The sequence below is a fragment of the Pollutimonas bauzanensis genome (genome assembly GCF_900129885.1).
Classification (GTDB): domain Bacteria; phylum Pseudomonadota; class Gammaproteobacteria; order Burkholderiales; family Burkholderiaceae_B; genus Pollutimonas; species Pollutimonas bauzanensis.
In genome coordinates this window covers 1-109063 of sequence record NZ_FQXE01000018.1, presented here as the reverse complement: position 1 = coordinate 109063, position 109063 = coordinate 1, and the positions used below count along the sequence as shown (strand labels likewise).

At 60.5% G+C, this 109063-nt stretch carries 113 protein-coding genes and 2 pseudogenes; 65 read left to right on the top strand and 50 right to left on the bottom strand.

The features are described 5' to 3' along the window. Nucleotides 1–241 (bottom strand): helix-turn-helix domain-containing protein (locus tag BUB23_RS23420; RefSeq protein WP_143160853.1); only part of this gene is annotated, 241 nt, incomplete at its 3' end. Between BUB23_RS23420 and BUB23_RS26890 the strand changes: the two genes are divergently transcribed. The 14 genes from BUB23_RS26890 (at nt 210) to BUB23_RS23355 (ending at nt 13790) form a co-directional block, all read left to right on the top strand. Next, nucleotides 210–2252 (top strand): hypothetical protein, encoded by a 2043-nt coding sequence (locus BUB23_RS26890; protein WP_178372387.1) that lies wholly within the window; start codon nt 210–212, stop codon nt 2250–2252. The genes BUB23_RS23420 and BUB23_RS26890 overlap by 32 nt on opposite strands. A gap of 312 nt (nt 2253–2564) precedes the next feature. Continuing rightward, entirely contained in the window at nt 2565–3506 is a 942-nt protein-coding gene (locus BUB23_RS23415; protein ID WP_073108827.1) for a glycosyltransferase family 2 protein, read from the top strand. Between the two features lies 1 nt (nt 3507). Continuing rightward, a complete protein-coding gene (locus BUB23_RS23410; RefSeq protein ID WP_073108824.1) occupies nt 3508–4383 on the top strand; it encodes a class I SAM-dependent methyltransferase in 876 nt (291 codons plus the stop codon). A gap of 8 nt (nt 4384–4391) precedes the next feature. After that, nucleotides 4392–4805, top strand: a complete 414-nt coding sequence (locus tag BUB23_RS23405; RefSeq protein WP_073108821.1) for a GtrA family protein — start codon at nt 4392–4394, stop codon at nt 4803–4805. A gap of 7 nt (nt 4806–4812) precedes the next feature. Beyond that, a complete protein-coding gene (locus tag BUB23_RS23400) occupies nt 4813–5772 on the top strand; it encodes an NAD-dependent epimerase/dehydratase family protein (protein ID WP_073108819.1) in 960 nt (319 codons plus the stop codon). Nucleotides 5773–5775: 3 nt separating this feature from the next. After that, nucleotides 5776–7077, top strand: coding sequence for a UDP-glucose dehydrogenase family protein (locus BUB23_RS23395; RefSeq protein ID WP_073108816.1), 1302 nt, complete (start codon nt 5776–5778; stop codon nt 7075–7077). A 2-nt stretch (nt 7078–7079) separates the two neighbouring features. Continuing rightward, nucleotides 7080–7955, top strand: coding sequence for an SDR family NAD(P)-dependent oxidoreductase (locus BUB23_RS23390; RefSeq protein ID WP_073108813.1), 876 nt, complete (start codon nt 7080–7082; stop codon nt 7953–7955). Further along, nucleotides 7952–8962, top strand: coding sequence for a Gfo/Idh/MocA family protein (locus tag BUB23_RS23385; protein WP_073108810.1), 1011 nt, complete (start codon nt 7952–7954; stop codon nt 8960–8962). Before BUB23_RS23390 ends, BUB23_RS23385 begins: the two co-directional genes overlap by 4 nt. Further along, a complete protein-coding gene (locus BUB23_RS23380) occupies nt 8946–9815 on the top strand; it encodes a GHMP family kinase ATP-binding protein (RefSeq protein ID WP_218599138.1) in 870 nt (289 codons plus the stop codon). The genes BUB23_RS23385 and BUB23_RS23380 overlap by 17 nt, the downstream gene beginning before the upstream one ends. Before the next feature lie 109 nt (nt 9816–9924). Beyond that, complete coding sequence (locus BUB23_RS23375) at nt 9925–10632, top strand: nucleotidyltransferase family protein (protein ID WP_073108807.1); 708 nt, start codon at nt 9925–9927, stop codon at nt 10630–10632. Further along, entirely contained in the window at nt 10629–11228 is a 600-nt protein-coding gene (locus tag BUB23_RS23370) for an SIS domain-containing protein (protein WP_073108804.1), read from the top strand. The genes BUB23_RS23375 and BUB23_RS23370 overlap by 4 nt, the downstream gene beginning before the upstream one ends. Next, on the top strand, nt 11229–11759 hold the full coding sequence (locus BUB23_RS23365; RefSeq protein ID WP_073108801.1) for a D-glycero-alpha-D-manno-heptose-1,7-bisphosphate 7-phosphatase: 531 nt from the start codon (nt 11229–11231) through the stop codon (nt 11757–11759). It begins immediately after the preceding gene. After that, on the top strand, nt 11756–12472 hold the full coding sequence (locus BUB23_RS23360; RefSeq protein WP_073108798.1) for a transaldolase: 717 nt from the start codon (nt 11756–11758) through the stop codon (nt 12470–12472). The genes BUB23_RS23365 and BUB23_RS23360 overlap by 4 nt, the downstream gene beginning before the upstream one ends. A 250-nt stretch (nt 12473–12722) precedes the next feature. Further along, on the top strand, nt 12723–13790 hold the full coding sequence (locus BUB23_RS23355) for a class I SAM-dependent methyltransferase (protein ID WP_073108796.1): 1068 nt from the start codon (nt 12723–12725) through the stop codon (nt 13788–13790). Nucleotides 13791–14273: 483 nt separating this feature from the next. Here BUB23_RS23355 and rfbA read toward each other — a convergent pair whose 3' ends face one another. From rfbA to rfbC, 3 genes are all read right to left on the bottom strand, one after another. Then, nucleotides 14274–15158 (bottom strand): glucose-1-phosphate thymidylyltransferase RfbA, encoded by an 885-nt coding sequence (gene rfbA, locus BUB23_RS23350; RefSeq protein ID WP_073108793.1) that lies wholly within the window; start codon nt 15156–15158, stop codon nt 14274–14276. A gap of 146 nt (nt 15159–15304) precedes the next feature. Beyond that, nucleotides 15305–16195, bottom strand: coding sequence for a dTDP-4-dehydrorhamnose reductase (gene rfbD / locus BUB23_RS23345; RefSeq protein WP_073108790.1), 891 nt, complete (start codon nt 16193–16195; stop codon nt 15305–15307). A 58-nt stretch (nt 16196–16253) separates the two neighbouring features. Further along, on the bottom strand, nt 16254–16799 hold the full coding sequence (gene rfbC, locus BUB23_RS23340; RefSeq protein ID WP_073108787.1) for a dTDP-4-dehydrorhamnose 3,5-epimerase: 546 nt from the start codon (nt 16797–16799) through the stop codon (nt 16254–16256). Between the two features lie 299 nt (nt 16800–17098). On the opposite strand from rfbC, the gene BUB23_RS23335 reads away from it, so the two are divergent. Both BUB23_RS23335 and BUB23_RS27895 read left to right on the top strand, forming a co-directional pair. After that, nucleotides 17099–18040: a LysR family transcriptional regulator gene (locus BUB23_RS23335; RefSeq protein WP_073108784.1), complete on the top strand. Its 942-nt coding sequence runs from the start codon at nt 17099–17101 to the stop codon at nt 18038–18040. A 97-nt stretch (nt 18041–18137) separates the two neighbouring features. Beyond that, entirely contained in the window at nt 18138–18218 is an 81-nt protein-coding gene (locus tag BUB23_RS27895; RefSeq protein WP_425439587.1) for a hypothetical protein, read from the top strand. A gap of 266 nt (nt 18219–18484) precedes the next feature. On the opposite strand, the gene BUB23_RS23325 is transcribed toward BUB23_RS27895, so the two are convergent. The 3 genes from BUB23_RS23325 to BUB23_RS23315 all read right to left on the bottom strand — a co-directional run bounded on the left by BUB23_RS23325 (nt 18485) and on the right by BUB23_RS23315 (nt 20894). After that, nucleotides 18485–18883, bottom strand: coding sequence for a carboxymuconolactone decarboxylase family protein (locus tag BUB23_RS23325; protein ID WP_073108782.1), 399 nt, complete (start codon nt 18881–18883; stop codon nt 18485–18487). A gap of 92 nt (nt 18884–18975) precedes the next feature. Further along, nucleotides 18976–19878 (bottom strand): NAD(P)-dependent oxidoreductase, encoded by a 903-nt coding sequence (locus BUB23_RS23320; RefSeq protein WP_073108779.1) that lies wholly within the window; start codon nt 19876–19878, stop codon nt 18976–18978. A gap of 47 nt (nt 19879–19925) precedes the next feature. Then, complete coding sequence (locus tag BUB23_RS23315) at nt 19926–20894, bottom strand: Bug family tripartite tricarboxylate transporter substrate binding protein (RefSeq protein ID WP_073108776.1); 969 nt, start codon at nt 20892–20894, stop codon at nt 19926–19928. A 121-nt stretch (nt 20895–21015) separates the two neighbouring features. On the opposite strand from BUB23_RS23315, the gene BUB23_RS23310 reads away from it, so the two are divergent. From BUB23_RS23310 to BUB23_RS23265, 10 genes are all read left to right on the top strand, one after another. Further along, the gene (locus BUB23_RS23310; RefSeq protein WP_143161104.1) at nt 21016–21450 is read left to right on the top strand and encodes a DUF4351 domain-containing protein; all 435 of its coding nucleotides are present in this window, start codon (nt 21016–21018) and stop codon (nt 21448–21450) included. Nucleotides 21451–21684: 234 nt separating this feature from the next. Then, a complete protein-coding gene (locus tag BUB23_RS23305; RefSeq protein ID WP_073108771.1) occupies nt 21685–23130 on the top strand; it encodes an aldehyde dehydrogenase family protein in 1446 nt (481 codons plus the stop codon). 23 nt (nt 23131–23153) lie between these two features. Beyond that, nucleotides 23154–24182, top strand: a complete 1029-nt coding sequence (locus BUB23_RS23300) for a TRAP transporter substrate-binding protein (protein WP_073108768.1) — start codon at nt 23154–23156, stop codon at nt 24180–24182. A gap of 21 nt (nt 24183–24203) precedes the next feature. Beyond that, nucleotides 24204–24716 carry a TRAP transporter small permease gene (locus tag BUB23_RS23295; protein WP_073108765.1) on the top strand — a complete coding sequence of 171 codons (513 nt, stop codon included), beginning with the start codon at nt 24204–24206 and terminating at the stop codon, nt 24714–24716. Beyond that, nucleotides 24713–25996: a TRAP transporter large permease gene (locus BUB23_RS23290; RefSeq protein WP_073108762.1), complete on the top strand. Its 1284-nt coding sequence runs from the start codon at nt 24713–24715 to the stop codon at nt 25994–25996. Before BUB23_RS23295 ends, BUB23_RS23290 begins: the two co-directional genes overlap by 4 nt. Nucleotides 25997–26011: 15 nt before the next feature. Continuing rightward, a complete protein-coding gene (locus tag BUB23_RS23285; protein ID WP_073108759.1) occupies nt 26012–27121 on the top strand; it encodes a zinc-binding dehydrogenase in 1110 nt (369 codons plus the stop codon). 13 nt (nt 27122–27134) lie between these two features. Then, nucleotides 27135–28331, top strand: coding sequence for a CaiB/BaiF CoA transferase family protein (locus BUB23_RS23280; RefSeq protein ID WP_073108756.1), 1197 nt, complete (start codon nt 27135–27137; stop codon nt 28329–28331). After that, nucleotides 28324–29214, top strand: coding sequence for an HpcH/HpaI aldolase/citrate lyase family protein (locus BUB23_RS23275; RefSeq protein ID WP_073108753.1), 891 nt, complete (start codon nt 28324–28326; stop codon nt 29212–29214). Before BUB23_RS23280 ends, BUB23_RS23275 begins: the two co-directional genes overlap by 8 nt. A 159-nt stretch (nt 29215–29373) precedes the next feature. Beyond that, entirely contained in the window at nt 29374–30321 is a 948-nt protein-coding gene (locus BUB23_RS23270; protein ID WP_073108750.1) for a LysR family transcriptional regulator, read from the top strand. Between the two features lie 309 nt (nt 30322–30630). After that, on the top strand, nt 30631–32199 hold the full coding sequence (locus BUB23_RS23265; protein WP_073108747.1) for an ABC transporter substrate-binding protein: 1569 nt from the start codon (nt 30631–30633) through the stop codon (nt 32197–32199). Nucleotides 32200–32220: 21 nt separating this feature from the next. On the opposite strand, the gene BUB23_RS23260 is transcribed toward BUB23_RS23265, so the two are convergent. After that, on the bottom strand, nt 32221–33138 hold the full coding sequence (locus tag BUB23_RS23260; RefSeq protein WP_073108744.1) for a LysR substrate-binding domain-containing protein: 918 nt from the start codon (nt 33136–33138) through the stop codon (nt 32221–32223). Nucleotides 33139–33160: 22 nt separating this feature from the next. Here BUB23_RS23260 and BUB23_RS23255 point away from each other — a divergent pair, with 22 nt between their 5' ends. The 14 genes from BUB23_RS23255 to BUB23_RS23190 all read left to right on the top strand — a co-directional run bounded on the left by BUB23_RS23255 (nt 33161) and on the right by BUB23_RS23190 (nt 47973). Beyond that, complete coding sequence (locus BUB23_RS23255) at nt 33161–34282, top strand: NAD(P)/FAD-dependent oxidoreductase (protein WP_073108741.1); 1122 nt, start codon at nt 33161–33163, stop codon at nt 34280–34282. Then, nucleotides 34272–34568, top strand: coding sequence for a (2Fe-2S)-binding protein (locus BUB23_RS23250; RefSeq protein ID WP_073108863.1), 297 nt, complete (start codon nt 34272–34274; stop codon nt 34566–34568). Before BUB23_RS23255 ends, BUB23_RS23250 begins: the two co-directional genes overlap by 11 nt. Further along, nucleotides 34565–35965 (top strand): NAD(P)/FAD-dependent oxidoreductase, encoded by a 1401-nt coding sequence (locus BUB23_RS23245; protein WP_073108738.1) that lies wholly within the window; start codon nt 34565–34567, stop codon nt 35963–35965. The genes BUB23_RS23250 and BUB23_RS23245 overlap by 4 nt, the downstream gene beginning before the upstream one ends. Beyond that, a complete protein-coding gene (locus BUB23_RS23240; protein ID WP_073108735.1) occupies nt 35962–37116 on the top strand; it encodes an NAD(P)/FAD-dependent oxidoreductase in 1155 nt (384 codons plus the stop codon). The genes BUB23_RS23245 and BUB23_RS23240 overlap by 4 nt, the downstream gene beginning before the upstream one ends. Beyond that, nucleotides 37113–38054, top strand: coding sequence for an ABC transporter permease (locus BUB23_RS23235; protein WP_073108732.1), 942 nt, complete (start codon nt 37113–37115; stop codon nt 38052–38054). The genes BUB23_RS23240 and BUB23_RS23235 overlap by 4 nt, the downstream gene beginning before the upstream one ends. Then, a complete protein-coding gene (locus BUB23_RS23230) occupies nt 38051–38914 on the top strand; it encodes an ABC transporter permease (protein WP_073108729.1) in 864 nt (287 codons plus the stop codon). The genes BUB23_RS23235 and BUB23_RS23230 overlap by 4 nt, the downstream gene beginning before the upstream one ends. Before the next feature lie 2 nt (nt 38915–38916). Next, nucleotides 38917–39915 carry an ABC transporter ATP-binding protein gene (locus tag BUB23_RS23225; RefSeq protein WP_073108726.1) on the top strand — a complete coding sequence of 333 codons (999 nt, stop codon included), beginning with the start codon at nt 38917–38919 and terminating at the stop codon, nt 39913–39915. Beyond that, a complete protein-coding gene (locus tag BUB23_RS23220; protein ID WP_073108724.1) occupies nt 39912–40883 on the top strand; it encodes an ABC transporter ATP-binding protein in 972 nt (323 codons plus the stop codon). The genes BUB23_RS23225 and BUB23_RS23220 overlap by 4 nt, the downstream gene beginning before the upstream one ends. A gap of 177 nt (nt 40884–41060) precedes the next feature. After that, nucleotides 41061–41753 carry a FadR/GntR family transcriptional regulator gene (locus BUB23_RS23215; protein WP_178372389.1) on the top strand — a complete coding sequence of 231 codons (693 nt, stop codon included), beginning with the start codon at nt 41061–41063 and terminating at the stop codon, nt 41751–41753. Between the two features lie 26 nt (nt 41754–41779). Then, nucleotides 41780–43492, top strand: a complete 1713-nt coding sequence (locus BUB23_RS23210) for an ABC transporter permease (protein WP_073108719.1) — start codon at nt 41780–41782, stop codon at nt 43490–43492. Nucleotides 43493–43502: 10 nt separating this feature from the next. Further along, complete coding sequence (locus tag BUB23_RS23205; protein ID WP_218599137.1) at nt 43503–44561, top strand: ABC transporter substrate-binding protein; 1059 nt, start codon at nt 43503–43505, stop codon at nt 44559–44561. 9 nt (nt 44562–44570) lie between these two features. Beyond that, on the top strand, nt 44571–45665 hold the full coding sequence (locus BUB23_RS23200; protein WP_073108717.1) for an ABC transporter ATP-binding protein: 1095 nt from the start codon (nt 44571–44573) through the stop codon (nt 45663–45665). Between the two features lie 14 nt (nt 45666–45679). Further along, nucleotides 45680–46789 (top strand): mandelate racemase/muconate lactonizing enzyme family protein, encoded by a 1110-nt coding sequence (locus tag BUB23_RS23195; protein ID WP_073108714.1) that lies wholly within the window; start codon nt 45680–45682, stop codon nt 46787–46789. A gap of 98 nt (nt 46790–46887) precedes the next feature. Continuing rightward, nucleotides 46888–47973 carry a mandelate racemase/muconate lactonizing enzyme family protein gene (locus BUB23_RS23190; RefSeq protein WP_178372388.1) on the top strand — a complete coding sequence of 362 codons (1086 nt, stop codon included), beginning with the start codon at nt 46888–46890 and terminating at the stop codon, nt 47971–47973. Nucleotides 47974–48063: 90 nt separating this feature from the next. Here the strand turns inward: BUB23_RS23190 and BUB23_RS23185 are convergent, their stop codons facing one another. Beyond that, a complete protein-coding gene (locus tag BUB23_RS23185; protein WP_073108710.1) occupies nt 48064–48537 on the bottom strand; it encodes a CoA biosynthesis protein CoaBC in 474 nt (157 codons plus the stop codon). A gap of 139 nt (nt 48538–48676) precedes the next feature. Beyond that, entirely contained in the window at nt 48677–49951 is a 1275-nt protein-coding gene (locus BUB23_RS23180) for a RidA family protein (RefSeq protein ID WP_084136216.1), read from the bottom strand. A 317-nt stretch (nt 49952–50268) separates the two neighbouring features. Here BUB23_RS23180 and BUB23_RS23170 point away from each other — a divergent pair, with 317 nt between their 5' ends. Beyond that, on the top strand, nt 50269–51207 hold the full coding sequence (locus BUB23_RS23170) for an AraC family transcriptional regulator (RefSeq protein WP_073108705.1): 939 nt from the start codon (nt 50269–50271) through the stop codon (nt 51205–51207). Between the two features lie 64 nt (nt 51208–51271). Here BUB23_RS23170 and BUB23_RS23165 read toward each other — a convergent pair whose 3' ends face one another. From BUB23_RS23165 to BUB23_RS23150, 4 genes are read right to left on the bottom strand one after another with little or no spacing between them, the layout of a single operon-like run. Beyond that, nucleotides 51272–52048, bottom strand: a complete 777-nt coding sequence (locus tag BUB23_RS23165) for an ABC transporter permease (protein ID WP_073108703.1) — start codon at nt 52046–52048, stop codon at nt 51272–51274. Continuing rightward, nucleotides 52048–53280 carry an ABC transporter substrate-binding protein gene (locus tag BUB23_RS23160; protein WP_073108699.1) on the bottom strand — a complete coding sequence of 411 codons (1233 nt, stop codon included), beginning with the start codon at nt 53278–53280 and terminating at the stop codon, nt 52048–52050. Before BUB23_RS23160 ends, BUB23_RS23165 begins: the two co-directional genes overlap by 1 nt. 31 nt (nt 53281–53311) lie before the next feature. Continuing rightward, entirely contained in the window at nt 53312–54106 is a 795-nt protein-coding gene (locus BUB23_RS23155; RefSeq protein WP_073108694.1) for an ABC transporter ATP-binding protein, read from the bottom strand. A gap of 46 nt (nt 54107–54152) precedes the next feature. Beyond that, a complete protein-coding gene (locus BUB23_RS23150) occupies nt 54153–54719 on the bottom strand; it encodes a carboxymuconolactone decarboxylase family protein (RefSeq protein ID WP_073108854.1) in 567 nt (188 codons plus the stop codon). Between the two features lie 321 nt (nt 54720–55040). Here BUB23_RS23150 and BUB23_RS23145 point away from each other — a divergent pair, with 321 nt between their 5' ends. After that, on the top strand, nt 55041–56144 hold the full coding sequence (locus tag BUB23_RS23145) for a glycosyltransferase family 4 protein (RefSeq protein WP_073108690.1): 1104 nt from the start codon (nt 55041–55043) through the stop codon (nt 56142–56144). Here BUB23_RS23145 and BUB23_RS23140 read toward each other — a convergent pair. Then, nucleotides 56110–57030: a LysR family transcriptional regulator gene (locus tag BUB23_RS23140; protein WP_073108685.1), complete on the bottom strand. Its 921-nt coding sequence runs from the start codon at nt 57028–57030 to the stop codon at nt 56110–56112. The genes BUB23_RS23145 and BUB23_RS23140 overlap by 35 nt on opposite strands. Nucleotides 57031–57170: 140 nt before the next feature. Between BUB23_RS23140 and BUB23_RS23135 the strand changes: the two genes are divergently transcribed. The 3 genes from BUB23_RS23135 (at nt 57171) to BUB23_RS23125 (ending at nt 62058) form a co-directional block, all read left to right on the top strand. Next, nucleotides 57171–58160 (top strand): tripartite tricarboxylate transporter substrate binding protein, encoded by a 990-nt coding sequence (locus BUB23_RS23135; protein WP_073108679.1) that lies wholly within the window; start codon nt 57171–57173, stop codon nt 58158–58160. Next, nucleotides 58157–59461, top strand: coding sequence for an amidase (locus tag BUB23_RS23130; RefSeq protein WP_073108674.1), 1305 nt, complete (start codon nt 58157–58159; stop codon nt 59459–59461). Before BUB23_RS23135 ends, BUB23_RS23130 begins: the two co-directional genes overlap by 4 nt. Nucleotides 59462–59652: 191 nt before the next feature. Further along, the gene (locus tag BUB23_RS23125; RefSeq protein ID WP_073108669.1) at nt 59653–62058 is read left to right on the top strand and encodes an autotransporter outer membrane beta-barrel domain-containing protein; all 2406 of its coding nucleotides are present in this window, start codon (nt 59653–59655) and stop codon (nt 62056–62058) included. Between the two features lie 10 nt (nt 62059–62068). Here BUB23_RS23125 and BUB23_RS23120 read toward each other — a convergent pair whose 3' ends face one another. After that, the gene (locus tag BUB23_RS23120; RefSeq protein ID WP_073108665.1) at nt 62069–62917 is read right to left on the bottom strand and encodes a penicillin-binding transpeptidase domain-containing protein; all 849 of its coding nucleotides are present in this window, start codon (nt 62915–62917) and stop codon (nt 62069–62071) included. Between the two features lie 2 nt (nt 62918–62919). Further along, nucleotides 62920–63540, bottom strand: a complete 621-nt coding sequence (locus tag BUB23_RS23115) for a TetR/AcrR family transcriptional regulator (protein ID WP_073108661.1) — start codon at nt 63538–63540, stop codon at nt 62920–62922. Between the two features lie 361 nt (nt 63541–63901). Here BUB23_RS23115 and BUB23_RS23110 point away from each other — a divergent pair, with 361 nt between their 5' ends. Further along, nucleotides 63902–64315: a CopG family transcriptional regulator gene (locus BUB23_RS23110; RefSeq protein ID WP_073108851.1), complete on the top strand. Its 414-nt coding sequence runs from the start codon at nt 63902–63904 to the stop codon at nt 64313–64315. Between the two features lie 66 nt (nt 64316–64381). Next, nucleotides 64382–65689 carry an extracellular catalytic domain type 1 short-chain-length polyhydroxyalkanoate depolymerase gene (locus BUB23_RS23105; protein ID WP_245801365.1) on the top strand — a complete coding sequence of 436 codons (1308 nt, stop codon included), beginning with the start codon at nt 64382–64384 and terminating at the stop codon, nt 65687–65689. An 89-nt stretch (nt 65690–65778) separates the two neighbouring features. Here BUB23_RS23105 and BUB23_RS23100 read toward each other — a convergent pair whose 3' ends face one another. From BUB23_RS23100 to BUB23_RS23085, 4 genes are all read right to left on the bottom strand, one after another. Further along, nucleotides 65779–66048 (bottom strand): DUF2164 domain-containing protein, encoded by a 270-nt coding sequence (locus tag BUB23_RS23100; protein WP_073108658.1) that lies wholly within the window; start codon nt 66046–66048, stop codon nt 65779–65781. 165 nt (nt 66049–66213) lie between these two features. Beyond that, on the bottom strand, nt 66214–67149 hold the full coding sequence (locus tag BUB23_RS23095) for an alpha/beta fold hydrolase (RefSeq protein ID WP_245801364.1): 936 nt from the start codon (nt 67147–67149) through the stop codon (nt 66214–66216). 58 nt (nt 67150–67207) lie between these two features. Beyond that, entirely contained in the window at nt 67208–68437 is a 1230-nt protein-coding gene (locus BUB23_RS23090) for an MFS transporter (protein ID WP_073108651.1), read from the bottom strand. A gap of 50 nt (nt 68438–68487) precedes the next feature. Then, nucleotides 68488–69045 carry a TetR/AcrR family transcriptional regulator gene (locus tag BUB23_RS23085; protein ID WP_073108842.1) on the bottom strand — a complete coding sequence of 186 codons (558 nt, stop codon included), beginning with the start codon at nt 69043–69045 and terminating at the stop codon, nt 68488–68490. Nucleotides 69046–69242: 197 nt separating this feature from the next. On the opposite strand from BUB23_RS23085, the gene pdxR reads away from it, so the two are divergent. The 3 genes from pdxR (at nt 69243) to BUB23_RS23070 (ending at nt 71744) form a co-directional block, all read left to right on the top strand. Beyond that, entirely contained in the window at nt 69243–70664 is a 1422-nt protein-coding gene (gene pdxR / locus BUB23_RS23080) for a MocR-like pyridoxine biosynthesis transcription factor PdxR (protein WP_073108839.1), read from the top strand. Between the two features lie 246 nt (nt 70665–70910). Then, nucleotides 70911–71363: a carboxymuconolactone decarboxylase family protein gene (locus BUB23_RS23075; RefSeq protein ID WP_073108644.1), complete on the top strand. Its 453-nt coding sequence runs from the start codon at nt 70911–70913 to the stop codon at nt 71361–71363. A 60-nt stretch (nt 71364–71423) separates the two neighbouring features. Continuing rightward, nucleotides 71424–71744, top strand: a complete 321-nt coding sequence (locus BUB23_RS23070) for a DMT family transporter (protein ID WP_073108642.1) — start codon at nt 71424–71426, stop codon at nt 71742–71744. A gap of 19 nt (nt 71745–71763) precedes the next feature. On the opposite strand, the gene BUB23_RS23065 is transcribed toward BUB23_RS23070, so the two are convergent. The 5 genes from BUB23_RS23065 to BUB23_RS23045 all read right to left on the bottom strand — a co-directional run bounded on the left by BUB23_RS23065 (nt 71764) and on the right by BUB23_RS23045 (nt 76634). After that, nucleotides 71764–72471 carry a DUF2894 domain-containing protein gene (locus tag BUB23_RS23065; RefSeq protein WP_073108639.1) on the bottom strand — a complete coding sequence of 236 codons (708 nt, stop codon included), beginning with the start codon at nt 72469–72471 and terminating at the stop codon, nt 71764–71766. Next, nucleotides 72464–73111, bottom strand: coding sequence for an OmpA family protein (locus BUB23_RS23060; protein ID WP_073108637.1), 648 nt, complete (start codon nt 73109–73111; stop codon nt 72464–72466). The genes BUB23_RS23065 and BUB23_RS23060 overlap by 8 nt, the downstream gene beginning before the upstream one ends. Next, the gene (locus BUB23_RS23055; RefSeq protein WP_073108634.1) at nt 73108–75201 is read right to left on the bottom strand and encodes a DUF802 domain-containing protein; all 2094 of its coding nucleotides are present in this window, start codon (nt 75199–75201) and stop codon (nt 73108–73110) included. Before BUB23_RS23055 ends, BUB23_RS23060 begins: the two co-directional genes overlap by 4 nt. An 11-nt stretch (nt 75202–75212) precedes the next feature. After that, the gene (locus BUB23_RS23050; protein WP_245801363.1) at nt 75213–76046 is read right to left on the bottom strand and encodes a DUF3348 domain-containing protein; all 834 of its coding nucleotides are present in this window, start codon (nt 76044–76046) and stop codon (nt 75213–75215) included. A 135-nt stretch (nt 76047–76181) separates the two neighbouring features. Further along, nucleotides 76182–76634: a winged helix-turn-helix transcriptional regulator gene (locus BUB23_RS23045; RefSeq protein WP_073108632.1), complete on the bottom strand. Its 453-nt coding sequence runs from the start codon at nt 76632–76634 to the stop codon at nt 76182–76184. Between the two features lie 160 nt (nt 76635–76794). On the opposite strand from BUB23_RS23045, the gene BUB23_RS23040 reads away from it, so the two are divergent. From BUB23_RS23040 to BUB23_RS23030, 3 genes are all read left to right on the top strand, one after another. After that, nucleotides 76795–77415: an NADPH-dependent F420 reductase gene (locus BUB23_RS23040; RefSeq protein ID WP_073108629.1), complete on the top strand. Its 621-nt coding sequence runs from the start codon at nt 76795–76797 to the stop codon at nt 77413–77415. Nucleotides 77416–77428: 13 nt separating this feature from the next. Continuing rightward, nucleotides 77429–77653, top strand: coding sequence for a hypothetical protein (locus BUB23_RS23035; RefSeq protein ID WP_073108626.1), 225 nt, complete (start codon nt 77429–77431; stop codon nt 77651–77653). Between the two features lie 187 nt (nt 77654–77840). Further along, on the top strand, nt 77841–78995 hold the full coding sequence (locus BUB23_RS23030) for a hypothetical protein (protein WP_073108623.1): 1155 nt from the start codon (nt 77841–77843) through the stop codon (nt 78993–78995). A 102-nt stretch (nt 78996–79097) separates the two neighbouring features. Here BUB23_RS23030 and BUB23_RS23025 read toward each other — a convergent pair whose 3' ends face one another. The 3 genes from BUB23_RS23025 to BUB23_RS23015 all read right to left on the bottom strand — a co-directional run bounded on the left by BUB23_RS23025 (nt 79098) and on the right by BUB23_RS23015 (nt 81021). After that, on the bottom strand, nt 79098–79712 hold the full coding sequence (locus BUB23_RS23025) for an ABC transporter ATP-binding protein (protein ID WP_073108620.1): 615 nt from the start codon (nt 79710–79712) through the stop codon (nt 79098–79100). A 42-nt stretch (nt 79713–79754) separates the two neighbouring features. Further along, nucleotides 79755–80183, bottom strand: a complete 429-nt coding sequence (locus BUB23_RS23020; RefSeq protein ID WP_073108617.1) for a VOC family protein — start codon at nt 80181–80183, stop codon at nt 79755–79757. Between the two features lie 70 nt (nt 80184–80253). Beyond that, entirely contained in the window at nt 80254–81021 is a 768-nt protein-coding gene (locus tag BUB23_RS23015) for an SDR family oxidoreductase (protein ID WP_073108615.1), read from the bottom strand. Between the two features lie 138 nt (nt 81022–81159). Between BUB23_RS23015 and BUB23_RS23010 the strand changes: the two genes are divergently transcribed. Further along, on the top strand, nt 81160–82098 hold the full coding sequence (locus tag BUB23_RS23010; RefSeq protein WP_073108833.1) for a LysR family transcriptional regulator: 939 nt from the start codon (nt 81160–81162) through the stop codon (nt 82096–82098). Here BUB23_RS23010 and BUB23_RS23005 read toward each other — a convergent pair whose 3' ends face one another. The 4 genes and pseudogenes from BUB23_RS23005 to BUB23_RS22995 form a co-directional block, all read right to left on the bottom strand. Beyond that, nucleotides 82099–82767 (bottom strand): 7-cyano-7-deazaguanine/7-aminomethyl-7-deazaguanine transporter, encoded by a 669-nt coding sequence (locus BUB23_RS23005; RefSeq protein ID WP_073108612.1) that lies wholly within the window; start codon nt 82765–82767, stop codon nt 82099–82101. A 235-nt stretch (nt 82768–83002) separates the two neighbouring features. Further along, complete coding sequence (locus tag BUB23_RS23000; RefSeq protein ID WP_073108609.1) at nt 83003–83533, bottom strand: GNAT family N-acetyltransferase; 531 nt, start codon at nt 83531–83533, stop codon at nt 83003–83005. A 131-nt stretch (nt 83534–83664) separates the two neighbouring features. Beyond that, a pseudogene (locus tag BUB23_RS26880) lies at nt 83665–83763 on the bottom strand (glutathione S-transferase family protein); the annotation flags it as partial. Between the two features lie 105 nt (nt 83764–83868). Then, complete coding sequence (locus BUB23_RS22995) at nt 83869–84315, bottom strand: SRPBCC family protein (RefSeq protein WP_073108606.1); 447 nt, start codon at nt 84313–84315, stop codon at nt 83869–83871. A gap of 322 nt (nt 84316–84637) precedes the next feature. Between BUB23_RS22995 and BUB23_RS22990 the strand changes: the two genes are divergently transcribed. Together BUB23_RS22990 and BUB23_RS22985 are read left to right on the top strand one after the other, a co-directional pair. Beyond that, on the top strand, nt 84638–85072 hold the full coding sequence (locus BUB23_RS22990) for a nuclear transport factor 2 family protein (protein WP_073108605.1): 435 nt from the start codon (nt 84638–84640) through the stop codon (nt 85070–85072). Nucleotides 85073–85205: 133 nt separating this feature from the next. Then, nucleotides 85206–85598 carry a hypothetical protein gene (locus tag BUB23_RS22985; protein WP_073108604.1) on the top strand — a complete coding sequence of 131 codons (393 nt, stop codon included), beginning with the start codon at nt 85206–85208 and terminating at the stop codon, nt 85596–85598. Between the two features lie 58 nt (nt 85599–85656). Here the strand turns inward: BUB23_RS22985 and BUB23_RS22980 are convergent, their stop codons facing one another. Beyond that, on the bottom strand, nt 85657–85962 hold the full coding sequence (locus BUB23_RS22980; protein ID WP_073108830.1) for an ArsR/SmtB family transcription factor: 306 nt from the start codon (nt 85960–85962) through the stop codon (nt 85657–85659). Nucleotides 85963–86053: 91 nt separating this feature from the next. Here BUB23_RS22980 and BUB23_RS22975 point away from each other — a divergent pair, with 91 nt between their 5' ends. After that, the gene (locus BUB23_RS22975) at nt 86054–87142 is read left to right on the top strand and encodes an NADH:flavin oxidoreductase/NADH oxidase (RefSeq protein ID WP_073108602.1); all 1089 of its coding nucleotides are present in this window, start codon (nt 86054–86056) and stop codon (nt 87140–87142) included. A gap of 239 nt (nt 87143–87381) precedes the next feature. Here the strand turns inward: BUB23_RS22975 and BUB23_RS22970 are convergent, their stop codons facing one another. Beyond that, complete coding sequence (locus BUB23_RS22970) at nt 87382–87933, bottom strand: hypothetical protein (protein ID WP_073108601.1); 552 nt, start codon at nt 87931–87933, stop codon at nt 87382–87384. A gap of 156 nt (nt 87934–88089) precedes the next feature. Between BUB23_RS22970 and BUB23_RS22965 the strand changes: the two are divergent. After that, nucleotides 88090–88780 (top strand): annotated as a pseudogene (locus tag BUB23_RS22965) (alpha-hydroxy acid oxidase); the annotation flags it as partial. Nucleotides 88781–89091: 311 nt separating this feature from the next. Further along, nucleotides 89092–90069 carry a helix-turn-helix transcriptional regulator gene (locus tag BUB23_RS22955; protein WP_084136214.1) on the top strand — a complete coding sequence of 326 codons (978 nt, stop codon included), beginning with the start codon at nt 89092–89094 and terminating at the stop codon, nt 90067–90069. Between the two features lie 386 nt (nt 90070–90455). Here BUB23_RS22955 and rimO read toward each other — a convergent pair whose 3' ends face one another. Further along, nucleotides 90456–91772: a 30S ribosomal protein S12 methylthiotransferase RimO gene (rimO, locus tag BUB23_RS22950; RefSeq protein ID WP_073108588.1), complete on the bottom strand. Its 1317-nt coding sequence runs from the start codon at nt 91770–91772 to the stop codon at nt 90456–90458. Nucleotides 91773–91899: 127 nt separating this feature from the next. Here rimO and rsmB point away from each other — a divergent pair, with 127 nt between their 5' ends. From rsmB to BUB23_RS22930, 4 genes are read left to right on the top strand one after another with little or no spacing between them, the layout of a single operon-like run. Further along, nucleotides 91900–93258 (top strand): 16S rRNA (cytosine(967)-C(5))-methyltransferase RsmB, encoded by a 1359-nt coding sequence (gene rsmB, locus BUB23_RS22945; protein ID WP_084136213.1) that lies wholly within the window; start codon nt 91900–91902, stop codon nt 93256–93258. 51 nt (nt 93259–93309) lie between these two features. After that, the gene (locus BUB23_RS22940; protein ID WP_073108582.1) at nt 93310–93885 is read left to right on the top strand and encodes a DUF4390 domain-containing protein; all 576 of its coding nucleotides are present in this window, start codon (nt 93310–93312) and stop codon (nt 93883–93885) included. Further along, nucleotides 93837–96197, top strand: coding sequence for a sensor histidine kinase (locus BUB23_RS22935; protein WP_073108580.1), 2361 nt, complete (start codon nt 93837–93839; stop codon nt 96195–96197). Before BUB23_RS22940 ends, BUB23_RS22935 begins: the two co-directional genes overlap by 49 nt. A 39-nt stretch (nt 96198–96236) precedes the next feature. Next, nucleotides 96237–96932 (top strand): response regulator, encoded by a 696-nt coding sequence (locus tag BUB23_RS22930; protein WP_073108577.1) that lies wholly within the window; start codon nt 96237–96239, stop codon nt 96930–96932. Nucleotides 96933–96942: 10 nt separating this feature from the next. On the opposite strand, the gene BUB23_RS22925 is transcribed toward BUB23_RS22930, so the two are convergent. Continuing rightward, nucleotides 96943–97899: a methyltransferase domain-containing protein gene (locus BUB23_RS22925; protein ID WP_073108575.1), complete on the bottom strand. Its 957-nt coding sequence runs from the start codon at nt 97897–97899 to the stop codon at nt 96943–96945. 108 nt (nt 97900–98007) lie between these two features. On the opposite strand from BUB23_RS22925, the gene BUB23_RS22920 reads away from it, so the two are divergent. Further along, complete coding sequence (locus BUB23_RS22920) at nt 98008–98850, top strand: ComF family protein (RefSeq protein ID WP_073108572.1); 843 nt, start codon at nt 98008–98010, stop codon at nt 98848–98850. 301 nt (nt 98851–99151) lie between these two features. Then, nucleotides 99152–100195: a sigma-54 interaction domain-containing protein gene (locus BUB23_RS22915; RefSeq protein WP_245801362.1), complete on the top strand. Its 1044-nt coding sequence runs from the start codon at nt 99152–99154 to the stop codon at nt 100193–100195. On the opposite strand, the gene BUB23_RS22910 is transcribed toward BUB23_RS22915, so the two are convergent. From BUB23_RS22910 to BUB23_RS22850, 13 genes are all read right to left on the bottom strand, one after another. Continuing rightward, nucleotides 100182–101147, bottom strand: a complete 966-nt coding sequence (locus BUB23_RS22910; RefSeq protein ID WP_073108566.1) for a tripartite tricarboxylate transporter substrate-binding protein — start codon at nt 101145–101147, stop codon at nt 100182–100184. The genes BUB23_RS22915 and BUB23_RS22910 overlap by 14 nt on opposite strands. Before the next feature lie 65 nt (nt 101148–101212). Further along, nucleotides 101213–101533 (bottom strand): DUF4387 domain-containing protein, encoded by a 321-nt coding sequence (locus BUB23_RS22905; protein ID WP_073108563.1) that lies wholly within the window; start codon nt 101531–101533, stop codon nt 101213–101215. 13 nt (nt 101534–101546) lie between these two features. Next, entirely contained in the window at nt 101547–102908 is a 1362-nt protein-coding gene (locus tag BUB23_RS22900) for an acyclic terpene utilization AtuA family protein (RefSeq protein ID WP_073108560.1), read from the bottom strand. A gap of 300 nt (nt 102909–103208) precedes the next feature. Next, complete coding sequence (locus tag BUB23_RS22895) at nt 103209–104255, bottom strand: nucleotidyl transferase AbiEii/AbiGii toxin family protein (RefSeq protein WP_073108557.1); 1047 nt, start codon at nt 104253–104255, stop codon at nt 103209–103211. Continuing rightward, on the bottom strand, nt 104252–104983 hold the full coding sequence (locus BUB23_RS22890; protein ID WP_073108554.1) for a DUF6088 family protein: 732 nt from the start codon (nt 104981–104983) through the stop codon (nt 104252–104254). Before BUB23_RS22890 ends, BUB23_RS22895 begins: the two co-directional genes overlap by 4 nt. A gap of 220 nt (nt 104984–105203) precedes the next feature. Then, nucleotides 105204–105425 carry a DUF4351 domain-containing protein gene (locus tag BUB23_RS22885; protein WP_143161101.1) on the bottom strand — a complete coding sequence of 74 codons (222 nt, stop codon included), beginning with the start codon at nt 105423–105425 and terminating at the stop codon, nt 105204–105206. 100 nt (nt 105426–105525) lie between these two features. Further along, nucleotides 105526–105810, bottom strand: a complete 285-nt coding sequence (locus tag BUB23_RS22880) for a helix-turn-helix domain-containing protein (protein WP_073108549.1) — start codon at nt 105808–105810, stop codon at nt 105526–105528. A 136-nt stretch (nt 105811–105946) separates the two neighbouring features. Next, nucleotides 105947–106264, bottom strand: a complete 318-nt coding sequence (locus BUB23_RS22875; protein ID WP_073108546.1) for a helix-turn-helix domain-containing transcriptional regulator — start codon at nt 106262–106264, stop codon at nt 105947–105949. Continuing rightward, nucleotides 106245–106499, bottom strand: a complete 255-nt coding sequence (locus BUB23_RS22870) for a type II toxin-antitoxin system RelE/ParE family toxin (protein ID WP_084136212.1) — start codon at nt 106497–106499, stop codon at nt 106245–106247. The genes BUB23_RS22875 and BUB23_RS22870 overlap by 20 nt, the downstream gene beginning before the upstream one ends. Before the next feature lie 462 nt (nt 106500–106961). Next, complete coding sequence (locus BUB23_RS22865) at nt 106962–107189, bottom strand: hypothetical protein (protein ID WP_073108544.1); 228 nt, start codon at nt 107187–107189, stop codon at nt 106962–106964. 177 nt (nt 107190–107366) lie between these two features. Then, a complete protein-coding gene (locus tag BUB23_RS22860; RefSeq protein WP_073108541.1) occupies nt 107367–107837 on the bottom strand; it encodes a type II toxin-antitoxin system YhaV family toxin in 471 nt (156 codons plus the stop codon). Then, nucleotides 107834–108052 (bottom strand): type II toxin-antitoxin system PrlF family antitoxin, encoded by a 219-nt coding sequence (locus BUB23_RS22855; RefSeq protein WP_281255583.1) that lies wholly within the window; start codon nt 108050–108052, stop codon nt 107834–107836. The genes BUB23_RS22860 and BUB23_RS22855 overlap by 4 nt, the downstream gene beginning before the upstream one ends. A gap of 87 nt (nt 108053–108139) precedes the next feature. Continuing rightward, a partial coding sequence (locus BUB23_RS22850; RefSeq protein WP_073108535.1) for an Rpn family recombination-promoting nuclease/putative transposase occupies nt 108140–109063 on the bottom strand: 924 nt, incomplete at its 5' end.

Sequence of the window (109063 nt, the reverse complement as noted above, 5' to 3'; positions counted from 1 at the left end):
GCAACACCACGCCTGGGATCCAGTGTGGCCGTGCCGCTTCGATACGTTCTAGCAAATAGCCCTTATACGGATCCAGCTTGGTCGGCCGTGCCGTTCTGGGACTGTATTGCTCGGCTGCCGTCTCTCGTAGATACCGCCTGATCGTATTGCGTGAGCACCCCAGCTCGCGCGCCATCTCTCGAATACCGGCGCCATGCCGCATTAACACCTTGATTTCCACTGCTTGCTCCTGGGTCAACATAGTCGGCGGCCAAAAAACCACCATATTCGCCCAAGTGGGTCAGTTTTACTCCGGCGCAGTGGGTCAGTATTACATCGGCGCTAACAGGTATAACAATGCTGATGTATGGCTTCATAATTACATAATATTTTTGGTGCCCGTATTAAAGGTATTGCCCAATGGCTATGCAGCATACGCCCTTGCGACTACGCTAATGGCCGCATTGATTTCATTGGGATTTTGGATTGGGCTGCGTCTTCTCCATGTCTCCCATAGGCCGGCCCTCGCAGCGGTTGCAGTGCTCACATCAGGGATATCATCGCCATTTATTGCAAATCTCCTTTTCGATTGGGGGGGGCATTACGGGTCTAGCTTCTTGCTGGCGTTCTTGCAATTGGCCTTATTAATCAGAATTATGGAAGTGCCAAATTCTAATACAGGAAAGAAGTTAGCGCTTTGGACTAAAATCGTTATTTTCTCCATTCTAGTCTTCATTGCCGCGTTATCGAATCCGAGTCGTGCTGCTTTGTTTAATTTCGTACCATATATTATGGGTTTAGGTTTGTTTGTAATTCAACAACCCTCCTTGCTGATCCAGGCACAGTCCGACCATTTGCCCGAGCGGTTTCGATTTAACGCTCCAGTTATTATGACGTTAGTTTTTGCGATATTCGCCTTTATCCTGGGCGCTTATTACAATAGCCTTCTGACGGGTGGTGCCATAGGGCTTGCTAAGCCGGTAATATATGGCGCTGAGTCGCTGATGCGCCATATCGTAATGATAATTACTAGCTGGCTATTTCTTTTAGGGTACCCTACTACTCATGCATATAACAATACTGGCGTAAATATTAATTTACTTTCGCTCTTTGGCTTATATAGTAGTGTCCGTATTATTATTGTACTAGTGCTTTCATTGCTTACCGTGAGCTTTTTAAAGAAATTTACTGTTGCATTAACACGGGGAGTGCAGATTCCGTTGCTGATTTCCGTGCCCACAATAGGATTTTTGATAGGAAGCTTTATACATATAGTCTCGTTTAGATATCCGCTCGAGAATGACTACACAAGTATTCGTTATATATTTGTACCATTTATGTTGATATTGGCTTGCTGGGTAGTGTTGCTAAACGACAGCATTAATCGTATTTTTGCGCAGTGCAAATATGTCTTATGTTTTTTTATGGGTGTGATTTGTGTCGGCTACGTCAATCACGTATTTCCGGCGCTCAATAAACCCTTTGATGCAACGGTGGTGGATCGTATAAATCCCTATGAGAGATTGGTTTCCTGCTTAAAGAAGGAGGGCCTGCAGTATGGATACGGCGGGTTTTGGTCGTCAAATATATTAACCGTCTTGAGTAATTCGAATATACGGGTCCGGCCGGTAAGTTTCTTTAATAAATGGATTGATCCGTTTCCTATCCACTCATCAGTTACTTGGTACAAACCTGCAGCATGGCAAGGAAATTCTTTTTTGCTTCTAACTGAAGCTGAAAAGGCTACCATTGACAGAAAATGGCTTTCCAACACTTTGGGTGAGAGTAATAGGATTTTAATGTGCGATGAGTTTACGGTCCTTGAGTATGATTACAATATATCAAAAAGGCTTTTTGGAAATTTTGATAAACTGCAGATTGATCTGAACGAGTCCACCCTTCATCAAATAGGCAAATTTGATATTGCCAACCATGAAATGGTTGCTCTCGCAGGCGAGCAAGGCTATCTCTTATATGGACCATATGTCACTGTGAAGATGGGTAAGTATGAGGCGGTTGTCTCTATAAATTCGCAAGAGCACTTAGTGGAGAATAGTGAATCATTGGGTGTTATTGATGTGGTGGCTGGATCGGGCAGTAAGCTTCTTGCGAGATATGACATCATGGCCCGAGGTGGGTGGCAAGAAATTACATTACCGTTTATGCTGGATACGGATGTTCAAGGCCTTGAAGTTCGAGTTTTTTCGAATGGGCGAACTCCGCTGCGTCTGAAAGGACCAATACGGATATCACGCTTATCGAATGATCATTGAAATTATAATGTTTTTTAATGAACGCATTATTCAAGATTTGATTTAATCTTCTCGTTTGATGTTTTTCGGATGTTCTTCGGCGTCTTTATAGCCAGAATTGATTGTTAAATTGAATGCTGTCGACTGGGTTTTTTGAGCGTTGTGTTGATTAACTCGGTATAGATAACGTTTTACCTCAAATATCAATACGACGTTCAGAGCTACTCGTGATTTGAGAAGTCGGTATATTCGGATTTGATCCGAATAACGCGTTGAGTGTATTGTTTGCCCTTCGTCTTTATCTCTGATAAATTGTTATAAAATTGAGTGATTATGCCCAGCATTTCTCTAGTTGTGCCGGTTTATAAAGAAGAGGCGAATATTCGTCCTTTTTTAAATCGAGCAGAGGCTGTTTTTTCGAGCATGGGGAAAACCTACGAGATCATCTTTGCTCTCGATCCTTCCCCGGATAAAACCGAAGAGATTATTCTTGAAGAGATTAACCGTAACGAAAATATAAAGCTTATGGTGTTTTCGCGGCGTTTTGGCCAGCCAGCAGCGACTATGGCGGGAATTCTGGGTTGCACGGGCGAGACCTGTGTGGTTATCGACGTTGACTTACAAGATCAGCCAGAACTCATCGAGCAGATGTATTCCAAGCTTGCCGAAGGCTATGAAGTGGTTTACGCGAAACGTCGTTCCCGGAAAGGGGAGACTTTACTGAAGCGAGTAATCTCGCATATCGGCTATTCGCTTATTAATCGGTTCAGCGATGTTCAAATCCCTCGTAACACCGGTGATTTTCGTATCATGACCCGACGAGTCATTGAGGAGCTGCGTCGCTTAAACGAAAGTCATGGTTTTTTGCGTGGTTTGGTGGCATATGTAGGCTTCAAGCAAGCTTTCATTGAATACGATCGCGATGAGCGATTTGCTGGAAAAGGCAATTACAATAGATTGACTGGCTCGCTCAAAATTGGGTTGAACGGACTGATTAGCTTTAGCTCTAGGCCTCTCTTCATGATGTCAATAGCAGGGTTTGTATTGGCTGGACTCAGTTTCTTGTTGGGCGCCTGGTATGTGTTTCAACGAATTATCGGGGTAGACCTAACTCCAGGCTTATCGACGACCGTATTGTTCATAAGTTTCTTTGCTGGAGTGCAGTTGCTTGGCTTGGGTTTGATCGGAGAGTATGTGGGGCGGATATATGATGAAGTGAAGCGGCGCCCAATGTATATCATTGATAAGCAGGTAAATTTCAAGGAACACAATTAACATGCTGCCTTTTGACTTGCCACCTCCTGCAGGTTTTTCATCGACGCCTTATTGGAACGGGAAGGCTTTTGTAGTAGATGGTCAGGATCTGCAAATCCTCGAATACAGCGAAAATTTTGCGGGATGGTCGGATGATCTGACCGCACTTCATGAGGAAGCGGCGGGCGACAGCCATCCAATTGACTTGGCTTCGCGCAACGACGCTATTGCGCAAATCAAGCGGTGCTTGCCTGGAGGCCAAGGGGTAGTAATGGAAATCGGATGCTCATCTGGATTCTTGATTAGAGATTTGGTGAAGGCTCTGCCGCAGGCGACGATTATTGGTGCAGATGTGGTCAAGGATCCGCTCTTCCGCTTGGCTGATACGTTGCCGGGCATCCCCTTGATCCGATTCGATTTGCTTCAATGTCCTTTGCCCGAGCAAAGTATCGATGTGTTGGTGATGTTGAATGTGCTGGAACATATTGAAGATGATGTTGGCGCTTTGAACAACGCGTACAAACTATTAAAGCCAGGTGGTTATTTGGTTATAGAAGTCCCTGCATGCCCTTTTCTATACGACTCTTATGATGCCGAACTGCATCATTTCAGGCGGTATGCGGCATCTGACCTCCATAACAAGCTGCAAGGAGTTGGCTTTCAGATCAGACGGAAATCCCACCTCGGCTTCCTATTGTTCCCAGCCTTTGCGGCGGTAAAACTATTGAATAAAATGCTCCCGTCGCGAAAAGATAAGCCGGTCGTAGGCGAGCAAGCTAAGCGCACTTCGGGAAATGGCATAGTGAAAATCGCGATGGAGCTGGAATCCAGATATATGGCTAGTTGGGCTCTGCCTTTTGGTGTACGGGCGCTTGCCGTTGCGCAGCGACCAGGATAAACCTATAAATGGGTAACCTTTTTTTCGAGTCAGCTTTTACTTCCCACTTGAAAGCCTTTGCCAGGTTTGGTGCTGTTGGCGCTATGACCGCCGCGATCTATTTTTTTGTGATGTGGATTGCAAATTCTGGTCTAGGCATAAACTACATTCTGGCAGTAACTTTCGCCTACATCATCTCGACGACATTCCACTTCATGGCGAACAGGCATTTCACTTTTGCGGCAGCCACTGGCCACCAGGGCTACCAACTCGTTCGTTATTTGGTGTTGTGGCTGATAAATTACGTGATCACAATTGGTGTGGTCACTCTTTGTGTGGAAAAATTCCTTTGGTCTCCTTATCTCGGAGTTTGCATATCCGTAGTTTTTACAATGTGCACGGGGTATGCGCTTGCACGGTATTGGGTCTTCAAGGTCAATTAGATATCATATGACTTCATTAATCGTTACCGGCTGCGCCGGTTTTATTGGTAGCACCCTTATTGACCGCTTGCTGGCAGACGGCCATAAGGTAGTTGGCATCGATAACTTTTCGACCGGACAACGTCGCTTTCTTGATGGCGCTCTGCCAAATCCGAACTTCCGGCTTATCGAGATGGACCTCCTGGATGCCGAGGCGCTGAAGGCCGCTTTTGCAGGCGGGGAAGCTGTCTTTCATTTGGCCGCAAACGCCGATGTGCGATTTGGAACCGACCACCCGCGCAAAGACCTTGAGCAGAACACCATCGCCACGTACAACGTTCTTGAAGCGATGCGGGCCAATGGCATAAAGAAAATCGCTTTTTCCTCGACGGGGTCCGTCTATGGCGATGCTCCAGTGGTTCCGACGCCGGAAGATGGGCCGTTTCCTGTCCAGACGTCGTTGTATGGCGCCTCCAAGGCAGCCGGCGAGGGACTGATTGCCGCCTATTGCGAAGGCTTCGGCTTTCAGTCCTGGATCTTTCGCTTCGTCTCGATCCTGGGTGAGCGTTATACGCATGGCCATGTCTTCGATTTCTATCAGAAATTGAAGGCGGATCCATCTCGCTTATCGGTATTGGGCAACGGCAAGCAACGCAAATCCTATCTGTATGTGCAGGACTGTATTGACGCGATTCTGCTGGCAATGGACAAGGCGGATGCTAAAGTCAATATCTTCAACTTGGGTGTCGATGGCTATTGTGAAGTCAACGACTCCATCGGTTGGATTTGTGAAGAATTGGGTGTCAAGCCACAGTTGGAATATTCGGGCGGGGATCGTGGCTGGATTGGTGACAATCCCTTTATTTTTTTGGAAACCCGGAAGATTCAATCCTTCGGATGGAAGCCTAAGTTCGGAATCCGCGAAGGTGTGCTCAAAACGGTGGAGTATTTGCGAAATAATGAATGGGTATTTGAAGCCCGGGATTAAGTCATGAAAATATGCGTGCAAGGATTATGGCACTTGGGTTCGGTGACCGCTGCGTGTCTGGCATCCATTGGTCATGAGGTCGTCGGGCTGGATAGTGACGAGCATTCTATTGATGGCTTGAATGCTGGAAAAGCTCCGCTCTTCGAACCAGGCCTGGACGGCCTTCTGGCTTCAGGTCTGGAAGCAGGCCGCTTGAGCTTTACCAATTCCATCGCCGTAGCGGTAGCCGGCGCGCAGGTATTGTGGGTTACGTTTGATACGCCTGTCGACGAGGACGATAAGGCGGACGTCGATTTCGTTATGGCGCGGGTCATGGAAGTGTTGCCCGAGCTGGACGCCGGAACCTTGGTATTGGTTTCCTCTCAGATGCCGGTCGGCTCGATCCGGCGGCTGGAAGCCTTTGCACAGACTAATCTTGCTGGCAAACAGTTGGGTTTTGCATCTTCGCCAGAGAACCTTCGCTTGGGCAAGGCTCTGGATGTTTTTCTTAAGCCGGACCGTGTCGTGGTGGGAGTACGGACTTCGAAAGACCGAGGTGTATTGGAAGAGTTGCTTGCGCCGATAACTGATCGAATTGAATGGATGTCGGTGGAGTCCGCCGAAATGACCAAGCATGCAATCAATGCATTTTTGGCGACGTCGGTGACGTTCGCGAATGAGATCGCGTCGATATGTGAAGTGGTTGGTGCTGACGCCAAGGAAGTTGAGCGTGGCTTGAAGTCGGAAATGCGGATAGGGCCGAAAGCATACCTATCGCCAGGCGGACCTTTCGCTGGAGGTACTCTCGCCCGCGATATTGAATTCCTCGGTGCCGAAGGCCGGTCGAATGCTCTGCTCACGCCACTATTGTCATCGATAAGGGCCAGCAATGACGAGCATAAAAACTGGCCGCGACGCCAGCTCCTCGATCAATTCACCAGCTTGAAGGGTGTCGCTGTGGCTATTTGGGGGCTGACATATAAGCCAGGTACCGATACTCTGCGCCGTTCCCTGGCCGTCGAGCTTTGCGATTGGTTGCTGGAACAGGGTGCCGATGTTCATGTGCATGATCCTGTCGTCCGTCAATTACCGCAGCGGTGGGAGGGTAAACTGACTAGCCATGAAAACGCGCTGGAAGCGGTAATAGACGCTGACGCTTTGGTAATTGGAACGGAATGGCCCGACTTTCAGAGCCTGGCGGTTGGGTTGGCCGCGGCGCGTCCGGGAATGATAGTCATTGATGCCAATCGTCATTTATATGCAGCCGTCAAGGATTCCGGATTGCGATACATTGCTGTAGGTACTCCTTTATCTAAAGTGGAATAAGCATGCAGAAAGTGTTGTCGGAAAAAGTGGCTATCATCACCGGAGGGAGTCAAGGCCTCGGCTTTGAAATTGCCAAGAAGTATGTCGAGGCCGGTGCCGATGTCATGCTATGCGCTCGTGACGGAGCGTTGCTGGACGAAGCGCAGAAGCAGCTTTTGCAGTCAGCCGCGTCAGGGCAAAAGATAGTCGCGCGCATAACCGATGTCTCCAGCCCCGCTGAAGTGGACGAGCTGGTTGCAGAGACTATAGAGGCGCTCGGGGCGGTTCATGTGTTGGTTAATAACGCCGGCATTTATGGTCCGAAGGGTGAGATTGAAGATGTGGACTGGGCCGCTTGGGTCAAGGCCATGGAGATCAATGTTTATGGGTCGGTGTTAATGTGCCGTGCCGTTCTTCCCCATTTCAAGAAGCAAGGCTATGGCAAGATAATTCAGTTATCTGGTGGGGGAGCTACGAATCCGCTGCCTAGAATAAGTGCTTATGCCGTTTCCAAAGCGGCTATTGTGCGATTTGCGGAAACGCTCGCGGAAGAAGTGCGAGGTACGGGAATAGACGTCAATGCCGTGGCGCCCGGTGCGCTAAATACCCGCATGCTTGATGAAATCCTTGAAGCCGGACCGCAGAAGGTCGGTACGCAGTTTTACGAGCGCGCGCTAAAGCAGAAAGAATCTGGCGGCGCGCCGCTGGACCGTGGCGCGGAGCTGGCGGTATTCCTTGCCTCTGCCGCGAGCGATGGCATCACCGGTAAACTTATCAGTGCCGTATGGGATAACTGGGAAGACTGGCCGCAGCATTGCGACGATCTTTCTAAAACAGATGCATATACCCTTCGTCGGATTACCGGTCGAGACCGAGGGTTTGATTGGGGCGATAAGTGAGTAGTGTAAGTAGATCATTTGGTATAGGCATTATTGGTTGCGGTTTAATTGGACAAAAGCGAGCCAAGGCCTTGGGTACCGGAGGCAATCTGGTCGCATGCGCGGATATCGACGCAGCGCGTGCGCAAGCGTTAGCCGGCAAGTCAGGCGCCAAGGCCTTTCGAGATTGGCGCGAGCTGATATGGTTGCCTGAAGTAGATATTGTGATTGTTTCAACACTTCACGATTCACTTGCTGCAATTACGTATGCCGCTATCGAGGCGGGCAAGCACGTTTTGGTGGAGAAGCCGGCGGCACGCAACGCGAAAGAACTCGAGCCCATCATGACGGCTGCCAAGGAAAAAGGCATCAAGGTTCATGTGGGGTTCAACCATCGCTATCACCGATCATTGCGGAAGGCGAAAGAGATTTTTGATTCCGGCGTCTTGGGTGAGCTAATGTTTATTCGTGCGCGTTATGGACATGGCGGCCGAATCGGCTACGACAAGGAATGGCGCGCCAAACCGGAGATGTCGGGCGGAGGCGAGTTGATCGATCAAGGCCCTCACTTGATTGATCTTTCACGCTGGTTTCTGGGCGAGTTTTCGGAAGTACAGGGCTTCGCCCACACCTATTACTGGGATATGCCTGTTGATGACAACGGTTTTTTATTATTGAAAACCGCTAACAAACAGACAGCATTTCTGCACGCTTCTTGCACGGAATGGAAGAACCTTTTTTCCATGGAAATATACGGGCGTGATGGCAAGCTGGATTTATCCGGCCTGGGTGGTAGTTACGGCATTGAAAAACTGACTTGGTATAGAATGCTGCCCGAAATGGGTCCGCCGGAGACGACCTCGTGGGAATATCCCATGGCTGATGATTCATGGGCGGTAGAGCTCGCGGAATTCTACGATGATATCCGGCTTGACCGCGAGCCTGCGGCGGGTCTTGGCGACGCTCACGCCGCATTGAAAATAATTGAAAAAGTGTACGAGGAATCCGGTTATGATCATCGCGCGTAGTCCTTTACGCATCACCCTGGGTGGAGGCGGTACAGACCTTCCCTCTTATTATCGCGGCCATGAAGGTTTTTTGGTTTCTGCGGCTATAGATAAATACGTGTATGTGAATGTGATGCGTCCGTTTACTACCGGAATTTATTTGAAATATTCGCAATTGGAGCATGTAGAACAGATCGTGGATGTTAAGCACCCCATTATTCGGGAGGCGCTTGACATGCTGGGCTTTAAAACCCCCCAAGTTGAGATCACGACTCTTGCTGACATACCTGCTGGAACGGGTTTAGGCTCTTCCGGAAGCTTCACCACCGCCTTGCTGAAAGCGCTGTACACCCATCGCAAGCGCCATCTGCATCAGGAGGAATTGGCGGAACTGGCGTGCCACATAGAGATCGACCGGCTGGGGGAGCCGATTGGCAAACAGGATCAGTATATTGCCGCGGTAGGCGGCGTCACCTGCCTAACATTTCACAAAGATGACAAGGTGACTGCTGTTCCGCTGGGCATCAATATGGATACGATGTTTGATCTTGAAGACAATCTCTTGCTCTTCTTTACTGGTTTCTCCCGTAGCGCCAGCGGTATTCTTAAGGACCAACAGGTTCGGTCTCAAAATCAGGAGACTGAGATGCTTAACAACCTGCACTATGTCAAAGATCTGGGGTATCGCAGCAAGGACGCACTCGAGTCCGGTAACACGGTGCTGTTTGGTGAGCTTATGCACGAACATTGGGAGCATAAGAAGCGTCGCTCCGGCGGCATGAGCAATCAACAAATCGACGAGTGGTATGAATTGGGCATGAAGAACGGTGCGGTAGGCGGTAAATTGGTAGGTGCCGGTGGGGGGGATTCTTAATGTTTATGGCGCATGATCGGAATAAACTGCGTCATGTGATGGCCGGGGCGGGACTGGAAGAGGTTCGTTTCCGCTTTGACTTTGAAGGTACCAAGGTGGTGATGTCCTCGTGACGCTGCCCGTTGCTATTCTTGCAGGGGGCCTGGCTACCAGGTTGCGTCCAATTACCCAGAGTATCCCCAAGGCCCTGATTGATGTAGCGGGTGTACCATTCATTTGCCGTCAACTTGACTATTTACGCGCTCAAGGTGTAAGTCGCGTTGTCATGTGCATCGGCTATCTGGGGGAAATGATTCAGGCCGAAGTCGGCGACGGCTCACGCTTTGGTATGGATGTCTCGTACTCGCTGGACGGTCCCGTGCTTTTGGGAACTGGTGGCGCTTTGAAGCAGGCCTTGCCCTTATTGGGTAAGCATTTCTTCGTACTGTACGGTGACTCGTTTTTGCCCATCGATTTTGCGGCGGTGGAGCGATCGTTTCTGGCTAGCGGTAAATCTGCCCTGATGACTGTGCTGAAGAATGGCGATCGCTGGGATAAAAGCAATGTGTTGTTCCAGAATGGCGAGTTGATCGAATACAACAAGCAGGCTCCTACGCAAGAAATGACTTACATCGATTATGGTTTGGGTGTGCTTTCAGGGCAGGTTTTAGCTAAATATCCGAATGCGTTGCCATTTGACTTGGCGCAGGTGTATCACGAATTATCAGTAGAGGGGCAGCTCGCGGGGTACGAGGTACACGAGCGGTTTTATGAAATCGGTTCGCATGGCGGGCTTAAGGAAACTGAAGCGTATTTTTTAGAAAAAGGTAAAGCATGAGTTACGCACAACAGCATTTGAATGAAGCTATTGAAATCATCCAGAAAATGGATGTAGCTGCCATCGAAAAGATGGCGGATTTGTTGGCTACGGTAAAAACCGATGGCGGCCGGATTTTTTTCCTGGGTGTTGGCGGAAGCGCCGGCAACTGTTCGCATGCCGTAAATGATTTTCGCAAGATAGTTGGCATTGAATCCTACGCTCCTACCGATAATGTCTCCGAACTGACAGCTCGTACAAATGACGAAGGCTGGGCCAGTGTTTTCATTGAATGGCTGAAAATCAGCAAATTGACTCCCAAAGATGCGCTATTCATTTTTTCGGTCGGGGGCGGCAATCTTGAAAAGAACATTAGCCCTAATCTGGTTGAAGCCCTGAAATTCGCGAAAACAGTGGGTTCCAAGATTACAGGGGTGGTAGGGCGTGATGGGGGGTATACCGCACAGGTGGCCGATGCCTGTGTCATCGTGCCGACGGTAAACTCCGACAATATCACCCCTCACTCTGAAGCATTCCAGGCAGTGGTCTGGCACTTGTTGGTATCTCATCCAAAACTGAAGGCCAACCAGACCAAGTGGGAATCAACGGTCAAATAGATGCGCCGCGCCATATTTCTTGATCGCGATGGGGTAATCAACCGTGCAATAGTGCGCGATGGTAAGCCATATCCTCCCGCCAATTTGACGCAGATGGAGATATTGCCTGGCGTACCCAGCGCATTGACTGCCCTGCACAACGCCGGTTTTATGTTGATTGTGGTGACCAATCAACCCGATGTTGCCCGGGGAACCACTTCCCGCGAGGTGGTTGAAGAAATCAACCAGTATCTTGCGCAATGCCTGCCCATAGACGAGTTCCGTACTTGTTTTCATGATACCGGCGATGATTGCGACTGCCGCAAGCCGCGTCCTGGTGCCTTGTTCGCGGCTGCGCAGCTGCATGATATAGATTTGAAGACGAGCTATATGATCGGGGATCGCTGGCGCGACACCGAGGCCGGCCAGCGAGCTGGTTGTAAGACTATTTTTATTGACTACGGCTACGACGAAAAGCAGCCCGAGTCTGTCGACTTTTGTGTGCGATCTTTAACAGATGCCGCGCAAGTTATATTAGGGGAAACAGCGTGAAAAAAGTAGAAGAATTGAGCGTAAAGATTTTTGCTGACGGTGCCGATAAGGCCGGTATGCTGGAAATGTATGCGAAGCCCTTCATTAAGGGCCTTACCACAAACCCCACTTTGATGAAAAAAGCTGGGATTGCAGACTATCGTGCATTCTGCAAAGACATTCTTACCTCCATTAACGACAAGCCTTTGTCGTTCGAAGTGTTCTCAGACGATTTTGTCGAGATGGAGCGCCAGGCGCTTGAGATTGCAAGCTGGGGCGACAATGTTTATGTCAAGATTCCTGTCACGAATACGAAGCAGGAAACCTGCTATGCACTGGTAAAAAAACTGGCGGCGCAAAAGGTTAAGTTGAACGTCACGGCCATTATGACTTTGGCTCAAGTTCGCGATGTGGTGGCGGCCTTGAACCCAACCGTGCCGAGCTATGTTTCCGTGTTTGCAGGGAGAATTGCGGACACTGGACGCGATCCGGTACCGCTTATGGCGGCCGCAGTCGAACAGCTTAAAGTTGCGCCGGCAGCTGAACTTATTTGGGCTAGTCCGCGTGAATTGCTGAACATTTTCCAGGCCGATGAAATTGGTTGCCAAGTGATTACAGTCACCAATGATATTTTGAAGAAGCTATCGTTGGTTGGATATGATTTAGATACTTACTCCCTGGATACCGTCAAAATGTTTTATAACGATGCTGTGGGTGCTGGATTCAAGCTCTGAGCTGGATCTTGACGGGCGTCATAGGGTAGGTGCTTCGGCTATTGTTGGCTCACGTCATCAATACGCAGCCATGGAATGATCTTATCACAGCGTTATACGCTAACGATCCGGCAGAGGTCACCAGGCAACGTCTGCCTTTTGCCGCGCCGCTGACCAAGCTGGGCTCGCTACGCGCAGCGAACATTTATAAATTGCTGAGCACATTTTTGTTGTTAACGATAGTATCGTTCCGCCTTTAAAGATCAATAATATGACAAAAAAAATGATTAAAATGTTAGGTAGACGCCTATGGGCGAAATTGAAACCGACCGTTATAACCGATTTATCGAACACAACTGGACTTGACCGACTTGGTGAACTGAATGATCGTATTGTCGAATTAGAAACACTAATGGCTTCGATGAATCGAAGCTTTCGTATTGGCCTTGATTCGGTTCAATCTGAAATCCAATTGGACCGTGAGCTAGCACATAAACGTATATTCCTGCCCAATGTTGCTCTAGCGAATATAGAAGCCAATGGACCATTTTTACCCTATTCAACATGTAGCGCCGCTGATTTTTTTCATCCAAGATACGGCCAGATATGCGAAATGCTACGACACCCTCATAGGTTTCACCGAAAGCTATGGGAATGGGTATTTATAGTGCATCATTTACAAATTTCAGACATGCTAACCGATGGGCGGCGCGGCCTTGTTTTTGGTGTGGGACATGAACGATTACCATCATTATTCGCCAGTCTTGGCGCAACAATCACGGCTACAGATGCACCAGCACATGTTGGAGTCGCAGGAGGATGGGCTCAGACTAGTCAACATAGTCAATCCCTAGAGCAATTGCGATACCGAGATCTAGTCGCTGATGCAGTCTTTGATCAGAAGGTAAGCTATCAAGTTTGCGATATGAATAATATCGACAAAGAACTCGTAGGATATGACTTCGTCTGGTCTAGCTGCTGTTTTGAACATCTAGGCTCGATTGAAGCAGGCATCCAGTTCGTCATAAATAGTGTGGAGCAGACATTGAAAATCGGTGGTATCGCATGCCATACTACCGAATACAACCTGTCTTCAAACGACGAGACGGTTGATATGGCAGATACGGTTATATATCGAAAACAAGATATTGAGAGCTTAATCCAGCGCCTTCGCGAAAGAGGACATGAGGTAAAACCTTTCGTGGCTGCCCCGGACTCCCATGTTCTGGATTTTTACGTTGATACTCCACCGTATAACTCGGAGCAGCCACATTTGAAGCTGTGGCTCGGCAAATATATTACTACTTCCGTAGGGCTAGTCATCAAAAGAGGCAAGTGAATAGCAAGCGTCATGTGAAAGCCGCCTAGTCCAGATATTCAAAATATTGCAAAGTGGTGCCCATCAAAAGTAGTGGGAATCACTATGTCTACAAGTGAAGTGCGGGTCTCGAACTACAAGGGTCGACCCAATTATTCACGTACCTATAAATGCCAGGTCTCGGTGGCCACGCGCGAGCCCAATGGCCTGTGGCAGTCTAAAGTTTCAATATTTATTTGTCGAGTTGCCAAGTCCTTCTTTACCATTTTTTGGATAACATAGGGAGACATCCGCAGCTTAGTATCTTCGGTATCGCAGATGTTAAAATAAAAGTGCTTTGTTCTGTTCTAACGCTTTGAGTAGTAGGTCCCATCCAGATAAAAACTCCGCTGCATTGGTCTTATGGAAATTTGAAACTTCTGAGGCGAAGATTATTATATTAAAGCCTTCTGCTAATGGATAGAAAGAGAATGCGCACCAAGGTCAATACCAATAATTGTAGATTTATTGCCTTACTAGTTCGTTATGCAATTGCAAAAGATATTGGCCATATGAACTTTTTTCCTGCATGAGGGCCAGCTTATGAAACTGAGCTGAGGTAATGAAGTCTTGTCGGAATGCGATTTCCTCCGGGCAGGATACTTTCAATCCTTGACGAGACTCGATCGTCTCAATGAAGTTGCTTGCTTCCAACATGGATTCGTGTGTGCCAGTATCCAGCCACGCATGCCCGCGTCCCATAGTGACTACGTTCAGCTTGCCCTGTTCCATATAAATGCGATTGACATCTGTGATTTCCAGTTCGCCACGAGCGGAGGGCTTAAGGGTCTTTGCTATCTCTACTACATTACTATCGTAAAAATATAACCCGGTAACGGCGAGATTGGATTTTGGTCTTTGTGGCTTTTCTTCCAAGCTAATGGCCTTGCCTTCCCGGTCAAATTCCACAACGCCATAGCGTTCTGGATCCTTGACTCGATAGGCGAATATCGTGGCGCCGGTCGGTTGGACCATGGCTATTTGTAGGCGGGTAATAAAATCAGAGCCGTGGAATATATTGTCCCCAAGCACTAAAGTGCTGGAGCCGCCGCCAATAAATTCTTCACCAATTATAAAAGCTTGTGCTAACCCATCGGGGCTCGGTTGGACGGCATATTGCAAACGAAGCCCCCACTCGTTCCCGTTTCCGAGCAATTGCTCAAAGCGGGGAGTATCCTGAGGAGTGGAAATTATCAGTATGTCACGGATACCCGCAAGCATCAGCGTGCTTAAGGGATAGTAGATCATAGGCTTGTCGTAAATCGGCAGCAGTTGTTTTGAAACCGCTTTGGTGACAGGATGCAATCGTGTGCCGGAACCGCCGGCGAGTATGATGCCTTTCCGGCTCATGGGCTGTCTCATTGTGATAATGCTTTGATATTTGTTTGAAATACGCGTGGTATTGTAAGGCAGACGCCTAGGTTCTCATCTCAGTATCTTTGCAGTTTGCGTATTTTCGTTTCGAAACTCGCTGTCGACATCCTTTCCAATGCCTGCTAAAGCCCTATCTGAACTAATTGATCGATGATCCGATCAACACCCGCCGTCCAGTGCGGAATCTTTACGCCTAAAGAAGCAGCTAGCATGGCCGTATTCAAGCGTGAATTCTTCGGTCGTTGGGCCGGCGTTGGGTATTCTTCTGTTGCAATCGACTTGATATGCCGAGGGAGCACATTTGGGGCGAGACCATTTGCTTGCAGTCGTTCGACTATATGTACCGCAAATCCATGCCAACTGGTTTCCCCGGACGCGGCCAAATTATAGATGCCGGCGGAAAGCTTGCCTTTTTGCCATGCGGTGATGGCCTGAGTGCTGATCTCCGCTATCAGTTCCGCCGAGGTAGGCGCGCCGATCTGGTCGGCCACTATGCTCAGGTGGTCGCGTTCACGGCTTAGCCGCATGATGGTCTTGATGAAATTGTCGCCATGCGCGGAAAATACCCAGCTGGTACGGAATATTAGGGCTTGGCAGCCGCTGCGCAGGATAGCTTCTTCGCCTTCGCGCTTTGTGCGGCCGTAGGCGCTTTGCGGATTGGTTTGGTCCTGTTCTGTATAGGGCTCGGGTTTTTCCCCGTCGAACACATAGTCCGTGGAATAGTGCACCAGCAGGATATTGTTGGCGCTGGCATAGCTGGCCAGTATATGCACCGCCAAGGCATTGACTTTGCGAGCCGTGATTTCGTCGCTTTCGGCCTTGTCCACGGCCGTGTAGGCGGCGGCGTTTACGATGATATCGGGGGCGTGTTGTTGCAGGACTAGCTCAAGACGGGCCGAGTCCTCCAGATCACATTCCGGCCGCCCGAGCGCAATCAGTTCGCCTAGCGGCGCAAGGGCCGGTTGAAGCTCACGACCGACTTGGCCATCTTTTCCTAATAGCAATATCTTCATGCGTTTACGTTTACTTTACCCAATGTCTGGTTCCGCCCCAGGGTGTTCTGCCACGGGATCACTCGAACACCTCGGCCTGGGCCAGCAGCGGCGCAGCCTCGTCTTTGGCCGAGAGTACTGGGGCGCCGCTGCCTGGCCACAGAATGCCGATGTCGGGATCGTTCCACCGGATGCCGCGCTCGGCTTCCGGATGGTAGTAATCGGTGGTCTTGTACAGGAGTTCGGCTTCGTCGGACAGAACCAGGTAGCCATGGGCAAAGCCCGGCGGGATCCAGAGCTGCCTTTTGTTCTCGGAGCTAAGAGTATGGCTAACCCATAGACCGAAGGTGGGCGAGCTTTTGCGCAAGTCCACGCAGACGTCGAAGACCACGCCCGATACCACGCGCACCAGCTTGCCTTGCGCATGCCGGACTTGATAATGCAGGCCGCGTAGTACATTTTTGACCGACCCTGAATGGTTGTCCTGCACAAAGCAAACTTGCCGGCCGATGGCTGTTTCGAATTGTTCCTGGTTATAGCTTTCGAAGAAAAAGCCGCGGTGATCGGTGAATACCGTTGGTTCAAGCAGGATGACATCCGCAATGGACGGGGGTTGGGTTCTCATCGTAATAAGTTTAACGGCGCGCCTGAATAAGTTGTCGATGATGTGCTCGGCGGCCCAGGTTCAATGGGAGGGTTCGACGGCCAGGGCGGCACTGAGCTGGCTTTTGTTTAAGCGCGATCAGTTCGCCTAGCGGCTGCTTTGCGGGGCAGTGTCATGGCATAGTCGCTTTCCATGAGTATATAAGGCGCTAGAGTCAGATGGGAAACGAGCATCGGTAATTTCCTGTTTCGGCCATCATGGATACCCAATAGCCGCAACATCGCATACCATCTGGGCATCCACATTCAGCGGGAAGCCAGATGGAACTCCGGCAGCTCAGATTCTTCATCGCCGTGGCCGAGTCGGGCGCTTATTCGCGTGCCGCCATGCGGCTGTCCATGAGTCAGCCCCTTCTTAGTCGCCAGGTCAAGGCGCTCGAGGATGAGCTGGGCGTGGCGCTTTTTCACAGGACTGGCCGCGGCGTTACCTTGACTGAAGCGGGCGCGGTGCTGGAACAATACGCGCGCGGTCTGGTCGAGACGGAATCCAGCGCGGTGGCGGCGGTCCGGGCGGTGGGGCGGGTGCCCACCGGGCCGGCGGTAATCGGCATGCCGGCGTCCATCTCGTCGGTGCTGTCGGTTTCCCTGGTCCAGGAATTCCGCGAGGCGTTTCCGGCCGTTTCATTGAAGGTCATGGAGGGGTACAGCGGCCACGTCCTGGAATGGCTGGCCGCCGGCCGCACCGATATCGCCGTTCTGTACGATGCGCCGCGGCTCAGCATTCCGGCCTTGCCGATGGATGCGTTGCTGACGGATGAGCTATTCTTGCTGGGGCCCATGAGCGATCCCGCGGGCGTGGGCAGGGGGCCTGTGCGCGCCGAGCGCTTGGGCGGCATCCCGTTGATTCTGCCCAGCCGGCCTCACGGTATCCGCGTGCTGGTGGACGAGGCGCTGGCCGGCATCGGCGCCGCGCCCAAGGTGGCGATGGAGATCGATGCCATGCATTCGATGCTGCGGCTGGTGGAGAACGGCTTGGGCTATGCGGTATTGTCGTACGCCTGTGTCGCCTCGCAGATCGCCCAGGAGCGCATGAGGATATGGCGCGTCACGGATCCCGTCATTACGCGCTCGCTGGTGATCGCGGCCTCGACTCAGCGGCCTTCGACCAAGCCGGTGCGGGCGCTGGGGATGATGCTGCGCCGGCAACTGCTGCGCCTGGTGGAGCAGGGGCACTGGGCCCCCGATCCGGCCGTTTTCTCTTAGCGTATGCCATACAGGGCCGAATGGAGTGTGGGATGAAAAAGAAGGTGATTCCGCTCATATCGCCCATGCGCTGGGTATTGTCGCCAGGGCCAAAGGAATGGCCCAGTTGGCCGAGCAGACGGGGCTATCGCGTGAGCAGCTTTACCGCTCGTTCAGCCCTAGGGCAATCCTAGGCTGAAAACCACAATGTCAGTGATGAAAGCGCTTGGAGTTCAACTCACGGCAAAACACACCTGAGAGACTGCCAGCCCATGGTTCCAGCATGGAATGCCGGAGTGATCTGCGCCTGGTGGAGCAGGAGCCCCCGACCCGGCCGTTTTCGGAGCCTACGCGGCCTGGTCGGCGTCCGCCGGGCCGCTGCTGCGGGGGATTGCGACGTGACCGGCCCGCACCGCGACCAAGCCTGGTGTGGGCCAGGTAAGGACACCTGGGATGGGAATGAGTCTACTGCTGTTTGGCTTCGGCGGGATCGAAGGTGTCGAACACTTCCCGCGCCGCGCGGAATGCGTCGACGCCGGCCGGCACGCCGCAGTAGATGGTGACCTGCAGCAGGATTTCGCGGATTTCTTCCTTGCTGACGCCGTTGCGCAAGGCGCCTCCGACATGCATTTTCAGCTCATGCGGGCGGTTCAATGCGCTGAGCATGGCCAGGTTGAGCATGCTGCGGGTTTTCTTGCTCAGGCCTTCGCGGCCCCAGACTTCGCCCCAGCAGTATTCCGTGGACAGTTGCTGCATGGGCATGCCGAAGTCGTCGGCATTCGCCAGCGAGCGGTCCACATGGGCGTTGCCCAGCACAGCGCGGCGTATGGCGTCGCCGCGCTGGAATAATTCAGTGGTTTTCATTTTGGAGTTTCCTGTGTTGTCGATTGGGTGGATGGCACTGCTGATGAATGTGGGCCGGCCATGGCGCCGGCGGCTCTCCGGGCCGCATGGCGTCAGGGGGAGGACTGTCTGACCTGCACCCCGCCCCAGGACTCGACCAGCCTGACCATGTCGGTGAAGTCCGCGGCCTCGCCGTATAGGGCGTTGGTCAGGACCAGCATTTCGCGGACGGCGGCGCCCACGATCATGGGAACGCCTATCGATTCGGATTCGTCCACGCACAGGCGCACGTCCTTGTAGGCCAGCTGCGCCGCGAAGCCGATATCGAAGGTGCCGGGCAGCACGGCCTTGGGGAACTTGTCCTGGGTGGCGGAATTGCGTCCCGAGCCCGCATTGAGCACGTCCAGCATGACTCCCGGCTCCAGCCCGGATTTCACGCCCATGACCATGGCCTCGGCGGTAATGGCCAGGGCCGAGGCGGACAGCAGGTTGTTGGCCAGCTTCATGCTTTGCCCCAGGCCGGCTTCCTGGCCCAGGTAGAACACCGGGCCGAACTGCTTGAGCTTTGATTCCAGTGCGTCGTAGTGGCCGCGCGGGCATGCGACCATGACAGCCAGGGTGCCGCGTGTGGCGCCCATGACGCCGCCGCTCACGGGGGCGTCGACATAGACGATCCCGCGCTCGGCGAGCGCCTGGCTGATGGCCTTGGCGCTGCGCGGGCCTATGGTGGAAAGGTCGACCACGCGCTTGACGCGCTTGCCGTGTATCAGGCCGTCGGCGCCCAGGGTCACCTGGCGCACGATTTCCGGGGTGGGCAGGCTGAGAAAAATCGTATCCGCCGAATCGGCCAGCTCTATGGCGCTGGCGCGGCGCGTGGCGCCTTGCGCCGCCAGGCGCGCGGCGGCAGCCTCGTCGCGGTCGAAAACCTCCAGTGGGCAGCCGGCGTCGAGAAGCCGGCCGGCCAGCGGCCCGCCCATATTGCCCAGCCCGATGAATCCGTATGTGTCGATGTTCATGAATGTTCCGTATGGTTGAGAGAAATCGTGCGCATGCCGCGCGAGCCTTATGGACGTATCAGGCCGATCTGCCGGGCCAGTTCGGACACCCGCGCGGTGTCCCGCTTGAGCAGCGCCGTGAAGGGCGCGGGACCGCGTTCGGCGGGCGGCGGCGCTTGCGCGGCCAGCTGATCGAGCCGGCCTTTGAATTCCGGGCTGTCTATCACCTTGGAGAGCGCCCGGGCCAATTCGTCGATGACGGCTTTGGGTGTGTCCCTGGGAGCGACCACGCCGTTCCAGATCGTCAGGTCGAATTCCGGCAATCCGCCCTCCGCGAAGGTGGGCACGTCGGGCATCTGCGCCAGGCGCCGGGGCGATGAAACGGCGATCGCCTTGATGCGCTGCGCCTGGTGCAGCGGCATCATGGTGACGGTCTGGTCGATGACGCCGTCTATGACGCCCGCCATCAGGTCGGTAAGGGCGGGGCCCGATCCCCGGTACTGGATGAGTTCGGCCTGGGTGCCCAAGTTGTGCAGGAACAGCCCTTCGGCCAGATGCGCGGTGGTGCCCGGCCCGCCGGATCCGAAGTTGAGCTTCTCCTTGCCGGCTTTCATCCGCGCGAGCATGGAAGGAAGGTCCTGGATGCCGCTCTTGTTGCTGACCGACAGCACCATGGGCACGTTGGCGACAGTACTGACCGGCGCCAGGTCGCGCACCGGGTCGATATCGGCGTTGGGGTAGAGCACCGGGATGATGGCCAGCGACATATTGCTGAACATGAGGGTGTAGCCGTCAGGTTTGGCCTTGAGCAGTTTCTGGAACCCGAGCAGGCCGCCCGCGCCGGTGGTGTTCTCGACGACCACGGTCTGATTGACCGCCGAGGACAGGGAATTGCCTATCAGCCGCGCCAGCGCGTCCAGCGTGCCGCCCGGCGCCACGGGAACGATGATGGTGATGGGCTTGGATGGGAATAGCTGGGCCGCCGCCTGGCCCGCTATCAATAATGCGGCTCCGCAACCTGCGATAAAGCGCAACATGGTTTGTCTCCTTTAGTTTTGTAGTGGTCCTTCTGTTTGCCATACTAGTGACCGGGGCCGCGATGTGCGACCCCGGTTTTGGCATACCAGCCTCGTTGTTTTGGGTATAGGGGGAAGAAGTGTGCGGCCCCCAGGGCTGCTGTTCCGGCTGGAGCACAACCGGGGGATTGAAGAGACGCGGCAATTGGTGCAAACTATCATCGCGTTGACCCAGGATGACATTTACACCGAACTGCGCCTGGCCCTGGGCGAATGGCTGCGGTATGTATTGCTGCCGCGCGCCCTGCCCGAAGTTGATCTTATACACGCTCCCGTGACCTTGACCGAGATCACCGACATGATGACCGAACACTCACGCTCCTGGACGCATCAATGGCGCCAGGAAGGCAGGCAAGAAGGCGAGGGCGCCATGCTCGCGCGCCTGCTGGCCCATAAATACGGGCCTTTGTCCGAGGAAGTCACGCAGCGCCTGCGGCAAGCCACCATCGCCCAACTGGAAACCTGGTCGTTGAATATCCTGGACGCGGACGTGCTGGAAGACGTGTTTCGAGAATAGCTTGGCCGTAGGCCACGGCCCTTACGCTGCAAGGCTTTCCGCGCTCGCGCGCAAAATCTGCATTCTCTTAGCGCTTTGACGCATCGACGGAATTCTGTATCAGGGTTACTACCAACATAGCTTTCGCCTAATCGACTATCAATAAACAGTATTTGATTCACGCACCCGGCGGTCTATACACTCGTTGGCAATCAGAACACCGCGTGTAGTCCATAAATACTGAGGTAGATCGACATGTCAGAAAGCGTCAAAACTATTTTCATCAATGGCAAATGGTCGCAAGCCCACGGCGGCGGCGCGATCGATGTGCTTGCGCCCAGCAATGGCGCGTCCATAGGCAGCATTTCGCGCGGCGTCGCGCAGGACATCGACGCGGCGGTCGCCGCGGCGCGCCAGGCGTTCGAGGGGGTGTGGGGCAATACGGCCGCGGTCGACCGCGGGCGCCTGTTGTCCCGCCTGGGCCTGAAGATAGCCGAGCACGCCGAGGAATTGGCTCAGCTGGAAGCGCTGGACACCGGCAAGGCGATGAAGCTGGCGCGCAGCGACGTGGCCGCCACGGCGCGCTATTTCGAGTACTACGGCGGCGCGGCCGACAAGCTGCATGGCGAGACCATTCCCTTCCTGGAAGGCTATCAGGTGCTCATCATCCGCGAGCCGCGCGGCGTGGCCGGGCACATCATTCCCTGGAACTATCCGGCGCAGATGTTCGGCCGCACCATCGCCGCGGCGCTGGCGGCGGGCAACACCACGGTGCTCAAGCCGGCCGAGGAGGCCTGCCTGAGCATCATCCGCCTGACTGAGCTGGCCCAGGAGGTGGGCATCCCCGCGGGCGTGCTGAATGTGGTGACGGGCTATGGCGAAGAGGCCGGCGCCGCGCTGTCGTCGCATGCCGGCATCGATTTCCTGTCGTTCACGGGGTCGCCGGAAGTGGGCACCCTGATTCAGAAGGCGGCGGCCGATAACCACGTTCCCTGCGTGCTGGAGCTGGGGGGCAAGTCGCCGCAAATCGTGTTCGACGACGCCGATGTCGAGAAGGCGCTGCCCGTCATCGTGGGGGCCATCATCCAGAACACGGGGCAGACCTGCTCGGCCGGCAGCCGCGTGCTGATACAGCGTTCCATCTACGAGGAATTCGTCGCGGCGCTGGCCAAGCGCATCAATGCGGTCCGCGTGGGTTCGCACGAGGCGGACCTGGATTGCGGCCCGGTCATCAGCGCGGTGCAGTGCGAGCGGGTCCAGGGTTTCCTGGACCGCGCCCACGCCGACGGCATCACGGTCATCGGCCAGGGCAAGCTGGACGCCAGCGCGGTAAGCAGCGGCTTCTATGTGAAGCCCACTCTGCTCGGCCCGGTGGACGAAACGCACGAGCTGGCGCAGGACGAGGTCTTCGGCCCCGTGCTGGTGGCCATTCCCTTCGATGACGAGGAGGACGCGCTGCGCATTGCCAACGGCACGGACTTCGGCCTCATCGCGGGCATCTGGTCGGAAAACGGCGCCCGGCAGATGCGCCTGGCCAAGAAGCTGCGTGTCGGCCAGGTCTATATCAATGGCTATGGCGCGGGCGGCGGCATCGAGCTGCCGTTCGGCGGCTTCAAGCGCAGCGGCCACGGGCGCGAGAAGGGTTTCGAGGCGCTGAAGGAATACACCGTTGCCAAGACGATAGTGATCAACCATAAATAAACTGATAATCGGAGACAAATACCATGTTCAAGAACCTCAAGAAATCGAAGCTCGCGGCCCTGCTGGGTTGCGCCGCGCTGGCCATGTCCCTGCAGGCGGCGCCGGCCGGCGCCGCGCCCATGAAGCTGCGCCTGGGCCATGTGTTCGCCATCAACAGCCCGGTGGACCAGGCCAGCCAGGATTTTGCCAGGCTGGTGAAGGAGCGCACCCAGGGCGAAGTGGAAATCACGGTTTTCCCGAACAGCCAGATCGGGGGCGACGAGTCCCTGGCGCGCGATCTGTCGCGCGGCTCGCTGGACCTGGCCTTCATCAACCCGGGTTCCTTGTCGGGCCTGGACCCTTTGCTGGACATCCATTATCTGCCTTACATCGTGACCAGCTTCGATGAGGCGGACAAGATTTTCTACAACCCCAATGGCATTCTGCAAAAGACCCTGCGCGAAACGCTGACGAAGCACCGCATGCAGACCTTGGGCTTTTTCGAGCTGGAGTTCCGCGCGGTGACGAATTCCAAGCATGCGGTGGAGAAGCAGGCGGATCTGCGCGGGCTGAAGCTGCGCGTGCCGGGTTCGGCCGGCATACGCGATTTCTTTATCGCCGCGGGCGCCCAGGCTGTCGCCATGCCTTTCCCTGAGTTGTTCACCGCCCTGCAACAGGGCACGGTGGACGGGCAGGACAACGGCGCCAGCATTACCCATAACTCCCGCCTGTTCGAAGCGCAGAAGTTCATGACCGAGACCAACCATGTCTATGCCATGGGCGCGATTGCGGCAAGCCAGCGCACCTGGGGCAAGTTCGATGACGCGCAGAGGAAGATCCTGCAGGACACGGCCAATGAAGTGGCCGCCAATGAAATCGCGGTCAATCGCAAGTTGAATGCGGAATATATGGGCAAGATAGCGGCCGGCGGCGTGAAGGTGAGCAAGCTGTCGCCCGAGGCGCTGGCCGAGTTCAGAAAAGTGGCCGACGGGGTCTGGACCAAGCTCGAACCGGTGTACGGCAAGGACCGCGTCGAGGCGCTGCGCAAGGAAGTCAAGGCGCTCGGCCGATAGCCGCCGGTACAGGAGATGAACATGGCCGGATGGACCGCTGCCTTCGAGAAGCGCCTTTATTCAATAGAAAACTTCGTATGTTCCATAAGCCTGCTGGTCATGCTGTTCACCGTGGCGTTCGGCGTCTGCATACGCTTCTTTGACCTGCCGGTAGCCAACGTGGCCGAATGGGCCATTGTCGCGATGTCCCCTTTGACCTTCGTGGGCTCGGCGATGTGTTCGCGCATGCAGATGCACATATCGGTGGACTTCATCGAGCAGGCGCGCTCGGTGCTGCTCCGGCGCGCCGCGCATCTGGTGGTGGCGATTCTCATGCTGGCGTTTTCAGTGATCTACGCCTGGCTGGGCTGGAGCCTGTTCGACGACGCCATGCTGTCGAATGAACGCATGCTGGACATGGGGACGCCGCTGTACATACCCGCCTTTTTCTTCTTCGCGGGTATGGTTTTCATGGCCATGCACGGACTGTTCGACCTGGCCCGGTCGGTTTGTTTCAAGCGGCCCTTGTCTTGCGCCGCGGAGGTTGCCCAGTGATAGTCTCTTCCTTGTTGCTTCTGCTGGTATTGGGCGTACCGATAGCCGCCGCTTTTGCGCTGGTCATCATCGCCAATGCCGATGCGTGGAATATCGACCCGTTCTCGCTGGCGGCCATGCCGTTCGACACGGTGTCGAATTTCTCCCTGCTGGCGATCCCGCTATTCCTGCTGGTGGGCGAGCTGATGAACCGTGGCGGCCTGGTGCGGCAGCTGACTTCGGTTTGCGACCTGTTCATGTCCCGCATACGGGCGCCCATGGGCCATATCATGGTGCTGGCCAGCGGCCTGATGGGCGCGATCACCGGCTCGTCCGTGGCGACAGTGGCCGCCATCGGCGGCACGGTCGGCGTGGAAATGCGCCAGCGCGGCTATTCCAAAGGCTACACGGCGGCGCTCAACGCCGCCAGCGGCCTGCTGGGCGTGCTGATCCCCCCTTCGATTCCGCTGATCCTGTACGGGGCGATCGTGGGGGTGTCCATCACCAACCTGTTTATCGCGTCCATCGTGCCGGGCATCCTGACTATCATCGTCTTCATGCTGATCCATTCCGTGCTTTCGAAGCGCGTATTGCCGGGCGGCCAGGAAGTGATGGCCGAATCCGCGCCATCGCCAAAAAGCGCCGGGCCGGTCAGGAAGCTGCCGGTGCTGATGCGCGCCTTGCCGGCCCTGATGCTGCCGGTGCTGGTGCTGGGCGGCATCTATTCGGGCGTGTTCACCGCGACCGAGGCGGCGGCCATCGCGGGCATTTACGCCCTGGCGGTGACCATCCTGTCGCGCCAGGCCTCGACGGGCGACCTCAAGAAGATACTGGAGCACGCCGCGCTGGCGTCCGCCGCGATCCTGGCCATTATTGCCTTTACCAGCATTTTCAACAGGGCGATGATCCTGGAGCAGGTGCCGCAATCCATTACCGAGATCGCCACCAGCTTCACGGGCAGCCCCATCCTGTTCCTGCTGGCCGTCAATGTCGCCCTCCTGCTGGTCGGCATGTTCATGGAAACCAATGCGGCCACCCTGCTGATGGGGCCGCTGCTGGCGCCCGCCGCCATCAATTACGGCATCGATCCGGTCCATTTCGGGGTGATGCTGGTCACCAATATCGAAATCGGGCTGCTGACCCCGCCGCTGGCCGCCAACCTGTATGTCGCCCAACGCACCAATGAAGCGAGGCTGACGGAAATGTTCGGCTACGTGATGTGGTTTCTGGGCGGCTCGCTGATCGTTCTGGGCCTGATTACTTTCGTACCCGCGTTGACGACGTGGTACCAACTTCTTTGAAATAGGTTTAATGACATGTCTGCTATACCTGAGTTCTCCAGGGCCGCTGTTCTAAGAAAGTTCAAGGACCCGCTGAAGATCGAGGAGGTGCCGGTCCCCAAGCATATCGAGCCGCGCGCCGCGCTGGTGAAAATGGAAGCCTGCTCGATTTGCGGCACCGACGTCCACTTGTGGCAGGGCTCGCTGTCGCTGAAGGTGGACCTGCCCGTGATCATCGGCCATGAAATGGTCGGGCGCATTGTGTCGCTGGGCGAGGGCGTGCGCGACGATTCGGTGGGGCAGGCGCTGAAGGTGGGCGACCGCATCGTCTACACCCACACGTCCTGCGGCAGCTGCTTCTTCTGCACGACGGCGCGCCAGCCCACGCTGTGCTCGCATCGCCGCGCCTATATGTACGAAACCATGGAAAAATCGCCGTATCTGCTGGGCGGGTTTTCGGAATACGGCTATGTGCTGCCGGAGTCCGGCCGCCTGAAGGTGCCCGACAGCGTGTCCAGCGAACTGGCCAGTTTGTCCAGCTGCGCCCTGCGCTCGGTGATGAACGCCATGTCGCAGATCGGCAAGATAGAGCCCTATGAAACCGTCGTCATCCAGGGCGCGGGGCCGCTGGGCCTGCTGGCCACGGCCAATGCCAAAGTGCGCGGGGCGCGCAAGGTCATCGTCATCGGCTCGCCGGCCGCCCGCCTGGAAATGGCCCGCGAGTTCGGCGCCGACGAATGCATCCCCGTGGAAGGCACGACGGCGCAGGAGCGGCTGGATCGCGTGCTCGCCCTGACCGAAGGGCGCGGCGCGGACATCGTCATGGAGTTCACCGGCGTGCCGGCCGCCTTCAACGAAGGCCTGCAGCTGGCGCGCAAGGGCGCGAAGTACCTGATCGTGGGCCAGCTGGGCGAAGGCAAGACGGAAATGCAGCCTTCGATGATCGTCAAGAAGAACATCAATGTGATCGGCTCTTTTTCCGGCGACGCGCGCAGCTATTCGCTGGCCCTGCAGTTCATCGACAAGCACCAGGCAAACTTCCCGTTCGAGAAAATGATTACCGGGCGCTACAAGCTCGACGACGTGAACCTGGCGATGGAACGCATGAAGAGCTATCAGGAAATCAAGCCGGTAATCAGTTTTTGAGCAGGGACAGGCAATGAAGAAATTTGACCCTAAGCAGGACGGCCCGCTGAAGGATGTGCGGGTGCTGGATTTGTCGCGCTTGGTGGCGGGCAATATGCTGACTTTGTTCCTGGCGGATTTCGGGGCCGACGTCATCAAGATCGAGCGCGAGGGCAAGGGCGACGACCTGCGCAACTGGCGCGAGGCCGACGAGCCTATTTACTGGAAGGTGTATGGGCGCAACAAGCGCTCAGTGGTGCTGGACCTGAAGTCCGGCGACGGCTTGTCGGCCTTGAAGCGCCTGGTTCGCCATTCCGATGTTTTCGTCGAAAACTTCGTGCCGGGCGGCCTCGAGAAAATGGGGCTGGCGCCCGAGCTGCTGCTGGAAATCAACCCCCGGCTGGTGATCGTGCGGGTGTCCGGCTGGGGGCAGACCGGGCCATACAGCCACAAGCCCGGCTTTGGCACGCTGGTGGAGGCGATGTCCGGCTTCGCCTTCCTGAACGGCTACGCCGACAAGCCGCCCGCGCTGCCGCCCCTGGCGCTGGCCGACATGATCGCCGGCATCTACGGCGCGGCCGGGGTGCTGACCGCCTTGCGCGTGGCCGAGCGCGAAGGCAAGGGCCAGGTGGTGGACCTTTCCTTGTTCGAACCTATCTTTTCCTTTATTTCGTCCGAGGCGCTGAAGTACCAGCTGGTCGGCGAACCGACCATACGCTCGGGCAACCAGTCCTCGCATACCGCGCCGCGCAATGTCTATATCTGCAGCGACGGCAAATATGTGGCGATGTCGGGATCGATGCAGTCCATGGCGCTGCGGATTTTCGACACGATAGGCCGGCCCGACCTGAAGACGCACGAGAAGTTCTGCGACAACGATGCGCGCGTCAGGCACAAGGACGAGCTCGACCAGATCATCGGCGCTTTCATCGCCGGCCGCACGCAGCAGGAAAACCTGGATGTCTTCGAGCAGGCGGGCGTCACCGTCGGGCCGGTTTGCTCGGTCGCCGACCTGGTGGACCATCCCTATGTGGTGGGGCGCGAGGCCATGGTGTCGCTGGAAGACGCCGACCTTGGCCATATCACCGCGCATAATATTATCCCGCGCCTGGGCGCGACTCCCGGCGGTTTCCGCCGGCCCGCGCCCGGCCTGGGCGAACATACCGGAGAAGTCCTGCGCGAGCTGGAGCAACTGGATGCCATTCAAGCAAGCGAGCGTTCCCATGTCTGATATCAATCTCTGGCGTTCCATACTGTTCGTGCCGGCGGTCAACGACCGCTACGTGGAAAGCGCCATGCGCCGGCCCGCCGATGTGCTGCAGATCGACCTGGAAGACAGCGTCGCGCCGGACGACAAGGCCCTGGCCCGCGGCCGCGTGCGCGGTATCGCGCGCAAATTCGCCGCCGCCGGCTATGACGTGACGGTGCGCATCAACAGGCCCTGGCGCATGGCCCTGCCCGATATCGAGCAGTCGGTCGGCGCCGACGTCGCCGCGCTGACGCTGCCCAAAGTGCCCGATGCGGCCTATGTCCGCTACATCGGCGAGATCCTCGACGAGTGCGAGGCGGAGCAAGGGCTGGCTATCGGCCATACCCGCCTGATCGCCATGGTCGAAGACGCCGAGGGCCTGGCCAATATGGCGCAGATCGCCGCCGCCGGCCCGCGGGTCTGCGCAATGATAGTCGGCGCCGAGGACCTGGCCGCCAATATGCGCATGGCCGTAAGTGAAGACACGCTGTATATCCCCAACGCCATGGCCGTGGCGTCGTGCCGGCGCGCCGGCATCGTGCCGATAGGCTTTGTCGGATCGGTGGCCGACTTCAATGACGCCGACGAGTTCCGCCGCAAGATCACGCGCGCCCGGGGCCTGGGCTTCGACGCCGCGTTCTGCATACACCCCAGGCAGGTCGAGATCGTGAACGAGGAATTCTCGCCCAAGCTCGCCGATGTCGAAAACGCGCGGCTGCTGATCGCCGAATTCGAAAAGCAGAAAGCGCTGGGCAAGGCGGCGTGCACGTACAATGGCCGCATGGTGGACTTGCCGGTCGTGCTGCAGGCGCGCCAGCTGGTGGAGCGCTACGCGGCCTACCAGCAACGCCCGGGCAGCCGCTGAAAGCGCCGGCCCCGGCAAGGGCGGCAAGGGCCTGTGTGTCCAGCCGGGGCGGGCAGGCTGGCGGGTTGGGGCTGGCGGCCAGGCAGGGGACGGCGTGGGCGCATGCCGGCATGCCGGCCGGGCCGGTCGACAAAGCGAAAGGATGAGACCACAGGCAGTATGAATTTACGTCAGCTATCGTATTTTATTGCGGTTGCCGAGCAGCGCTCCATCATCAAGGCGGCGCAGCTGCTGCACATATCGCAGCCGGCCATCAGCACCCAGATCAAGCTGCTGGAAGAAGAACTGGAAGTGCAGTTGTTCGAGCGGCGCCAGGAAGGCACCATCCTCACGCCGGAAGGCAAGGACTTCCACAGCTACGCGCGCGTCGCGCTGGACACCCTGGACGCCGCCAAGGCCAGCCTGCGTTCGCGCCAGGTGACCGAAGTCGGCACCGTGACGGTCGGCATACCCGGTTCGCTCAGCCCCTTGCTGACCTTGTCGCTGATCGAGCAGGTCCGCGAGCGCTGCCCCAATATCAAGATCAAGGTCGTGACCGGCCTTTCCGGCCACCTGGCGAAATGGATCATGGACGGCACGATAGACTTCGGCCTGGTCTACAGCAGCTCCCCCGTCATAGGCCTGGATTTCGAGCTGCTGATGAAAGAGCAGCTGTTCCTGGCGGTGCACAGCAAGAACGCCGGTCCGATAGAGGACATGTGCGTCAATGGCGATATTTCCTGCGCCAGCCTGCGCCATGTGCCTCTGGTCATGCCCAGCCGCGAGCACGGCCTGCGGGCGCTGGTCGAAAAAGTCGCCGCCAGCGTCGGCGTCAAGCTCAATGTGCGCACCGAGCTGGACGCGCACGAACTGCTGCTGGAATGCGTGCTGCGCACGACCGACGCCACCATCCTGTCGCTCGCGGCCCTCAAGAACATACGGATCCCCCAAGAGGAGATCTTCACCGCCCACATCACCGATCCCGTCATCGAGCGCCGCGTCTGCCTGGCGTATGCGACGGACCGGCCCCTGACCCGCACCGCCCGCCGCGTCGAAGTCATACTGCGCGAGCTGCTGAAGACCGAATCGGGCGCGGGCTGGTGGCGGTTCGCGACGATCAACGATTAGGAAGGCTTCCAGGGCTTGCGGCAGTACCGGCGGCCGCCGCGCGCTGACCACGCCTGGCGCGAACGCAGGCTGGCCTCGGCCGCTTTTTGCGCGCCGCCGCGGCCTGGGACTAACCCTAGCCTGGGCCAATACACCGTATCAGTACAAACCCTGGGAGTCCCGCGGGCTTGCCAGGAGAAGCCCCCTTCCCGAGGCGTTTCTATAACCTTTTGGAATACGCTTAGCCTTTAATGGACTTTGACTCACATCCTTTGCAAACTTAGGATGAGCTTTCGTTGCAGCCACATTAACTGAAATGAGAGCAAAGCCATGAAATCGAGAACTCTGTCAGTAGTGACTTCCGCCATGCTGCTCTTGGGCGCCGGACTGGCGTCCCAGGCCTGTGCGCAGGGCGCCGGGCGGCCCATGCTGCGAGTCAGCTCCGGCGCGTCCGACAACGCTACGCTGGACCCGCATCGCGCCACATCGACCGCCGACAAAGGTGTCGTCAGCCAGATGTTCGGGGCCCTGGTACGCTTTCCCCCGGGCAGCGCCGACCCGTCCAGGCTCGAGCCCGATCTGGCGGAACGCTGGGAATCGTCGAGCGACAGCAAGGTATGGACTTTCCATCTGCGCAAGGGCGTCAAATTCCATGGCGATTACGGCGAGCTCAAGGCTGAGGACGTCGTGTATTCGCTGCAGCGCGCGGCGGACCCCAAGCGTTCGAGCTTCGCCGCCACCTTCAATGGCGTGGACAAGGTCGAGGCGGTGGATGAATACACCGTGCGCATCACGCTCAAGTATCCGGACGCCGCCTTCCTCGGGCGCGTGTCCGACTACCACGGCGGCAATATCGTCAGCAAGAAAGCCGGCGAAGAGCTCGGCGCCAAATTCGGCGCTTCTCCTGTCGGCACCGGCCCGTTCGCCTTCAGCAAGCACGTGACCCAGCAATACGTGGAGCTGTTGGCGAACGACCAGTACTATCGCGGCAAGCCGAAACTGGCGGGCATCACGTATCGCATGATTCCGTCGGACAGCGCCCGCGACCTGGCCTTCTCGTCGGAGGAAATCGACATCATCCAGGGCAAGCGCGAGCAGCGCTGGGTGGAGCGCGCGCGCAAGCGCGGGGTCAATGTGGACATCTTCGAGCCTTCCGAATTCCGCATCTTGCACATCAACCGCAACATAAAGCCCCTGGACAATATAAAGGTCCGCCAGGCAATTGCCGAAAGCGTCGATGTCGATGAAATCGTGCGCTACGCCGGCAAGGACGTCGCGTCGAAAGGCTGTTCGATAGTGCCCGAGGGCTATCTTGGCCATGATTGCGGCGCGGGATCATACAAGTACGACATCGAGCACGCCAAGGCGCTGCTGGCCGAAGCCGGCTTTCCCAAAGGCCTGGAAATCAAATCCATCGTATCCAATATTTCGGCGCAGCTGCCTATCATGGAAATCGTGCAGTCCCAGTTGGCGAAGGCGGGCATCAAGCTGGACATGGAAGTCGTCGACCATGCCACCTACCAGGCGCGCAGCCGCCAGGACCAAAGCGCCATCGTTTTCTACGGCGCCGCCCGCTTCCCCAATGCCGACGCCTATCTGTCCGAGTTTTTCGATTCGGCGGCGCAGATCGGTTCGCCGGCCGCCATGTCCAACTTCTCGCACTGCTCGGTGGCTGATGAAAGCATACGCGCCGCGCGCGTCGAACCCGATGCCGCCAGGCAGCTGGCGTTGTGGAAGGACGCCCAGGCCAGGATCCACGACGACGTTTGCGGCATTCCGCTATTCGGATTGAAGCAGGTCTGGGCGCATGGCAAGAATGTCGACTATGGCTACGAACTGAAAGGCGCGCTGAACCTGGCGCCGCCCGTCACGGAACAGACTTCCGTAACGGCTGATTGACCGCCGGCCGCCGCGCAGCCTTTATTGACCATGAAGCAGCTCATCCGACACTTCCTGCGCCACCAGGCGGGCTTCCTGCATGAAGGCCTCTATCAGGCTTGCATTGCGGGATGCCCGCACGCTGCACAGTTGAAACTTGAAGAAGATCTCGGGGTCGAAGCGGCGCAAGGCGATGCGCCCGCGCGTGCCTTCGGCGAACAGCGGATGAATCAGCGAAACGCCCAGGCCCGCGGCGACAAATTCGCAAACCGTCGGCGCCGTCACGGTGTCCAGCACGCTGTTCAGCTCGGCGCCCACCGCGCTGAATGCCTTCCTGACCAGTTGATCCGTCTGGCTGCCTGTGGCGAACGAAACGAAAGGCAGGCCATCCAGGTCCCCGGCGCGGATTATCCTTTTCTTGGTAAGCGGGTGGTCGATGTGCATGGCGCAGAACAATGGCGACGAAATCAGCGGCTCGCGATCGATGTAGGGATTTTCCACGCGGCTGCCCACCAGGGCGACATCGATCTGCCTTGTGACCAGCCAGTCGGCCAGGAACTGGGAGCTGCGGGTCTGGATGGAGACATGGACATTGGGATGGGCTTTCATGAAGTTCATGGTCACGCGGCGCACGAAAGACCCGGACAAGGCCGGCATGACGCCGATTTCCAGATGCCGCTGCTCGTCGCGCCGGATGGAGTCTATCGCCTGCTCGACCTGCCTGAGGCCGGCGAATATGCGGTCGATCTCCTCATACAGCCGCATGCCATGGCGGGTGGGGGCCAGCTTGCCGCGCACCCTGTCGAACAGGGCGAGCCCGGTGTCTTCCTCGAGCTTGACCAGTTGCTTGCTGACAGCGGGCTGGGACACGAACAGCGCCTCGGCGGCGCGGCTGACCGTGCCGTGCTCGATCACCGCCTTGAAAGCTTCGACCTGCCGCAGATTGAGCGATTTTTTCATACTCCGACCCATGAAAGTCCATATGACCAAGCCTGATTATGACGCAATCGTCGTCGGCGCCGGCATGGTCGGAGCCGCCATCGCTTATGGCCTGGCGGGCCGGGGCAGGAAAATCCTGGTGCTGGACGGGGCGGATGCGGACTTTCGCGCCGCCAAAGCCAACTTCGGGCTTGTATGGGTGCAAGGCAAAGGCTATGGCAATCCGGCCTACCAGCGGCTGTCGCGGGACGCGGCGCAGTTATGGCCGGCGTTTGCCGCCGAGCTTACCGAAGAAACAGGCATATGCCTGGATTACGAGAACAAGGGAGGCGTGAACTTCTGCCTGGGCGAATCCGAGCTGGGCGCGCGCGCGCTGCGCTTGTCGCAGTGGCGCCGGCAATTGCCCGAATGCGCTCCCTGTGCCGAAATGCTCGATCGGGTGGCGCTGGAAAAGCTCCTGCCCGGCGCGCGCCTCGGGCCGGACGTAAGCGGCGCCAGCTTCAGCGCCATGGACGGCCATGTGAACCCCTTGCGGCTGTTGGCCGCGCTGCATAAAGGCCTGGTCTCGCGCGGCGCGGCGCTGCTGGGCAATCACGCTGTGGAAGGCATCGATCCCTTGCCCGCCGGCGGGTTTTCGCTGCGCGCGGGATCCCGGCGCTTCGATGCGGCGCAATTCGTCATCGCCGCGGGACTGGGGTCCGCGGCGCTGGGCCCCATGGTGGGGCTGGACGTGCCGCTGCGGCCCCAGCGCGGCCAGATCCTGGTCACCGAACGCCTGGCGCCGGTATTGCCATTGCCGGCCAGCGGCATCCGCCAGACGGGCGAAGGCACGGTCATGATAGGGGTGACCCAGGAAGAAGTCGGATTCGATTGCGGCACTACGAGCGCCGCGGCCGCCAGCATGAGCAGCCGGGCCATACGCATCCTTCCGGACCTGGCGCGCGCGCGCCTGATAAGGCAATGGGCATGCCTGCGCATCATGACCCCCGACGGCTGTCCGGTCTACGCGGAATCGGCCATCCACCCCGGCGCCTGGATCGCGCTCTGCCATTCCGGCGTGACGCTGGCGTCTTTTCATGCCACATCGCTGGCCAGTTCCCTGAGCGATTCGATGCTGCATAGCGACCTGAACTTCTTTCATCATGGGCGATTCCATGTTTCGTAAACTGAATGATCCCGGCGCGCAAGCGCTTTCCCTGACCATAGACGGCGTGCCCGTCAAGGCCGAAGCCGGCGAAACGGTTGCCGCGGTGCTGTTGCGGCAGGCCGTGCCCATCGCCCGCAGCACGCCGGTGCGCGGCAGCCCGCGCGCGCCTTATTGCATGATGGGCGTGTGCTTCGACTGCCTGGCCATTGTGGATGGCGTCGCGTCCACGCAGACCTGCATGCTGCCGGTGCGCGACGGCATGCGGGTGGAGCGCCAGCAGGGCAAGCGGAGCATCACATCATGACGCGCCAATACGACCTGGTGATCATAGGCGCGGGGCCCGCCGGGATGAATGCGGCGATCCGGGCCCGCGGCCATGGTCTGAGCGTTTTGCTGGTCGACGAGCAGCCCGCGCCCGGAGGCCAGATCTGGCGGGCCGTGGAAACCGTGGCGGATACCCCCACCGGCATGCTGCTGGGCGAGGAATACCGCGCCGGGTCGGCCCTGGCGCGAGCCTTCCGGAATTGCGGCGCCGAATACCAGCCCGGCACGCAAGTGTGGCAGATAGAGCGGGGCTGGCATGTCTACATGAGCCGCGATCAGCAGGCCGAAATCGTGGCGGCGGACAATGTGCTGCTCGCCACGGGGGCGCAGGAAAGGCCCGCGCCGTTTCCGGGATGGACGCTGCCCGGCGTGATGACGGTGGGCGCGGCCCAGATCGTGTTGAAGACTTCGAATCAGGTGCCGGCCGAGCCGGTATGGATAGCCGGCAGCGGCCCCTTGGTGCTGCTCTACATGGCGCAGTTGCTGAAGGCTGGCGGGAAAATCGCCGGCTGGCTGGATACGGCGCCTCCGGGCGCCTGGAGGCGCGGCCTGCCTTATTTCCTGAAGGCGGTGGGCAGCTGGCGCGATATGCGCAAGGGCTACGGCTGGATGCGCGAACTGCGCGCCGCGGACGTGCCCGTCATCCGGGGCGTCAGGCAGTTCCGGGCCGAAGGCGAAGGCCGGCTTGCGCATATCGTCTACGAAAGCCATGATGGCGCCGCGCACCGCGTGCCGGCCGGCCTGCTGCTGGTGCATGAGGGCGTGGTGCCGTCCATACACATGACCAAGGCGCTCGAATGCAAGCATGTCTGGCTGACGGAGCAGGCCTGCCTGGCGCCCGAGCTCGATGCCTGGGGTGAAACCAGCCAGGCCGGGCTGTTCGTGGCCGGCGACGGCGCCGGCATCGGAGGGGCGCGCGCGGCCGAAGCCCGCGGCGAACTGGCGGCGCTTGGCGCGGCGATCCGCGCCAAGAAAGTCTCGCCGGAAACCGCGGCGCGGGCGGCCGCCCCCCTGCGCAGGAAACTGGCCGCGCAGCTTGCCATACGGCCCATGCTGGATGCGATGTATCCGCCCCGCGCCAGCCTGTCCGCCCCATCGGACGACACCATCGTATGCCGCTGCGAAGAGCTGACCGCGGGCGATATCCGGGCGGCGGCCAAGATAGGCCATCCCGGGCCTAACCAGATCAAGTCCTTTACCCGGGCGGGCATGGGCCCCTGTCAGGGGCGGCAGTGCGGCTACACCATCGCCCACATACTTGCCGCCGAGCAGAACTGTCCCGTCGCCGAGGTGGGATTCTTCCGGATCCGGCCGCCCCTCAAGCCCTTGACCATAGGCGAGCTCGCGTCCCTGGATATCGGGGGCGGCGAGCCATGACGCATTCCGTCTACGATGTCGTGGTCATAGGCGGGGGCCTGCATGGCCTGTCCGCCGCCATGCACCTGGGCCGGGAGGGCAAGCGCGTCATCCTCATCGAGCGCGCCTGGGTGGGGCGCCATGCCTCCGGCGCGACCGCCGCCGGCGTGCGCACCCTGAATCGGGACCTCGGCGAACTGGACCTGTCCCTGGAAGCCATGGAAATGTGGCACGGGCTGGCCGCGCTGGTCGGGGATGATTGCGGCTTTCATGCGCATGGCCAGATCTGCGTGGCCGAAACCCAGCCTACGCTGGATCAGTTGGCCGCGCGCGTGGATGCTTTGCGGCGCGGCGGCTACACCCACGAGGAAATCATAGGTCCCGATGAGTTGCGGCGCCTTTTGCCCGCCCTTGGGGCGCGCTGCGTAGGCGCCTCGGTGGCGCGGCGCGATGGCGCGGCCGACCCGCATCGCGCTTTGCTGGCCTTCCGCAGAAGCGCCGAAGCCGCCGGCGTGGTCATCATGGAACAATGCGGCGTGGACGGTATCGAGCCGCGCGGCGGCGACTGGGCGGTGCGCACCAGCCGCGGGGTGTGGGTCGCGCCGGCCATCGTGAACGCCGCGGGCGCCTGGTCGGGCCGCATCGCGGCCATGATAGGGGACGACATCCCGCTAGCCACGAAGTCGTCGATGATGATGGTCAGCGAGCGCCTCGCGCCTTTCATCAAGCCCGTCGTGTCCATCGCGGGCCGTTCGCTGTCGTTCAAGCAGGCGGACCAGGGCACCCTGGTCATAGGCGGCGGGCTGCAGGGCATACCCGATCTGGACAAGGAAACTTCGACGGCGCGTATGCGTGTGCTGGCCCAGGGCGCGCGCGCCGCCGCGGATCTGTTCCCCGATGTGCGCAACATCCGCATCGTGCGGGTCTGGGCCGGGCTGGAGGCGAAAACCCAGGACATGCTGCCCGTGGTCGGCGCATCCCCCCATGCCGCGGGGGTATTCCATGCTTTCGGCTTTTCCGGCCACGGTTTCCAGCTGGTTCCCGTAGTGGGCGCCGCGCTGGCCGATCTGATCGTGCGCGGCTCGACCCGGCGGGCGATCCAGAACCTGGCGGCGCAACGGCTCATGGCGGCCGAACCCGCGCGGGACATGCCCAAGGAGAAGTCCTCATGATGCGTTTTGCAATCAAGCGCCTGCTGCTGGCCATTCCGACCCTGCTGGCCATGTTGACGGCCGTGTTCATACTGGTGCGCCTGGTGCCGGGCGACCCCGCGGCCGTCATGCTGGGGGACCAGGCCAGCGCCGAAGCGCTGGACGCGCTGCGCGCGCAGCTGGGGCTGAACCAGCCGGTATACATACAGTATCTGGATTTCCTGGGCGACATATTCACCGGCAACCTGGGGGTCTCGATGTCCAGCGGCAAAAGCGTGCTCCAGGAGGTCGCATCGGTGCTGCCCTGGACGATACAGCTGACGGCCGCCGCCATCCTGGTCGGCACGGTGTTCGGCCTGCCGCTGGGCATGTGGGCCGCGCTGCGGCGCAATTCCTGGCCCGATTACTTCGGACGCTTGCTGTCCCTTACGGGCCTGTCTTTTCCCGCTTTCGTTTCAGCCATCCTCATGCTGCTGGTGTTCGCCATCCAGCTCGGCTGGTTTCCCGTCATCAGCTCGACCCGCTCCGGCGACTGGGGGACCCAATTGCGCAACCTGGCGCTGCCCGCCTTCAATCTGGGGCTGATCATGATGGCCTATGTGATGCGGGTGACCCGTTCGTCCATGCTCGGGGTCCTGGGGGAAGACTATATACGCACCGCGAGGGCCAAGGGGGTCCGTCCCTTGCGGCTGATCGTGCGCCACGGCCTGCGCAATGCGCTGATTCCCATCGTGACGGTGGTCGGCCTGTATTTCGGCACCCTGATCGGCAATTCGGTGTTGACGGAAATCGTCTTCAACCGGCCCGGCTTGGGCAAGCTGATCCTGGGCGCCCTGAATGTGCGCGACTACACCTTGCTGCAAGGACTGATGATAGTGTTCGCCACCTGCGTGATCCTCGTCAATCTTTTGACCGATTTGATATACGGGCTTGTAGACCCGAGGGTGAAGTATCAATGAGCGCCACCGTTTCCATTGCCTCCCGCCCCAATGCGCTTTGGCTGGCGCTGAGCAAGAATCGCCTGTCCTGGATAGGGCTGGGGCTGCTGCTGTTGATCGTATTCACGGCGCTGTTCGCGCCCTGGCTTGCCCCCCACGATCCCCTGCAGCAGAACATCGCCTATCGCCTGGAGCCGCCTTCGGCCGAGTTCTGGCTGGGGACGGACAGCTATGGGCGCGACGTCCTGTCCCGCCTCATATACGGGTCGCGCGTATCGCTGCTGGTGGGCTTTGTGGCCATCCTCATCGCCATGACGATAGGCTCGGCGCTGGGGGTTCTCGCCGGCTATATCGGGGGATGGCTCGACCGGCTGACCATGGGGCTGGTGGATGTGCTGCTGTCCTTTCCCACGCTGGTGCTGGGGCTGATGATCGCGGCCATGCTGGGCGCCAGCCTGGAAAACCTCATCATAGCCATCGCCATTACCGAAATCGCGCCTTTCGTGCGCGTGGCGCGGGCGCCCACCATTGCATTGAAACAGCGCGATTTCATCGAAGCCGGCCGCGCGCTGGGCTACAGTCCGCTGCGCCTGATGGGCGTGCATATCGTGCCCAACATGATTTCCGACGTGGTGGTATTGGGTTCTTTGTGGATGGCCTCGGCCATACGCACCGAGGCCTCGCTGAGCTTCATCGGCCTGGGCGTGCCCCCGCCGACCGCCACCTGGGGCAGCATGATACGCGAAGGCTTCGAGAACATCCTGGATGCCTGGTGGCTGACGGTATTCCCCAGCGTGGCGATTCTATTGACGGTGCTTGCCCTGAACTTGCTGGGCGACGCCTTGCGGGACGCCATCGACCCCAAACTTCGCTCGGATTGATCATGCCGGCAGACACCCCCATCCTTGAGCTTCGCGAGGTCAGCACGGAATTCCGTGTCGGCGGAAAATGGTATCCGGCGGTTCGCCGGGTTTCGCTGTCGGTCGCCAAAAACGAAACGCTGGCCATCGTCGGCGAATCCGGCAGCGGCAAGAGCGTGACGGCCTTGTCGATATTGCGCCTGATGCCGGAGACCGGGGCGCGCCAGGGCGGAGGCGAAATCCTGCTGGAGGGCCAGAACCTGAGCAAGCTGTCGGAAAAACAGATGTCCAGGCTGCGCGGCAACGCCATTGCGATGATTTTCCAGGAACCCATGACCTCGCTCAACCCGACGATGAGAATCGGCGACCAGATCGCCGAGGCGGTTCGCCAGCATCGCAAGCTGGGCTGGGAAGAAGCGCGCAAGATAGCGCTGGACGTGCTGGAGGAAGTCAAGATCCCCGCCGCGAAGAAACGCTTCAACGACTATCCCCATCAGTTTTCCGGCGGCATGCGCCAACGGGTGATGATCGCGATCGCGCTGGCCTGTAAGCCCAAGGTGCTGCTGGCCGATGAGCCGACCACGGCGCTTGACGTAACGATCCAGGCGCAAATCCTCACCCTGCTGGACGACTTGAAGAACGCCTATGGCATGTCGGTGGTGTTCATCACCCATAACCTGGGCGTCGTGGCCCAGATCGCGGACCGCGTCGCCGTCATGTACGGCGGCGAAATCGTCGAACTGGCGGATGTGAATTCGCTTTTCGCCCATCCCGAGCACCCTTATACGGAAGCATTGCTGCGGGCGATGCCCCGCGTCGATTCCGACGCCGCCGTGCTCGAACCCATACCGGGCAGCGTGCCGGCCATTACCGCCATGCCCGCCGGCTGCGCGTTCGCGGCGCGCTGCCCGCTGCGCGAACCCATATGCGAAGCTCAGCATCCGCCTCTGGCCGAGTTGCCGGGCAGCGGCCACCAAGTGCGCTGCTTCGTGCGCGCCAGGCAGGCAAAAGGACAGGCATGAGCACTCTTCTGCAAGTACGCAATCTGATCAAGCGCTTCGAAAGCGGGGGCGGCTGGCTGAGCGGGCCCAAGCAGATCGTCAGGGCCGTCAACGACGTATCGTTCGACGTCGCCCGCGGGCAATCGATCGGGCTGGTCGGCGAATCCGGCTGCGGGAAATCCACCGTCGCGCGCACGCTGCTGCGATTGATCGAACCCGATTCGGGCTCCATCACCTTCGACGGCGCCGACTTGCGGCAGGCAAGCGCCGGCGACCTGCGGCGGCTGCGCCAGCGCATCCAGATTATCTTCCAGGACCCTTTTGCGTCCTTGAACCCGCGGCGCACCGTGCGCCAGGCGCTATCCGAGCCCTTGCGCGTGCATCATCTCGGCAATGCGCAGGAAATCGCCGCGAAGATATCGAGGACCGTCGACGAAGTCGGCTTGCCGCAGTCCGCCCTGGACCGCTATCCGCACGAGTTTTCCGGCGGCCAGCGCCAGCGGATAGGAATCGCCCGCGCGCTGGTGCTGGACCCTGAACTGATCGTGGCGGACGAACCCGTCTCGGCGCTGGACGTCTCCGTGCAGGCGCAAATCCTGCAACTGCTCGAGCGCTTGAAGACCGAGCGGCGGCTGTCGTTCGTCTTCGTTTCGCATGACTTGGGCGTGGTGCGCCATTTCTGCGACGAAGTCTGTGTGATGTACCTGGGCCGGATAATCGAAAGCGGTCCCACCAGGAGGGTGCTGGACGGCCCCTTGCACCCATACAGCCGCGTCCTGAGAGACTGCTCGCCGGTGCCTGATCCCGCGGCGCGCATAAAGCTGTCCAGAATTACCGGCGAAGTCCCGGCTCCCACCAACCTGCCGCCCGGCTGCCCCTATCACCCCCGCTGCGCGCGCATGCAGGCCGAATGCCGGGAGAAACTGCCGGAGCTGGCAAGCCTCGCGCCCGACCGGCGCGCCGCATGCTTCTTTCCTTTGAATGATTGAAGGGGGCGCGCATTCACGCGCGTGGTGGTGCGCATGAATGCGCCATGACATTCAAAAAAGGTCTGGACAGTCCATTTTTTTCTCGATATAGTCTCTTCACTGGTCCGACCTCTGACCTCAGGCCAGGCCTGGACCCTCACGAACCTTTAAAAAATTACCGGCTGCGCTATGACGACCATGGAACAAAACGCTGACTTTGCGGGCTATGCCCGGCTCGACAAGCAGAACATCCCTCAGCAGATTGTGAATCAAATCCAAGAGCACATTGCCGCGCAAAAATTGAAGACCGGCGATCAGTTGCCTTCGGAACGCGAACTGGCCATCCAGTTGAATGTAAGCCGTTCCGCCGTTCGCGAGGCGGTAAAGATACTGGTGAGCATCGAGATTCTGGAGGTCAAGCATGGCCTGGGCACGTTTGTGAAAGAACCCCAGCTGCGGCCCTTGACCGATTTGTCCCTGGTGGAAGACGGGGTGAAAAAAATGTTGATGCGCCAGGCCATCGAAGTCCGGGCGCTTATAGACGTTGAAGTCACGCGGCTGGCCGCCATGCATGCAACGCCCGCGGATATCAAGGACCTCGAAGATTATCTTGCCATGAGCGTGGTCGAACCCATGAAGTCCAAACGCAAATACGGGCATGACCTGGGGTTCGAAAAAATAATAGCAAAAGCCGCCAAGAATATTTATCTCAGCGAGCTGCAGAAAAAAGCGCATTCCTTTTTCGAGGAAGCCTGGAACAGTGGCGGTTTCATTCCCCGGAAGGCTGAAGAGCGGAATATCCAGCACCGGGAGATTGTCGACGCAATCAAAAACAAGAATCCCGACTTGGCTGTGAGGCTCATGAAAGAGCACATGAATATAAATATATAAAAAAATATAAACAATATGGAGACAAAATGGAAAACCTCAGGCATGGGTTGCTGAAGTACGGCTGGACGTCGGGCTTGATATTGGTATTAGGCTTTCTGATCGTCTATCCCATCTTGATGCTGTTGTACGGATCGATGAGCACGGGAAACCCGGTCACAGGCAATCTCGGCCATCAATTGTCAATCAAGGCATTTCTTGATGTCGTGGTCGACCCCGGCGTATTGCGGGCAACGTGGAACACTCTGGTCGTATGTTTCGGAGGCACTCTTCTTGCCGTGTGCTTCGGCCTGTTTTTCTCGTGGGTGACCGCAAGGACCAACACGCCATTCCGGAAGACCATAGAGGCTGTAAGCATCATGCCCTTGCTCATACCGCCGCTGGTGGCGGGCATTGCATGGTCTATTCTGGGCTCCCCCAAAACAGGCATGATCAACGTTTTGCTGAATGTGCTTGGGCTGGATTGGGAGATCAATTTCTATTCCTCATGGGGAATCATAGTCATCTTCGGGATTTACTATGCGCCCTATGTGTACATGTTCACGTCTTCCGCGCTGAAGAACATGGACCCGGCGCTTGAGGAAGCCGCGGCAATTTCTGGCGTTTCCACCTTCAAGACGATTTTCAACATCACCTTTCCATTGATTCTGCCGGCGATAATCGCCGGCACCATGCTGTCGTTTGTCGTAATGCTCGGCATATACGGTATTCCCGCCGTCCTGGGAACACCGGCAAAGATCAATGTTCTTACCACCTATATTTACGAGCTCATTTCAGGCGCCCCGCCTCTTTATAACAAGGCGGCGGCGACATCTATCATATTGATAGCCGTGACCGCCGTAGCGGTGATGATTCAGCAGCGAATGCTCAAGGGAAAGTCCTTTGTCACCGTCTCGGGCAAGGCTTTCAAGCCGCGGCTTATTGACCTGGGCAGGTGGAAATACCTGACTTTCTCCATTTCTTTTATTTATTTGATCCTCGCGGTCATCCTGCCCACTTTCGCGCTGCTGGTCGGCTCGTTCAGAAACTTCCTGTACATACCGAACATCGAATCCGTGTTCGACCCCTCCGCCTATTCATTCACACACTTCGCCAGGCTGTTTTCCAATAGCCTGACGCTGCTGTCTCTGGTCAACACATTAAAGATAGGTGTGATTACAGCAGTGGTGGGAGGCCTCATTTCTTTTGCCATCGGGTACACCGTATACCGGACCAAGCTTCCATTCAGGAATTTTATTGACATAGTTTCCACGCTGCCTATCGCAATACCGGGTCTCGTGATTGGTATTGCCTACCTGTGGGCCTGGATATCACTGCCCGGCGGGATCTACGGCTCTATATGGATACTGGCCTTGGCGTTTGTCGCCCGCTTCATTCCGGACACGGTCAAGTCATTATCGACTTCGCTGATGCAAGTCCACAAGGAACTCGAGGAAGCTTCCTTTATTTGCGGGCAGGGCTTGCTCACGACCATCCGCAAAATAATCCTGCCGCTGATTGCTCCCGGCCTGATTTCATCGATGAGCCTGCTATTCATTCTCTCCATACGCGAACTGGGATCGTCGCTGTTTTTGTATTCAAGCAGCACCTTGCCAATGTCCGTCCTGCTGGTCAATTTATATGAAGGAGGTGATATAGGCGTCACGGCCGCATTCAGTGTCGTCCAAACATTAATTCTAGTTGTCGTTGTTCTATTTACCACCATAGTTGCTCGCAATATGAGCATCACGTCTAAAGTGTAGGAGACAAGACATGTATAACATTGATCAAGCCGATACAAAAACAAAAAGGATGGGGCTGGTTCCTAGATTGTTGCTGGGAGCATTGCTCGCGGGGATGGGCTTCACCGTGAACGCCGCCGCGGCCGGCGCCGCCTTTGGAGGCGCCGGCCTCATCGCCGCGGCAGAGAAAGAGGGCAAGCTGGTCCTATACACAGCCAATCAACTGGAATCTGAACAGGACCTGGTGGCCGCCTTCAACAAACGCTTTCCCAATGTCAAAGTGGAAATCGTCAGGGCGCCCGGAAGCCGCCTGGCAACACGCATCGAAACCGAAGTGGCGGCCAATAAACTGACCGCCGATGTCATCGATATGTCCGACCGCGGCCTGGTCGCGAGCTTCCAGGAGGTTTTCGCGGATTATGCTCCGCCGAACGCAAACCTTTACCCGGCCAAGACCAAAGATTTGAAGAATCTCTGGCCCAAGACTTCCTGGGGCTTCGTGATTGCCTACAACGTGCCGTCGGGTGTTGAACCGCCGAAATCATGGAAAGACCTTGCCGATTCGAAATACGAGGGAAAAGTCGGCATCGTCGTCGCCAATTCCGGCGGCTCCACATGGACCCGGGCAATGTTCGAACGCCAGGAACTGGGAGAAGACTATTGGGCCAGGCTGGCCGCCAACAAGCCGGTGCTGTATCCAAGCGGCGCTCCGGCGGCGAGCGGAATCGTGCGGGGCGAAGTTCTATTGGGGGGAGTCCAGTCAAACGCGGTCATCCCGTCGATCAAGAAGGGCTCGCCCTTGAAGGTCGTGTATCCGCCAGAAGGCATTCCCGTCACGACATCGGTGGCCGGTGTGGTAAAGACCGCCGCGCATCCCAATGCGGCAAGGCTTTATATGAATTGGGTCCTGTCCCAGGAAGGGCAGTCGGCATGGGTTACGCAAGGGGGCGGATTCTCGGTCCTGGAAGGGGCGCCGCAGCCTGACGGGGCCTCGGCCAGCACCAAGCTATGGATTCCGGATGCGAAGGAATACATTGCGCTGCGGACTCAGTGGATAAGCGATTGGGATAAAACCTTTAACCATAAATAAGGGATAGCCATGTCGTCCAAGCTTGTTATTGACAGCCTGATGAAGCACTACCCGAACGTATCGCGGCCCGCGATCAACAAGGTCAGCATCACGATCGAAGCAGGCGAGATCCTGGCTCTGCTGGGCCCTTCGGGCTGCGGAAAAACGACCACGCTTCGGTCGGTGGCGGGACTGGAACAGCCTACCGGCGGGACGATCAGTATTGACGGCATCGTCGTCAATGACCCGGCAAATGGAATATTTGTTCAGCCTCAGCGTAGAAACCTCGGCATGGTATTTCAGTCCTATGCGGTCTGGCCGCATATGACTGTCCGTGAGAATGTGGCTTATCCATTGCTGGCCCGCAAGGCCTCGGCCAAGGAAATCCGCAGCAAAGTGGACGAGGCCCTGGAACTGGTTGGCCTGTCGGACTACATCGACCGCCCCGTCGTGGCGTTGAGCGGCGGCCAGATGCAGCGGGTGGCGCTGGCCAGGAGCCTTTCATACAAGCCGCGGCTCCTCCTGCTGGATGAACCTTTGTCCAATCTCGATGCGAAGCTGAGAATAAGGCTGCGCGACGATCTCAGAAAGATAATCAAAGAGGCCGGGGTCACGGCTTTGTACGTGACCCATGACCAGGCCGAGGCGGTAGTCCTGGGCGACCGCATCGGTGTAATGAGGGATGGGGAACTGCTTCAAATAGATACGCCGCTTGGGCTCTATAACAACCCGGCCAACTCGTTCATTGCCAACTTTACCGGCGCGGAAGCGGTCCTGAACGGCGTCATCGAGCCTGTAGGAGGCCGGGGCGTGTTGCGGCTGGTCGGCAGCGACGAACAAATCAAATTGATTGACGACGAGCAATTGATCAAGGCCAGGAACGTAAAAATATCGATACGCCCGGAGAACGTATCTATCAATTCGGTGACCGAAGGCGGCCACGCTGTGGCCTTTGTCGGAAATATAGTGGACCGCCAATACCAGGGGACGCAGACACTGTATTCCGTCGACTTGTACGGTCAGAGGATGGACATCCTGGAACTGGGCACCTCGCCGCGCTTCCAGAGCGGCGAGGCCGTGAAGGTCAATTTCCCTATAGACAATTGCTCTGTATTCATCAACTAGGAGACCAAGGAAAAATGAAAATCACCGACATAAAGACGATACCCATTCAAATGCCGCTGCCTAAAACGTTCAAAGGCAGCCACTATTTCATGACTCATCGATGCACCATCATCACACGGATTTACACCGATGAAGGGATAATCGGTGAATGCTATAACGGCGACGAATTCGAGACCCAGGCAGAGGTCATAAAAATAATTCACGACGAAATCAAGCCCAAGGTTCTCGGCATGGATATCTTTTCCATAGAGAAAATATGGGAAGCCATGCTCAGCCCCACCTATAACATTCTAAGAGACAGGAAGCTTGCCACGAACGCTCAGGCATGTATTGACAGCGCGGTGCTCGACGCGTGGGGCAAGAGCCTGAATCAGCCTTTGTTCAAGCTATGGGGAGGCTATAAAACAGAACTGCCCGTCGTGGCCATTGCGGGGTATTACGAGGAAGGAAAAAAGCTGGCTGATTTTGGAACCGAGATGGAAAACCTGCGCGCGGCGGGGCTGGGCGGATGCAAGTTTAAAGTCGGCGGGCGTAGCCCGGAAGAGGATGCTGAAAGAGTGAGAGTGGCTCGTTCCGCGGTGGGCGACGACTTCATTTTGACGGTCGACGCCAACCAGGGGTTTACGCAACGCGATGCCATCAAGTTCGGGACGCTGGTGCAGAATTGCAATATCCGCTGGTTTGAAGAGCCATGCCGCTGGTACAACGACCGGTCTTCCATGGCGCTGGTCAGGAATATCACTGGCATCCCTGTGGCGGCCGGTCAAAGCGAATATCACCGCGGCGGCTGCCGCGACCTGTTCATGGATAAGGCAGTGGACGTTTGCAATTTCGATGCAAGCTGGAGCGGTGGCCCGACGGAATGGCGGCGGGTGGCGGCCATGGCCATGGCGTTCGAAGTTGAAATGGGGCATCACGAAGAGCCGCAGGTCTCCGCGCATTTATTGGCGTCGATCCCGCATGGCACCATGATGGAAGTCTTCCACCCCGACCGTGACCCCCTGTTCTACAGCTTGGTGGAGAACCGCAATCCGTTTGTCAACGGCATCTACCAAGTGCCGACCGGGCCTGGCTGGGGTCTGAAGCTGGATGAAACAGTCATAGAGAAATTCCGAGTCGACTGACAGACGCCACCCGATCAACTTCTAGCTACCTTATCAATATGAAAATTCAAAAGATTGTCGCCCATCCAATTTCCTATGAATTGGATACGGAATTCTGGATGTCCCGCGAGCCATATCGCACGGCGTCGTCCATTATCGTCCAAGTGTTCACAGATGACGGGATCGTCGGGCTGGGCCAGATCCATGGCCGTCCCATGAAGGAAATAATCGAGATCATCGGCTTGATTGAAGGGATGATCGCCGGCATGGACGCGATGGCCAACGAGGCCGTCTGGCAGAAGGTGTTTGCATTGACGACATCCCGGGCCGGAACCGAGCTGGATAAAGATAAAGGCCAGCCTCATTTCGGAGCGGGGAAGCGGCCGCAAATTCTCGCCGCCCTGGCGGGTATAGACATTGCGCTATGGGACATCAAAGGCAAGGCGTTGAACATACCTGTATGGCGCCTTTTGGGAGGCGAGTCCAACCAGACCTATGCCTATGCCAGCGGCGGCTATTACGAAAAAGGGCAGTCGCCATTGAAAGTAATCGATGAAATGGCTTCTTACGTGGAAATGGGCTATACCGCGGTGAAGATGAAGTGCGGCGGCACTGACCTGAAAGGGGACATTGAACGTATTTCGGGAGTGCGCAAAGCCATAGGCCCGGGCACGAAACTGATGATAGACGCCAATCTCGGCTATTCGCTGGACGAGGCGACGCGGGCCATCGAAGCGTTTGAGGAATTCGACATCTTCTGGTTCGAAGAGCCGCTATATTGGTATGACAGCATCCGGGCTCTGGGGAAGCTGGCTAATCGCACCAGGGTGGCTATCGCAGGGGGGGAGAGCCAGATGACTGCTTGGGAAGCCCGCGATCTGGTCGACCTTGGCGGCATTCGATACATGCAATTCGACGCCACCCGATTCGGCGGTTTGACCGAACTGATCCGGGTGGCTCATTATTGCGCGGCGCATGACATTCAGTTCGTGCCTCATCACGATCCGCAAATTCACGGCCACGTGGTGTGCGCCTTTTCCAATGGTTTTGGTGTGGAAACATTCCCCAACAAGAAGCGTGATCCGCTATGGGACACCTTGTTCTCGGTCAGACCCGAAATCAAGGACAGCACTCTGCATCTGAACGACAGGCCCGGCCTCGGGTTTGAAGTGGACTGGAAGGAGGCGAAGAAGCACGCTGCATAGAGGCATGGGCAGGCGGCGCATGGCGCAATTCCCCCCCGGTTCGGCTTTCGGCCGCCCGCGCCGAATTGCGCCGCGCCTGCCTGGAACGCCTTATGCAAATTCAGCGGGAGGCCTGACGGGCCGGGCGCCGGCATCCACGATCTCGATGAACTGGTCGACGCCGCGCAGCCCGAAGTTGACATAGGCGCGCTGAAGCGCCACATACTTGCGGTCGGCCTCCGTCCTGTCCCCGCGGCTCATCGCCAGGTTGAGGTGGCCCAGGTGGGCGGCCGCGTGCGCGACCTCGGCAACCGCCAGCACATAGGCCGATTGCTCGGCGGTCATGTCGCCCACTTCTTCGGCCAATTTGGCAAGGGCCTTGAACCAGCGCTTCGAGCCCAGGTCCGTATCCAGCTCGCCCTCCCGGAATTTGCGGAAATCCTTGATGGCCGCCTCGATGGATGGCCGGGTCCGCCGGTGCGCAACCCAGTTGTAGCCTTCCACCAAATTGATCGCTTCTTCAAGCAGGCCGTAAAGTCCTTCCAGCTTGGTTTCATCACTGACCTCGAAAAGAGTCTTCGTCATCGTTGTCCTCTCAGATTGAATGTTTCGGTTGCGTCTTCATTCGCCTTTGACGGCGGATATTCACAATGCTTCAAACAAGTATTGCGCGGCATGGTTTCATGGTTTTCCTCCTGCGATTCCAGCTGCGGCATGCACAGGGCTAGGCGCCGGGCGCCCCCGGCCTGGCGGAGTGGGCTATCCCTTCCAGCTCCACCAGCAGATCCTCCCGGCAGACGTCGCCGATGGCGTAGACGATGGGAATCCCACCCAGCCGTTGTTCGCAAATGGCGCGGACGGCGGGGTAGTCCTCGAGATGCTTGACATAGGCGCGCACCAGGCCCAATCCCCGCAGGCCGGTGCCGAATCCGGGCAGGCCATGTCCGGCCAGGTTCTCTTCGCCGATCAGGGCGGCGATGTTCTCGAGCGTTTCTCCGGTCTGTCTGGCCGCGTCGCCCAAGTGCTGCGTTTCCGATGCGGTGATGGAAGCGGTCCCGGAAATATAGATGGTCGCCTGATCGCCATGGACCACCGCCATCGCGCGCGAGAATTTCGGAGACTGGGGGCTGTAATGTTGCCCATAATCAAAGGCAGCGACCTGGCGCGGGTTCTCCAGCGGCACAGCCAGGACATCGCTGCGGTCCGTCATCAGCGCAAGGACCGACAGGCGGACATCGTCGCCCGCCATCCCGATGCCCGTCGACGCCGGATAGACCGTCCGCCCGGCGGGCCCGGGAACGCGGCCGGCCAGAAAGTCGATGTGCCGAAAGCAGTCCGTGCGGGCCCGGTTGAGTTCCTTGTAGCGCTGGGTGCCGGGTGCGCCGCCCGCATCATCGGCGACAATGCCGCCCATATAGAACCAGGTCCGCAGGATCTGGTCCATGCTCGCCCCGACACTGGCCAGGAGGCGCTTGGTCTGCCTCATGGCCTGCACGCTGCGATCATAGGCGCTGCCGGTATGCCAGTGGCCCCGCGCCGCGGAATGGCCTGTCTGGACCCAGGCCACGCCGTCGTAGCGGACGACGGTGACTTGGGGGCTGTGGTATTCGACCGTGGCATCGCCCGCCACTCCCGTTGCTTCCAGCGCCACGAGGCTGCGCTCGTCGCACGGCGCCTGGTCGATGTAGCTCGTGGCGGGCATCTTGCCCGCGCCATAGAGCTCGCGCAGAAGCAGGTCCACTTGCCTGGCCTGCCCCGGGTCGCGAAAGAACACGGCCAGGCTGGTGATCTTCCCGCCCTGGGCCGAGAAGGCATCGGCGATCTGCGCGACGGCGCCGGCCAGTTGCGCCTGGCAGGTGCCGCCCAGATGGGGAGACACCGCGGCGTAGAGATGCCGCGGCGCGTTGACATCGGCGCTGTCGCCGGCCTTGGCATTGACGTTCGCCTCGGCGCCCGCATTGGTGTCGGCGACCGGATGGGCGGCTCCTTGATGCTGCATACTTCCCTCCTTGAATTTCCGTCCGGCCAGTGTAAGTTGGGGCTGTCGGCAAAGGAGCATGCTGGCCGCGAATTGGGACGATCAGGCATGAATTTGGAATGTTCAAACATGGGCAAAATGGCGTCGTTTCCGTATCCTTGAGGCAGATCAAGATTGCGGCCAAGCCGGAAGGCCGCAGCGGCCGTCGGGCGATGTGCCGCGATGCCTGCCGCCCGCAAGCACGCCGGGCACGGCAGGCGCGCCGGGCGCCGGCCTGGCATAAGCTATTGACCAAGCAATATTTGGCGATGCGATATTAGGTTGATACATTCGATCGCATGGAAACCACTTTCTCTTGCGATCAACTCGTCAATTGGCTGCTGGGCAGCTTGCGCCTGGAAACCACCGTGTTCCATGCCGGCCGCTACTGCGGCGCCTGGCAGGCATCGACGGCCGGCAGGCTGCTGGGCAGTTTCCATCTGGTTCTCGACGGCCAGTGCTGGCTGCACCGGCCCGGGCACGCATCCATCCCGCTGATGCCGCGGGATAGCGTCCTGTTCCTGCGCGATGTGCCCCATCGGCTCAACGCCGAGCCGGGCTCCAGAATCCACCACGCTCCCGCGGCCATGCTGCCGCTCGAGGCGCGCGTGCCCGGCGGCGGCACCGGCCTTGCCTGCGGCTTCTTCGAGTTTCGCGGAGCCATGAGCCACCTGCTGATTGACAGCCTTCCCGAAGCCATCCTGGTTCGCGCCGACGATACGGACAGCGGGCACCTGGCCACTGTCTTTGAATTGATCCGCGCCGAGGCGGGCGGCGACCCGGAACAACCCTCACCGCTGCTGGCCCGCCTGGTGGAAGTTCTGCTCTTCTATGCGATCCGGCGGGCGGTATCGAGGGACATGCGCAGCCTGGCGGGCATATGGAGCCTGACGCGCACCACCAAAATGGCCGGCCTGCTGGCCGACGTGCTGTCCGCCCCGGGCCGCGACTGGACGGTCGAACAAATGGCGACCCGCGTGCATATGTCGCGAAGCAATTTCTGCCGCCATTTCGGCGATCTCACCGGACAATCGCCGGCCGCCTTCCTGGCGACGCTGCGCATGCGTATCGCCGCGCAGCGCCTGGAGTCGGGCGACAGCATCGAACGCGCCGCCGACTACGTGGGCTACCGGTCCAGCGCGGCGTTCAGCCGCGCTTTCAAGAAGATTACCGGCGAGCAGCCCGGCGCGTGGCGGCGCGGCAACCGGCCGGGCGGGCTGGGGACCGTGCTGCAATAGCCCGGCGCGGCGGCAACGGCGGCGCGTTCATGACGGGGCGGGCCATGGCGCCGCGGCTGGCGGCCTATGCGGAGCCTTCGCCGCGCGTCCATAGACGATAGCCGGTCCGGGCGAAGGCATCGAGCGCATAGCCCAGCAGGCCGATCACCACGATCGTTGCTGTCAACTCATCGTAGGCCAGGCGGTCGCGCGTATCGAGAATGAAATAGCCCAGGCCCGACGATACGCCCAGCATTTCGGCGGGCACCAGCACGATCCAGACAATGCCTATGGCCAGCCGGAAGCCGGTGAGCACATGCGTGACCACGCCGGGCAGCACGATCTGCCAGACGATTTCCCGGCGTGTCGCGCTCAGGCTCTCGGCCAGGCGCAGCCAGTCGACGTCCAGCGCCGCCACCCCCGCTGCCGTGTTGAGCAGGATAGGCCAGATGGCGGCGAAGACCAGCAGGAAGACCACCGGCGCGTCGCCGATACCCAGCGCCATCACGGCCAGCGGCATCCACGACAGCGGCGAGATCATGCGCAGCAACTGGAACAAGGGAGTCACCGCGGCCCGAAAGGTGGGAGACAGCCCCAGCGCCAGCCCGGCCGGAACGCCGGCCGACACCGCCAGTACAATTCCCAGGCCGACCCGTTTCAGGCTGGCCAGCGCGTGCGGCCACAATTCGCCGGCTGCCAGCAGCGACAGCAGCGCCCTGCCGCTGGCAGCCGGCGAAAACGCCCTGGCGATCGGCGTGCGCGCCTCCAGGGCGGCCACGCCCAGGGCCCAAAGCGCCAGCGCCGCCAGAATCCCCGCCAATGGCAGCAGCGCGCCGCGCCAGGCCGCGCGCTTGCGCGTCATCAGCCCAGCACCTCGCTGCGGGTCCATCCGCCGCGCACCCCGAAGGCCTCCAGGCCGCCGACGTCCTCGATGGCGCGGCGCACGTAGCGGTCATCGACGAGATCCCGGGCCGCGAAGGCGGGGTCCAGTTCCTGCAGGAACTCGGCGTTGCCTTCGACGCGGGTCAGGCGCAGCGAACGCACGAGTTCCTCGGTATAGCTTGGAAACGGATAGGGCTGGAAGTCGATGCGCCGCTGCCCCCAGTCTTTGTGCCGGACGACTCCCGAGGCTTCATAGTTCCGATAGTCGGCCGAGGACAGTACCTTGTCGAGCACCTGCAGGTTGTGCGGCGTGTATTTGCCTGGCGCATCGCGCGCCAGCAATTGCGCCGTCTCTGACTCGTTGCCGCGGATCCAGAGCTGCGCTTTCACCGCCGCGTTGGTCACGCGCTGGACCCATTCGGGACGCTGCGCGATGTCCTGCTCGGCCAGCGTCAGAACGCAGCATGCATGGTCCTTCCACACATCGCCGGTGAAGCGCAGCACCTTGCCCACCCCCAGCGACTCGGCGGCGGCGTTGAAGGGGTCGGCCACGATGAAGCCGGCAATGCCCTTGTTCGCCGCCGCGGACACCATCTCGGCCGGCGGCAGCACGATCAGGTTGACCTCATTGTCCTTGAGCCCGCCGTCCCGGGGCCGGCTGACCGGCTCGAGGCTGTTCTCGCGCAGCAGGCGCTGCAGCACGACATTGTGGACCGAGTACCAGAACGGGATGGCAACCACTTTGCCGCCCAGGTCGCTCACCGCATCGATATCGGGACGCACTGTCAGCGCCGAGCCGCTCATATGGTTCCAGGCGACGACCTTGGCCGGGAACTTCGATCCATAGCGCAGCCAGAGCGTGGCGGGCGACAGCATGTGGATCACATTGACCTGGCCCGCGATGAAGGCCTCCACAAGCTGGGCCCAGGAGCGGAACAGCCGCGGCGGTTCGGTGCGCAGCCCTTCGGCCTCGTAGAGTTTGCGGCCATGCGCGACCAGCAGCGTGGCCGCATCGGTGATGGGCAGATAGCCGATGCGCACCGGCTGGTCATCGCCCTTGAAGGACTGGGCGCGCGCATCGCGCATCTTCAGCAATGGCGCCATGGCCGCGGCAGCCGACAGGGCGCCCAGGCGCAGCACGTCGCGGCGCGTCAGGTGGCAGTTGCACGCGCTGCTGGCGCAAATATGGGTGGGTCGATCAGGAACGGACATGCGATGACTCCTTTCGTGGGGGTTGCCAGTGTCAGGCGTGCAGCGACTGCAGCGCGGTAAGAATTTCGAAATGCAGCTCGGCGGCGGCGCGGGCGCGGCCTTCCCGCGGCCGCTCGATGGCGACCGGCCATTCCTGCACAATGCGCGCAGGCCCATCGGCCTCGCATCCCATCAGCAGGATGCGGTCGGCCACGACGATGGCCTCGTCGATGTCATGCGTCACCAGCAGCACTGCCGCCTGCCAGCGGTGCACCAGCGCGATCAGCAGGCGCTGCATCTGCGCGCGCGTGATGGCGTCCAGGGCCGCGAAGGGTTCATCGGCGAACAGCAGCGCCGGCTGCCGTACCAGCGCGCGCGCCAGCGCCACCCGCTGGGCCTGCCCGCCCGAGAGCTGCGCGGGATAGCTGCGGGCGCGGTCGGCCAGGCCGACCGCCTCGAGCGCATCGGCGACGCGCCGCTGGCGCACGCCGGCATCGAGCCGCGGCTGGCGCTTGAAATCCAGTCCGAACGCCACATTGGAGCGGGTATCGCGCCATGGCAGCAGACTGGCATGCTGGAAGATCAGCGCCGCGCGCGGATGCGGACGCGTCAGCGGCGCGCCGAGAAAACGCACTTCGCCGGCCTGCGGCGCGGCCAGGCCGGACAGTCCGCGCAGCAGTGTGGATTTGCCGCAGCCGCTGCCGCCCAGCAAGGCGACGATTTCCCCGGGGCGCACCTGCAAAGACAGGTCGCTGAACACCGGCGCCTGGCCGGGGTAGGCGAAACGCAGGCCCTGGGCCTGCAGCGTGAGGACGCCAGGCCCGGAATGGGGCGGGACGGCATTCATGCCGGTCCCGGCGAGTGCGCTGGAGGGAGATCGGCAACGCCGCGGTTCATGACTGGCGCTCCAGCGAGCCAATGGCGTAGGGCTGCAACTCCGGATTGAGCTCGGTGCGCGCCAGATTGTTGGCGAAATTGCATAGTGTCGCCAGGCTCACTCCGAGCACGACTTCGAGCGCCTGGCGCTGGGAATAGCCCGCATCGAGAAAGTGCCGCAGTGCCTCGTCGGACACCGCTCCGCGCGCGGCGATCACCTGCCCGGTGAAGCCGGCCAGCGCCTGCAGCCTGGCGTCGGACAGCGGCCGGCCATGCTGCAGCGCCAGGGTATCCTCGCGGCTGAAGACCTTGCCCTTGACGGCGGCCGCGGTGTGGCCGGCCACGCAGAACCCGCAGCCATGGATGCGCGCGGCCGTCAGTTGCACCACCTCGCGTTCGGCGAGGCTCAGGCTGTTGCGGCCATTGGTCGCGCCAACGCCCAGATAGGTTTCAAGGGCCTGCGGGGATCCCGCCAGAACGCCGATCAGGTTGGGGACGAAGCCGTTATTGGCCTTGACCTGCTCGAGCAGCGGACGGCTGGCTTCGGGGGCGGATTCCGCCGCGAAAACGGGAAGACGTGACATGGGGGCCTGGAATGCAATGGATAGGATGGAAAACCCATATGCATTGTTGATGAAACCGCTGCCAGCTTCCATGCCCGCATGTCCCAAATTCGCACCCGTTCGTCTCAAGAAACATGAAATCGCGGGCGGCGGTAGCCGCACGCCCTATTGTTGAAGTCCGTGCTTTCTTTCATGCTGAGGTCCGTAACAAAACGCGTCTGGGCGCTTCCGGCATAGTTCTTGCTGATCGGCATTTTCTAGGCTTGCAAATATATGGAGAGGCGTTTTCAGGGGCTTGCGGCGAACCCGACTACAAACATAAAGGACTTGCCGGTCTAACGCATGGTGTATCTCCTTACCGCCTTTCTGGCGTCCTTGGCCTTGACGCTCATACTGGTGCGCTACAAATATTTACATAGCCGCCATTGCGCCGATGGCGGTTTGGCGGAGGCCCGGAAATGCTGCGCGCGCCCTGTGCCGCGCATGGGCGGGGTGGCGCTGGTATTGGCGGTGCTGGCGAGCAGCGCGCCCTTGGCGTATCGCGAGCCGCAGGTGCTGGCGCCATTGCTGTTGATATGGCTATGCTCCCTGCCCGCCTTCATGGGCGGCCTGGCCGCGGACGTGAGCAGAAGGGCATCGGTCCGGCTGCGCTTCCTGTTTGTCGGAATATCCGGCGTATTGGCCTACTGCGTGCTGGATGCGCAGGTGATCCGCATGAATGTGCTGGGCGCCGACTGGCTGCTGCAGTACGCGGCGATATCATTCATTGCGACGCTCATCGTCATTGGCGGCGCGGCCAATGCGATCAATATCATCGACGGCTACAACGGGCTGGCGGCCGTGGTATCGGCCTTGATCTTCGCGGGCTTCGCCTATGTGGCTTATTGCGTGGGCGACCGCCTGCTGCTGGTGATGTCGGCGTGCATGATAGGCGCGATTTGCGGGTTCCTGGTCTGGAATTATCCCAGCGGGCTGATTTTCCTGGGCGCTGGCGGCGCCTATTTTATTGGCTACATGATAGGCGTGGTGGCCATCTTGCTGTTGGGGCGCCACGCCAATGTTTCGGCCTGGTTTCCCTTGCTGCTCTGTTTTTATCCGGTGTTCGAAACGCTGTTTTCCATCTACCGCAAGGTTTTCCTGCGGCGCATGTCGCCGGCCCTGCCCGACCGCGTCCACCTGCACATGCTGATCTACCGGCGTGTCGTGCGCTGGGCGGAGGCGGGCCCGGGCAAACGGCGCCGCAAGATCCAGCGCAATGCCATGACTTCCCCCTTCCTGTGGGCGTTTTCGTCCCTGGCCGGGCTGGCCGCGCTGCTGTTCTGGCAGAACGAGCCTGTGCTGATCGGCTTTACGGCCTTGTTTGTCGTGGCGTATATGGTGCTGTACCGGGTGCTGGTGCGTTTCCGGGTGCCTAGGTGGATGGTGGTGAGAAAAAGGGAGGGGTAATGGCTTGCAGTATTTCGCGCGCCGTCTGCGTGGCGGGGTTGCTGTCGTCGCGCCGCTGCGCGCAATAAAGATCGATGGCCGCGGTGGCGCCGGCGTCTTTCAGCGGCCGGTAGCAGACGCCGGCGGGCCGCAAGTGCGCCGCGGATTCAGGCACCAGCGCGATGCCGGCTCCCGCCTCGATCAGCGCCAGCAGCGTGGGCATGACGCTTTCATGAACGATATCGGGCTGTATCTGGAAATGGGCGAACAGGCTTTGCGTTTTTTCCCGGAAATACAGCGCGGTCTCGGCGCTGTACCCCACGAACGGCAGGCCATGCAATTGCCGCGGGGCGATGCTTTCCTGCCTGGCCAGCGGATGGCAATTCTGCATGGCCACGCACATGTTTTCCTGGCTCACCCTGCTGAAAATCAAGGACGCATGGTTGGCGGCGGCCGGCCTGCGCAACAGGGCGAGGTCGATCTTTTCCTCGGCCAGGAGGATGATCAGGTTGGCCGACAAGTCTTCCTTCAGTGTGAGCGCGATGTCGGGCCGGCGGGTGTGATAGCCGGCCAGCAGCTTGGGCAGAAACTGGTAGGCCGCGGTGCTGGTGAAGCCTATGGTCAGGCTGCCGGATTCGCCGCTGGCCGTGCGGCGCACGGCCAGCACCGCCAATTGCCCGTCGGTGGCCAGTTGCTTGGCCTTCTTGAGCAGCATCGCCCCCGCGGGCGTCAGCTTGACCGACCGCGTGCTGCGCACGAACAGCTGGGCGCCTATTTCTTCCTCGAAGCGGCGGATCTGCTGGCTGAGCGGCGGCTGGCTCATGTGCAGGCGCTTGGCGGCATTGCCGAAATGTAATTCTTCGGCGACGACGATGAATGCTTCAATGGAGCGTGAATGGAGAATCATTGCATTGGGTCTTTCAGTGTCTTAATTATGGGTTTAATTAATATTAGACATCTTAATAAGCGCGAACTAAGCTTGTCCATCTTTTGAGCGAGGTCCAGCCTCGCTCATTCGCATTCACTCTTTCTACAGGAATCGAAGCCATGTTCACGTTCCCATCGAGACTTCGTTTTGCCGTGGCCGCGTGCGGCGGCGCCGCTATGCTGCTGGCATCCGCCGGCGCGCTCGCGCAAGCCGCGCCGTATCCCGCCAGGCCGATCAGCCTGGTGGTGCCTTTCGGCCCGGGCAGCGTCACTGATCTGCTGGCGCGCATTGCGGCAAAGGGGCTGGCGGATTCCCTGGGCCAGCCGGTGGTCGTCCAGAACAAGCCCGGCGCCGGCGGCAATATCGGCGCGGCGGCCGTGGCCGACGCGGCGCCCGACGGCTACACGCTGCTGCTGGGCCCCACCAGCACGAACGCGGTGAATCCCAGCCTGTACAAGGACTTGAAATTCCAGCCCTTGCGCGATTTCGCGCCCATTACCAATGTGGCCACGGTCGCCAATGTGCTGGTGGTGAATCCGCAAGTGCCCGCCAAGACGGTTGGCGAACTGATAAGCTTGCTGCCGGGCCGACAGTACAGCTACGCCTCCACGGGCAATGGCGGCAGCATGCATTTGTCGGGCGAGCTCTTCAAGTCGCTGACCAATACGCAAATGCTGCATGTTCCGTACAAGGGCGGCGGGGCGGCGCTCGCCGACTTGCTGCCGGGCCGCGTCGAGGCGATGTTCTGCAACGTGCCGCTATGCCTGTCGCATATCGAATCCGGCAAGCTGCGCGCGCTGGCGGTCACCTCGGCCCAGCGCTCGGCTTTGCTGCCCCAGGTGCCGACCATGGCCGAAGCCGGCTTGCCGGGCTACGAGGTCAACGGCTGGTTCGGCTTGTTCGCGCCGGCGAAGGTCGACCCCGCCATTGTCGAGAAATTGAATGCCGAAGTGCAGAAGATATTGAACCAGCCCGAGGTCAAGCAGCAGCTGTTGGCCCTGGGCGCGGAGCCGGCCGGCGGTTCGGTCCGGGACTTCACCCAGTTCGTCCAGGCCGAGCATGACAAATGGGCCAAAGTCATCAAAGATGCGGGGATAAGCCTGGAATGAAAAGCGGCAAGAAACCGTTGAACCAGCTCGGCGTGGTCGAAGCCGCCGGGGCGATCGAGCGGCGCGAGATCACCAGCGTCGCCCTGGTCCAGGCATGCCTGGACCGGATTGCGGAGCGCAACCCGCAGGTCCAGGCCTTTGTCGCCTATGACGCCGCCAAGGCCCTGGCGGCCGCCCGCAAGATCGATGCGGATTCGGGCCAGCATGTGCTGCGGGGGATACCTTTCGCGGTCAAGGATATTATCGACACTTCGGACTATCCCACGGAGTACGGCTCGAAGATCTACCGGAACTTCCAGCCGGCGCTGGACGCCGCCTGCGTGGTGGTCGCCAAGAACCGCGGCGCCGTGGTGCTGGGCAAGGTCGCGACCGGAGAGTTCGCCACCCAGACCCCCAGCCAGGCCAGGAACCCTTTGCAGCTGGAACATACCCCCGGCGGATCTTCCAGCGGCTCCGCCGCGGCCGTGGCGGACTTCATGGCGCCGGTCGCCTTCGCCACGCAGACCACCGGTTCTATCGTCCGCCCGGCGGTGTATTGCGGGGTCGTGGGGTATAAGCCCAGCTTCGATATGATAGCCACGGCCGGCATGAAGGCGCTGAGTCCGTCGCAGGACACGATAGGCGTGATCGCCCGCAGCGTTGAGGACGCCGCATTTTTCACCCTGGGCCTGCATGGCGCCAGGACGGTCGGCAGCGCGGTGTTCAAGCCGCGCATCGCCCTGTGCCTGTCGCGCCAGTGGGACTACGTCAAGCCGGAAACGCTGCAGGCGCTCGAGCGCCTGGTTCAGCGCCTGGAACAGGCCGGCTGCGCCATGAGCCGGATCTGGCTGCCGCAGGAACTGGAGCCGCTGATTGCGATCCAGCCGCGCCTGTTCATGTACGAGGCGCGGCAGACCCTGGCCAATGAGCGCCTGCTGCACGCCAGGCATTTGAGCCCGCGCCTGCACACCCGCCTGCAGCAAGGCGAGAGCGTGGACTTCGATGAATATGTGTCCATGCGCCAGCAGGTGCGCGAAGCCCATTGGCGCAGCCAGGACATGTTTCAGGACGTCGACGCGATCTTGTACCCCGCCGCCGCGGGCGAGGCCGAGGCCGGCCTGTCGTCCGCCGGCGACCCGCGTTTTGGCGCCTTGTGGTCGCTGCTGCACCTGCCTTCGGTGTCCTTTCCTATCTCCCTGGGTCCGCAGGGCCTCCCGCTGGGGGCCCAGCTGATAGGCGCATTCGCCCAGGATACGCGCTTGCTGGCGGTGGCCAGGGCGGTCACGCAAGCCATAGATCCGCTGCGCGCCGCCCCGGCCTGATCGAAAACCGGCGTGCCGGAAGCCCGGGCCTTGCCGCCTGGCTCTGGCGCTATCAATACAAACCATGAACGCCGCGCGCCCATGCGCGGGCGGCGACCTTGGCAGCTTCATGGTGGTTATTTCAAAAAAAATCCGAATGTTTCATAATTTGCACGTCATTGACGTGACATATTTATCTATCGGAGAACATCATGACGATTCGGAACGTATCGCTGTTGCCGCTGGACGTATGTTGTGCGGAGCAAGTCTGGCACGGCCTGGAGAGATGCCTGCGCTGCGGCGTGAAAAGGCGCTGCGCCATGCTGCTGGCGGGGGCGTCGTGCCTGGCGTGGGCCGGAGCGGCATCGGCTGACGCGGTCGCGCCGCCGGATGGCGTGGAATGGATTTACAACGAGGCGCAATGGGGTCCCCCCGATGCGCCTTTTGTTTTTTCGGGGACCGGGCTGTATACGGCGGGCACCTTCGAATCGGGCCGGCAGGTGCTGATCGGCGACAGCCTGGCCAGCATTCACGTGCAGGCCGGCGCCAGCCTGCATTTGAGCGGCGCGATTTCCAGCCAGGGCGCGGCGGCGTCCGGGCTGGAGAAGCTGGGCGCCGGCACCCTGGCGCTGTCCGGCCGGAATAGCTACCGCGGCAACACCATGCTGCGCGAGGGCACGCTGCGGGTAATGGGCGAGGACGCCCTGGGCAGCAAGCTCAATTCCCTGCTGGTGGACCAGGGCAGCGTGGTGGATTATGCGCCGGGCGCCGCCATCTTCAATCAGATGCACTTGCGGGGCGACAATAGCGCCGATGGCGCCCCGGGGGATGCGCCCGAGCCGGCGTCGCGGGAACTGGCCGACAGCGTGCAATGGCGGGTGGACAGCGGCGTGGCGATCCAGGCGGGCAACGTCATCGGTTCGGTGCCCGTCGTGAAGCAGGGCGGGGGGACACTGCGCCTTGCCGGCATTGCCGGTTCGCCTTTTTTTGTCACGGTCAACCAGGGGGCGCTGGCAGTCGACTGGCATCTCGCCGGCGCTGTGCGGGTCAATCGGGCTGCGCGCCTGGAAGGCGGCGGCACGGTGCGGTCGGCCACGATAATGGACGGCGGCGTGCTGTCGCCCGGCAATGGCGCGGGCGATACCGCTGTCTTCACGGTGACGGAAAAACTGGAATTCCAGCCCGGGGCGATTTTCGAGGTGGACGCCACGGCCCTGGGGCAGGCGGATTTCGTGCAGGTCGCCGGCAAGGCCCTGCTCGACGGGCACGTCGCGACGCGGGCCGGCGCCGGGGATTGGCGGCCGAGCACGCGCTATACCTTGCTCTACGCCCTTGACGGCTTCGACGGTACGCGCTTCGCGTCGGCCGCCACCGATTTGCCCTTCCTGACGCCGACCTTGAGCTATGGCGAGCAGGCCGTGTATATAAGCCTGGACCGCAACGGCACGCCGCTGGACGAAGTGGCCGAGACGCCGACTGAAGACGGGGTGGCCGATGCGGTGGAGGACAACGGCAACCCCGGCGTGCGCGACGAGATCGTGGCGATGGACCCGGAGCAGGCCAGGGAAGCCTTCAGGCAATTGTCCGGCAACTGGGCGGCGTCGCTGCGTTCCGGCATGCTGGAGGACAGCCGGTTCCTGCGCGAGGCGGTGATGCGCAATGTGGGCCGGGCCGGCGGCGCGCCGGCGGGCGAACTGTCCGCGCATTCCCATCCGGATGCCGGGAGGCAGGGGCCGCGCTTCTGGAGCCAGGCCTTTCATTCGTCGGCCGACCGCGCCGCCGATGGCGGCACGCCGGCCGACCGGCGCGACATCGGCGGACTGGCGCTGGGTATCGAGCGGCCGATCGGCGCCGACTGGTGGGCGGGCGGATTCTTCGGCGCGCAGCGCAGCCACCAGTGGCGGCGCCAGGCCATGGCCGGCGCCCGGATCGACAGCGTGCATGCCGGCCTGAGCCTGGCCGGGCGCTGGCGCGACGTGGACCTGGCGGTGGGCCTGGCGCGCGCCTGGCACAACATTCGAAGCCATAGGGAAATAGGCGTAGCGGGGCTGTACGATGCCTTGTCGGCGGATTATCGGGGGCGCACCCTGCAGGCGTTCGGCGAGATCGCAGCGCCGCTGCGCTGGCTGGGCAAGGCGCTGGCGCCCAGGGGCGCTTTGGCCTCGAGCATGGCGGCCTCGAGCATGGCGCCAACGATAAGCCCGTTCGCCCGATTGGCATGGGTGCGTACCGGCACGGACGGGTTCGTGGAGAAGGGCGCCGCGGCTGCGCTGAAGGTAGCGCCGGAAAGCCAGGCGGCATGGTTCGCCACGCTCGGGCTGCGGGCCGCGCACACCATTGCAACGTCCACGGGCGTCGCCCAGGTGCGGGGCGAGCTGGCGTGGCGCCATGCCAGCGGCGATATCCGCGCGTTCAGCCGGCAACGCTTCCGGGACGGCGCCAGGCAAACCCTGTTCGAGTCCGAAGGCCTGGGGCTGGCGCGCCGGGCCTGGTCGCTGCAATTGGGCATGCGCGCCAGCCTGGGCAGGAATGCCAGCCTGGGCATGGGCTACGCGGGCCAGTTCGCGGCCGGCAGGCGCGATCACGGGTTCAGGATGGCCACGGCATGGGCGTTCTGATCGCGCTTGGCTATTCCGGCGCAAGCGGCATCAAGCCCCGCCCGCGCAATATGGCCTTGGCGAGGGCAAGCCTCGCGGGGCCCTGCGCAGGCTTGCTCATGTCCATGTTCAAGGCATAGAAATAAACCTTCTCGCCGCGCTCCAGGTAGCCGACCAGCCAGCCAGTCTGCCGCGCGCCGGCTTCGCCCATGCCCGCCCAGCCGGACTTGCCGCTGAGCCGATACGCCGGCGTGCTTTCCAGCACGATGGCGTCTTTTACGATTTGGGTGGAACGATGGGAGACAGCCAGCTTTTCCGTGTAAAAGCGCTGGAGGAACTGGGCTTGCTGGAGAGCCGAAATACGCAAATCGCCCGTGAGCCAGAAATGGTCGATGCTGCCGCCGATATTCCGGTTGCCGTAGCCGAACTTGTCCACATAGGCCTGCATGCGCGCGGGGCCTATGCGCCGGGCCAGTTCCCGGTAGAACCACACCACGGAATTGGGCAATGCGGTCGCCAGGGTCTGATCGCGCGCCCACGCTTGCGGCCACCAATCCTGCCTGGGATTGCGGCGGCTGTCCCACGGCAGGGCGAAGCCGGGCCCGCTGGCAACGCCGGTCTCGAGCGCGATCAGGGAATTGGGAATCTTGTAGGTGGAGGCGGGCAGGAAGCCCGATCGGGCGCGCGCCGCGTCGTGGCAGGCGAGGGCGCCGGTCTGCCCATCGAGCAGCACGAAAGTGCCGCGGGCGCCGGCGTCGGCAAATGCCCGGTCCATGGCCGGATCTTCCTTGCAGCTTTGCGCCGCATAAGCGGGGGCGGCCGCCAGCAGCGCCATGCCGCAGATTGCGGCGAGTTTTCCAAACAGGTGCGAGCGTGGCATGGCTATCCTTTTGAAATGCCGGTCCTGGAAAGGTAGCCGAAGACGGCCGCCCGCAGGCGGCGCTCCAGATCCTCGATGTCGCTTTCGCCGCGCTCGCTTGCCGCATCGGCCATGCCCCTGATGATGGCGAGCAGATCGCCCGCCGCGACCTCGGGGTTTGCGTGTCTGGGCCTTGCGCGCTTGATGATGGCCACCAGCAGGTTCTGCATGGTTTCCGGCTTGGCCACTTCGCCGCGCAATGCGGGCCGGCCTTCTTCGACATCGAGCAGCCTGGCCAGCATGGGGCGCTGCAACTGCTGGCGCACTGATGCGCCAATCAGATATTCCAGCGCCGCCTTGCCGCTGCGCTTGGTGAGCGCAATCGCCGCGTCCTGATAAAACCGTGCCGTTTCGCGATGGATGAGCGCAACGGTAAGCGCATCCTTGCCTGGGAAATATTGATAAAGCGATCCAATGCTGACGCCGGCGCGCTGGGCGACGGCGTTCGTGTTGAATCCCTCGAAACCCTGGGTTTCGAGAACCTGGGCCGCCGCCTCGATGATCGATGCCACTGTTTCCGCCGAGCGGGGCTGGCTAGGAGTCTTCCGGGGCCGCAGCGGCTTGGGCTGTGATTGTTGGCTCATTCGCATTCCTTGCGAAGTGTTATGCAAATTGGCGGGCAAACTGGCGTTTCCGTCCCGTAGCGGGCATGCCGTGAGCGACGTGGGAGCCTCATCATGGCCGTCGCCGACGCGGGAAGCAATCGCGGCGTCGCATGGGAAGAAGCTTTCGGTGTTGCCCGAGGTTGCAGCTTCAACGGCACCCTCTGCATTTCTGGCCAATTTTCTCACGATATGCGAGGCGCGTTCGCCTGCGAACCGGCAGTATCGCTATTTTTGCGTACTTGCTGTTGCATTTCCCTCTTTGACAATTCGTCCTCGAGGTTTAAAATATACTCCATGTAGATGGTATATGGATGCCATCAAGAGTATAAAGGATCGCAATATGAGCGTGCATGAAATCCGGCCGAAGCTCAACGATAGCGAGAAAGTCACCATCAATTTGGGATTGATCGATCTTGGGCAGATAGATTTGCTGGTGCAGGAAGGTTTTTATTCCAACCGGACCGATCTGATCCGCACCGCCATCCGCAATCAGTTGAACACGCATGCCGACGTCGTCAAGCAGACGGTGGCGCGCAAGAGCCTGGTGCTCGGCCTGCAGCATTATTCCCGCGCGGATCTCGAAGCCGTCCAGGCCGCGGGGGAGCGCCTGCAAATCCAGGTGCTGGGTTTGGCCAGCATCGGCGCCGACGTATCGCCGGAATTGGCATTGGCGACGATAGACTCCCTGACGGTGTTGGGCGCGCTGCGCGCAAGCCCGGAGGTCAGGGCGGCGCTGGCCGGACGCATTCATTAAGCGACACAACGTTAACCCTCGCGCCGATGGCCGCCGCGCCTGGCGACGATAGCAAGGATAGCCTCCATGAAACTCGATCAAGAAATGTTTGAAAAAATGCGCGAAGCGACAAAGACATTGTTGACCAGCGGGCCCGCGGCAGCCACTGCCGCCATTCAGCAGGCCTTGCAGAAGAGCGGCCGCCCCGAACATGCCGCGCCGCAGCCCAGCTGGTCGCAGCCCGGCTGGAATGCGCCGCGGTCGCGCCCGATGCGCGATATCACCCCTGCGCCCGGGGCAGAGGCTAGCGATGCCGCCGACACAGCTGAAACAGTGGTCGCGGACGATGTCGTGGACGGCTTGTTGACACGGTTTCGCATTTCCTCGGGCCCGCAAGCCCGGCAATTTGATTTGCCGGCGTTTCCGCCGTTTGACGTCCCGATGCCATCCTCCGCGCCGCAGCCCGGGGATGCCGGCGGCGGGGGCCGGTTCATCTCGGGCTCCTATCGCAACGAAGCCGGCAGCCGGAGTTATAAGCTGTATATCCCGAGCAGTTATCAGGGCCAGGCCCTGCCGCTGATGGTCATGCTGCATGGCTGCACGCAAGATCCGGACGACTTCGCCGCCGGCACCCGGATGAACGCGATCGCCGAAGAAAAGCAATGCTTCGTCGTCTACCCGGCCCAGACCCAAGCCGCCAACAGCGCCCGATGCTGGAACTGGTTCAAGGCCATCGATCAGCAGCGCGACCAAGGCGAGCCGTCCATCATCGCCGGCATCACGCGCAAAATCATCGGCACCCAGCATATCGATGCGAGCCGCGTTTATATCGCGGGCATGTCCGCCGGCGGCGCGATGGCCGTCATCATGGGCACGCTCTATCCCGATTTGTACGCGGCGGTCGGCGTCCATTCGGGTTTGCCATATGCCTCGGCGCACGACTTGCCATCGGCGCTGGCGGCAATGAAAGGCGCGGCGGCGGGCCCCCGGGCCGGCAATGGATCGGCCGCCGGTGCCAACGCGCGCCTGAATGCGATTCCCATCATCGTATTTCATGGCGACCGGGACACCACGGTCCATCCGCGCAATGGCGAAAAGACGATGGCGCAAAACGTCCCTCGCGCCGAGTCCCAGAGCGCGGGCCCGGCCTCTTTCGCAATGCCGGCGCAACCCCAGCCTAGCGTGCGGCGCGGCAAAATGCCCGATGGCCACGCCTATACCCAGACCTCGCACCAAAATGCCGAAGGCCGGGTCGTTGCCGAGCACTGGCTGGTCCATGGCGCGGCGCACGCCTGGTCCGGCGGCAGCAAGCGCGGCAGTTATACCGATGCCCAAGGTCCGGATGCAAGCCAGGAGATGATGCGTTTTTTCTATACACAGGCTAAGCGGCGGTAAGGTTCCGGTTTGCCGGCTCAAGCTCGACTATCGGAAGCCTCAGCCGCGTCGAGCCGCGCACGCGGCCGGAAGACTCTCGCTTGCCGCCATCAGGCGCGCGGGCTTTTTTTCCGGCTGGACCAGTAAGTGAATTCCTCGGCATAGCAGGATATTTCCATTTCCGCGGCCTTTTCCTGCATGTATTCCTGCGCGTCCTGTATCGCCTGGTTATAGATGCCGGGGCCTATCTCTTGCACAATGAATTTCAGGAACAGGCGCGCGCGAAGCTCGCCCAAATCTTCGCCTTCTTCCTGCTTCCAGTAGCGGCGCAGGGAGCCGATCAATTGTTCTTCCACTTCAGTCTTGAGTTTTATTGCCATTTATTTGTCCGTTGATTCAGCGCCGGGAATTCCCTCTACGCATTCTATAAGCAACCTTGCGATCACGCGAGAATTCCATGCCTCGGGCGCTTGCCGCGCGCCGGGCCGCCCGGCCGTTGGGCTGATGCCGGGCAGCGGCCACTCAATGAATGACCATCATCGAGCTCATTTAAAGAAGGCAGAGAGCGCTTCGGCAACCGCGGCAGGCTGCTCTTCCGGAAGAAAATGGCCGCAGCAGGCGATCGTGGCGCCGCGTACGTCGTCCGCGTATTCCCTCAGCGGCCCCGCCATATCGGGGATAGAGCCCTGATCCGCGCTCAGGGCCAGGACAGGGGGCTTGAGCCTGCCCTTGGCGAATAGCCTGCGGTTCTGCTGCGCCGACAAGGCTGCGCAACGGTAGTAGGCCAGCCCTGCGCGCAGCCCTCCGTACTTCCTGAAGACACGCAGATACTCATCGATATCCGCGTCGGAGAACGTTTCGGGGTTGGCCGCCTTGCGCCGCAGGAACCACTCCAGATATTCGCGTTCCCGCCCCGCTATCAGCATCTCGGGCAGATCCGGTATCGCATGGAACGCGAAATGCCAGGTGCGCCATACGCGCTCCGCCGTGATGGGCAGGGCGTCCGGCAGCGTGATGCCTGGAATGCCCGCGTCGAGCAGCGCCAGGCGCTCCACTTCGCCGTCAAAAAGCGCCGCGTAGGGGTAGGCCACCCATGCGCCTACGTCGTGCGCCGCAAGGCGGCAGCGGGCGACGCCCAGTTGTTGGAGCATGCCATGCAGCGTGAGCGCCAGGCTCTGCGTGTCATAACCGCCTTCTGGACGATCGGAGTCGCCCTGCCCGGGCAGGTCCGGGACAATGACCCGGTAGTTCGCGGAAAGCATGGGCATGACCTTGCGCCATGCAAACCAGCTCTCAGGATAGCCGGCCAGAAGAACCACGGTCTGGCCATCCGCTTTTCCGCCGGCCACATAGTGCAATCTCACCCCCTCGACGGTCTCGAAGCAGTGCTTGAAGCCGGGCAGTCCGGCGGCGGGCCGGGATGCCGGCGCGGCATCGATGATCAGGGTAGAGGGGTGGGGCATGGACTTCTGCGTAATCATGGGAATGCTCCTTTTTGGCAGGGGGGGATTGGAATGACGGCTCTTTGGCGGACAAGGCTCACGCCTTGCCCGCGCTTGCCGGAGCCGGTTGGCGTTCCGTGCAATAGCCGGCCAGCGCGAGCAATGGCAGCGCCAGGCCGGTCCACGACAGCAGGGCCCAGCCTCCATGTGCATAGGACCAGGTGCCGGCAACGGAACCGGCGGCGCCGCCCGCGAAGTAAGTCGCCATGAAAAGGCCATTGAGCCGCCCGCGCAAATTGGCATCCAGCGAAAAGATGGCGCGCTGTCCGAGCACGGCGTGGCCCGTGACGCCGGCGCCAAGCAGGATCGCCGCCAGGGCGAGGATGGCGATACCTGCCTTGCTTGTCGGCAGATCCAGCCCGCTCAACAGGAAACAAGCGGCGACCGCGAGCATCGCCAGGCCTGTTGCCGGCCTGTCCTGGCCCCGGTCCGCGATGCGGCCCGCAATGGGGGCGGCGAACACGCTGGCGGCGCCCGCGAGCGCGAACAGGGCGATCCCCGTTTGCGACAAGTGAAATCGGTCGGCCAGCAATAGCGGCACAGTCGTCCAGAACAGGCTGAACGCCGCGAACAGGCATGTCTGGTAGAAGGTGCGGCGGCGCAGGATGGGCGTCCGGCGGATCAGGGGCCACATGGATGCAATAAGCGCGCCATAGCCCGCCCCCCGCGCCGGCTGGCGCGGCGGAAGCGCGATTCGCAGCACAATGGCCAGCGTCGCCATGACGGCCGCCGAGATAATGAATACGGCGCGCCACGACATCGCATCGGTGATAAAGCCCGCAAGAGGCCGCGCGAGCATGATGCCCAGCATCAACCCGCTGGTGACATGGCCGACCACGCGGCCCCGCGCCGCGGGATGCGCGAGGTGTGCGGCATAGAGCACGAGCATTTGCACGGTCACCGAACCCAGCCCGATGAACAGGCCCGCCGCCAGAAACGTCGATGCGTGCGCGGCCGCCGCCGCGGCAATCAAGGCTAGCGCGGCAATGCACAGGATGGCGATGGAAAGGCGGCGATTCTCGACAATGTCGCCCAATGGCACGACCAGCAGGAGCCCGATGCCGTAGCCCGCTTGCGGCATGGTCGCGATCAGCCCCGCCGCCTGTGACGGCAGGCCCAGCGAAGCGCTTATCGGGCCCGTCAAGGGCTGGACGTAGTAGATGTTGGCGGCGATCAGGCCGCAGGCCGCCGCCAGCAGAAGCATCAGCCAACGCTGGATGCCTGCCGGTTCTGGCGGTATTTCGCATGGGGCGGGTTCAATAGTCATGGCTCGTCCGTCAAATATGGAAATAATCATTTCCTAATTGAGTAAAAAAATCAGCGGAGCAGGCGCATGGCCTCGTCCGCCGCGGCCATCATTTCAGCGCGGGTCCGCCCGAACTTGCCGATGACTCGAAAGCCTTGCAGCAGGCACAGCAGGCTGCGAGCCGCGGCGTCCATATCGACGTCCTTGCCGATAGAGCCATCGTCCCGCCCCTGCCTGACAAGGTCCCGCAGCAAGCGCTCTAGGCCTTGCAGGGATGCCTCGATCCGCGCTGCCATTTCCTCATCGAAGTTGCCAAGCGCCATGGCGCTGCCGGCCACCAGGCAGCCGAGCCGCCCCTCGGCGCCATGGCTTGACTCCGCATAGAAGCGCAGCACGGCCCGGACCTTGTCGTGTCCGCTTGCCGCCTTGTCGAGCCGCTTCAGCAACTCCTCGTTGCGCAGGCGGGTGTAGCGGTCAAAGGCGGCGAGGAAGACGGCGCGCTTGTCGCCGAACGCTTTGTATATGCTTCCGGCGGTCAACCGCATCGCCGAGCACAGGTCGACGATAGAGGTGGCGTGATAGCCGCTATCACGGAAAACGCGCACGGCGCCGTCGAGGGCGGCGTCCATGTCGAATTCGCGCGGCCTGCCGGGGCCTCGGTGTTGTTTGCCTGGGGACTGGGCTGCATTCATGGAACGAATTATAGGGAATGATCGTTTCCTAATCAAGGAATAAATTTTCCACGCGCCGAATCAAGCCATCGCGCCGCCGCTCTCGGGCATCATGGCACAATCATTCTTTGACCGACCGCCGAATCGACTACGCCATGACCGCCGTGAAGACCAGCCATATTCCGCCCTTGGATCCGACGGCGGCCGCGCCTTTTTACCGCCAGATCTACGACAGGTTTCGCGGCGCCATTGCCAGCGGTGTGTTGAAGCCGGGCGACCGCATTCCCTCGGCGCGCGCGCTGACCAAGGAATTGGGTCTGGCACGGGGCACTATCGAGGCTGCTTATTCCCTGCTGGCCGCCGAAGGGTACATCCAGGCCCGCGGCCAGGCGGGGACTATCGTCACGCCGGGCCTCAAGCCGCGGGCGCCTGCCGCAAGCGCGCCGACTCGATCGGATAGCGGCATTTCCGCGCTCAGTTTTCGTCCGGATTCGATCCTGCCGTTCCAAATGGGTTTGCCCGCCCTGGATGCGTTTCCCCGGAAGATCTGGGCGCGCCTGGGCGCGCGATGCGCGCGCGCCATGCAAGCCTCCGACATGGCGCATCCCTCTGTATATGGCCTGCCGGCGCTGCGCGCCGAGATCGCCTCGTATCTGCACCTATCGCGCGGGATCAGTTGCTTGCCATCCCAGGTATTCTTGACATCGGGCTACCGTCATACCATGGAGCTGATCGGACATGCCTTATTGAAGGCGGGAGACCGCGTCTGGCTCGAAGACCCGGGGTACCCGCCCACGCGGGAACTGTTGGGGCATATGCAGATTTCGGCCGTCCCCGTGCCGGTGGATGGGGAGGGCATGGTCGTTTCCGCCGGAATCAAGGCGGCGCCGCGGGCGCGCGCGGCCGTGGTCACGCCCGCGCACCAGAGTCCGCTGTGCGTATCCTTGTCCTTGCCCCGGCGCGAGGCGCTGCTGGACTGGGCCGCGCGAAGCAATGCATGGATCATCGAGGACGATTACGACGGCGAGTACCGCTATGTCAGCCGTCCCCTGCCTGCGTTGAAGAGCCTGGACCGCGATGGGCGAGTGCTCTATTCCGGCACGTTCAGCAAGGTGCTTTTTCCGAGTATCCGGCTTGCCTATCTCGTCGTGCCGGAAACGCAGGTCGAGCGCTTCGAGCAGATCAGCCTGGTCTTCGCCGGGGGCAGTCCCCAGCTTACGCAAGCCATCGTCACGGCCTTCATAACGGAAGGGCATTTCGCGCGCCATATCCAACGGATGCGCAAGCTCTATGCCGAGCGCCGCGCGGCGACGACCGCCGGCCTGGAAAGCGCGCTGGGGAAACACATGCGCATCGATTCACAGCCGGGGGGAATGCACTTGATCTTGCGCTTGCGGGGCGGGCAGTCGGACCGCCGGCTTGCCTCGCGCATGCGCGAAGAGGGCCTGTACGCAGAGGCGCTGACGGACTGGACGATGGGCGCCGACGAGGCCCCGGCCTTGCTCCTGGGTTTCACGAATATCGATGCCCAAGGCAGCGCCGAGAACCTCGGAAGGCGCATCCTGGCGCTGATGTGAGGACCCGGCCTTGGCGGATTGGCTTATGAGGGCGGAACGCCAACATGAGGCGGGAACATGAGACGGGAACATGAGACGGGAACATGAGGCGGGAACATGAGGCGGGAACATGAGGCGGGAACATGTGGCAGGAACATGTGGCGGGATAGATCATGGCCTAGAACGTAATATGGATTATGGACCTTCCGGTATGGGCCAAGATGCACGATGATGGAGTCCCCCAACCAGCAAACATAAGGATTCATCATGACCAATCGCATCGACTATGCCAAGGCTGCGCCCGAAGGCTATAAGGCTTTTGGAGCCGTATACGCCACTCTTCAAAAAAGCGGCCTCGCGAAAGAGCTGGTCGATCTCGTTTACCTGCGGGTTTCGCAGATCAATGGCTGCGCCTATTGCATCGATATGCATTCCCGCGATCTGCTCAAGTCCGGCCTGGCGGTGGACAAGCTCGTGCTTGTGCCCGTGTGGCGCGAAGCGGGGAAAGTATTCAGCGCCCGCGAACGTGCCGCGCTCGCCTGGGCGGAAACCGTGACACGCGTGGCCGAAACCGGCGTTCCCGACGCCGACTATGAAGCCGCCGCCGCCGAATTCAGCGACAAGGAACTCGCCGACCTGACCTACGCGATCGGATTGATGAACGCCTTCAATCGATTGGGGATCTCGTTCCGCTCGACACCCGGCGCCGCGCAGGCCTGAAATACCCCACCAAGCTCGCCAGGCCGCAACGCTTGGCGAATCAACGAACGGATCTATCATATGGCATGGGCGCTACTTGGCATCGCAGGCATTTTCGAAATCGCATTCGCCTTCGGCATGAAATGGTCTGAAGGTTTCACGCGATTGATCCCCGGACTGTTCACGGTCGCCACTGGCTTGGCCAGCATCTTTCTTCTTTCACTGTCTCTGCGCACGCTGCCCGTGGGGACCGCCTACGCGGTCTGGACCGGCATCGGCGCGGCGGGCACCGCGATTCTGGGAATGGCGGTGCTGGGCGATTCCGCCGCGCCGCTGAGGATGCTCTGCATCGTTTTCATTTTGGCGGGCGTCATCGGGCTCAAGCTGGTCTCGGGAAACTGAGGATGGCGGCGGGCAAGCGCTAGCGCTGCCGGCCGCGCGGGCCCTTTTTGGCGTTCGCCGCAGGGCTTGCCGCCGCGCCGCCATCATTCAATTGCTCGAGCCACGACAAGGCATCCACATACGACAGGAAGTGCTGAAGATAGCCGGGCGATAGCTCGCGCATCAGGGCAAGCGACCGGTGCGCAAGATTGTTCGAGTTGAGCGGGCCGGCGTTCTCGGGCACCTGCGCCTGCGATTGCCGCAGCAGCCGATTGGTGCTGACCCGGGACCAGGCGCTTCTAAAGTAATCGATCGCCGAGAGTTCAGGGTTCAGGGCGCCCGGCCGGGCAGTATCGTTCAATGCAAGACCCGCGCCGCCGCGCGGCGCCTGGCTCGCGATGTAAGCGACGAGCTGGGCCAGCGGCCCCGGGGCGGTTTCGCCCGCCTTTTCCATATTGCCCGCATTGCCCGCATTGCCAGCCGCGCCAACCTCGCCAACCTCGCCAACCTCGCCAGTCTCGCCAGTCTCGCCAGTCTCGTGGGCGGAGCTTGCGATGTCGTCCTGGCAGGCCTGCAGCAGTTCGGACAGCCTCTCGTCCAGCGCGTGCCGCGCCGCGCCGCTATGGCCCGCCGCCCGCCTGGCCAGGGCCTCGATAAAATGGCAGCGGACGGGATCCAGGCGGGCGGCGCCGCGCTCGCGCCAGGCGGCGAGCAGCGCCTGGGTTGGGCTGGCGCCGCCGCTATTCATCGGGCGATTCCGCCGCGGCGGACGGCTTCGGGATGGGCGCGATCTCCACCCGCCGGTTCCTGGCCCGCCCCTCTTCGTCGGCGTTCGGGGCCACCGGCTGCTCCGCGCCGAACGCGGCCGCAAAAACCGCGGAAGAGGGGATGCCTTCATCGATCAAGGCGCGGGTGACGGTCAGCGCCCTCTGGGCCGAGAGCTCCCAATTGTCCGCGAATTTGCGGTTGCCCTCGCGCACCTGCTGGTCATCGGTAAAGCCGCTTACCATCAGGACCTGGCCATGGGAGCGCAGGTAATCGGACAGCGGCTCGATCAGGGACTTCAACACCTCGCGGCCCTCGGATTGCAGTTGGGCGGAGTTCAGCGCGAACAGCACGCTGCCGCTGATCCCTATGCGTCCATTCACCAGGGTCACCGTGCCCTGCGCCAGCGGCCTTGCAAGCGCCTGCTCCAGGGACTTGCGGCGCTGCGTTTCTTCCTGGCGCTGCCGGACCTCATCGTCCAGCCTGGCCGAAAGTTCCATCTGCACGCCGATCACGCCCACCAGGACAAGGACAAAGGCGCCCAGCAGCACGGCCATCAAATCGCCGAAGACGGCCCACACCGGCGCTGTCGGCTCGACGCCGGTGTCCAGGTCCGCGCTCATGGCGATACGGGGCCGGTGGATGCCCGCTGGTCGGCCATTTGCTGCAACTCTTCGATGATCTGCTTCTGCGACATCATGCTCAGGTCTATGACCTCTTTCGCCTGCGCAACGTAATAGGCAAGCTGTTCGTCGCTGCGCGCAACAGACTTGTCCAGCGCCGCTTCGATGCGTTGCAGGTGCTCCATCAGGGACGCGTTCGACTGGCCGAACAGTTGCACCGCCGCCCCGAATGCGTCGCCCAGGCTCGCGACTTCGACGGCGCTGCTTGTGACTTGCGCGGCGACGCCCGCGAGCTTGCCGGTCTCGGCCTCGACCTTGGCGGTGAACTGGGCGCCGACGCGATCCAGCACATCCGCCGAGCCGGCGAGCAGCGCGTCAACGGCCCCGCGCTGCTCGGACGATGCGTGATTCACGGCAGCCAGCAGCGTTCCCAGCGTTTCCAGCAGGCGGTTGCGCTCTTCCAGCATCGCATTGTCGCGCGCCATGCTGTCGGAAAATGCCTGGCGCACTTCGGCGACGAGAGCGGCCGCCGCCTTGGGCGCTTCCCCGGCCGCCTGCAGCAGCCGCGCGATCTCGGCGACCGTGTCGCCGGCCTGCGTCGTGGTCTGCGATGAAATGTCGCTGGCGGTTTGCGCCAAGGCTTCGCAGATCTCCCGCTGGCGATTCGCGGCCTGGGCCCCCGCTTCCTCCCACTCCTTGCGCAGCAATGCCGCGGTCTCCGCCAGCGTGCCGGTCCATGCCGCCAGGCGCTGCGCGTCCTGCGAGGCCAGTTCCGCCCGCAATTCGCCATGCGACCGGCCCACCGTGCTCACCAGCGCCGCGGAATGCTGTTCAAAGGCCGACACAGCGGCGGTCAGCGCGCGCTGGTTGTCGTCAGCCAGCTTCCCGCTGGCATGCTCGTGCCGGGATAGCGCCTTGTCCCATGCCTGCGACATGGTGCTTGCCGTGCCGTCCAGATGGGTGGAGACACTGTCCAGCAAGCTGGCGGAGCGCTGTTCGAAAGTCTGGACGAAGCCATCCAGCGACAGGCGCAGGTCCTGGGTCAGCGACTCGCTCGCGCGCTGATGCGCCGCCGCCGCGCCATTCCAGACATCCGCCGCCGTCGCGGTGGAGGCTTCGAAACGCGCCGACAACCCTTCCAGTTGCTGCCGCACAGCCTGATTGACCGTGTCGTGCAGCGCCGCGGCGCCCTGCGCAAGGCCGGCCATCGTGCTCTCCACCACAGGCTGGATCGCCGTGCCGGCGGCGCGCACGCCTTCGGCGACGCTCTCCTTCAAGGACTGCTCGACGGAGCCGGCCAGGCGCGCATACGCGGCCTCGGCCTTGGCGTGAAAGTCGCTTTGCCGGGCCGCCTGGCCCTCGTTCAAGGCCAGATTGTGCCGTTCCATGGCCGCCATCATGGCCTGCAGCCTGTCGGCCACGACGGCCATACCTTCAGCCTGCCGCTGCAGGAGCCTGAAGCCTTCCTCGCGCTGATGAATCTGCGAATAAACGCGCAAAGTGGTCGCGATCTTTGCGTCCAGCCTATGCGCTGCCCCGATGCGCTCGCGGCGGCACAAGGCGGACAGCAGCCCCAGCATCGCCGACGTGGCGACGCCCGCGACCGAAGTGCCGAATGCAAACCCCAGCCCTTTGACGGGCGCGGCCAGCGATGCGCGGATCGCATGCAGGTCGGTCGCGCTTTCCAGCGCCAGCCCGGTGCCCCGCAATGTGGCGATCATGCCCAGAAAGGTGCCCAGCATCCCCAGCAACACCAGCAATCCCACCAGATACGGCGCCAGCACCGGCCCCGGCAGGCCCACGCGCTCGCCCTCCACGCGCTGGCGCACCGCAACGCGCAGACCCGGATGCAATGCGGAAAGCCACTCGCCCAGGCTGGCCGGGGGTTCGGACAGCCCCTCCAGCGCCCGCGTCAGCGTGGACGTGGCCTGTTGATAGCGATACAGCTCCAGCGCGCCGGCCAGGTAGACGACGACAATGAGGGCCGTCACCGCCAGCGCCAGCGGGTTCGAAGCCACGTAGCCCGCGCCGACCCAGCAAGCGGCGGCAAGGCCAACGGCAAATACAAAAAAATGAAGAAATCGGTTCATAAGGTCCTGTGCTAACTGGCACGAAGGGCGGCCAGCAGCCCTTCGACCGGTTGTAAACGAATATCCAATTCGGCGAGCAACACGCTCTGCATATCCTTGTGAAACACATCCAGCCATGCGCCGGGCCTGGCCACCGGCGGCTGTTGCTGCTTCCGTTGTTGCTGCTGCTGCTGCTGCTGCGCCGCGAGTGCATCAGGCACATCAGGTGCAGCAGGCACATCAGGTGCAGCAGATCCAGCAGATCCAGCAGATCCAGCAGGCTCAGCAGGCTCAGCAGGCTCAGCAGGCTCAGCAGGCTCAGCGGCTGCATCGGCCAGCCGCGCCAGTTCCGCCTGCCACAAACGCCCGAAATGCGCTTCCAGCAAGGCCGGCACGCCCGCCAGCAGACGGTACTCGCGCTCGCCCAAGGCCTGCTCCATGGCGGCGTCCATGCCCGCAAGACTGGCCATCCGGGGCGCATGGGAAGCCAGCCTCGCGCGCAAGCGGCTGCGCAAGTCGGCGACGCTGGTCTCCATCGTCTGCTGAAGCGAAAAATAACGCCGGCGATATGTCGAAAACTCGACCGTCGCCGCAGCCTTGGAATCGCCTTGAACAGCGGCGGTCCGCTGCCCCCGGTGCCTGGCGGCCGGAGGCGTATTGACGCCAGTAATAGCGTCCTTCAGCGTGGCCCGCAAGCGGGCGTACTCGCTTTCCTCCTCACCGCCGGAAACCTCGGCGCCCGCCGCGACCACCGGCGCGGAGCCGTTCAAGGCCCCGGCCAGCGCGATAGCGTCCGTCCAGCCGAGCCACAGGCTCAGACGGTCCGAAAGCGATTGTCTAGGCTCGAGGATATCGGCGCCGTTCATACGGGCAAGCATGCGGATGAGCGCCGGCCCGCTGAAACTCGTGCGCCGTGGTAGTTCTTGCACCATACCACCCGGGACAAAAACCTAGGAGTTTACACTTTGGCGGGGGAATGTCGGGCGCGCTTGCCGTCTTGCTCATTCCTTGCTCTCGGGAAAGATACATCCGCCATTGCGGACCAGCGCCTTCACCTCTTCGCTCACCTGCATGGGGCTTTGACTTAATCGAGCAACGAACTCCTTGCGGCGCCGCACATACGACTTCGAATCGTGCTTCGCGCTCCAAAGGACTATGTCAAGCACGATGGGAATGAGGTCCAGGCCCTTCTCGGTCAGAGTGTAGAAGTCCTTGCGCCTGTCGTCGGGGCTGGGCGCCTTCGAGAGAATTCCTTGCTGCTCAAGAAAGGCAAGGCGGGAAGCAAGGACATTGGTCGCGATTCCCTCTTCCGATTTCAGGAACTCGCCATACGTCTTCTTGCCAGCAAAAACGATGTCGCGAATGATCAAGAGCGACCACCGGTCGCCGAAGATCTCCACGCCGTAGTTCACTGCGCAATGGGACCGAACGTCTTCTTTACACGTCGTATTCATGGCCAGATCTTAGCATTGCTTGCATGGCGCAAGTAAAATTCTGTTATTCACTTGCTTTTTGCAAGTAATGTGACTAGCATGGCCTGTACGTTGAGCGCGGTCGCCGGATCGCGCCGGCATTCCATGAATGATCAACCCCATATCAGTAAGGAAATTCGAAATGAAAATCGGCTTTATCGGCGCCGGGCCTGTCGCCCAAACGATCGCCAAACACGCTCTATTGGCAGGCCACCAGGTTGTACTTAGCAACTCGCGCGGGCCTGAGTCACTCGCCGCCCTTGTGGCGGAGCTGGGTTCCGGCGCTGCCGCCGGAACGGCGAAAGAGGCTGCGGAGCAGGACCTCGTCGTGCTTGCCGTCAAATGGTGGAACGTACAGGCGGCGTTGTTTTCGGTCGGCGACTGGACGGGCCGGATCCTCGTGGATACAAGCAATCGCGTTGCCAGCGTTCAGCCTTTGGCGCTGGGCGACATAACCGGTCGGACGTCGAGCGAGATCGTCGCCGATCTCGCGCCGGGAGCGAAGGTCGTCAAGGCGTTCAACACCGTTCCAATGTCCTGGATCTCGGATTTCTCGTCGTCAAAGCGAAAGACCGCGTTCTTCGTGTCCGGGGACGACGCCGGCGCCAAAAAGGCGGTGAGCGACCTCATTGAGGATATCGGTTTCTACAGTCTCGATCTAGGCTCCCTCGCAGAGGGCGGCCGGCTCCAGCAAACCGGCGGACCGCTCGTGGGGGTCAATCTTACGTTCAGTGAACGGTTCGTCCTTCCTACGATCGACTGACCGGGGGGGGAACGTGGCGCTTCACAATGACCTGCCGTCATTTCCTTTTGTGGCCGTCGCGTTTGCCATGCTGGCAGGGGATCCGCTGCGGCTGGGCGCATTGCTTGGTGTCTCGTTTGGCGTCGCCGCCCTGGTGTCGCTGTCAGCCTGGTGCCATGCCAGCCTGCTGTTGGCTCCATCGATTGGAGCGAACCGCAATGGAAACTTCTTAATGACGGGCCGGCACTACTTCTCCTGATGTCAATCATCACGACGCGTATGGACTTTCAATTCCGAAGATTCATGTCATGTCGGCAGGAGTCCGCGCGACCGACGCCTGGCTGCCCTTGCCTGGACAAATCCATCCCCCCGTAATTGCCGATATACCGCTATTTTCCGGGCGCGTATACAGTGGCGTTTCGTGCAATCTCAGGAACGACACAGAGATGGCTTTCGCTCCACGCAATCGCTCGGCCCGCAATGACTACGACTCGCCCTGGAAAGAAGCCCTGGAACAGTACTTCGAGCCGGCGCTGGCCCTGCTGATGCCCGAACTGCATGCCATCATAGACTGGTCCCATCCGCCGCAATTTCTGGACAAGGAGTTCCAGGCCGTTTCACACAGTCTGCGCCGCGGGCGGCGCCAGGCGGATAAATTGGCCAAGGTCAGGACTGTGTTTGAACGACCGGCATGGCTGCTCGTGCATGCCGAGGCCCAGGGCGGCGGCGCCGGGCCGGCGCTGGCAGGGCTGGCCCTGCGCATGCAGATCTATTGTTATCGGATAGTGGACCGCCATCATATTGACCACGAGCCTAAGCGCAAGCCTCGCCCTTCAGGGCGAGGTCAAGCGAGGCAAGACCAATGCGGCGCCGAAGGCGCCCCTGCATTGTGGCGGAGAAGCTCCGGCCGACAGGCCGGAGTCCTTCACATTGCCAAGGGCTCACTGGGCTTTGCCAGCTTTGCGATCCTGACCAACAGCTGTGGCGGGCCGCCACAGCTAAGTCACAAGCTGGAATTCCTCGGCGCTGCGGAATCCTTGGGCAGCGCAGAATTCCAAAGCGGCGGCATGCAATTCCGCTGCCCGGTGATACACCTGGGGCAGTGGTGGCCGCGCTGGGCGGAATTGGAAGCCCGAGCCCGGTCCAATCCTTTTGCCGTGATCGTCATGGCGCAGTTGCAGGCCCATGCGCATCACCGGGACGGCGCCGGGCGGCTGGCTGCCAAGATCGGTTTAATGAAGCTGCTCTATCGCCATGAATACGGCCGCGACGATATAATCAGCCTGTATCGTCTGGTCGACTGGATATTGATCTTGCCGCCGGCGCTTGAGCCGGCATTCGAACAAGCGCTGGAAGCAATCGAAAAGGAGCATAACGTGGCTTATGTGACAAGTATTGAGCGGCGGGCCGAAAAGCGCGGCATGGAGCTGGGCAAGCTGATGACATTGCAGCAGTTGATGATTCTGAAATTCGGCCCTCTACCTTCATGGGCGAAGGCCCGGCTGGAAGCGGCCGATGAAGCGGCGTTATCCGACTGGACGGACCGCATTCTGGTCGCCGGTTCGCTGGAAGACATCCTCGGCGCCGCCGATCAAGGCTGAATCCGAGTTTATTCAAATCCACCCTCAAGATCCAGGAAGTTGAACTCCCGGTATCTTCGCTGGAAAAGACAGGCTTAGTATCGCACTAAAGCAGCGCCGCGCTTAGCGCAGTGCGGCGACCTTGATTGCGCTTGCTCCGCAGGCCCGTAGCAGTTCGGGGTCGTGACTGGCGAACAGCACGACGCGATCCCGGGACCAGGTCTTGAACTGTTCGGCCAGCACGGCGCGAGCTTGCGCGTCCAGCCCGTTGCTGGGGCCGTCCGCGATGACGACGGCCGGTTCGCCCAAGGCGGCGGCCGTCAGGAAGACCTTGCGGCGCGTACCCGTCGACATCTGTTCGAAGCGCTTGTCCAGATGCGGTTCCAGGCCCAGTCGGTATGCCAGATCAAGAGCGGCATCGTCAAGCCTTGTGTTCTTTTCCGAGGCGACTTGTTGGAGCAATCCACGCCCAGTCTGCATGGGAAATGCCAAGCAATCGTCGGGCACATAGGCCAGGCGGGCCTGGGCTTGCAGCGGCGTTTGGATTAGCGAATGCCCGTCGATCCAGACGTCTCCCGCATCCGGCGCGATAACGCCCGCGATGATGCCCAGCAAGCTGGATTTGCCGGTGCTGTCTTCTTCGCATAGCGCCACACATCCAGGCGGGAACGTGTGGGTCAGCCCCTGGAATATATGATGGTCGCCATAGCGCTTGCCGAGATTGTCGATGCGTAGCATACCGGGAAGTGTACGCATAAATGCAGCGCGCGGCCAGCCCGTTCAGAATGTGACTTTCACAGATGGCGCGCTGCGCTGGGCCTCGCCGTGGAACACGGCTTCGATGTTGTTGCCATCGGGGTCCAGAACGAAGGCGGCATAGTAGCCTGGGTGGTATTCGCGATATCCTGGCGCGCCATTGCCCTTGCCTCCCGCGGCCAGCGCGGCCTTGTAAAACGCATCCACCATGGCCTCGTCCTGTGCCTGGAAAGCCAGGTGGTGGCGACCGGTCAATTCACCGCTCGCCGCTACACTGTCGGCGGTGGATACGAAGAGTTCGTCGGCCCAGAAATAGCTGTCGCCGGTTCCACCCATTGGTATTTTCAGCACATCGAACACGGCCGTGTAGAAAGCCTGGCTTGCCGCGAGGTCGCGGACGACGAGCTGCAAATGATCTATCAATCGGCCGCGATGTATTTCTTGTGTTTCCATGGTGTACTCCCGTTCATGAAGGGCATCGGGGTTTATTATGATACCGTCCAATACACAAGCCGTGTTGCGCTCACGCGGCGAACCCGCCATCGATCAGCAGGCTTGCGCCGGTGACCATGCCGCCTTCGGGCCCCGCCAAGTACGCCACCATTCCGGCAATCTCCTCCGGCCGGGCATGACGCTTCAGGGCCATCAAATCGTGCATGGCGGCGGCCATGGGCCCGTCCGCAGGGTTCATGTCAGTGGCGGTGGGGCCTGGCTGCACATTATTGATGGTAATGCCGCGCGGGCCCAGATCGCGTGCCAGGCCGCGGGTCAGGCCCACAATGGCGGCCTTGCTCATGGCATAGGCCGCAGCGCCCGCCCAGGGCATGCGCTCCGAGTTGGTGCTGCCTATCGTCACGATCCGCCCACCTTCATTCATATGGCGTGCCGCAGCCTGTATGCCGACGAACACGGCGCGTACGTTTACGGACAATGTGCGGTCAAAATCTTCGAGCGTGAAAGCGTCCAGTTCGCCCATTAGTCCCACGCCCGCATTGTTGACCAGCACATCGAGGCGGCCGAAAGCGGTCGCCGCCTGGTCGATGGCCGCGGTGAGCGCCGCCGCATCGCTGCTGTCGGCCTTGAGCGCCAGAGCCCGTCCGCCGGCGGCTTCGATTTCGGCGGCAATCGCCTCGGCGCCGGTACGTGAGGCAGTATAGGTAAAGGCAACCGCCGCGCCATCGCTGGCCAGGCGCCGCACGATGGCCGCGCCGATGCCGCGCGCACCGCCGGTGACGAATGCGGCTTTCCCGGATAGGGGAAGGGAAACCGGGGTGTGTGCATTGTTAGCCATGATGAAAAACTCCTTGGTGTTGAGATCAGGTAAAGGACAACAGTCGTGTCCGGTAGCGCCAGTATCCCGAATCTCCACTACGTCCGGTAGTCACGAATCAGATGGATTAATTTCAACTATTAGTTGAAAATGGATGGCATGCAAGCACTCAGCCACCTGGAATGTTTCGTCAAATCCGCCGAAAGCGGCAGCTTTTCCGCGGCGGCGCGCCTGCTGGCGATCACACCGGCGGCGGTCAGTAAAAATGTAGCCAGGCTGGAGGCCGCGCTGGGGGTAAGGCTGTTCCAGCGCAGCACTCGAAAACTGAGCCTCACCGAGGGTGGCGAGCATTTCCTGCATCAGATCAGTGCCGCGCTGACAACGCTTGCAGACGCGGTCCATCATGTCTCCGAGCAAGACAGGCAGCCGGCCGGCACGCTGCGTGTCAGCATGGGCCAGGCTTTCGGCCGCGCCTATATGGTGCCGTTGCTCGACGCATTTCTGCGGCGTTATCCGGCTATCGTGCCCGATTGGCGTTTCGAGAACCGCCAGGTAGACCTGATCGGCGAAGGTTTCGATGCGGGCATTGGCGGGGGGCTCGATCTAAAGCCTGGCATGGTGGCGCGCGAGCTTGGTCGCATTCACATTGTGGCGGTGGCCTCGGCTTCGTATATGGCGGGCAAGCGCAAGCCTCGCAGTCCGTCCGATCTTTCCGCATTCGACGGCATCATGCGGCGCGCCAGCCATACCGGCCGCATCAATCAGTATTCGCTGCGCAACGCGGCCGGCGACGCTGCGGCGGCAGACCTGCGCCCCCGTGTCATCTTCGATGACCCCGAGGCCATCTGCCAGGCAGCCATGATGGGGCTGGGCGTGGCACTGCTGCCCATGCCATTCGCCGTGCCCTGGCTGCAGAATGGCGCATTGGTCAGAGTATTGCCGGGCTGGTCTGCGGACGCCGGGCCGGTGAGCTTGTACTACCCTGCAAAGAAGCTGCTTCCGGCCCGAACAAGAGTGTTTGTCGATTTTGTCATTGAGCAGTTCCGGGAGCGCGATTTTGCCCGCCTGATCCAGAGCGACAAGGTTGCCAGGGCGTGATCATGCCTGGGCCAATAAGGCATCGCGCCGTTTCATGATCCGGATGATGGCGTTCAGGGCGACACCGTACATCGGCACGAACAGCAGCAGGCTGACGGCCAGTTTGATGACGTAGTCCACGACGGCGATTTCCCCCCAGTGTTCGGCCATGAAGGGGTTGCTGCTGTGCCAGAAGGCAATGCCGAAGAAGACGGCGGTATCCAGCGCCTGCCCGAACACGGAAGATGCCGCCGGCGCCACCCACCACTGCGCGTAGTTGCGGCGCATGCGGTCGAACACTTGCACGTCCAGCAACTGACCCAGGACGTAGGCGGCGAAGCTGGCGAAGGCGATGCGGAACACGAAGCCGTTGAACTCGCCCAGCGCGCCGATGTCATTGAAGCGGCCCTCATGGAACAGCACCGACACAATGTAGGAGGCGATCAGCGCCGGCATCATGGCCCGCGCTATCACGCCACGGGCTTCGGTCTTGCCGATCAGGCGCACGGTCAGGTCGGTGGCCAGGAAAATAAAGGGAAAGCTGAAGGCGCCCCAGGTGCTGTGAAAGCCGAACAGGTCGATGGGCAACTGCACAAGATAGTTGCTGGAAATGATGACCAGGATGTGAAACGCTACCAGCAGGGCGAGGTAGAACGATACCCGCGATTGCGGGACGGATGCCGATGTCATGATGGGCCTTTTTGATGTATGGGGTTAGGGAACCCATGGAGGAAATGCGAGCGCGTATTGTACTGTACGCCGAGTTATCCATCGGGGGGCACTGCAGGGATCGAATGCTTTGGCGTTTTCACAAGCCTCGACCCAAAGCAGACTTTTATCAGTTAGAGGCTGCGGCGGTGAAAACCGCCAATTGGGCGTCGAAAGCCCGCCTGAATTAACACGTTCGCAGTATCGGCGTGGCGAGCTACGGGATGACGGCAAAAACCAAGGCTGGCACTGGTATTCCTCGTAACTGCAAGCGATTTCGCGCGATACATTCAAGTTGCGCGCCGTATTTGCGGGCCACCGCCTCGCTTGGAGTGTTGCCGCTTGCAATTACGATCTCCACACGTTGCATTCCCAGAGTGTGAAATGCGTGATGCACCAATGCCTGCACTGTACGAAGCGCTACTCCCTTTCTTTGCGCCGACTCACGTACCCAGTAGCCAAGATTGCAGAATAGATTTTGGTGATTGATCGAGTTAAGACCTGCACCACCTAAGAGCGCACCTGATTCCTGCGAAAATACACCGAATTCATATGCCCTCTCAGAAGCCAAATCCATTCGACATTGCTGAAACCAGCTCAGGGCATCTTGCGGAGAAAAGGAGGCGTTACACCAAGGCATCCATCGACCAACAGTATTGACAGATTCGCGAGCCGCTTGTGCGAACGCTTCAGCGTCGCCATCGTGGAACTCTCGTAACACAAGACCTTGAAATAAGATTGGCTGCATAATCAATTTGTGAATTCCATGAGGACTTCGCGAGTATCGGAGTCATTATGAACGAACCTCCGAGGCTGGCCGCATCCTGCCTTTTTCACGTCCGCGCGCTGCATCTATAGCATCCATGTCGGTAGCTGCCTTTAGTCCCGGTCAGGCGCTCCCAAGGGGAAGTACGACCGGAACGGACGTGCCTCGTCCACCGCCCGCGCGACGGATGGGCGCGCGATCAGCACTTTCTGCGTGTAAGAGGAGAAGGGATGGCCGTAGATCACGAGCGGCATATTTCAAACCACTTGTATTTGCAAGTAAAGAGATGTCCCGGCCCGGCGCCCGTGCAGGAGCGCTCAGTCAGGGATCTCGGGCTCTACCAGCTTTGCCAGTTGAAGAAGCGACTCCTGCCAGCCCAGGTAGCACATTTCCACAGGAATGACCTCGGGTATTCCCTCCTGCACGACAGTGAGCTCGACCCCGCAGGAGACCTGCCGCAATGAAATAGTGGTGTGCATCTGGCCGGGCAGGTTGGGATCGTCGAATCGGTCCGAGTAGCGGATCTTCTCGGACGGCACCAGTTCAAGGTACTCGCCGCCGAACGAGTGGCTGTTGCCGGTGCCGAAGTTACGGAACGACATCTTGTAAGTGCCGCCCACTCGGGCATCCTGATGGTGGACCTGGCAAGTGAACCCATACGGCGGAAGCCACTTCGCTATCGCATCGGGCTCAAGAAAAGCGCGATAGACACGCTCAGGGCTTGCGCGCAAAACGCGGTGAAAGTTAACGGTTCCGGTAGTCATGATGTGTCAGCCTTTTCAGTAGAGAAGTTGGACATTCTTCTACGACGCGCAGAACCATCTTTTTTACCACTTAATTCCGGTCGAGGAAACACCTGCTGGATGAGCGTCCGGCCGGGTTGGTTCTGAGGGTTGCGCTTCTGAATTCCAGAGGAGAAGTTATGTTGGCGTGCTGTACATGGCTGGCTCGCTCGTTCTTGAAACCGGGGGTCTGTGCGCGGGAATGGCGTTCGTGCGATTGGCGGCATAGGTGATAGACTGCCTCCAGCTAGAACAGGCCCCTTACACGATCGGACTGCCTACACTATCCAGAGGAGCGCGAGTCATGCAAACGCAGGAAGCGGTGAGAGAGCTATTTGATCGCTACGAGCGGAATTTCAACGAGGCAATGAGCGCTGAGCCTGATCTTGAAGCCATTGCCGACCTGTACACCGACACGTTTATCGCTGCATCGCCATCTGGAATCATGTCGGGCAAGAACGACGATGAACTCAAGAAAGTGATGGCCGACGGCTTCGCGCGTTATCGCGAGATGGGCACGAGGAAGATGGAAGTGGGTCATCTGCGAGTGACGCCGATTGACGAGCTTCATGCTCTGGCGCACGTCGACTGGCGTGCCACATACGACGTCGATGGCGCGCGGAAGGTGATAGATTTCACCAACGTGTATTTGGTTCGGATCGAGGACGCAAAGGGCAAGGTGTTTGGCTGGATCACCGGCGACGAGAACGCTGAACTGCAAAAGCACGGCATCACGTGAGCGATTCCGAAGGCCCATGTTCCTGTTCGGCCAACACATTCATGCCAGTGCCGAGCGAAAAGTCCGCCGTAACCGCAATCTTCGGCGGCAAGCCTGTGTATAGTCATAAATTCGGCAGGCAGCATACAAACCTATGACCAAGGCAGAATCCATCTTCGGGCTTACCAAGGGCGTTCGCCGCAGCAACTCGCTCGTCTGGATATTCGACAAATTTGAGCGTGAGCCAAGCTACATCCGGACGAAGATGTTCGGCTGCGAGGCGGCTTATGTCGACGGCATGCTGCGCCTGGTTGTCGCCGATCGCGGCGAGCCATGGAATGGCTTGCTGGTTTGTACATCGCAAGAGCACCACGCCGCCCTTATCGAAGAAATGCCCGCCTTGCGCCCGCATGCCGTGCTCGGGAAATGGCTCTATGTAGCGCAAGACGATCAGGCGTTCGAAGGCATCGCGGAAAGGATCACGACTCTGGTGCTGGCCCGCGACTCGCGAGTGGGAGTCGAACCGAAGCCGCGACGCCGACGCTAGGCGGCCGGTCCCGGCTATGCCCCATATTCCCGGAATGGGCAGGCGGGATGTCGGACACTCAATGAGTTTTCTGTGTCAGTATCGCAGCCAATAATCCTGGAAATCGGCTTTCAATGTCGGCACGCCGCAGGGTGTTCAGGTGAGTCGTGCCGTCGTTCTTTGTGAACACCAAGCCGGCTTCGCGCAGCACCTTGAAATGATGGGATACGGTGGACTTCGGGCGCCCGCCGTCGAGTTCGCCGCAGGTTGCGGCCTCGACGCGAGCAAGATGCCGAACAATGTCGAGGCGAATGGAATCGCTCAAGGCGTAGAGCACACGTTCGAGAGCAAGCTCGCTGGCGGCGGGATGTTTGAATGGACGCATGAGCAGCATCATACACTTTGGCCTATAATTATTCCAATGTTCGACTATTTACGAAATAGCGAATGATCTTTCCCATTCACCAAAGGCCATCATGTCCGCTCTGTTCCAACCCTTCAAGCTCAAAGACATTACCCTGCGCAATCGTATTGCGGTCCCGCCGATGTGCCAGTACATGGCGGTCGATGGATTCATCAACGACTGGCATTTGTCCCATTACGCCGGCATGGCGCGCGGGGGTGCGGGACTGGTTATCGTCGAAGCGACCGCTGTGTCCCCCGAAGGGCGCATTACCCCCAACTGCACGGGCATCTGGAGCGATGAGCTGGCGCAAGCGTTTGTTCCTGTCGTGCAAGCCATCAAGTCAGCGGGCGCTGTGCCCGGAATCCAAATCGCCCATGCGGGAAGAAAGGCCAGCGCCAATCGCCCTTGGGAGGGAGACGACCATATCGCTGAAAACGATGCGCGCGGCTGGCAGACGATCGCCCCATCGGCAATCGCATACGGCGAAGGACTGCCCAAACAGCCTCGGGAAATGACGCTGCATGACATCGCGCGCGTGCGTCAAAACTTTGTCGATGCGGCCAAACGGGCGCGTGATGCCGGTTTTGAATGGCTGGAACTGCATTTCGCGCATGGTTATCTGGCGCAGAGCTTCTTTTCCGCGCATTCGAATCATCGTGACGACATCTATGGCGGAAGCGTCGAGAATCGCGCGCGTTTTCTTCTGGAGACCTTGCGCGAAGTACGCGAAGTCTGGCCGGAAAACTTTCCCCTGACCGTGCGCTTTGGCGTCATCGAGTATGACGGACGCGATGAGCAAACACTGCTCGAGTCGATAGGCCTCGTGCGCGATTTCAAAGCGGCCGGCATGGACCTGATCAATGTCAGCATCGGCTTTACGATACCCGGAACCTCCATCCCTTGGGGGCCGGCTTTCTTGGGACCGATAGCCGAGCGCGTTCGCCGCGCGGCGGATGTGCCAGTATCTTCCGCATGGGGATTCGGCACGCCGGAAATTGCCGAGCGCGTCGTCAGGGAGAAGCAGCTCGATATTGTCATGGTGGGAAGAAGCCATCTGGCGAATCCCCATTGGGCCTATTTCGCGGCCAAGGAGCTCGGCGTGGAGCGCCCATCATGGATACTGCCGGCACCGTACGCCCATTGGCTGGAGCGTTATTAATTGAAAATGGCGAACTTCGGTTCGCCATTTTTTGTCCGTCTTTCTTGCGCAACCCTATCGGCCATGCGCTGCCCGGTGGAGGCCGTGTCAAGCGGGTCTCTGCGAGCTTCTCGGCCTCTACGCGATGGCATGCATTCCGGCATATCGCCCGACTCCTCCGGGCAGTTCTCGATCCGATGCGCGCGATCAATGGACGCCAAGCGGCCAGTCAATCAACACACGCTAGCTATGTAGAAGGGTCAGGCGTCTGGCTGCCACCACGCTGAGTAGACAGTCGGGTCGGAGTTAAAGATGTTTTGTGTTATTTTGAGTTCTTCAGCGTCCGAGCCTGCAGGCGCCCGCGCATACAAAAGCAAGTACAACCCGAAGAGGACTATGTTCTCTACTTTCGTCGCCTTCGGTAAAAGGCGAAGGCGAATTTGCATTTCGGTTAGCAATAGTGGAATTCGATCAGATCGTATCTTTGCCTTGGGCTTCGAGAAGTATTTATCGTAGACGACAGGCATCTCGCCAAATCGCTTGAAAATACGGTCAGATATCTCTTCGATAACCTTGATCCTCTCAGGTTCCACGGTCTCGCCATGGTGCATTTTCAAGGCGACTAGTTGATAGGCCTCGCGGAGAGCCAGTACGTCTCGTTCCAAGGCATGCACTGATTTTCTTAGCTCGATGTCGGCCTGAACGACCATTTTCCGCCTTTCCCGGTGCGCATATGTGACCAGTGTCAATACGGCTATGAGCGGGGACACCAGAGGAACCAGAATTTCCTTGCCAAAGATATACAAGTCCATTGCATCCTCCGCTTCAGAAAGCTGACGTGTGAGTTAAGACGAACCGCGTAGCGGTTTCGGTTTGAAATAATTGTCCTGCGGGGATGCTCGGCGAGGCATGCGAGATCCTCAGTCCTTTTCCACCAGCCATTCTAGACCAGCTTGTGTCAGCGGGGCAATAAAAGGTCGCAGCTGGGCGCCGGGTTTTCAACGCCGCTGAGGCCTTCATTGCGCCTGCTGGTGGATGGGGTGACGCATCCGCGCTGGACGTTGGGCACCTTCCTGCGGACGCTGTGCCGCAGCGGCATTCCACATTTTGAAAACAACTACGCGACGCGCGGCGCACCGATCGTGTCGCGCAACTTGCTGCGGGATTTTTCCGACCGTGCTCACCTGAACTGGTCGTACTTCGAGCGGATACGTGAAATGTGGCCGGACAAGCTTATCATTAAGGGCGTGTTGTCGGCGCCGGATGCGCGCACGGCGGTTGATCTGGGCGCGGATTGCGTGATCGTGTCCAATTATGGTGGTCGGCAGCTCGATGGCGCGGTAGCGCCGTTGCGCGTTCTTCCGGAGATAGTGCGCGCATGCTCTGAAGTGCCTGTCATGATCGATGGTGGTATCCGGCGCGGCGCTGATGTGGCCAAGGCGCTGGCGTTGGGCGCCCGATTCGTTTGTAGGGCGGCCATTCGGCTATGCCGCGGCAGTCGGCAGCGAGGCGGGCGTGCTGCGTGCCATGGAGCTGCTTGCCCAGGAGTTGCGCCGGAACGTGGCGATGCTGGGCCTGACACGAATCGTCGATGTGAATAAGGAATACCTGCGTGCCGTGGCGCCTGGCACCGGCTTGCAGCGGTATCTCGATGCTTAGCCCAGCGCCTGCGGGTTCATCTTTCAGGAAACGGCAATACCAGGTTTCTGCATGTATATCCTAGGCGTCCTGTATCGCCCGCCGGGGCCTATCTCTTGCACAATGAACTTCAGAACCCGTGCTTTTTTTCACAGTCTGAAAACGCCACTACGCCGTGTCAACCAGGTGAACGACAGCGTCGCCAACGAAATCATCTTATTGAACTTGCATAATGTCATGAGCGGTCAAGCCCCATTAGGCATTGACTCGACGCGATATTAGTTGCGCTGTCTATTTTATACGTATAATATACGTATAAATATAAGGAGGACATGATGGCGCTCAAACTTAAACAATACCGGGTCAAAGCTGGTCTGACTCAGGCGGTTTTGGCCAAGGCCGTCGGCGTTTCGCAACCCAACTATCAACGTTGGGAAAGCGGTGCAGCTCCAGTGCCAGAAGACAAACTCAAGAAATTAGCTAAGGCTCTGAAAACTGGCGTGGACGTCTTGCAAGGTACTCACCCGCCAATCAATGCGGGCTTCTATGATCGCTCAGTCGGCGAAGACCTGAACTATTATGGTGAAGTTGCCATTCACTTCCGTGGCGAAGGCAAACCCATATTACTGTCGATTTCCGACGGAGCGTTTTCGCGCCTGCATCGATGTCTTCAATCTGGCGCTGTATTCGTCACCGTCGAGAGCCTAGCAAACCAGACAGTCATAATTCGCACGCAAGCCATCGCTGATTTGTATTTCTCGAGTGAGGCATACGACGACTATGGTCCTGAGCATGACAACTACGAAGACCATGTGGATCTGCAAATGCCTGATCCACGCGACTGGGAAATTGTGGAAGCGATCGCTTGCGATGGTGTGGGCTTGGAAGATTTTTCTGAGGCAGACATCCAGCGTATAACCGAACGGATCATGATTACGGATGAGCAATATGAGAAGCTTGTGGCCGACGGATTGATCACATCGGAAAACCTGGAAGCAGAAAGGGCGAAGAACCAGGAGGAGACTGACCGGATATATGCTTTGGCAATGCAGGTTACTTACCAATTTTCAAACGGTTGTCGGCGCAGCGTGGGTCTTGTGGATGTCGACGAATTATTCGAGGCTTTCCAGCCCTTGCTAGAGGATGTCGATGACGAGATGGGCGAGGATCTTATCCGGCTTCCGGTCGAGCGATGGCATCGTATCGCTTTCATTAATAAGCATGCCCTAGACTATGTCATGCTCCCCACCCACCGCTTTGATCGGGGGCGCATTGAAATGGAAGCGAAATTCCTGGACGAGCCAGTGTGAAGAGCCACATCGTGGCTGGAGCCCGTTGTTGGGATGTGGCGATTCTCAAAATCGAATGAGATCGCCGAGGGGCGGGCATCTTCCATTGATATCCAATTAAAACAGGTGGGATGGAGCTGTCTTTAACCGAACCATTGGCGAATGCCTGCTCCGAGCTGTACTCGGTTCGGTTCTTTATGCTAATCGCAAGTAGCACCAAAACCCGATGCATCTTCCCCGGCCCAATCCCGTCCGCAAGCAGCCAATTTCACCCTGGCCCGATTCGGCGTCCCTGAATCCCCCATTTTGCCCGTCTACCAAAAAGCACAGCGTCTCATCCCCGCCCCTGCGCAAGCGCCACCCCAATTGCATCAACTTGTCGCGGAACAGCCGTGCCGTCCAATCCCCTACACCGTCTCCCCGAACAAATCATACTCATCCGAATCCGTGACGCGCACGCGGACCATGTCGCCGGGCTTCAGGGTTTCTTCGCTGCTGACGAATACATTGCCGTCGATCTCGGGGGCGTCGGCGCTGGAGCGGCCTATGGCGCCGTCTTCCTCGATTTCATCTATGAGCACGTCGATTTCACGGCCGACCTTCTGCGCCAGGCGGGCGGTGGAAATGGCCTGCTGGTGCGCCATGAAGCGGTCCCAGCGTTCCTGCTTGACTTCGTCGGGCACGTGGCCGGCCAGCTCGTTGGCTCGGGCACCTTGCACCGGCGAATACTGGAAACAGCCGACGCGGTCCAGCTGGGCGTCGGTCATCCAGTCCAGCAGGTACTGGAAATCTTCCTCGGTTTCGCCGGGAAAGCCCACGATGAAGGTGGAGCGCAGGGTCAGGTCGGGACAGGCCTCGCGCCAGCGCTTGATGCGCGCCATGGTGCGGTCTTCGAACGCGGGGCGTTTCATGGCCTTGAGTATCTTGGGGCTGGCGTGCTGGAAGGGGATGTCCAGGTAGGGCAGGATCTTGCCGTCGGCCATCAGCGGTATGACTTCGTCCACGTGGGGGTAGGGGTAGACGTAGTGCAGCCGGGTCCACACGCCGAATTCGGACAGCGCCGCGCTGAGCTGGGTCATGTGGGTCTTGATCGGGCGGCCGTTCCAGAAGCCGCTGCGGAACTTGACGTCGACGCCGTAGGCGCTGGTGTCCTGCGAAATGACCAGCAGTTCCTTGACGCCGGCCTTGACCAGCCGTTCGGCCTCGCCCATGACGTCGCCTATCGGGCGGCTGACCAGGTCGCCGCGCATGGACGGGATGATACAGAAGCTGCAGCGGTGGTTGCAGCCTTCGGAAATCTTCAGGTAGGCGTAATGGCGCGGCGTCAGCTTGATGCCTTGCGGCGGCACCAGGTCTATGTAGGGGTCGTGGTTGAGGTTGGGCGGGGCGGCTTCGTGGACCGCGCGCACGACTTGTTCGTATTGCTGCGGGCCGGTCACGGCCAGCACGGCGGGGTGGACCTTGCGGATCAGCGATTCTTCCACGCCCATGCAGCCGGTCACGATGACCTTGCCGTTTTCGGCGATGGCTTCGCCTATGGCGTCCAGGGATTCGGCCTTGGCGCTGTCGATGAAGCCGCAGGTGTTGACCACCACGACGTCGGCATTGTCGTAGTCGGGGGTAATGACGTAGCCTTCAGTGCGCAATTGCGTCAGGATGCGCTCGGAATCGACCAGCGCTTTGGGGCATCCCAGACTGACAAAACCGACTTTTGGGGAACTCATGAATAACCTCGTTGAGCCTCGGGCTCGATAAAGAAAAAGATTTTAGCCGCCGCAAGGGCGTTGCCGCGGGGCCGGCAGCCATTTGATGATAAAGTCGAGAACAAATCCTGTTTAGGCCTTTGCACTCGTGCCCGATAATTCCTCCAAGCCCATCCGTAGTTCCGCATCCTTGTCCGACACCATCCTGGCCAGCGCGCAAAACGTGCAGGCCGTGCTGGCCGGCGCGTCTTTGACGGACGGCCTGGCCGCCACGCCCGCGGCCCTGCGCGCTTCCACCCAGGCCGTGGCGTTTCATGTCATGCGGCGCCTGGGCCTTGCGCGCGAAATAAAACAGATGCTGGTGCAGCGCACGCCGCCCAATGCCTTGTTCGACGCTTTGCTGCTGGTGTCGCTGGCATTGCTGGATACGGCCCTGGAATTTGCCGACGAAACGGCGCCGGACTACGCTGCGCGCCGCGACCTGCCGGTATATGCCGTGCATACGGTGGTGGACCAGGCGGTAAGCGCCGTGGCCGGTCAGCGCAGGCTACAGGCCTATAAAGGCTTGCTCAATGCGACGCTAAGGGGCTTTATTCGGGAAAGAAGCGCTATTTTAACGCAGGCGCGGCGAAATCCGGAAGCGGTGTTCAATCACCCCAAATGGTGGATCGCGCAGGTGCGCCGCGCCTACCCGGATCAGTGGCAGGCTTTGCTGGCCGCGGGCAACCGCCCGGGCCCCATGGCGCTGCGCGTCAATGCCAGGCGTTCTTCGGTGGAAAAGATGCTCGCCGAGCTGGACGCGGCGGGTATAGCGGCGGCTTCGCCGGCTCCGGGAGCCATTGTCCTGGCGGAGCCGCGCCCGGTCCAGGCGGTGCCCGGCTTCGAGGAAGGCTGGTGGTCGGTGCAGGACTTGGCCGCGCAGCAGGCCGCGCAGCTTTTGCCCATAGCGCCGGGAATGCGGGTGCTGGACGCCTGCGCGGCGCCGGGCGGGAAAACCGCCCATCTGCTGGAGCGCGCCGATCTGGATCTGCTGGCGCTGGATTCCGACCCGCTGCGGCTCGAGCGCGTGGAGCAGAACCTGAAAAGGCTGGGGCTGGCCGGCCCCGGCGTGGCCATGCGCTGCGCGGACGCCATGGATGTGCCGGCGTGGTGGGACGGGCGCCCTTTCGATGCGGTGCTGGCCGATGTGCCGTGCACGGCATCGGGGGTCGTGCGCCGCCATCCCGATATCCGCTGGCTGCGCCGCGAGGCGGATATCGCCAGGACGGCCGCCTTGCAGGCCGCGATTGTGGATGCGCTATGGCCCACCGTCAAGCCGGGCGGCCACTTGCTTTATGCGACCTGCTCGATCTTTCCGCAAGAGGGCGAGCAGCAGGCGGCGCAGTTCGCCATACGCCATGCCGATGCGGTCCGGCGGCCGGCGGCGGGGCAGCTGCTGCCTTTGGCGGATGAACAATTGCAGTCTTGCGACGGGTTTTTCTATGCCTTGTTTGCCAAGAAGGCGTGAGTCGTCAAAAATGATGCCTTGGCTTTGTCTTTTGGGTACTGGTGAGCGGTAATGCTACGACTCTTGCTTTCTCTTTTTCTATGTTTGACGCTGGTGGCGCAGGCCGACACCGGCGCGCCGCAAGAAACCGAGCGGGTCGTGCGCGTGGAGCCGGTGGTTCGCGACGGCAAGCTGTATATCGATGCCGATGTGGATTTCGTCGTCAGCGGCGATCTGCGCAACGCGGCCGAAAAGGGCGTGCCTATTTATTTCACCGCCGACCTGCAGGTCGTGTCGAAACGCTGGTGGTGGTTCGACAAGGCGGTGATCAGCGAACGCCTGACCTGGCGCGTGGTGTACAACGCCCTGACGCGGCAATGGCGCGTGGGCACGGGGGAACTGTCGCTGCCGGAATCGTCGCTGGACGACGCCCTGTCGCTGGTGCGCAATATACGCGGCTGGGCGGTCGCCGACACGAGCGACCTGAAGCCCGATGAGCTCTACGAGGGCCAGCTTCGCGTGCGCCTGGATACCTCGCTTCTGGCGCGCCCCTTTCAGATCGATGCCTTCAACAGCAGTGCCTGGTCCCTTGCGACTCCATGGAAAAATTTCACTTTTTCGATCTCACTCGACGCGCCCCGACATTAGTCAGGTGGGGCTTGCGCGCTGCGCTGGCTGTCGCGGCGGGCAGCGCGCTGGCCTTGCTGGCCCTGCTGGTGTGGTCCACCGGCAATGCCTCGCGCTATGCGCAGCAGTACGACACCTTGCTGGTGCTCAACGGCATTCTGGCCGTCGCCCTGGTTTTCTGGGTGGTGGTGCTGGCCGCGCGCCTGCTGCGCCAGATCCGCAGGCGGCAGTTCGGCGCGCGCCTGACGGCCCGCTTCGCCCTGTTCTTCACGCTGATAGGCATCCTGCCGGGCGCCTTGATTTACGTATTGTCGGTGCAGTTCATGTCGCGCTCGATCGAGTCCTGGTTCAACGTGCGGGTCGACAGCGCGCTGGAAGCCGGCCTGAACCTGGGGCGCGCCGCGCTGGATTCGCAATTGAATGACCTGAACGCCCGCGCCAAGGATATGGCCGCCCGGCTGGGCAGCGGCAGCGATGCGGACATGGGGCTGGCGATCACGCGCCTGCGCGAGAGCAGCGGCGTGACCGAAGCCATGGTGTTCACCGGCAATGGCCGGCTGGTGGGGTTTTCTTCGTCGGCCTATGGGCAGTTGCTGCCCGACCTGCCGCCGTCCAGCGTCATGAACCAGCTCAGGATTTCGCGCGGCTACGCGGCCGCCGAGGCCGGCGAGAGCGCGGCCAAGGCGGAGCCGGACGAGCCCGACAGCAACGGGCTGCGCCTGCGCGTGGTGATCCCGCTGAGCACGCCGGACCGCCTGACGACCACCCTGGGCGTGGCGCCGGATACGCGCTGGCTGCAGGTGATACAGCCGGTGCCGGACCAGATCGCGCGCAACGCCAACCAGGTGCAGCAGGGCTTTCGCGACTACCAGGAACTGGCCCTCTCGCGCCTGGGCTTGCGCAAGCTGTACGGCATCACGCTGACCCTGGCGCTGATCGTGGCCGTGTTCGCGGCGGTCGCCGCGGCCCTGGCGGTGTCGCGGCGCCTGGTGCGGCCCTTGCTGGCCCTGGCGGCCGGCACGCAGGCGGTGGGGGTGGGCGATTACCGGCCTTTGCCCGAGCCGCCCGCCAAGGACGAAATCGGGCAGCTGACACGGTCGTTCAACGCCATGACGCGCCAGCTGGACGAGGCCCGCCAGATGGTGGAGAACAACCGCCAGCAGCTGGAGCGGTCCAATGTCTACCTGGAATCGGTGCTCAGCAATCTGTCGTCGGGCGTGCTGGTGTTCGACGAAATGTTCCGCGTGACCATGTTCAACCAGGGCGCGCAAAGCATCTTGCGGGTGGACCTGCGCTCGGTGAAGGGCCGGCCCCTGGAAACCGTGGATGGCGCGTTCGCGCTGTCGCAATTGATACGCCAGGCCTTCGCGGCGCACACGGCGGTGGGGTCCGAGCGCCTGTATTGGCAGCAGCAGTTCGAGCTCGAGCTGGAAGCGGCCACCGACAACGAAACCAAGAAGCACATCGTGACCTTGCTGGCGCGGGGCACGCATTTGCGCGTCGACGGGCGCGGCAATGGCTATCTGGTGGTGTTCGACGACATCAGCGAAGTCATCTCGGCCAATCGGACCGTGGCCTGGGGCGAGGTGGCGCGGCGCCTGGCGCACGAGATCAAGAACCCGCTGACGCCCATACAATTGTCGGCCGAGCGGCTGGCCATGAAACTGGCCGGCCGATTAAATGCCGCCGATGCCGCCATATTGACGCGTTCTACGAATACAATCGTCAACCAGGTGGCCTCGCTCAAAAAAATGGTCGACGATTTCCGCGAGTACGCCCGTACGCCGCCAGCGCAGATGCAGCATATTAATATCAATAATCTGATTGCCGAAGTGCTGACCTTGTATGGCTGGGATCCGGTCGGCGGCAATGTGCGCGACGACGGGCACAGCATACGCATAGAAGTCGAGTTCGATTCCGAAGTGCCGGTGATCGAAGGCGATCCGACCCAGCTGCGGCAGGTGATACACAATTTGCTGGCCAATGCGCGCGATGCGGCGACCCAGGACAGGCCGCTTGCCGACGCGCGGATTTATGTGCAGACTAAGCTGACGCGGTCCAGCACGGATGACGGCGCCGAGCATCTGGCTGTGCGGCTTACGGTGTCCGACAACGGGCCGGGCTTTGCCGCGCAAGTGCTGACGCGTGTTTTTGAGCCTTATGTGACGACCAAGGCAACGGGGACGGGCCTGGGTCTTGCTATAGTTAAAAAGATTATCGAGGAACACGGCGGCCGGATCGATGTTTCGAACCGCCGTGAAGGGGGAGCACGCATTTCCATCCTCTTGACGCGCCTTGCGGATTCTGCGTCCACGCTGGACGTAGATGCGTAAGGGAACGATAATGCGGAAAAATAGGTAGGGTGACGCTTTATGGCCAGAATTCTGGTTGTTGACGACGAAATTGGTATCCGTGAACTTTTATCCGAGATTCTCTACGATGAAGGGCACACGGTCGAACTTGCGGAAAACGCCGCGCAGGCGCGCGCTGCGCGCCTGCGCGCCCGGCCGGACCTGGTCTTGCTCGATATCTGGATGCCGGACACCGACGGGGTGAGCCTGCTGAAGGAATGGGGCTCGCAGGGCTTGCTGGATATGCCGGTCATCATGATGAGCGGCCACGCCACGGTGGACACGGCTGTCGAGGCCACGCGCATCGGCGCGGTGGATTTCCTTGAAAAGCCCATCACGCTGCAGAAGCTGCTCAAGACGGTGGCCGCGGGCTTGGCGCGGCCGGTGGTGACGCCGGCGCTGGTGGCCGCGGCGCGCATGCCGGCGGTCGAGCGGCGCGCGGATCACGCGCAAGCCCTGACCACCGCCCCGGTGCCCGAGCTTGCGGAACCCGCCCCCGACCTGAACCATTCACTGCTGGGCGGGATTTCCCTGGACCAGCCCCTGCGCGACGCGCGCGACGAGTTCGAGCGGATTTATTTCGAATACCATCTGGGCCGCGAGAACCACAGCATGACGCGGGTATCGGAAAAGACCGGCCTGGAGCGCACCCACTTGTACCGCAAGCTCAAGCAACTGGGAATCGATTCTTCCCGCAAGAAGAACCTGGCTTCTTGAATCGGTTTCGTCATTCATCGGCCTTGCGCGGCCTGACGGTGGGCCGGGGGGCGGCGTTGGGATCGTCGCCGGCCCGCCCTATGGAACCCACCGATATCCGAGTTTCCCCGAACATGCCGCGCATGCTGGCGGAGCGCCAGGCATGGCCATAGGCGACTTCCAGGGTCAGGTGTATGGTGCCGTCCAGGTGACGCTGGCGCTCCAGCGCGTTCAGCAGCCTTAGGCGCCATTGCTTGCCGGCCAGGCCGGGCCGGCGGTCCAGGCTGGGGTTGCCGCCCAGCGCGCGCATGTCTTCCAGCAGTTTTTCCGGCGTGCGATAGGTCAGGGTCAGGATTTCCTGGTCCATGACCGGGTCGGAAAAACCCCGCTCGATCAGCAGGTCCCCGAAATCGTGCATGTCCACATATTGCGGCGTGGCGGTGTGAAGGTCGGCCTCGACAATGGCGCGGCGCAGCTCGGCGAGCGAGCCCGGGCCCAAGGACGAGAACATCACCAGGGCGCCGGGTTTCAGCACCCGCCGCCATTCGCCCAGCACCTGGTGGGGCTCGGGATGCCAGTGCAAGGCCATGTTGGACCATACCAGGTCGAGGCTTTCCGGAGGCAAGCCCGATTGCGCCATGTCGGCCTGGATGAACGCCGCCGGCGGCGTGGGCTTGTTGCGCAGCTTTTGCCAGAAGCCCGGCTTGGCCAGGTAGCGCTCGCGCGCGGCGTCCAGCAGCGCGGCGCAGTTGTCCAGGCCCTTGTAGTCCAGATCGGCGTAGCGCGCGCGCAGGGGCTCCAGCGCGTGGCCGGCGCCGCAACCCGCGTCCAGCACCGTCAGCGGCTTGATGCGTATATAGCTCAAGCGCTGCAGCATGCGCTGCGCGACTTCGCCGTACAGGAACTGGGCCGCGTCCAGCGGGCTGCGGCGGGCGAACTGCAGGCTGACGTGGGCGGAACTGACGCGCAGTGAAGGTGGCTGTGACATTTATGGGCGAAGGGTCTGGTGTGTGGAAAGGGACTGTGCTCAGATACGGGCGGGGTTGCCGCCGCGATGCCGGGCGCAATTCCGTCTGTCATTCAACGGAATACTATTATGGCCGATCTGCCAGCCTTGCGCGAATTGGCGCGCCACCTTTCCATGAGCCTGGGCGGCCGGCTGGCCGCCGCCTGCCGCGCCGGCATCGCCCAGGTGCCGGGCGCATGCGCCCTGTGCCAGGGCAGGGCGCGGGGCGGCCTTTGCGGGTTTTGCCATGCCGCCGTGCTGCGGTCCATGGCCGGTGGCCTGCCGCGCTGCCCCGTGTGCTGCCTGGCCCTGGACGGGCGCCAGCCATGCCCGGACTGCGCGCCGCGCCCGCCGGCCTTCGACCGCGCCATCGCCGCTTTCGATTACGCGCCGCCCGGCGACCTGTTGATCCACTACCTGAAGACCGGCCGGCGCTTCACCAGCGCGGGCATGCTGGCTGGCCTGCTGGCCGACGCCGCGCGCCGCGCGGCGCCGCCTCTGCCTGGGCATGCCATCCTGGTTCCGGTGCCCGCCAGCCGGGCTTCCATCATGGAGCGCGGCTTCAATCCCGCAGCGGAAGTCGCCCGCTGCCTGTCCAGGCAACTGGGCCTGGCCTATCGGCCCGAACTCCTGCTGCGCGCCCGCGAAGGCCGCCGGCAGACGCGCCTGAAGCGCAGGGAGCGGGCCAGTGGCGTGCGGTCCCTGTACGCCTGCCCGCGGCCGGTGCCGGGCGCAGCCATCGCCGTGGTGGACGACGTGCTCACCACCGGCAGCACGCTGCACAGCATCGCCCAGGAATTCAGGGCGGCCGGGGCCGCATCGGTCTGCGGCCTGGTCCTGGCCCGCACGCCCGCCGCGCGGGGCGCAAACGGCTACGTGCCCGCCCATGCGGTTCTCGGGGGCGGCGGTCTTGCAAGCGAGGATGTGGCGTGATGTGGTTGGACGATAACGAAGATCGCCGCAGGCGGAAATTCCAGGCCTGGAAAAGACGATGCCCTCGGGGGCATGCTTGCGCAGAGGTCGCACCGAGGGCTTGCGCCGGCATCGTACTGCAAGCCAGAATTGGAGTCAGCCTGCGTCAGAGCAGGCGCTTTGCCGCCATCGCTGGCTGACTTAGGGAGGATAGCTGCGATGCAATTTCCTGGAGCTAGCGCCGGCCGGGCGATTGCGTGTACTCTTGCGCTCAAGCGCCCGAAGGGCTGGCCAGCCCACGAATTCCTGACCAGGGTCACCGATGAGCCGTTCCCGCATGATCGAACAATCGCCGCAGTCGCCGCCTGACGACTGCGCCATCGTGGGCAACCATCCCGCCGTCGCCGATCTGCGCAATCTCGTTGCGCGCGTGGCGCGCAGCAAGGCGGGCATTGTGCTCGTTTATGGAGAAACCGGTTCGGGCAAGGGCCTGGTCGCCCGGGCGCTGCACGCGCAATCCAGCCGGGCACAGCACAATTTCACGGAAATCAATTGCGCGGCCATACCCGGCAACTTGCTGGAATCCGAGCTTTTCGGCCATGAGCGCGGGGCGTTCACCGGCGCCGTGGAGCGGAAGGTGGGTTTGCTGGAAATCGCGAACGGCGGGAGCGTGTTTCTCGACGAGGTACGGGAACTGGATCCCATCATGCAGGCGAAGATTCTGACGCTGCTCGATACCCGGCGATTCCGGCGCATCGGCTCGGTACAGGAACTCTCCACCAACGCGAGATTCATTGCCGCCACGAACAAGATCCTGCTCAGCGAGGTCGCGGCAGGCAGGTTCCGGGACGATCTCTATTATCGGCTGCAGGTGGTTTCCATCAACATTCCCCCGCTGCGCGAGCGCGGCGATGACGTCTTCGTGCTGGCAGATCAGTTCCTGAAAAAATTCAATGCCCTGCACGAGAGCCGGTTTACGCGGATAGACCCCGCCGTGCGCGAGATCTTCCGGCAATATCGCTGGCCCGGGAATGTGCGCGAGCTCAGCAACCTGCTCGAGCGGATCTGCATCCTGGAGGAAGGCGAATGCATACGTCCAGCGCATCTTCCTCAGCGTATCGTGCGCGAAGCGGCGGGGGCGCGGCCTTCAGGCGGGGCGGGCGCCGACGCGGCGCCGGCGCCGGGCGTGCCGGCGCCAGGCGCCGCGCAGGACTACTTCTCGCAGACGGCCAGCTTCCAGAAAGCGCTGATCGAGCGCGCATTGCAGGACAGCGAGGGCAATCTGTCCCGCGCCGCCAGCCTGCTAGGCCTTTCGCGGCACGCCCTGCGGCACCAGATGAATAAACTGGGGCTCAGTTTGCGGTAATGTTGTGCCGGGCGGCGATCGCCTTCCAGCGCTCGAGGTCGCTCGCCACGCGCTGCGCGAATGCTTTGCTGCTCATCGATGTGGGCTCTGTGCCGTCCAGCGCCAGCAGCTCGCCCAGGCGTTTCGACCGGTTGATTTCATTGAACGCCCGGTTGTAGGCCTCGATCAGGTCCGCCGGCGTGCCCGCCGGCGCGAAAACGCCCACCCATATATCGACGTCATAGCCGGGGATGGCCGCGGAAGCCGGCGGCAGGTCCGGGAAGGCGGCATTCTTTCCTGGCGCGGTCGTGGCGACCAGCCTGACCTTTCCGGCCTCGAGCAGGGAAGCCAGCGAGCTGTAGTTGGCCAGCATCAGGTCAATGCGCCCGCCCGCCAGATCACCGGCCGCCCCCGCGGCGCCCTTGTAGGGCACGTGGGTAATGTCCACTCCCGCCGCATTGTTCATGAGCGTGGTCGCCAGGTGGGCGAGCGAGCCGATACCGGAAGAGCCATAATTCAGCTTGCCCGGATTCTGGCGCGCCGCGCCCAGCACATCGTCCAGGCTCTTATACTTGCCGTCGCCGGATACGGCGATGACCAGCGGGCCCTGGCCTATCATAGCGACGGGCGCGAAGCTGCGCAGCGCATCATAGGGTATGTTGGGCTGCGTCGCCGCCGACGTTACGAAAGTCGATGACGACAACAGCAGCGTCGCGCCATCGCTGGCCGACTTGGCGACATACGCCGACCCGATGGCGCCCGCGGCGCCGGCTTTGTTTTCAACGATGACGTTCGTCTTGAGCCGCTGGGCCAGCTCCGGCGCAATCACACGGGCAATCGAGTCATTGCTGGCCCCCGCGCCAAACGGCACGATGATGGTTATCTGGGACGGTATATGCGTTGCGGCCTGGGCGGCGGCCGCCAGCATGAGGGCTGACATCGCCGGCGCTATCTTATGGATCAAGTGCTTCATGGATGGGACTCCGTGGATTCGTTTTCTCTGATTCCTGTTGCATCCTGCATCGACGCGATAGGCGGCTACATGGTGACCGGCAATTCCAGCAGCGGGGCATACTGCTGCGCGCCGAAAATGTCGCCGTCTCCCGCGGAACCGCTGGGCCGGCTGCGGTAGATCGTGAACTTGATCGCCAGCCCCGGATCGTACTCGACGAAATCCGAGATGCGCTCCGGCGCAATTCCGTACAGCGAGCAGACTTTTTCACGCGTGACGGCCCTGGCCAGCTTGACGGCGTCGTAGGTCTCGCGGTCGCGGAAGATGACGTCGAAGGTGATCTTGTTGACGCCCGCATTCTTGCTGCGTATGGTCTTGGCGAGTTGATCCAGTCGATAGGTTTTCATGAGTCGGCTCCTTTCAAATGCCGGCGGTAGTGATGTGCGTGGGAAAGAGTTCCAGCGCGTCGTCCACGGCAATGGTGTGGTTCAGCGTCCAGCGATAGGCGGCGCTCGCCCGCAGCACTTCATCGAGCGGAAACGACACGGACCCCGCGGTTCCCTTCACATCGGGCAGGCGCGCATAAAACATTTGCCGCAAGCCAGTCAGCGTCAGCTCCTCGGCCATTTCCAGCGTCGGCGCGACGCCCTGCACCATGATGCCGACCTCATGCCCCGTCTGGCTGCGCAAAGGCTCCAGCTCGCCCATGACGCCGTCGCGGCCATATACGTTGTAATGCAGCTGGTATCCGTCATCCCCGAAACGCTCCTGGACTTTGTCGCGCGCCCAACTGATGACGCGGTCGAGGTTGGCGATGGTGTAGGGGTCCCGCACCCCGCAGAAGCCGACGAAGCGCTCCCCCACTTTGCCGGAACCCTCCAGCTTGACGCGAATGCTGTCCGCCGGCACGAAGCGGGAGCCTGTGATGCGCGTGGTCTTTTCGCTGATCTGCTCGTAATGGCAATCCGCCATGTCCAGCCTGCCGCCGGCAAAGAACTCTTCATAGGGATTGGAGCGCTCGTACATCGCGTGTCCCGCCACCGATGCGATCGTGCAGCGCTGGTCCGGATGCATGGCTGTCACCTTGACATCGTCTTGGGAAATCTCGCCCAGGACCGTCTCCTTGCCGCCATAGGGTTCGGCGCAGAATGACGCGCATTCGAGCACCTTTCCGAGGTAATAGGCGCGGTCCTGAGGGAAGCCCTCATGCAGCGCCGCCGCGGCGAACAATGCAGCATCTGAACTGCGCCCGCCGATGATGACGTCCGCGCCGCCCTCGAGCAGCTTCATGTAGGGGTGGACGCCCGCGACGGCCACGATACGGTCGGTCGCATCCAGCTCTGCCTCGGTCAGGTCCTCGTAGCCGTCCAGGCCCGCGACCGTATCGCCCCCGCGCATTTTCCTGCGCACGATTTCCTTGTCCACTTCCGAATAGAAGTAACCCAGCTTGAACCCGGGCAGGCCATGTTTTTGCGCCAACTCCTGGATGATGCGCACAAACAGATCCACGCGGCTGTTGGCGCCGGTATCGCCGGCCGAGCCGATAATCATCGGCACGCCGAGCTTGCGGGCGGCCAGCAGCATCTGCTCGAGATCGTGCCGCTGCCATGATTCCGGGCTGGTGGACGTGCCCGACCCGAGCGGCACCGGCCCCACATCGTCGCTGCCCGAATCGGCGGCAATATAGTCGGGGCGCGCGCCGACGCCCAATTCAAAACTGGCCGTGCGCAATGGCGCAAAGCCCAGGTGCCCATTGGGGCATATGATTTTCATCGAATCCATTCGTCTGCTCTTAAAGGAGGGAGGCAATAAACACGGGCCACGTGGCTCGTATCATTCCTTCTAAGCAAAATAGATGCCAACCTCAGGAATTCAGAACAAAGGTCTTAATATCAAGGCGTTAGAAAAACAGCGCAGAGAATTCAATTCTGTATGCGCCAATATCACGCAATCACTGCGTGTAATTCACGCGTTTGTAAGAAGGGTGGGCAGTGCATCCCGCGGCTTGCGGTCCTGGTATGCATGCTCGGTGTCGGCGCCGGGCGCAGCCATCGCCGTGGCGGTGTGGATCGTACTGCAGTCTCATAGTGCAATGTCATTCACGATTTTTTCGAACCGCGCTGCGCTGGCCACCACGGCGTCGAACGTCGGAGCATCGTTCAAGATCATACCTGTCATGGCTCGATAATCCCTGGCAAGCGCTTCCCGCATCACGACATTGGGGGTTAGCGTAAAAGATCCAGGGGCCGCGGTATCGAGTCCCAGATCTGCGCTTCCGAAAAACAGTCTGGCATGCTGGGCGCAGTCGAGGGCTAGCGCATGGTCGGCTTGCCACTGCACGATGTCTGGGTATTGCATTAGCTGGTATACGTCGTAGTAGTGCCGTGATACCCGTTGTCCGCCGTGGCGCAGCTCGCCGCGACGATCATGCCATTGACGAAGCCCATGCAAAATGATGATCTTGTCCCAGAAGGTGCGCTCAGGCTTTACTGTGGTGACATTGGAAACTCTCAAGTCGAGATAGGGCAAATCGTTCGCAACATACGGCGAAACTGTAGCAGCGGTATGAGGATCAAGTGCCGATTTGGCCCCCGCCTCGATTTTTACAGCAGAACGAATGTAATCTGCCGATTCGCTCGTGACAGCGGGGTACCAGAACAGAAGCGTCTGCCCGTCTTTATCTTCGGGGTCACGTTCTAGACGAAACGCCGTAGGGGAAATTGCGGACGTGGCTACTTGCATGAACCCCTGCGTTAACGAACCGGTGATGTAAGCTTGGCACGCCGCGCGAATGCTATCGAGGCGAGCCCGGCGCTTCTTTCCGCTCAGCGCATCGAGATCGGCGATCTGCGCAGGTTCGCCCAGGTCGTCTCGGAAGACGGTAATGTCAATATCTTCGGAGAAACGGGAAATCAAGCCGAAGGCCTTGGACAGCGATGTGCCGCCTTTGAAAAGCAGCCGGGGGCCATTTGGCGGCAAGCCATTGAATAATGCGTCCAGCGTCCAGCACACCCAAAAATCCTTCTCGACGTTTTGCACCGCTGTGCCCAGGCGGGCTGCAGTGGCCAGAAAAAGATCGCGCCGCTCGTCATCGCTGGCCTGAATCAAGGTATCAAAGGCGGGATTCACGGGATCTCCGCGGCGTGCTTATGTCGAGGCGCTCGGCTGGCTGGTTTATTGGCGACGGCTTGCCGCTTATCCGTGCCCTGTACATGCGCCGCTCGGTTTTGTGGATCGCACCCCGGCAATTCACGTACGACTTTTTGCATCCAGGCTGGTAGCGCGCTAAACCCATCCAGCAGGTCCCGCCGAATCGCATCGCCTTGTTCCGGGTCATTCAGAACTTTAACCAAACGGCCAAGAACGCGGGATCTGTCGGAAGGCAATGTGTCCTTAAGCCAATGCAAGGCCTGAACCACGCGCATAGCGGGCCGCCCGGCCCAGTAGAGGCGGCTAGGAGCTGTCAGTTTGAAGTCGATAGTCAGATTATCGAGTTGAATGGAACGGCGCCTGGCATCGGTATGAATAGTGACATGGGCTGGCACAGCGTCAGTCAGCCCCAAATCGTTGGCGGCGGTCATGCCATCCACCATGATGCGCAAGCGGTCCCGACGGACAATAGCGTCCACAACAGCACGGTAATCAGGCGTGGCAGCGCGTTGGGTCAAGCTGCTGTGTCGGGGCCGGTCATATAACCCGCGGTCAATACGGCGCAACTGACTTGTATGCACCAGTCGCTGCAGAGCTTTGTCGATCGCGTCGCGGCTTCCAAGATGTGCAAAATCGGTTGGCACCCAGACTTGCCTGGGGTCTCCGGCATCGATTTGCGACGTAATGAGGGCTTTAAGGTCGGGCATGAAGACTCCTGTCCGATATTTGTAGTATTTTTTCGGTCTATAGTCAAGAAGTCGTCCGCAAGCTGCACAGCATCGCCCAGGAATTCAGGGCCGCCGGCGCCGCGTCGGTCTGCGGCCTGGTCCTGGCCCGCACGCCCGCCACGCGGGGTGCAAACGACCGCATGCCCGCCAGCAATCGGTACGGAGAATTGACGGTCGAACAGGCGAGGAACTTATACCGCTACGAATCGAATACATCCTCCAGATGGGCGGCGTCCAGCACGTTCAAGGACCATGCCTCCAGTTGTTCGGCGCTGGCCTGGCGCAGGCGCTGCCGGACGCTTTCCGGAAGGGAGCCGAACTTGCGGGTCATCTGCCGTTCCAGCATATTGGCGACGCCTTCCTGCTGCCCCTCCTGCCTCCACTGGTAGCCCCAGTCTTTTTTTGAATGTGTTGTCAGCATGGTCGATATCTCCAGAAGATCGTCGCTGTCCGGCAGGTTTGCGGCCTGCGGCAGCGCACGGGCAAACAAGACGTGACGCGCCCAACATGTTGCAATCAAGTTAAGCCAAAGCGTCCATGACCGCTACAGGATTGCGCTCGATCACATTCAGCAATACCAGCGCCGGACCACGAGGCGTACGATCTCCACGCTCCCAGTGCCGCAGCGTCGCGGTGGAAAAGCCAAACCGCGCTGCAAACTGTTCCTGTGTCATGCCCACCTTGGCACGGACCGCCTTCACGTCCACCGTGCGCGGCCGATGCACACGCACACCGCCCTCGTTGCCCCGCGCGTGGGCGATGGCTTCCTGCAGGCCTTGCTTGATACTGTCGAATGCTTTACTCATGACGCTTATCTCCATATCTATACCAACAGATCGATCTTTATGCCGGATCACGGGCGATTTGTCTGGCGGCGCATGGCTTTGTCCATGACGGGAAATACCGGCGCGATAATCCCCGCAGCGCTAAAGACCATGGCTGTCACGGCTCGATAGTTTCGGGCACGGGCTTGACAGCTTGCACGGCCAAGCGCAAGCCCATCGCTTTCAGGATGGCCAACAAACTGCTGAGGGCCGGGTTGCCTTTCGGCGAGAGGGTGCGATAGAGCTGCGTCGGGTTGAGATGAGCCTGCTCGGCCACAGCCTGCACCCCTCCAGAAACCTGCGCCAGTTGGCGCAGCAATATCAGCAACTCAGCCTGGTCGCCATCTTCCAGAACGTCGTTGATGACTTCCAGCGCGAATGCCGGATCATCGCGATACAGCTCGGCCATTGCATCGTCATGAGATCTGCTTTTCATCGTATTGCCTCCGTTGCCAGTCTTGCCTATACACCCGGTATCCGGGCCCGGCATCAATGCGCAATTCCCATGCACCATCTCGGCAGAACTTATGATCGCCAAAACTGCCGAGTTCGATGCGGGTCACCCGCCGGACCACGGCCACCTTGGCGTGATTGTCGCGTAGCCGTTGCAGCCAATCGATATACAGATCCCTGTGTTCACCGGCGCTCAGATAATGTTCTATTCGATACATAATGATTTTCGTCTATAAGCGAATTTCAGTCAAGACACGACACCCAAGCGGGTAGCGTGTCCAATGCCTGTCGAACGCCGTGGCGGTGACGGTGTACGAGGCTTGGCGCCAGGCCGGGTATGAAGGGAATGTGTGATTTCCCGCTAGTCATCGCGCTTGAATCGCGCGATGCAATCAGTCGTTCGCATCGAGGTCGAGCATCAGGGCTTCAATACTTGATGCCTTGGTGACCTTTCCGGTCCTGGCGTCTTTCATCGCGCCTTGTTGTGCTCAGCGGCAAGGCGCGCCCGCATGTTTTCGATAGCCACGGTTCGGGTCGGATCTTTCTTCAATGCATCGAAGGCAGGACCGACATGATCGATCATCCAATTCTCTATGGTTCGATCACTCGCCTGGACAGCATGCAGCCCCATCGCATCGCTCTTTCGCACAGGTTCGGCATGCGCACATACGCGTTCCCAATCAGGTGGCGCTACGGTGTTTTTCCGCATAGTGCATCCAGAAGTGATGGCGTTGAGCATAGGGGTCAGCCACGTAAGGGCGGCAGACCCGCTCTACCTTGTCCAGCAGTGAACGGTCGGACAAGACCGCCCGGCGCAATTCGGCCCAGTCTTGCCATCGGCCCCGCGAGATCACGTCGTCGATGGCGGCGAGGGTGTAGCGTTGATGGTTGAGATGACGGTGTAGCATGGCAAACCGCGCACATTTACGATTGTTGATGCGAACATTATGCGGTAATTCCCGGCGGGCGTACATCTGCCTGATCCGCCGGCCCTGGCGTCATCCCAGGCCCTTCATCCCCTGCCATCACATAGCGCCATCCATGCAGACATATTTGGCGCGCCGCTTGTCGACACCTATCCCGCATCAGTGCCCGCGTTTAGCGGCAAGAATGAGCTCGTCACTATCGTCCGGCGGGTTTCCCCTTTCCAGCATCTTTTTGAAGACTCGGTAAGCATTGTCATCGCTTTCATAGGCGCGCTTCGTATCTTCATCATTGACCCATGCGATGACAATGATTTTGCTGGCAGCATGGTATCGAAAGAACAGCCGGTACTGCTGAAAGAACTTGGCCCGGAACCAATGCTTGTGCTGCTCGCCCAATGCGCCGCCCTTGCGGTATTCCGCCCGCGTCGGGTCTTGAGGAATGGCATCGAAAGCCAATCGTGCGATCGCGGCCAAACGTTTCGTGGCATTCCGCCTCTGGAATCCGGCTGGGTCCTTGCGCCGCAACGCGTCGACCTGCTCTAGCAGGCTGTCCAGTTGGGCGCGAAGGAGCGGGTGCAGATAGGCGGTCCAGCCATGAACTATGACGGGGCCGGCCGATTCAACCGTCATTCGTCGTCCGCTGACAAAGACGCATTGAGATCAATGTCGCCGGCCTCGTTTGCCGCCTTTTGTACGGCGGCGAGCAGATCGCCGGTCAGCGACGACAGGCGTTCCGGATGCGCCGCAATGTCGCGCGCCAGGAAGGCCAGAAATGCCCCGAGCGCGGGGTCGTCATTATCCTTCGGAATCATATTCCTGACGACAAGGCCGCCATGCTTGAGTATCGAACGGAATGCCGACGAATAAATGACCCGCTTGAAGTCGGTACGGAGAACTGATCGTCGAGCAAGCGAGGCGTTTTTTATATACCGCTACGAATCGAATACATCGTCCAGACGGGCGGCGTCCAGGATGTTCAACGACCATGCTTCCAGTTGTTCGCCGCTGGCCTGGCGCAGGCGCTGCCGGACGCTTTCCGGAAGGGAGCCGAACTTGCGGGTCAACAGCCCTTCCAGCATATCGGCGGCGCCTTCCTGCCTCCACTTGTAGCCCCAGTCTTTTTTTGAATGTGTTGTCAGCATGGTCGATATCTCCTGAAGATCGTCGCTGTCCGGCAGGTTTGCGGCCTGCGGCAGCGCACGGGCAAACAAGACGTGACGCACCCAGCCGCCGAAGGCGCGGCGCAGTTCGCGGTATTGCGGCCGGCGCGTCAGCCGCAATATAGTTTGCAGCAATTCCTGTGTTTGCTCAATCCCCTGACTGTGTTCCAGTTGGAACAGCAGGCCGGCCAGATTGTCGCCGGGCAGCCCGCCCTGCTCCACCAGCGCGCCTTCGTCCAGCACCAGATAGCGCATGTCGGGCTGGTAGGGTTGCAATACCGGTGGCGCTTCGTCCATCAGATCAGCGACCCGTGTCGGCGCGGTCCAGCGCGATTCCCCGCTGTACAGCACGATAGGCAGCACCGGCGGCAAGCGCTGCGGCGGCGGCTGCACCAAGTCGCGCATGGTGATGTCCTCGTACAGCAGCGCGCTGTAGCCCATGATGCGTATGCCCATGATCCGGTCCTGATCGGACTGGTGTTCCAGGAGGATCAGCAGATACAGCATGATGCCGTCGCGCCGCCGTACGCGCCAGACCAGATCGCCGCGCCGATCGCGCTGCCAGCCGCTGACGTAGTTGGTGGGTAGCGGCTCCAGGGTGTCCAGATCCAGCATGGCCAGCAAGGCGGGGGGCAGGATGCCCTGGAACAGGGCGCGGACCATGTGGGGGCTGCTGAACAGCTTGCGGTAGTACTG

Excerpts from the sequence above, each read along its gene's own strand:
- BUB23_RS23415 (WP_073108827.1), top strand. The coding sequence starts at position 2,565 with ATGCCCAGCATTTCTCTAGTTGTGCCGGTTTATAAAGAAGAGGCGAAT.
- BUB23_RS23410 (WP_073108824.1), top strand. The coding sequence starts at position 3,508 with ATGCTGCCTTTTGACTTGCCACCTCCTGCAGGTTTTTCATCGACGCCT.
- BUB23_RS23405 (WP_073108821.1), top strand. The coding sequence starts at position 4,392 with ATGGGTAACCTTTTTTTCGAGTCAGCTTTTACTTCCCACTTGAAAGCC.
- BUB23_RS23400 (WP_073108819.1), top strand. The coding sequence starts at position 4,813 with ATGACTTCATTAATCGTTACCGGCTGCGCCGGTTTTATTGGTAGCACC.
- BUB23_RS23395 (WP_073108816.1), top strand. The coding sequence starts at position 5,776 with ATGAAAATATGCGTGCAAGGATTATGGCACTTGGGTTCGGTGACCGCT.
- BUB23_RS23390 (WP_073108813.1), top strand. The coding sequence starts at position 7,080 with ATGCAGAAAGTGTTGTCGGAAAAAGTGGCTATCATCACCGGAGGGAGT.
- BUB23_RS23380 (WP_218599138.1), top strand. The coding sequence starts at position 8,946 with ATGATCATCGCGCGTAGTCCTTTACGCATCACCCTGGGTGGAGGCGGT.
- BUB23_RS23370 (WP_073108804.1), top strand. The coding sequence starts at position 10,629 with ATGAGTTACGCACAACAGCATTTGAATGAAGCTATTGAAATCATCCAG.
- BUB23_RS23365 (WP_073108801.1), top strand. The coding sequence starts at position 11,229 with ATGCGCCGCGCCATATTTCTTGATCGCGATGGGGTAATCAACCGTGCA.
- BUB23_RS23355 (WP_073108796.1), top strand. The coding sequence starts at position 12,723 with ATGACAAAAAAAATGATTAAAATGTTAGGTAGACGCCTATGGGCGAAA.
- rfbA (WP_073108793.1), bottom strand. The coding sequence starts at position 15,158 with ATGAGCCGGAAAGGCATCATACTCGCCGGCGGTTCCGGCACACGATTG.
- rfbD (WP_073108790.1), bottom strand. The coding sequence starts at position 16,195 with ATGAAGATATTGCTATTAGGAAAAGATGGCCAAGTCGGTCGTGAGCTT.
- rfbC (WP_073108787.1), bottom strand. The coding sequence starts at position 16,799 with ATGAGAACCCAACCCCCGTCCATTGCGGATGTCATCCTGCTTGAACCA.
- BUB23_RS23335 (WP_073108784.1), top strand. The coding sequence starts at position 17,099 with ATGGAACTCCGGCAGCTCAGATTCTTCATCGCCGTGGCCGAGTCGGGC.
- BUB23_RS27895 (WP_425439587.1), top strand. The coding sequence starts at position 18,138 with ATGGCCCAGTTGGCCGAGCAGACGGGGCTATCGCGTGAGCAGCTTTAC.
- BUB23_RS23325 (WP_073108782.1), bottom strand. The coding sequence starts at position 18,883 with ATGAAAACCACTGAATTATTCCAGCGCGGCGACGCCATACGCCGCGCT.
- BUB23_RS23320 (WP_073108779.1), bottom strand. The coding sequence starts at position 19,878 with ATGAACATCGACACATACGGATTCATCGGGCTGGGCAATATGGGCGGG.
- BUB23_RS23315 (WP_073108776.1), bottom strand. The coding sequence starts at position 20,894 with ATGTTGCGCTTTATCGCAGGTTGCGGAGCCGCATTATTGATAGCGGGC.
- BUB23_RS23305 (WP_073108771.1), top strand. The coding sequence starts at position 21,685 with ATGTCAGAAAGCGTCAAAACTATTTTCATCAATGGCAAATGGTCGCAA.
- BUB23_RS23300 (WP_073108768.1), top strand. The coding sequence starts at position 23,154 with ATGTTCAAGAACCTCAAGAAATCGAAGCTCGCGGCCCTGCTGGGTTGC.
- BUB23_RS23295 (WP_073108765.1), top strand. The coding sequence starts at position 24,204 with ATGGCCGGATGGACCGCTGCCTTCGAGAAGCGCCTTTATTCAATAGAA.
- BUB23_RS23285 (WP_073108759.1), top strand. The coding sequence starts at position 26,012 with ATGTCTGCTATACCTGAGTTCTCCAGGGCCGCTGTTCTAAGAAAGTTC.
- BUB23_RS23280 (WP_073108756.1), top strand. The coding sequence starts at position 27,135 with ATGAAGAAATTTGACCCTAAGCAGGACGGCCCGCTGAAGGATGTGCGG.
- BUB23_RS23275 (WP_073108753.1), top strand. The coding sequence starts at position 28,324 with ATGTCTGATATCAATCTCTGGCGTTCCATACTGTTCGTGCCGGCGGTC.
- BUB23_RS23270 (WP_073108750.1), top strand. The coding sequence starts at position 29,374 with ATGAATTTACGTCAGCTATCGTATTTTATTGCGGTTGCCGAGCAGCGC.
- BUB23_RS23265 (WP_073108747.1), top strand. The coding sequence starts at position 30,631 with ATGAAATCGAGAACTCTGTCAGTAGTGACTTCCGCCATGCTGCTCTTG.
- BUB23_RS23260 (WP_073108744.1), bottom strand. The coding sequence starts at position 33,138 with ATGAAAAAATCGCTCAATCTGCGGCAGGTCGAAGCTTTCAAGGCGGTG.
- BUB23_RS23255 (WP_073108741.1), top strand. The coding sequence starts at position 33,161 with ATGACCAAGCCTGATTATGACGCAATCGTCGTCGGCGCCGGCATGGTC.
- BUB23_RS23250 (WP_073108863.1), top strand. The coding sequence starts at position 34,272 with ATGTTTCGTAAACTGAATGATCCCGGCGCGCAAGCGCTTTCCCTGACC.
- BUB23_RS23245 (WP_073108738.1), top strand. The coding sequence starts at position 34,565 with ATGACGCGCCAATACGACCTGGTGATCATAGGCGCGGGGCCCGCCGGG.
- BUB23_RS23240 (WP_073108735.1), top strand. The coding sequence starts at position 35,962 with ATGACGCATTCCGTCTACGATGTCGTGGTCATAGGCGGGGGCCTGCAT.
- BUB23_RS23235 (WP_073108732.1), top strand. The coding sequence starts at position 37,113 with ATGATGCGTTTTGCAATCAAGCGCCTGCTGCTGGCCATTCCGACCCTG.
- BUB23_RS23230 (WP_073108729.1), top strand. The coding sequence starts at position 38,051 with ATGAGCGCCACCGTTTCCATTGCCTCCCGCCCCAATGCGCTTTGGCTG.
- BUB23_RS23225 (WP_073108726.1), top strand. The coding sequence starts at position 38,917 with ATGCCGGCAGACACCCCCATCCTTGAGCTTCGCGAGGTCAGCACGGAA.
- BUB23_RS23220 (WP_073108724.1), top strand. The coding sequence starts at position 39,912 with ATGAGCACTCTTCTGCAAGTACGCAATCTGATCAAGCGCTTCGAAAGC.
- BUB23_RS23215 (WP_178372389.1), top strand. The coding sequence starts at position 41,061 with ATGGAACAAAACGCTGACTTTGCGGGCTATGCCCGGCTCGACAAGCAG.
- BUB23_RS23210 (WP_073108719.1), top strand. The coding sequence starts at position 41,780 with ATGGAAAACCTCAGGCATGGGTTGCTGAAGTACGGCTGGACGTCGGGC.
- BUB23_RS23205 (WP_218599137.1), top strand. The coding sequence starts at position 43,503 with ATGTATAACATTGATCAAGCCGATACAAAAACAAAAAGGATGGGGCTG.
- BUB23_RS23200 (WP_073108717.1), top strand. The coding sequence starts at position 44,571 with ATGTCGTCCAAGCTTGTTATTGACAGCCTGATGAAGCACTACCCGAAC.
- BUB23_RS23195 (WP_073108714.1), top strand. The coding sequence starts at position 45,680 with ATGAAAATCACCGACATAAAGACGATACCCATTCAAATGCCGCTGCCT.
- BUB23_RS23190 (WP_178372388.1), top strand. The coding sequence starts at position 46,888 with ATGTCCCGCGAGCCATATCGCACGGCGTCGTCCATTATCGTCCAAGTG.
- BUB23_RS23185 (WP_073108710.1), bottom strand. The coding sequence starts at position 48,537 with ATGACGAAGACTCTTTTCGAGGTCAGTGATGAAACCAAGCTGGAAGGA.
- BUB23_RS23180 (WP_084136216.1), bottom strand. The coding sequence starts at position 49,951 with ATGCAGCATCAAGGAGCCGCCCATCCGGTCGCCGACACCAATGCGGGC.
- BUB23_RS23170 (WP_073108705.1), top strand. The coding sequence starts at position 50,269 with ATGGAAACCACTTTCTCTTGCGATCAACTCGTCAATTGGCTGCTGGGC.
- BUB23_RS23165 (WP_073108703.1), bottom strand. The coding sequence starts at position 52,048 with ATGACGCGCAAGCGCGCGGCCTGGCGCGGCGCGCTGCTGCCATTGGCG.
- BUB23_RS23160 (WP_073108699.1), bottom strand. The coding sequence starts at position 53,280 with ATGTCCGTTCCTGATCGACCCACCCATATTTGCGCCAGCAGCGCGTGC.
- BUB23_RS23155 (WP_073108694.1), bottom strand. The coding sequence starts at position 54,106 with ATGAATGCCGTCCCGCCCCATTCCGGGCCTGGCGTCCTCACGCTGCAG.
- BUB23_RS23150 (WP_073108854.1), bottom strand. The coding sequence starts at position 54,719 with ATGTCACGTCTTCCCGTTTTCGCGGCGGAATCCGCCCCCGAAGCCAGC.
- BUB23_RS23145 (WP_073108690.1), top strand. The coding sequence starts at position 55,041 with ATGGTGTATCTCCTTACCGCCTTTCTGGCGTCCTTGGCCTTGACGCTC.
- BUB23_RS23140 (WP_073108685.1), bottom strand. The coding sequence starts at position 57,030 with ATGATTCTCCATTCACGCTCCATTGAAGCATTCATCGTCGTCGCCGAA.
- BUB23_RS23135 (WP_073108679.1), top strand. The coding sequence starts at position 57,171 with ATGTTCACGTTCCCATCGAGACTTCGTTTTGCCGTGGCCGCGTGCGGC.
- BUB23_RS23130 (WP_073108674.1), top strand. The coding sequence starts at position 58,157 with ATGAAAAGCGGCAAGAAACCGTTGAACCAGCTCGGCGTGGTCGAAGCC.
- BUB23_RS23125 (WP_073108669.1), top strand. The coding sequence starts at position 59,653 with ATGACGATTCGGAACGTATCGCTGTTGCCGCTGGACGTATGTTGTGCG.
- BUB23_RS23120 (WP_073108665.1), bottom strand. The coding sequence starts at position 62,917 with ATGCCACGCTCGCACCTGTTTGGAAAACTCGCCGCAATCTGCGGCATG.
- BUB23_RS23115 (WP_073108661.1), bottom strand. The coding sequence starts at position 63,540 with ATGAGCCAACAATCACAGCCCAAGCCGCTGCGGCCCCGGAAGACTCCT.
- BUB23_RS23110 (WP_073108851.1), top strand. The coding sequence starts at position 63,902 with ATGAGCGTGCATGAAATCCGGCCGAAGCTCAACGATAGCGAGAAAGTC.
- BUB23_RS23105 (WP_245801365.1), top strand. The coding sequence starts at position 64,382 with ATGAAACTCGATCAAGAAATGTTTGAAAAAATGCGCGAAGCGACAAAG.
- BUB23_RS23100 (WP_073108658.1), bottom strand. The coding sequence starts at position 66,048 with ATGGCAATAAAACTCAAGACTGAAGTGGAAGAACAATTGATCGGCTCC.
- BUB23_RS23095 (WP_245801364.1), bottom strand. The coding sequence starts at position 67,149 with ATGATTACGCAGAAGTCCATGCCCCACCCCTCTACCCTGATCATCGAT.
- BUB23_RS23090 (WP_073108651.1), bottom strand. The coding sequence starts at position 68,437 with ATGACTATTGAACCCGCCCCATGCGAAATACCGCCAGAACCGGCAGGC.
- BUB23_RS23085 (WP_073108842.1), bottom strand. The coding sequence starts at position 69,045 with ATGGACGCCGCCCTCGACGGCGCCGTGCGCGTTTTCCGTGATAGCGGC.
- pdxR (WP_073108839.1), top strand. The coding sequence starts at position 69,243 with ATGACCGCCGTGAAGACCAGCCATATTCCGCCCTTGGATCCGACGGCG.
- BUB23_RS23075 (WP_073108644.1), top strand. The coding sequence starts at position 70,911 with ATGACCAATCGCATCGACTATGCCAAGGCTGCGCCCGAAGGCTATAAG.
- BUB23_RS23070 (WP_073108642.1), top strand. The coding sequence starts at position 71,424 with ATGGCATGGGCGCTACTTGGCATCGCAGGCATTTTCGAAATCGCATTC.
- BUB23_RS23065 (WP_073108639.1), bottom strand. The coding sequence starts at position 72,471 with ATGAATAGCGGCGGCGCCAGCCCAACCCAGGCGCTGCTCGCCGCCTGG.
- BUB23_RS23060 (WP_073108637.1), bottom strand. The coding sequence starts at position 73,111 with ATGAGCGCGGACCTGGACACCGGCGTCGAGCCGACAGCGCCGGTGTGG.
- BUB23_RS23055 (WP_073108634.1), bottom strand. The coding sequence starts at position 75,201 with ATGAACCGATTTCTTCATTTTTTTGTATTTGCCGTTGGCCTTGCCGCC.
- BUB23_RS23050 (WP_245801363.1), bottom strand. The coding sequence starts at position 76,046 with ATGAACGGCGCCGATATCCTCGAGCCTAGACAATCGCTTTCGGACCGT.
- BUB23_RS23045 (WP_073108632.1), bottom strand. The coding sequence starts at position 76,634 with ATGAATACGACGTGTAAAGAAGACGTTCGGTCCCATTGCGCAGTGAAC.
- BUB23_RS23040 (WP_073108629.1), top strand. The coding sequence starts at position 76,795 with ATGAAAATCGGCTTTATCGGCGCCGGGCCTGTCGCCCAAACGATCGCC.
- BUB23_RS23030 (WP_073108623.1), top strand. The coding sequence starts at position 77,841 with ATGGCTTTCGCTCCACGCAATCGCTCGGCCCGCAATGACTACGACTCG.
- BUB23_RS23025 (WP_073108620.1), bottom strand. The coding sequence starts at position 79,712 with ATGCTACGCATCGACAATCTCGGCAAGCGCTATGGCGACCATCATATA.
- BUB23_RS23020 (WP_073108617.1), bottom strand. The coding sequence starts at position 80,183 with ATGGAAACACAAGAAATACATCGCGGCCGATTGATAGATCATTTGCAG.
- BUB23_RS23015 (WP_073108615.1), bottom strand. The coding sequence starts at position 81,021 with ATGGCTAACAATGCACACACCCCGGTTTCCCTTCCCCTATCCGGGAAA.
- BUB23_RS23010 (WP_073108833.1), top strand. The coding sequence starts at position 81,160 with ATGCAAGCACTCAGCCACCTGGAATGTTTCGTCAAATCCGCCGAAAGC.
- BUB23_RS23005 (WP_073108612.1), bottom strand. The coding sequence starts at position 82,767 with ATGACATCGGCATCCGTCCCGCAATCGCGGGTATCGTTCTACCTCGCC.
- BUB23_RS23000 (WP_073108609.1), bottom strand. The coding sequence starts at position 83,533 with ATGCAGCCAATCTTATTTCAAGGTCTTGTGTTACGAGAGTTCCACGAT.
- BUB23_RS22995 (WP_073108606.1), bottom strand. The coding sequence starts at position 84,315 with ATGACTACCGGAACCGTTAACTTTCACCGCGTTTTGCGCGCAAGCCCT.
- BUB23_RS22990 (WP_073108605.1), top strand. The coding sequence starts at position 84,638 with ATGCAAACGCAGGAAGCGGTGAGAGAGCTATTTGATCGCTACGAGCGG.
- BUB23_RS22985 (WP_073108604.1), top strand. The coding sequence starts at position 85,206 with ATGACCAAGGCAGAATCCATCTTCGGGCTTACCAAGGGCGTTCGCCGC.
- BUB23_RS22980 (WP_073108830.1), bottom strand. The coding sequence starts at position 85,962 with ATGCGTCCATTCAAACATCCCGCCGCCAGCGAGCTTGCTCTCGAACGT.
- BUB23_RS22975 (WP_073108602.1), top strand. The coding sequence starts at position 86,054 with ATGTCCGCTCTGTTCCAACCCTTCAAGCTCAAAGACATTACCCTGCGC.
- BUB23_RS22970 (WP_073108601.1), bottom strand. The coding sequence starts at position 87,933 with ATGGACTTGTATATCTTTGGCAAGGAAATTCTGGTTCCTCTGGTGTCC.
- BUB23_RS22955 (WP_084136214.1), top strand. The coding sequence starts at position 89,092 with ATGATGGCGCTCAAACTTAAACAATACCGGGTCAAAGCTGGTCTGACT.
- rimO (WP_073108588.1), bottom strand. The coding sequence starts at position 91,772 with ATGAGTTCCCCAAAAGTCGGTTTTGTCAGTCTGGGATGCCCCAAAGCG.
- BUB23_RS22940 (WP_073108582.1), top strand. The coding sequence starts at position 93,310 with ATGCTACGACTCTTGCTTTCTCTTTTTCTATGTTTGACGCTGGTGGCG.
- BUB23_RS22935 (WP_073108580.1), top strand. The coding sequence starts at position 93,837 with ATGGAAAAATTTCACTTTTTCGATCTCACTCGACGCGCCCCGACATTA.
- BUB23_RS22930 (WP_073108577.1), top strand. The coding sequence starts at position 96,237 with ATGGCCAGAATTCTGGTTGTTGACGACGAAATTGGTATCCGTGAACTT.
- BUB23_RS22925 (WP_073108575.1), bottom strand. The coding sequence starts at position 97,899 with ATGTCACAGCCACCTTCACTGCGCGTCAGTTCCGCCCACGTCAGCCTG.
- BUB23_RS22920 (WP_073108572.1), top strand. The coding sequence starts at position 98,008 with ATGGCCGATCTGCCAGCCTTGCGCGAATTGGCGCGCCACCTTTCCATG.
- BUB23_RS22915 (WP_245801362.1), top strand. The coding sequence starts at position 99,152 with ATGAGCCGTTCCCGCATGATCGAACAATCGCCGCAGTCGCCGCCTGAC.
- BUB23_RS22910 (WP_073108566.1), bottom strand. The coding sequence starts at position 101,147 with ATGAAGCACTTGATCCATAAGATAGCGCCGGCGATGTCAGCCCTCATG.
- BUB23_RS22905 (WP_073108563.1), bottom strand. The coding sequence starts at position 101,533 with ATGAAAACCTATCGACTGGATCAACTCGCCAAGACCATACGCAGCAAG.
- BUB23_RS22900 (WP_073108560.1), bottom strand. The coding sequence starts at position 102,908 with ATGGATTCGATGAAAATCATATGCCCCAATGGGCACCTGGGCTTTGCG.
- BUB23_RS22890 (WP_073108554.1), bottom strand. The coding sequence starts at position 104,983 with ATGCCCGACCTTAAAGCCCTCATTACGTCGCAAATCGATGCCGGAGAC.
- BUB23_RS22885 (WP_143161101.1), bottom strand. The coding sequence starts at position 105,425 with ATGCTGACAACACATTCAAAAAAAGACTGGGGCTACCAGTGGAGGCAG.
- BUB23_RS22880 (WP_073108549.1), bottom strand. The coding sequence starts at position 105,810 with ATGAGTAAAGCATTCGACAGTATCAAGCAAGGCCTGCAGGAAGCCATC.
- BUB23_RS22875 (WP_073108546.1), bottom strand. The coding sequence starts at position 106,264 with ATGAAAAGCAGATCTCATGACGATGCAATGGCCGAGCTGTATCGCGAT.
- BUB23_RS22870 (WP_084136212.1), bottom strand. The coding sequence starts at position 106,499 with ATGTATCGAATAGAACATTATCTGAGCGCCGGTGAACACAGGGATCTG.
- BUB23_RS22865 (WP_073108544.1), bottom strand. The coding sequence starts at position 107,189 with ATGCTACACCGTCATCTCAACCATCAACGCTACACCCTCGCCGCCATC.
- BUB23_RS22860 (WP_073108541.1), bottom strand. The coding sequence starts at position 107,837 with ATGACGGTTGAATCGGCCGGCCCCGTCATAGTTCATGGCTGGACCGCC.